At 66.0% G+C, this 115,343-nt stretch carries 96 protein-coding genes and 7 tRNA genes (1 of these 103 running past the window's edge); 90 read left to right on the forward strand and 13 right to left on the reverse strand.

Translation table 11 applies throughout. The features are described from left to right. Positions 1–87: 87 nt before the first annotated feature. The 3 genes from rpsT to FHG09_RS03245 all read right to left on the reverse strand — a co-directional run bounded on the left by rpsT (position 88) and on the right by FHG09_RS03245 (position 2,083). Positions 88–348 carry a 30S ribosomal protein S20 gene (gene rpsT, locus FHG09_RS03235; RefSeq protein WP_152346286.1) on the reverse strand — a complete coding sequence of 87 codons (261 nt, stop codon included), beginning with the start codon at positions 346–348 and terminating at the stop codon, positions 88–90. Between the two features lie 246 nt (positions 349–594). Next, positions 595–1,203, reverse strand: coding sequence for a type II toxin-antitoxin system PemK/MazF family toxin (locus tag FHG09_RS03240; RefSeq protein WP_152346287.1), 609 nt, complete (start codon positions 1,201–1,203; stop codon positions 595–597). Positions 1,204–1,318: 115 nt separating this feature from the next. After that, entirely contained in the window at positions 1,319–2,083 is a 765-nt protein-coding gene (locus FHG09_RS03245; RefSeq protein ID WP_152346288.1) for an endonuclease/exonuclease/phosphatase family protein, read from the reverse strand. Positions 2,084–2,246: 163 nt separating this feature from the next. Between FHG09_RS03245 and lepA the strand changes: the two genes are divergently transcribed. Both lepA and hemW read left to right on the forward strand, forming a co-directional pair. Further along, positions 2,247–4,115 carry a translation elongation factor 4 gene (gene lepA / locus FHG09_RS03250; RefSeq protein WP_152346289.1) on the forward strand — a complete coding sequence of 623 codons (1,869 nt, stop codon included), beginning with the start codon at positions 2,247–2,249 and terminating at the stop codon, positions 4,113–4,115. Beyond that, on the forward strand, positions 4,116–5,345 hold the full coding sequence (hemW, locus tag FHG09_RS03255; protein ID WP_152346290.1) for a radical SAM family heme chaperone HemW: 1,230 nt from the start codon (positions 4,116–4,118) through the stop codon (positions 5,343–5,345). An 86-nt stretch (positions 5,346–5,431) separates the two neighbouring features. Here the strand turns inward: hemW and FHG09_RS03260 are convergent, their stop codons facing one another. The 3 genes from FHG09_RS03260 to FHG09_RS03270 all read right to left on the reverse strand — a co-directional run bounded on the left by FHG09_RS03260 (position 5,432) and on the right by FHG09_RS03270 (position 7,905). Next, positions 5,432–6,175: a DUF4870 domain-containing protein gene (locus FHG09_RS03260; protein WP_152346291.1), complete on the reverse strand. Its 744-nt coding sequence runs from the start codon at positions 6,173–6,175 to the stop codon at positions 5,432–5,434. A gap of 66 nt (positions 6,176–6,241) precedes the next feature. Continuing rightward, complete coding sequence (locus tag FHG09_RS03265) at positions 6,242–6,916, reverse strand: DUF4870 domain-containing protein (protein WP_152346292.1); 675 nt, start codon at positions 6,914–6,916, stop codon at positions 6,242–6,244. A 125-nt stretch (positions 6,917–7,041) separates the two neighbouring features. Beyond that, positions 7,042–7,905 carry a DUF3097 family protein gene (locus FHG09_RS03270; protein ID WP_152346293.1) on the reverse strand — a complete coding sequence of 288 codons (864 nt, stop codon included), beginning with the start codon at positions 7,903–7,905 and terminating at the stop codon, positions 7,042–7,044. Between the two features lie 161 nt (positions 7,906–8,066). Here FHG09_RS03270 and hrcA point away from each other — a divergent pair, with 161 nt between their 5' ends. From hrcA to zapE, 8 genes are all read left to right on the forward strand, one after another. Next, the gene (gene hrcA, locus FHG09_RS03275) at positions 8,067–9,107 is read left to right on the forward strand and encodes a heat-inducible transcriptional repressor HrcA (protein WP_152346294.1); all 1,041 of its coding nucleotides are present in this window, start codon (positions 8,067–8,069) and stop codon (positions 9,105–9,107) included. Between the two features lie 128 nt (positions 9,108–9,235). Continuing rightward, positions 9,236–10,354 carry a molecular chaperone DnaJ gene (gene dnaJ, locus FHG09_RS03280; RefSeq protein WP_152346295.1) on the forward strand — a complete coding sequence of 373 codons (1,119 nt, stop codon included), beginning with the start codon at positions 9,236–9,238 and terminating at the stop codon, positions 10,352–10,354. Continuing rightward, complete coding sequence (locus FHG09_RS03285) at positions 10,351–11,112, forward strand: 16S rRNA (uracil(1498)-N(3))-methyltransferase (RefSeq protein WP_152346296.1); 762 nt, start codon at positions 10,351–10,353, stop codon at positions 11,110–11,112. The genes dnaJ and FHG09_RS03285 overlap by 4 nt, the downstream gene beginning before the upstream one ends. Positions 11,113–11,212: 100 nt before the next feature. Further along, the gene (locus FHG09_RS03290) at positions 11,213–12,244 is read left to right on the forward strand and encodes a PhoH family protein (RefSeq protein ID WP_152346297.1); all 1,032 of its coding nucleotides are present in this window, start codon (positions 11,213–11,215) and stop codon (positions 12,242–12,244) included. Then, on the forward strand, positions 12,241–12,729 hold the full coding sequence (gene ybeY / locus FHG09_RS03295; protein ID WP_152346298.1) for an rRNA maturation RNase YbeY: 489 nt from the start codon (positions 12,241–12,243) through the stop codon (positions 12,727–12,729). Before FHG09_RS03290 ends, ybeY begins: the two co-directional genes overlap by 4 nt. Before the next feature lie 2 nt (positions 12,730–12,731). After that, positions 12,732–14,045, forward strand: coding sequence for a hemolysin family protein (locus FHG09_RS03300; protein WP_152346299.1), 1,314 nt, complete (start codon positions 12,732–12,734; stop codon positions 14,043–14,045). A gap of 1 nt (position 14,046) precedes the next feature. Beyond that, positions 14,047–14,985, forward strand: a complete 939-nt coding sequence (gene era, locus FHG09_RS03305) for a GTPase Era (RefSeq protein WP_152346300.1) — start codon at positions 14,047–14,049, stop codon at positions 14,983–14,985. 97 nt (positions 14,986–15,082) lie between these two features. Continuing rightward, complete coding sequence (gene zapE, locus FHG09_RS03310; RefSeq protein WP_152346301.1) at positions 15,083–16,090, forward strand: cell division protein ZapE; 1,008 nt, start codon at positions 15,083–15,085, stop codon at positions 16,088–16,090. Positions 16,091–16,227: 137 nt separating this feature from the next. On the opposite strand, the gene FHG09_RS03315 is transcribed toward zapE, so the two are convergent. Then, a complete protein-coding gene (locus tag FHG09_RS03315; RefSeq protein WP_227492523.1) occupies positions 16,228–16,704 on the reverse strand; it encodes a TIGR02611 family protein in 477 nt (158 codons plus the stop codon). Between the two features lie 136 nt (positions 16,705–16,840). Between FHG09_RS03315 and FHG09_RS03320 the strand changes: the two genes are divergently transcribed. The 19 genes from FHG09_RS03320 to FHG09_RS03410 all read left to right on the forward strand — a co-directional run bounded on the left by FHG09_RS03320 (position 16,841) and on the right by FHG09_RS03410 (position 34,611). Next, positions 16,841–16,913: transfer RNA gene (locus tag FHG09_RS03320), tRNA-Gly, on the forward strand. Positions 16,914–16,939: 26 nt separating this feature from the next. Further along, positions 16,940–17,010 (forward strand) — tRNA-Cys (locus FHG09_RS03325). 30 nt (positions 17,011–17,040) lie between these two features. Continuing rightward, positions 17,041–17,112 (forward strand) — tRNA-Val (locus FHG09_RS03330). A gap of 37 nt (positions 17,113–17,149) precedes the next feature. After that, positions 17,150–17,221: transfer RNA gene (locus FHG09_RS03335), tRNA-Val, on the forward strand. 37 nt (positions 17,222–17,258) lie between these two features. Further along, positions 17,259–17,330, forward strand: a tRNA-Val gene (locus FHG09_RS03340). Positions 17,331–17,367: 37 nt separating this feature from the next. After that, a tRNA-Val gene (locus FHG09_RS03345) sits at positions 17,368–17,439 on the forward strand. A gap of 1,505 nt (positions 17,440–18,944) precedes the next feature. Further along, positions 18,945–19,754, forward strand: a complete 810-nt coding sequence (locus FHG09_RS03350) for a DUF4190 domain-containing protein (protein WP_227492524.1) — start codon at positions 18,945–18,947, stop codon at positions 19,752–19,754. A gap of 196 nt (positions 19,755–19,950) precedes the next feature. After that, on the forward strand, positions 19,951–21,957 hold the full coding sequence (gene thrS / locus FHG09_RS03355) for a threonine--tRNA ligase (protein ID WP_152346303.1): 2,007 nt from the start codon (positions 19,951–19,953) through the stop codon (positions 21,955–21,957). Next, entirely contained in the window at positions 21,954–22,559 is a 606-nt protein-coding gene (locus FHG09_RS03360) for an HIT family protein (protein WP_152346304.1), read from the forward strand. The genes thrS and FHG09_RS03360 overlap by 4 nt, the downstream gene beginning before the upstream one ends. Then, positions 22,556–24,598, forward strand: a complete 2,043-nt coding sequence (locus tag FHG09_RS03365; protein ID WP_152346305.1) for an alpha/beta hydrolase family protein — start codon at positions 22,556–22,558, stop codon at positions 24,596–24,598. The genes FHG09_RS03360 and FHG09_RS03365 overlap by 4 nt, the downstream gene beginning before the upstream one ends. Before the next feature lie 130 nt (positions 24,599–24,728). Then, positions 24,729–25,208, forward strand: a complete 480-nt coding sequence (locus tag FHG09_RS03370; RefSeq protein ID WP_152346306.1) for an NUDIX hydrolase — start codon at positions 24,729–24,731, stop codon at positions 25,206–25,208. A 113-nt stretch (positions 25,209–25,321) separates the two neighbouring features. Beyond that, entirely contained in the window at positions 25,322–26,074 is a 753-nt protein-coding gene (locus FHG09_RS03375) for a YebC/PmpR family DNA-binding transcriptional regulator (protein WP_152346307.1), read from the forward strand. Further along, positions 26,074–26,670, forward strand: coding sequence for a crossover junction endodeoxyribonuclease RuvC (gene ruvC, locus FHG09_RS03380; RefSeq protein WP_152346308.1), 597 nt, complete (start codon positions 26,074–26,076; stop codon positions 26,668–26,670). Before FHG09_RS03375 ends, ruvC begins: the two co-directional genes overlap by 1 nt. A gap of 64 nt (positions 26,671–26,734) precedes the next feature. Further along, the gene (gene ruvA / locus FHG09_RS03385) at positions 26,735–27,331 is read left to right on the forward strand and encodes a Holliday junction branch migration protein RuvA (RefSeq protein WP_152346309.1); all 597 of its coding nucleotides are present in this window, start codon (positions 26,735–26,737) and stop codon (positions 27,329–27,331) included. Next, entirely contained in the window at positions 27,328–28,404 is a 1,077-nt protein-coding gene (ruvB, locus tag FHG09_RS03390) for a Holliday junction branch migration DNA helicase RuvB (RefSeq protein WP_413773139.1), read from the forward strand. Before ruvA ends, ruvB begins: the two co-directional genes overlap by 4 nt. A gap of 81 nt (positions 28,405–28,485) precedes the next feature. Continuing rightward, positions 28,486–29,040: a preprotein translocase subunit YajC gene (gene yajC / locus FHG09_RS03395; protein WP_227492525.1), complete on the forward strand. Its 555-nt coding sequence runs from the start codon at positions 28,486–28,488 to the stop codon at positions 29,038–29,040. 101 nt (positions 29,041–29,141) lie between these two features. Then, entirely contained in the window at positions 29,142–31,280 is a 2,139-nt protein-coding gene (gene secD, locus FHG09_RS03400) for a protein translocase subunit SecD (RefSeq protein ID WP_227492526.1), read from the forward strand. Continuing rightward, positions 31,277–32,293, forward strand: a complete 1,017-nt coding sequence (secF, locus tag FHG09_RS03405) for a protein translocase subunit SecF (RefSeq protein WP_152346310.1) — start codon at positions 31,277–31,279, stop codon at positions 32,291–32,293. The genes secD and secF overlap by 4 nt, the downstream gene beginning before the upstream one ends. 20 nt (positions 32,294–32,313) lie before the next feature. Then, positions 32,314–34,611 carry a RelA/SpoT family protein gene (locus FHG09_RS03410; RefSeq protein WP_152346311.1) on the forward strand — a complete coding sequence of 766 codons (2,298 nt, stop codon included), beginning with the start codon at positions 32,314–32,316 and terminating at the stop codon, positions 34,609–34,611. On the opposite strand, the gene FHG09_RS03415 is transcribed toward FHG09_RS03410, so the two are convergent. Further along, positions 34,590–35,189 (reverse strand): hypothetical protein, encoded by a 600-nt coding sequence (locus FHG09_RS03415; RefSeq protein ID WP_193627269.1) that lies wholly within the window; start codon positions 35,187–35,189, stop codon positions 34,590–34,592. The two genes, FHG09_RS03410 and FHG09_RS03415, sit on opposite strands and share 22 nt — an antisense overlap. Positions 35,190–35,292: 103 nt before the next feature. Further along, on the reverse strand, positions 35,293–36,645 hold the full coding sequence (locus tag FHG09_RS03420; RefSeq protein ID WP_152346312.1) for a DUF349 domain-containing protein: 1,353 nt from the start codon (positions 36,643–36,645) through the stop codon (positions 35,293–35,295). A gap of 119 nt (positions 36,646–36,764) precedes the next feature. Between FHG09_RS03420 and FHG09_RS03425 the strand changes: the two genes are divergently transcribed. The 52 genes from FHG09_RS03425 to FHG09_RS03680 all read left to right on the forward strand — a co-directional run bounded on the left by FHG09_RS03425 (position 36,765) and on the right by FHG09_RS03680 (position 96,442). After that, positions 36,765–37,409: an MBL fold metallo-hydrolase gene (locus tag FHG09_RS03425; protein ID WP_152346313.1), complete on the forward strand. Its 645-nt coding sequence runs from the start codon at positions 36,765–36,767 to the stop codon at positions 37,407–37,409. 113 nt (positions 37,410–37,522) lie between these two features. Then, complete coding sequence (hisS, locus tag FHG09_RS03430) at positions 37,523–38,857, forward strand: histidine--tRNA ligase (RefSeq protein WP_152346314.1); 1,335 nt, start codon at positions 37,523–37,525, stop codon at positions 38,855–38,857. Between the two features lie 58 nt (positions 38,858–38,915). Continuing rightward, a complete protein-coding gene (aspS, locus tag FHG09_RS03435) occupies positions 38,916–40,700 on the forward strand; it encodes an aspartate--tRNA ligase (RefSeq protein WP_152346315.1) in 1,785 nt (594 codons plus the stop codon). Next, positions 40,700–42,178: a replication-associated recombination protein A gene (locus FHG09_RS03440; RefSeq protein WP_152346316.1), complete on the forward strand. Its 1,479-nt coding sequence runs from the start codon at positions 40,700–40,702 to the stop codon at positions 42,176–42,178. The genes aspS and FHG09_RS03440 overlap by 1 nt, the downstream gene beginning before the upstream one ends. Before the next feature lie 66 nt (positions 42,179–42,244). Further along, positions 42,245–43,834 carry a cation:proton antiporter family protein gene (locus tag FHG09_RS03445; protein WP_152346317.1) on the forward strand — a complete coding sequence of 530 codons (1,590 nt, stop codon included), beginning with the start codon at positions 42,245–42,247 and terminating at the stop codon, positions 43,832–43,834. Between the two features lie 433 nt (positions 43,835–44,267). Beyond that, positions 44,268–44,909, forward strand: a complete 642-nt coding sequence (gene rpsD, locus FHG09_RS03450; protein WP_413773140.1) for a 30S ribosomal protein S4 — start codon at positions 44,268–44,270, stop codon at positions 44,907–44,909. Between the two features lie 446 nt (positions 44,910–45,355). Beyond that, entirely contained in the window at positions 45,356–48,010 is a 2,655-nt protein-coding gene (gene alaS, locus FHG09_RS03455; protein ID WP_152346319.1) for an alanine--tRNA ligase, read from the forward strand. Next, a complete protein-coding gene (gene ruvX, locus FHG09_RS03460; protein ID WP_152346320.1) occupies positions 48,007–48,483 on the forward strand; it encodes a Holliday junction resolvase RuvX in 477 nt (158 codons plus the stop codon). Before alaS ends, ruvX begins: the two co-directional genes overlap by 4 nt. Further along, complete coding sequence (gene mltG / locus FHG09_RS03465) at positions 48,480–49,616, forward strand: endolytic transglycosylase MltG (RefSeq protein ID WP_152346321.1); 1,137 nt, start codon at positions 48,480–48,482, stop codon at positions 49,614–49,616. Before ruvX ends, mltG begins: the two co-directional genes overlap by 4 nt. A 3-nt stretch (positions 49,617–49,619) precedes the next feature. Beyond that, complete coding sequence (locus tag FHG09_RS03470; RefSeq protein WP_152346322.1) at positions 49,620–50,522, forward strand: shikimate dehydrogenase family protein; 903 nt, start codon at positions 49,620–49,622, stop codon at positions 50,520–50,522. Between the two features lie 25 nt (positions 50,523–50,547). Beyond that, entirely contained in the window at positions 50,548–51,246 is a 699-nt protein-coding gene (locus FHG09_RS03475; RefSeq protein WP_152346323.1) for a hypothetical protein, read from the forward strand. Positions 51,247–51,256: 10 nt separating this feature from the next. After that, on the forward strand, positions 51,257–52,456 hold the full coding sequence (gene aroC, locus FHG09_RS03480; RefSeq protein WP_152346324.1) for a chorismate synthase: 1,200 nt from the start codon (positions 51,257–51,259) through the stop codon (positions 52,454–52,456). Then, positions 52,453–53,091, forward strand: coding sequence for a shikimate kinase (locus FHG09_RS03485; protein ID WP_152346325.1), 639 nt, complete (start codon positions 52,453–52,455; stop codon positions 53,089–53,091). The genes aroC and FHG09_RS03485 overlap by 4 nt, the downstream gene beginning before the upstream one ends. A 171-nt stretch (positions 53,092–53,262) precedes the next feature. Beyond that, positions 53,263–54,384, forward strand: a complete 1,122-nt coding sequence (aroB, locus tag FHG09_RS03490) for a 3-dehydroquinate synthase (RefSeq protein WP_152346326.1) — start codon at positions 53,263–53,265, stop codon at positions 54,382–54,384. A 147-nt stretch (positions 54,385–54,531) separates the two neighbouring features. Then, entirely contained in the window at positions 54,532–55,092 is a 561-nt protein-coding gene (gene efp, locus FHG09_RS03495) for an elongation factor P (RefSeq protein WP_152346327.1), read from the forward strand. Beyond that, entirely contained in the window at positions 55,093–55,503 is a 411-nt protein-coding gene (gene nusB / locus FHG09_RS03500) for a transcription antitermination factor NusB (protein ID WP_152346328.1), read from the forward strand. A gap of 110 nt (positions 55,504–55,613) precedes the next feature. Next, entirely contained in the window at positions 55,614–56,165 is a 552-nt protein-coding gene (gene pyrR, locus FHG09_RS03505; RefSeq protein WP_152346329.1) for a bifunctional pyr operon transcriptional regulator/uracil phosphoribosyltransferase PyrR, read from the forward strand. Continuing rightward, entirely contained in the window at positions 56,162–57,142 is a 981-nt protein-coding gene (locus FHG09_RS03510) for an aspartate carbamoyltransferase catalytic subunit (RefSeq protein WP_152346330.1), read from the forward strand. The genes pyrR and FHG09_RS03510 overlap by 4 nt, the downstream gene beginning before the upstream one ends. Continuing rightward, positions 57,135–58,448, forward strand: a complete 1,314-nt coding sequence (locus FHG09_RS03515) for a dihydroorotase (protein WP_152346331.1) — start codon at positions 57,135–57,137, stop codon at positions 58,446–58,448. Before FHG09_RS03510 ends, FHG09_RS03515 begins: the two co-directional genes overlap by 8 nt. Continuing rightward, complete coding sequence (locus FHG09_RS03520) at positions 58,433–58,927, forward strand: hypothetical protein (RefSeq protein WP_152346332.1); 495 nt, start codon at positions 58,433–58,435, stop codon at positions 58,925–58,927. The genes FHG09_RS03515 and FHG09_RS03520 overlap by 16 nt, the downstream gene beginning before the upstream one ends. Beyond that, complete coding sequence (gene carA / locus FHG09_RS03525) at positions 58,924–60,084, forward strand: glutamine-hydrolyzing carbamoyl-phosphate synthase small subunit (RefSeq protein WP_152346333.1); 1,161 nt, start codon at positions 58,924–58,926, stop codon at positions 60,082–60,084. The genes FHG09_RS03520 and carA overlap by 4 nt, the downstream gene beginning before the upstream one ends. Positions 60,085–60,096: 12 nt before the next feature. Then, positions 60,097–63,372: a carbamoyl-phosphate synthase large subunit gene (gene carB, locus FHG09_RS03530; protein ID WP_152346334.1), complete on the forward strand. Its 3,276-nt coding sequence runs from the start codon at positions 60,097–60,099 to the stop codon at positions 63,370–63,372. Continuing rightward, on the forward strand, positions 63,372–64,217 hold the full coding sequence (gene pyrF / locus FHG09_RS03535) for an orotidine-5'-phosphate decarboxylase (RefSeq protein ID WP_152346335.1): 846 nt from the start codon (positions 63,372–63,374) through the stop codon (positions 64,215–64,217). The genes carB and pyrF overlap by 1 nt, the downstream gene beginning before the upstream one ends. Positions 64,218–64,390: 173 nt before the next feature. Next, complete coding sequence (gene mihF / locus FHG09_RS03540; RefSeq protein ID WP_152346336.1) at positions 64,391–64,702, forward strand: integration host factor, actinobacterial type; 312 nt, start codon at positions 64,391–64,393, stop codon at positions 64,700–64,702. A gap of 19 nt (positions 64,703–64,721) precedes the next feature. Beyond that, positions 64,722–65,285: a guanylate kinase gene (gene gmk, locus FHG09_RS03545; RefSeq protein ID WP_152346337.1), complete on the forward strand. Its 564-nt coding sequence runs from the start codon at positions 64,722–64,724 to the stop codon at positions 65,283–65,285. 12 nt (positions 65,286–65,297) lie between these two features. Beyond that, positions 65,298–65,633: a DNA-directed RNA polymerase subunit omega gene (gene rpoZ / locus FHG09_RS03550; protein WP_227492527.1), complete on the forward strand. Its 336-nt coding sequence runs from the start codon at positions 65,298–65,300 to the stop codon at positions 65,631–65,633. Next, positions 65,630–66,904, forward strand: coding sequence for a bifunctional phosphopantothenoylcysteine decarboxylase/phosphopantothenate--cysteine ligase CoaBC (coaBC, locus tag FHG09_RS03555; protein WP_152346338.1), 1,275 nt, complete (start codon positions 65,630–65,632; stop codon positions 66,902–66,904). Before rpoZ ends, coaBC begins: the two co-directional genes overlap by 4 nt. Next, on the forward strand, positions 66,901–68,106 hold the full coding sequence (gene metK, locus FHG09_RS03560; RefSeq protein WP_152346339.1) for a methionine adenosyltransferase: 1,206 nt from the start codon (positions 66,901–66,903) through the stop codon (positions 68,104–68,106). Before coaBC ends, metK begins: the two co-directional genes overlap by 4 nt. A 12-nt stretch (positions 68,107–68,118) precedes the next feature. Next, positions 68,119–70,224 carry a primosomal protein N' gene (locus FHG09_RS03565; protein ID WP_152346340.1) on the forward strand — a complete coding sequence of 702 codons (2,106 nt, stop codon included), beginning with the start codon at positions 68,119–68,121 and terminating at the stop codon, positions 70,222–70,224. A gap of 29 nt (positions 70,225–70,253) precedes the next feature. Continuing rightward, on the forward strand, positions 70,254–71,186 hold the full coding sequence (fmt, locus tag FHG09_RS03570; RefSeq protein WP_152346341.1) for a methionyl-tRNA formyltransferase: 933 nt from the start codon (positions 70,254–70,256) through the stop codon (positions 71,184–71,186). 5 nt (positions 71,187–71,191) lie between these two features. Further along, positions 71,192–72,730 carry an RsmB/NOP family class I SAM-dependent RNA methyltransferase gene (locus FHG09_RS03575; RefSeq protein ID WP_152346342.1) on the forward strand — a complete coding sequence of 513 codons (1,539 nt, stop codon included), beginning with the start codon at positions 71,192–71,194 and terminating at the stop codon, positions 72,728–72,730. A 3-nt stretch (positions 72,731–72,733) separates the two neighbouring features. Further along, complete coding sequence (rpe, locus tag FHG09_RS03580) at positions 72,734–73,396, forward strand: ribulose-phosphate 3-epimerase (RefSeq protein WP_152346343.1); 663 nt, start codon at positions 72,734–72,736, stop codon at positions 73,394–73,396. A 50-nt stretch (positions 73,397–73,446) separates the two neighbouring features. Further along, positions 73,447–74,112 (forward strand): nicotinamide mononucleotide transporter family protein, encoded by a 666-nt coding sequence (locus FHG09_RS03585; protein ID WP_152346344.1) that lies wholly within the window; start codon positions 73,447–73,449, stop codon positions 74,110–74,112. 98 nt (positions 74,113–74,210) lie between these two features. After that, positions 74,211–74,474, forward strand: a complete 264-nt coding sequence (locus tag FHG09_RS03590) for a phosphoribosyl-ATP diphosphatase (protein ID WP_152346345.1) — start codon at positions 74,211–74,213, stop codon at positions 74,472–74,474. Between the two features lie 53 nt (positions 74,475–74,527). Further along, on the forward strand, positions 74,528–75,367 hold the full coding sequence (gene hisG / locus FHG09_RS03595) for an ATP phosphoribosyltransferase (protein WP_152346346.1): 840 nt from the start codon (positions 74,528–74,530) through the stop codon (positions 75,365–75,367). Between the two features lie 7 nt (positions 75,368–75,374). Then, positions 75,375–75,809 (forward strand): PH domain-containing protein, encoded by a 435-nt coding sequence (locus FHG09_RS03600; RefSeq protein ID WP_227492528.1) that lies wholly within the window; start codon positions 75,375–75,377, stop codon positions 75,807–75,809. A gap of 2 nt (positions 75,810–75,811) precedes the next feature. Beyond that, positions 75,812–77,017, forward strand: coding sequence for a CaiB/BaiF CoA transferase family protein (locus FHG09_RS03605; protein ID WP_152346348.1), 1,206 nt, complete (start codon positions 75,812–75,814; stop codon positions 77,015–77,017). 11 nt (positions 77,018–77,028) lie between these two features. Next, positions 77,029–78,531, forward strand: coding sequence for a carboxyl transferase domain-containing protein (locus FHG09_RS03610; protein ID WP_152346349.1), 1,503 nt, complete (start codon positions 77,029–77,031; stop codon positions 78,529–78,531). A 9-nt stretch (positions 78,532–78,540) separates the two neighbouring features. Then, positions 78,541–79,305, forward strand: a complete 765-nt coding sequence (gene hisF / locus FHG09_RS03615; RefSeq protein ID WP_152346350.1) for an imidazole glycerol phosphate synthase subunit HisF — start codon at positions 78,541–78,543, stop codon at positions 79,303–79,305. Next, complete coding sequence (hisI, locus tag FHG09_RS03620; RefSeq protein WP_152346351.1) at positions 79,302–79,658, forward strand: phosphoribosyl-AMP cyclohydrolase; 357 nt, start codon at positions 79,302–79,304, stop codon at positions 79,656–79,658. Before hisF ends, hisI begins: the two co-directional genes overlap by 4 nt. Continuing rightward, entirely contained in the window at positions 79,561–81,201 is a 1,641-nt protein-coding gene (trpE, locus tag FHG09_RS03625; RefSeq protein ID WP_152346352.1) for an anthranilate synthase component I, read from the forward strand. The genes hisI and trpE overlap by 98 nt, the downstream gene beginning before the upstream one ends. A 4-nt stretch (positions 81,202–81,205) precedes the next feature. Continuing rightward, positions 81,206–81,754 (forward strand): Trp biosynthesis-associated membrane protein, encoded by a 549-nt coding sequence (locus FHG09_RS03630; RefSeq protein ID WP_152346353.1) that lies wholly within the window; start codon positions 81,206–81,208, stop codon positions 81,752–81,754. Between the two features lie 96 nt (positions 81,755–81,850). After that, entirely contained in the window at positions 81,851–82,120 is a 270-nt protein-coding gene (locus FHG09_RS03635; protein ID WP_152346354.1) for an HGxxPAAW family protein, read from the forward strand. Then, complete coding sequence (gene trpC / locus FHG09_RS03640; protein ID WP_152346355.1) at positions 82,117–82,914, forward strand: indole-3-glycerol phosphate synthase TrpC; 798 nt, start codon at positions 82,117–82,119, stop codon at positions 82,912–82,914. The genes FHG09_RS03635 and trpC overlap by 4 nt, the downstream gene beginning before the upstream one ends. Positions 82,915–83,041: 127 nt before the next feature. Beyond that, positions 83,042–84,256 (forward strand): tryptophan synthase subunit beta, encoded by a 1,215-nt coding sequence (gene trpB, locus FHG09_RS03645; RefSeq protein WP_152346356.1) that lies wholly within the window; start codon positions 83,042–83,044, stop codon positions 84,254–84,256. After that, on the forward strand, positions 84,253–85,044 hold the full coding sequence (trpA, locus tag FHG09_RS03650; RefSeq protein ID WP_152346357.1) for a tryptophan synthase subunit alpha: 792 nt from the start codon (positions 84,253–84,255) through the stop codon (positions 85,042–85,044). The genes trpB and trpA overlap by 4 nt, the downstream gene beginning before the upstream one ends. Further along, the gene (locus FHG09_RS03655) at positions 85,041–86,186 is read left to right on the forward strand and encodes a prolipoprotein diacylglyceryl transferase (RefSeq protein WP_152346358.1); all 1,146 of its coding nucleotides are present in this window, start codon (positions 85,041–85,043) and stop codon (positions 86,184–86,186) included. Before trpA ends, FHG09_RS03655 begins: the two co-directional genes overlap by 4 nt. 184 nt (positions 86,187–86,370) lie before the next feature. Then, positions 86,371–91,065, forward strand: coding sequence for a glutamate synthase large subunit (gene gltB, locus FHG09_RS03660; protein ID WP_152346359.1), 4,695 nt, complete (start codon positions 86,371–86,373; stop codon positions 91,063–91,065). Continuing rightward, positions 91,058–92,515, forward strand: coding sequence for a glutamate synthase subunit beta (locus tag FHG09_RS03665; protein WP_152346360.1), 1,458 nt, complete (start codon positions 91,058–91,060; stop codon positions 92,513–92,515). Before gltB ends, FHG09_RS03665 begins: the two co-directional genes overlap by 8 nt. Positions 92,516–92,641: 126 nt before the next feature. After that, complete coding sequence (gene pyk, locus FHG09_RS03670) at positions 92,642–94,189, forward strand: pyruvate kinase (protein WP_152346361.1); 1,548 nt, start codon at positions 92,642–92,644, stop codon at positions 94,187–94,189. A gap of 257 nt (positions 94,190–94,446) precedes the next feature. After that, positions 94,447–95,898, forward strand: a complete 1,452-nt coding sequence (locus FHG09_RS03675; RefSeq protein WP_152346362.1) for a dicarboxylate/amino acid:cation symporter — start codon at positions 94,447–94,449, stop codon at positions 95,896–95,898. Next, the gene (locus FHG09_RS03680) at positions 95,861–96,442 is read left to right on the forward strand and encodes a GNAT family N-acetyltransferase (protein WP_152346363.1); all 582 of its coding nucleotides are present in this window, start codon (positions 95,861–95,863) and stop codon (positions 96,440–96,442) included. The genes FHG09_RS03675 and FHG09_RS03680 overlap by 38 nt, the downstream gene beginning before the upstream one ends. A gap of 205 nt (positions 96,443–96,647) precedes the next feature. Here FHG09_RS03680 and FHG09_RS03685 read toward each other — a convergent pair. After that, positions 96,648–96,729 (reverse strand) — tRNA-Leu (locus tag FHG09_RS03685). A gap of 236 nt (positions 96,730–96,965) precedes the next feature. Here FHG09_RS03685 and FHG09_RS03690 point away from each other — a divergent pair. Beyond that, positions 96,966–97,586 (forward strand): ANTAR domain-containing response regulator, encoded by a 621-nt coding sequence (locus tag FHG09_RS03690; protein WP_373284070.1) that lies wholly within the window; start codon positions 96,966–96,968, stop codon positions 97,584–97,586. 139 nt (positions 97,587–97,725) lie between these two features. Here the strand turns inward: FHG09_RS03690 and FHG09_RS03695 are convergent, their stop codons facing one another. Beyond that, positions 97,726–98,187, reverse strand: a complete 462-nt coding sequence (locus FHG09_RS03695; protein ID WP_152346364.1) for a PaaI family thioesterase — start codon at positions 98,185–98,187, stop codon at positions 97,726–97,728. 42 nt (positions 98,188–98,229) lie between these two features. Here FHG09_RS03695 and polA point away from each other — a divergent pair, with 42 nt between their 5' ends. Then, on the forward strand, positions 98,230–100,893 hold the full coding sequence (gene polA, locus FHG09_RS03700) for a DNA polymerase I (RefSeq protein ID WP_152346365.1): 2,664 nt from the start codon (positions 98,230–98,232) through the stop codon (positions 100,891–100,893). Between the two features lie 133 nt (positions 100,894–101,026). On the opposite strand, the gene FHG09_RS03705 is transcribed toward polA, so the two are convergent. Then, entirely contained in the window at positions 101,027–101,866 is an 840-nt protein-coding gene (locus tag FHG09_RS03705; protein ID WP_152346366.1) for a class I SAM-dependent methyltransferase, read from the reverse strand. 206 nt (positions 101,867–102,072) lie between these two features. Between FHG09_RS03705 and rpsA the strand changes: the two genes are divergently transcribed. From rpsA to FHG09_RS03730, 5 genes are all read left to right on the forward strand, one after another. Beyond that, positions 102,073–103,557, forward strand: coding sequence for a 30S ribosomal protein S1 (rpsA, locus tag FHG09_RS03710; protein WP_152346367.1), 1,485 nt, complete (start codon positions 102,073–102,075; stop codon positions 103,555–103,557). A 46-nt stretch (positions 103,558–103,603) separates the two neighbouring features. After that, positions 103,604–105,427 carry a hypothetical protein gene (locus tag FHG09_RS03715; RefSeq protein WP_227492530.1) on the forward strand — a complete coding sequence of 608 codons (1,824 nt, stop codon included), beginning with the start codon at positions 103,604–103,606 and terminating at the stop codon, positions 105,425–105,427. Between the two features lie 9 nt (positions 105,428–105,436). Beyond that, complete coding sequence (gene coaE, locus FHG09_RS03720; RefSeq protein WP_152346368.1) at positions 105,437–106,612, forward strand: dephospho-CoA kinase; 1,176 nt, start codon at positions 105,437–105,439, stop codon at positions 106,610–106,612. 58 nt (positions 106,613–106,670) lie between these two features. Then, positions 106,671–108,803 (forward strand): excinuclease ABC subunit UvrB, encoded by a 2,133-nt coding sequence (gene uvrB, locus FHG09_RS03725; protein ID WP_152346369.1) that lies wholly within the window; start codon positions 106,671–106,673, stop codon positions 108,801–108,803. A 186-nt stretch (positions 108,804–108,989) separates the two neighbouring features. After that, positions 108,990–110,048, forward strand: coding sequence for a TerC/Alx family metal homeostasis membrane protein (locus tag FHG09_RS03730; protein WP_152346370.1), 1,059 nt, complete (start codon positions 108,990–108,992; stop codon positions 110,046–110,048). Between the two features lie 115 nt (positions 110,049–110,163). Here the strand turns inward: FHG09_RS03730 and FHG09_RS03735 are convergent, their stop codons facing one another. Next, the gene (locus tag FHG09_RS03735; RefSeq protein WP_152346371.1) at positions 110,164–110,454 is read right to left on the reverse strand and encodes a YciI family protein; all 291 of its coding nucleotides are present in this window, start codon (positions 110,452–110,454) and stop codon (positions 110,164–110,166) included. 65 nt (positions 110,455–110,519) lie between these two features. Here FHG09_RS03735 and FHG09_RS03740 point away from each other — a divergent pair, with 65 nt between their 5' ends. Further along, the gene (locus FHG09_RS03740) at positions 110,520–113,015 is read left to right on the forward strand and encodes a DEAD/DEAH box helicase (protein ID WP_152346372.1); all 2,496 of its coding nucleotides are present in this window, start codon (positions 110,520–110,522) and stop codon (positions 113,013–113,015) included. 57 nt (positions 113,016–113,072) lie between these two features. Then, positions 113,073–115,343 carry the 5' portion of an excinuclease ABC subunit UvrA gene (gene uvrA, locus FHG09_RS03745; protein WP_152346776.1) on the forward strand. Its footprint extends 600 nt past the window's final position, so the window shows 2,271 of its 2,871 coding nt (coding positions 1–2,271); it begins with the start codon at positions 113,073–113,075; the stop codon falls past the right edge of the window.

Here is a 115,343-nt window from a genome sequence, read left to right on the forward strand (position 1 = left end):
GCCGCCGTCAGGTAGTAATTGGGGGAATGAATCAGGGCCCGACCCTTTCGGATCGAGCCCTGAGAAGCTACAGCCTCAGTCGTCTGCTCAGAGAGCGTTGATCTGCGTGGCCAGGCGCGACTTGCGGTTCGCAGCGTTGTTCTTGTGCAGAACACCCTTCGAAACAGCCTTGTCGAGCCTGCGGGCAGCCACAGCATAAGCCTGCTGTGCCTCTTCCTTGTTGCCGGCAGCGATGTTCTCGCGAACGACGCGGATGTAGGACCGAACCTCGGACCGGACAGCCTTGTTGCGCTGACGAGCCTTCTCGTTGGTCTTGTTCCGCTTGATCTGGGACTTGATATTAGCCAATTTCAACACTCTTCCGTGTTAGTGGTACATGGTCGTGAGGGCGCATCGAACCGACATGATCATCTCCGCGGGGAAACACATCGACGACATCGAATCCGACGGCATCTTCACCCGACCTCGGCGAGACACACGCCTTGATGAAGACACAATCACCCATGATACAGGCTCGGGCCCCGGGCCGGAAATCTCTGTCCTGCCCTGCCCTGCCGCGGATGCAGGGGCGCGATCCAGATGCTCTGCCGGGTCTCAGCCGGCGAGGTTCTCGGCCACATGATCGAACACTTCACGGGGCATGATCGCACCTTCCCGGCGGATCGAATCCGGGTCGAGTCGGATGACCCGATCAAGGCGGAGCTCAGAGGGCCGACCCTGCGAATCCCAGTCCCCGGTGCCGATGTTCATCCACGTGGCATGCCGGTCCTCACGGACCTCGCCGACCCCGCCGGGAATGTGATCTTGGCTGGTGAGCATGAGCGCGAGCACCCATCTGCCGTCGCGACCGACGACGAGGGACGGCCGATCCTTGCCCTGCGAATGGTCCTCCTCGAAGGGGATCCACCCCCAGACGACCTCGCCCGGATCGGCGTCGCCGTCGAGATCGGGAGAGTAGCTGACCGTGAGCGGACCCGTGTAATCACCGGGATACGAACCCGCCCCGCCCGAGACGGAACGCTCAGCAGGCCTCGCCGAGGCGGCACCGCCTCCGCCGTCCGACTGCGCGGGAGTCTGCCGGCGGGCATCCGTGGGCTGCGAGGCACCCCCGGAGTTCTTCTTCGACTGCGACTGACGCAGGTAGCGCAGCCCCTCACGGACTCCGATTCTCGCGGCCCGATTGACCAGTGATCTCCAATTCATACGTCCAGCCTAAACGAGTCGGCTGCCACGCACCTGAAGAACAGCGAACCCGTCGGACAGCGAGCCCGAAGAACAGCGAACCGGTCGGGCAGGGGGCTGCAGCGCGCCGACACGGTCACGTGAAGTCGAGAACCGCCTCGACGGGGAAATGGTCGGAGGGATACTTCCCGTCGGCGTCGAACGTGTCGATGCGGGTGGACACCGTCCGCAGGCCCGGGGTGGTGAGGATCCAGTCGATGCGCGGTTCACCGACTTTCGGACCCTTGTAGCGGTGGAAGGTGCCGATGTCCTCACCTGGCATCTCGGCGGCGGTGTCGGTGAGGCCGAGCTCGATGCAGAAGAAGTCGTAGACCGGGGACCCGGTGGCGACATTGAAGTCACCGGTGACCACGCAGGGGTGGGCCGCCTCGGCGATGGTGTCGGCCATGAGCCGACCGGATTCGAGTCGGGCGCGCTCGGACTTGTGATCGAGGTGGGTGTTGAGCACCCGCAGCCGCCGGTCGGAGCCGATATCGCGGACGTCGACCGTCGTCAGGGTGCGCGCATGGGAGACTCCCCACGATTCCGACGCCACGGTGTCGGGCTGTTCCGAGAGCCAGCTGATGTCCACGGCTTCGACGTCGAAGCGCTTCGAATCGAGGATCACGGCGGTGAACTCACCGGAATTGCCGCCGGAATGCCCCTCTCCGAGCCAGATGTACTCCTCGGGCAGGAGGCTGATGAGCGTCTCGAGCTGGTCGAGTTCGCCCTCCTGGGTGCCGATGATGTGGGGATGGGCGCGCCGGATGAGCTCGGCGGCGATCGGCAGCCGCTCGGCCACCGGATGACCGTCCATGGCGGGATAGCGGAGGTTGAAGCTCATGACCCGGAAATCGCTCATGACACCATCTTCCCCGATCTGTGCCGCCCGGCAGGGGTCCGAACCGCGAAAGTCAGGGACGATCATGATGCGCACGCCGCGGATTCCGAGTCCGTGCGCAAGTCATGAAACAATGGGAGATCGGGTCTGTCTGGGGACCTGGTCTGTCGAAGGAAGGGCGTTCATGTCACCTCAGGTGAATAAGGAAGCTGCACAGCGGATCTCACCGTCTGCCACCTCACCCGAGCTGATTCGCAATTTCTGCATCATCGCTCATATCGACCACGGCAAGTCGACCCTGGCCGACCGCATGCTCCAGATGACCGGTGTCGTCGAGAACCGCGATATGCGTGCCCAGTACCTCGACCGGATGGACATCGAACGCGAACGCGGAATCACCATCAAATCCCAGGCCGTGCGCATGCCGTGGGAACACGAGGACACCCCGTACGCGCTCAACATGATCGACACTCCCGGCCACGTCGACTTCAGCTATGAGGTCTCGCGTTCCCTGGCCGCCTGTGAAGGTGCGCTGCTGCTCGTCGATTCGGCTCAGGGCATCGAAGCCCAGACGCTGGCGAACCTGTACCTGGCCATGGAGAACGATCTGACGATCATCCCCGTGCTCAACAAGATCGACCTGCCCGCCGCGCAGCCGGAGAAGTACGCGGAAGAACTCGCCAACCTCATCGGCTGCGAACCCGAGGACTGCCTGCTCGTGTCGGGCAAGACCGGCGAAGGCGTCGAAGAGGTCCTCGACCGCATCATCACCGATATCCCCGGCCCCGTCGGCGACGCCGACGCACCGGCACGCGCGATGATCTTCGACTCCGTCTACGACACCTACCGCGGTGTGGTCACCTATGTCCGCGTCATCGACGGTTCGCTGGCCCCGCGCGAGAAGATCGAGATGATGTCGACCGGCACCACCCATGAGCTGCAGGAGATCGGTGCCTCCATGCCCGAGCCCAAGGCGACGAAGGGCCTGGGCGTCGGCGAGGTCGGCTACCTCATCACGGGGGTCAAAGACGTGCGACTGTCGAAGGTCGGTGACACCGTCACCGCCGCGGCCACCCCGGCCGATCAGCCTCTCGACGGCTACCGCGAACCCAAGCCGATGGTGTTCTCCGGACTCTTCCCGATCGACGGCTCCGACTATCCGGTGCTGCGAGACGCCCTCGACAAACTCAAACTCAATGATGCCTCCCTGGCCTACGAACCCGAGACCTCGACGGCTCTGGGCTTCGGATTCCGCTGCGGATTCCTCGGTCTGCTCCACCTCGAAGTCCTGCGTGACCGCCTGGAACGCGAGTTCGACCTCGATCTCATCTCCACCGCACCGTCGGTGATCTACGACGTGACCATGGAAGACGGCTCGGAGGCCGTGGTGACGAACCCGAGCGAATACCCCACCGGCAAGATCAGGGAAGTCCGCGAACCGATGGTTCAGGCCACCATCCTCACCCCCAGCGATTACATCGGTGCGGTGATGGAACTGTGCCAGGACCGTCGCGGCAAACTTCAGGGCATGGACTACCTGTCCTCGGACCGGGTGGAGATCCGCTACCGGCTGCCTTTGGCAGAGATCGTCTTCGACTTCTTCGACCAGCTGAAGTCCCGGACCAAGGGCTACGCCTCTCTCGACTACTCCGACGACGGTCAGGATGCCTCCGACCTCGTCAAGGTCGACATCCTGCTGCACGGCGACCAGGTCGACGCGTTCTCCGCGATCGTCCACCGTGACAAGGCGTACTCCTACGGGGTGGCGATGGCCGGGAAGCTGCGCAAGCTCATCCCGCGCCAGCAGTTCGAGGTGCCCATCCAGGCGGCCATCGGATCCCGGATCATCGCCCGTGAGACCATCCGCGCCATCCGCAAGGACGTGCTGTCGAAGTGCTACGGCGGCGACATCAGCCGTAAGCGCAAGCTGCTCGAGAAGCAGAAGGAAGGCAAGAAGCGGATGAAGATGGTCGGCACCGTCGAGGTGCCGCAGGAGGCATTCATCGCGGCCCTGTCCTCGGACGAGCCGGAGACGAAGGACAGCAAGAAGTAAGTGCCCGCACAACCGACCGGCGAGGTCCCTCCGCGCGACGGTTCCCTGCCGCCATCGGCAGGAATCGGCGCCGCCGAGCGGGGGCTGAGCCTCTACGTCCACGTCCCGTACTGCCGGGTCCGCTGCGGCTACTGCGACTTCAACACCTATACCGCCGAGGACCTCGGGCCGGGGGCGTCCCGGGAGGACTACCGCAGCAATCTCGCCCGCGAGCTCGACCTGTCCGTGTCCACCCTCGCCGAGGTGGGGGCGGGCGATCGTGAGGTCTCGACGATCTTCTTCGGCGGAGGCACCCCGACGCTGCTCGCAGCCGACGTGCTCGCCGGGGTGATGGACGATATCCGTGCTCGCTTCCGCCTGGCCGAGAACGTCGAAGTCACCACCGAAGCCAACCCCGACACCTTGGATCCCGCGTACATCGCGACGTTGGCCGGAGCCGGTTTCAACCGCATCTCCATGGGCATGCAGTCGGCTGTGCCGCATGTGCTCGCGACCTTGGACCGCACCCACGATCCGGAGAAGATCCCCGAGGTGGCTCGCTGGGTCAAGGAAGCCGGCCTCGAGCTCAGCCTCGACCTCATCTTCGGCACCCCGGGGGAGTCGATCGACGATTGGCGCAGATCCCTCGACGTCGCACTCGGAAACGACGTCGACCACATTTCGGCCTATTCCCTCATCGTCGAACCGGGCACGAAGATGGGCTCGCTGGTACGCCGCGGGCAGCTGCCCATGCCCGATGAGGACGATCTGGCCGACAAATACGAGATCGCCGACGCCGCGATCTCCGCTGCCGGTCTGCACTGGTACGAAGTGAGCAACTGGTCGACCGGTCCCGAGACGCGCTGTGAGCACAATATGGCCTATTGGCGCAATGCCGATTGGTGGGGCTTCGGCCCCGGCGCTCACTCACACGTCGGGGGAGTCCGGTTCTGGAATGCCAAACACCCGCGTGCCTGGGCCGACAGGCTGGGGGCAGGGGAATCCCCGTCGATCGGCCGTGAGGTCCTCGACGACCAGACCCGGGAGATCGAACGGATCATGCTGGCCGCCCGAATCGACCGGGAGCTGCGTCTGGATTCTCTGGCACCAGGCAGCGAGCAGGCGATCAGAACATTCGTCAGACAGGGACTGCTCGACGCCGATGGCGTGGAGGCCGGCTGGTTCCAGCCGACTCTGCAGGGACGTCTGCTGGCCGACCACATGGTCCGCGTCCTCACCGAATACGTGTGAATGAGTTTCGCCCCGCCACCCGGTTCGGGCGGTGGGGCGAACTGCTCAGCGACTCTGCTGGGGTGAGACCCTCGGGGAGCGTCAGATCACTTGATCCAGTTCGGAGTCATCGGGATTCGGTAGCCCTCACCTCGGTTGGCTGCCAGTCCGGCGATGATCTCGATGATGATCATGTAGATCGAGAGCACCGGCAGGAGCAGCAGGATGAGCAGTCCGATGCCGACGATGGAGAGAACCCCTCCGATCAGCCCGATGCCGAATCCGGCGATGACACCGATGATCAGCAGGTTGAGTGATTGCGCACCATGATGGCGGAGGAACGGCGACTTGTCCTTGTTGATGATGAAGAGGATGAGAGTGACGATCCAGCCGAGTCCGATGACGTAGGTGGCCGCGTGGGCGAGGTGCGACCACAGGGCCGTCGTCCGTTCGGTCTGGTCGGCGTTCCAGAACCCGACAGAGCCCGGACCATAGGCCGCATCAGGAAGTTCGGAGCCCATGGGCACACCGGCCGCCGGTGAGTGCGCCGACGACGCTCCCTGGAATCCGTACCCGGCCTGAGGCTGACCCTGCGGAGCGCCGTAGGGCTGCTGAGGCCCGTAACCGGGCTGACTGCCATAAGCCTGCTGCGAGCCGTACCCCGGATGGCCCTGCTGAGGGTTCTGCGGCTGAGAACCGTACGCCGGGTCCTGCGGCTGGGAGCCGTACTGAGGTTGGCTTCCCTGTTGAGGCTGCTGAGTGTGCGGCTGCTGCGAGCCCGACTGCGGCGAATAGTTCGGCGGCATCGGCTGCGACTGTCCGTTGTTCGGCTGCTGCGGGTTGTCCGACATGAGAGTCCCTTCAGAGTTTGCGATGACCCCACACTAACCCAGAGAGTGCGGGGTGACGGGGAATGGTCACTTCACGAAGTTGATGGTGAGCGGGAACTTGTAACCTTCGCCCTTGTTCGCCGCGACGGCCGCGATGATGTAGAGGACGACGTAGACGAGCGGGACGATGAGCGCTGCATACACGAGGAGGATGCCGATACCGAATGTCACAAGTGCCAGCATGAAACCGAGGATGCCGAAGACGAAGAGGGCCCCGAAAGTCACGATCGTGTTCGTGATCAGCGCGTTGAGGCCCTGACGGGAGTGCTCCCGGACGAAGGGCGATTCGTCCTTCTTCACGAGGAACATGATGAGCGGCATGAAGCCGAAGATGATCGCGCCGAGGTGGGTCCACAGTGCCGTGGTCCGGTCGGGTTCGTGAGCCATCCAGAACTGTTCGGAACCAAGGCCGTAGGCCTGCTCGGGCAGAGAGCGGGAGTCGAACATCGCCGGATTGTGCATCTGCGGCATTCCGTACCCGGGCTGAGCGCCGTAACCCGGTTGAGCGCCGTACCCGGGCTGACCGCCGTACCCGGGTTGTGAGCCGTAGGCGGGTTGCGAGCCGTAGGCGGACTGGCCGCCGTAGCTCTGCGGCTGAGAGTACTGCTGGTTCTGCGGAGCGTAGGGCTGCTGCGGTCCGGAGGCCTGAGAGTAGTTCGGGGGCATCGGACGGCTGCCGGGCTGTTCGGGGGTGAACGACATGGGGATCCTTTCGACGAACGCTTGCCATTCACCCTAGCGGAGCGACCCACACCGAGGATGTCGGGAAAGCCTCACTCCTGTGACAGTTTCGGCACACGCCGACCGCGTCGGGCCACCGGAGACGCTCAGCCGACGGTGACGAAATCGATGAGCTCCTCGACCCGCCCCGACAGCGTCGGTTCGACATCGGCGATGGTGCTGACCTTCCCGAGGATGCGCACCCACCCGCGAGCGACATCCCGATGGTCGGCATGCGGCCACCCGATGCGACGCAGGATTCCCGTCTTCCAGTCCTCGCCCCGGGGGACGACCGGCCATTCGCGGATTCCGACGACATGGGGCTTCACCGCCTGCCAGATATCGACGTAGGGGTGACCGATGATGTGGACGACGTCGCGATAGCGCGGATCGGCGCGGACAGCCTCGGCGATCTTCGATTCCTTAGTCCCGCTCACCAGGTGGTCGGCGAGGACACCCACCCGGTGGTCCTGGTCCGGACCGAAGGCCTCCAGCTTGTCGGCGACATCGTCGAGACCGCCCAGAGGTTCGACGACGACGCCCTCGATGCGCAGATCATCGCCCCAGATCTTCTCGACGAGTTCGGCATCGTGCTTGCCTTCGACCCAGATCCGCGAGCCGCGTGCCACCCGAGCCTTCGCACCGGCCACGGCGCGAGAGCCCGAAGCGGTCCGTCCGGGCTCTCGCGCCCGCTTCTTCGGCAGCTGCACATCGACCGGCTGCCCTTCGAGGAGGAACCCCGGCCCCAGGGGGAAGGCGCGCACCTTTCCGACGCGGTCCTCAAGCTTGACGATGACCCCGGCCGTGGTCTTCTCCGCACCGACGACAGCGCCGACATAGCCGCTCACGGCATCCTCGAGGACCATGCCCAGGCCGAGCTCGACCTGGCGGGACTTCTTCGGCCGGTGTGACGAGGGTGAGGAACCGGAGAGCACATCGGGGCCATAGCGATCAAAAGCATTCACGGGCAACCACCCTAGTCAAGGACTCTCCCGCATGGGCGCAGACCCGCAGGCCACCCCAGAAATGAATTCCTGGAACGAGAGGCGTAGAATTGGCACTCAGGCCCAAGGAGTGCCAAGCGCAGGCGCGGAACCGCGATCGGCCCGGCGAGACGGAGAGGAGACCCGCGATGAACGACAGCAGACGAGCACAGGTGCTGCGCGCCATCGTCGAGGACTTCGTCGCCACCAACGAACCCGTGGGATCGAAGGCGATCGTGCAGCGCCACACCCTCGGCGTCTCTCCGGCCACGATCCGCAACGATATGGCCCAGCTCGAACTGGAGGGCTATATCGCCCAGCCCCACACCTCGGCCGGCCGGATCCCCACCGACCTGGGGTACCGGATGTTCGTCGATCGCATCGACGAGTTCAAACCGCTGACCACCGCAGAACGCCGCGCGATCCTCCAGCTCATCGACGGTGACGTCGAACTCGACGAGATGCTCGACCGCACCGTCCGCGTCCTCTCCGGCCTCACCCGCCAGGTGGCCCTCATCCAGTACCCGACGGTGTCACGGGCCCGCATCAAACACATCGAGATCGTCGGTCTCGGTCCCGGCCGCATCCTCGTCGTCCTCATCACCGATGCCGGACAGGTCGAACAGAAGACCGTGATCACCCCGACCCCGGTCGACGAAGACGCCGTGCGCGGACTGCGCGATCAGATCAACGCCGAGTTCGCGGGGCGCACACTCGCCCAGATCTTCGGATCGACTTCCGCCGCCGAGGCGGCCGCCCCCGAACCGAGTGAGGCGGCTGCTCGTGACGACTCCGGCCTCAAGCAGGTCCGCGCCGCCGTCGTCGACCTCGTCGCCGCGACCCGTGAAGAGCGCATCATCATGGCCGGCACTGCGAATCTCGCCCGCTCCGGAAGCGAATTCGGAGAGAAGATGGCCCCGATCCTCGAAGCCTTCGAGGAGCAGGTGGTCCTGCTCAGGCTGCTCACCTCGATGGCCGAAGACCACGAGGAGATCAGCGTGCGCATCGGGCGTGAGAATACTCACGAATCGTTCAGCTCGACTTCCGTCGTCGCCGCCGAATATGGTCATGACGCGGGTTCCTCGGCCAGACTGGCAGTGCTCGGCCCGACCCGAATGGACTATCCGACGACGATCTCGGCAGTCCGTGCCGTCGCGAAATACGTGTCCTCGATCCTGGATCGAGGGTAGGGCCCGAAGTGACGACGACCAGACGCGCCCGGAGCCGGGCAGCACAACATCGGTGAGGACCGCGCAGCAGCGCAGCCGCCACCACCACGAACAGAGAACACCACTACGTCAGGGAGAGAGAAGTTTCTGTGGCCGATCACTATGAAACACTCGGAGTGTCCAAAGATGCTTCCGCGGCTGAGATCAAGGCGTCGTACCGGAAGCTGGCACGCAAGTACCACCCGGACGTCAATCCAGGTCACGAAGACGAATTCAAAGCCATCTCACTGGCCTACGATGTGCTCTCCGATCCGGACAAGCGCCGCAACTACGATATGGGCGGCGGCGAGAACGGTCAGGGCTTCCCCGCCGGCGGCGGCGGATTCGGCGGATTCGGCGACATCTTCGAAACCTTCTTCGGCGGTGGCGGCGGCCAGGCCGGCGGCCCGATCCCGCGCACACAGCGTGGCAAGGACGCCCTCGTCGGCGTCAACATCGACCTGAAGACCGCAGCCTTCGGCGGCACCGTCGACCTCGATGTGACCACCGCGGTCGTCTGCGACACCTGCTCCGGTGCCGGCACTCAGGAGGGCACCAAGATCGAGACCTGCTCACTGTGCCACGGTGCCGGCAGCGTCCAGCGCATGACCCGGACCCTGCTGGGACAGATGGTCACGAACCAGACCTGCAACTCCTGCCACGGCTTCGGCACCGTCATCCCGAACCCCTGCCTCAACTGCCAGGGCGACGGACGTGTGCGCAAGCAGCGGACCATGAAGATCCGCATCCCCGCGGGCGTCTCCGACGGCACCCGCATCCAGCTGTCCAGCCAGGGCGAGGTCGGCCCCGGCGGCGGACCCGCCGGTGACCTCTTCGTCGAGGTCATGGTCACCCGCCACGAGGTCTTCCAGCGCGACGGCGACAACCTCCGCGCCGCCGTCTCGGTGCCGATGACCGCCGCGACCCTGGGCGCGACCATTCCGTTCGAGACCTTCGACGGCACCCAGGACCTCAACATCGCCTCCGGCACCCAGTCCGGCACTGTCGTCAAACTCTCCGGACTCGGTGCCGCCCGTCTACGTTCGGAGACCCGGGGCGACCTGCTCATCACCATCGATGTCCTCACCCCGGACAAACTCGACGACGACCAACGGGAACTGCTCGAGAAGCTCGCCCAGCTGCGCGGAGAAGAGACACCACGCGCCCAGATATCGACCGAGAACCGGGGAATGTTCTCCCGCATGCGTGAGAGGTTCGCCGGTCGGTGAGTCGTCCCGTCTTCCGCTCCGCCACGGCCGCCGAGGCTGCCGTCGGTTCCGCACTCACCCTCGGTGAGGACGTGGCCGGGCACGCGGTGCGGGTGCGTCGGATCGGTCCCGGCGAGGAGATCGACATCGTCGACGGCGCAGGCACACGGGCCCGCGGAACCGTCACGGCCGCCTCGGCGAATGAGATGACGATCGACGTCACCGCGGTGACGAACGAGGACAGCACGGGTCCGCGCCTCGTCCTCGTCCAGGCACTGGCGAAGGGCGACCGGGACCTGCAGGCCATCGAGACGGCCACGGAGATCGGCGTCGACGAGGTCATTCCCTGGGCCGCCGAACGCTCGATCGCGGACTGGCCGGCCAAGAAGCGGGAGAGGATGGCCGCAAAATGGGAGAACCTCTTGGCTGCGGCCTCCCTCCAGGCCAGACGTTCACGGTTCCCGGTCCTCCACGACCTCGTCCGCGGATCCTCCCTGGCCCAGACCGTCGGCGACACCGATGCCGTCTTCGTCCTCCACGAGACCGCGCAGCGGAGACTCTCCGACGCCCTGGCCGACCTGGCCGCAGGTGACCCCGCCCAGCTGCCGGCACGCATCGTCTTCGTCGTCGGACCCGAAGGCGGCATCAGCGACGGAGAACTCGACGCCCTGACCGGTCGCGGAGCGCTGCCGGTGTGCCTCGGTCCCACGATCCTGCGCTCATCATCGGCGGGATCGGCCGGTCTGGTCCTGGCCCAGAATTCATTGGGCCGTTGGTGAGGCGTCGGACTAGGATGGAAGCACATTCAGGCGCCGCCGGTGACGGTGCGCTCACTCGCAAAGGAACATTCTGGACATCACCCCACCCAATTCGAACCCCATGAACCCCACCGACCCGGACACCGCCCACAACGACGGTGCCGCTGAGGATGACACCGCGACGGACACACGCGGCTCCGCACGCGACACCGTGCGCCTGGTCATCCCCGACTCCATCGACCTCGTCGCCTTCTTCGGCCCCGGAGAGTCGAACCTGCGTGCTCTGGAGAAGACCTTCGACGACCTCGACATCCACGTCCGGGCCAACCAGGTCCAGGTCACCGGCGACCCGAAACGCGTCGAAGCGTTCGTCAGCGTCATCGGGGAACTCAAGAAGCTCTACACCGCCGGCCATCGCATCAACGAAGAGACGATCGACCGGGTCGCGACATTCTCTTCCGAAGGTGCGGCCGCCTCGACGGTGCTGGGCACGAACATCCTCTCCACCAGGGGCAAGTCGATCCGTCCGAAGACGATGGGCCAGCACGACTACGTCAAGGCCATCCGCAATCACACGATCACCTTCGGCATCGGCCCGGCCGGAACCGGCAAGACGTACCTGGCGATGGCCATGGCTGTCAACGCCCTCCAGCACAAAGAGGTCTCGCGGATCATCCTCACCCGGCCCGCCGTCGAAGCCGGGGAATCGCTGGGCTACCTGCCGGGAACTCTCAACGACAAGATCGACCCGTACGTGCGTCCGCTCTACGATGCCCTGCACGACATGGTCGATCCCGAGTCGATCCCGCTGCTCATCGAGACCGGCACGATCGAGGTCGCTCCCTTGGCGTACATGCGCGGTCGGACCCTCAACGACGCCTTCATCATCCTCGACGAAGCCCAGAACACGACGGCCGAGCAGATGAAGATGTTCCTCACCCGCCTCGGATTCGGATCACGCATGGTCGTGACCGGCGACATCTCCCAGATCGATCTGCCGGGCAAGACCCGCAGCGGGCTCAAGGTCGTCCGCGACATCCTCGACGGGATCGAGGACCTGCAGTTCTGCGAACTGGGCAGCAAGGACGTCGTCCGGCATTCGCTGGTGACGAAGATCGTCGATGCCTACGACCTGTGGGGGAATGCCGAATGAACACCGAGATCCTCAACGAGACCGAAGCCGAGGTGGACCTCGACGAGGTCGTGGCCCTGACCGAATACCTCGGCGAAGCTCTGCACATGCACCCCGGTGCGGAACTGGCCGTGACCATGGTCGACTCGGCCGCCATGTCCGAACTCCACGTCACCTGGATGGACCTCGAGGGCCCGACCGATGTCATGTCCTTTCCCATGGATCAGCTCCACCGTGGAGAACCGGACGATCCGTCCGAGGGCCAGATGGGCGATGTCATCATCTGCCCCGAGGTGGCCGAATCCCAGGCTCGAGCGGCCGGCCATTCGACGATGGATGAAATCCTGCTGCTCACCGTCCACGGATTCCTCCACCTGCTCGGCTACGACCACGGTGAGCCCGAAGAGCGGGAAGAGATGTTCGCCCTGCAGCGGCATCTGCTGCTGACCTTCTTCGCGGCCCGCTATGACGGTCGCACCGACATCCCCACCCCCACCGAGGTCTGACCGTGTTCGCGTACTTCCTCGGTGCGGCCCTGTGCCTGATCATCGCCGCCACTCTCTCGGCCGTGGATGCCGCCCTGCTCAACGTCTCCCACCACGCGGTCGAAGAGGCCAAGGAGGAAGGCAGACGGGCGGCAGTGCGCGTGGAGAAGATCCTCGCGGACCTGCCGACGAACATCAACGTCATCATCTTCGTCCGCAACTTCCTCGAAGCACTCGCCACGGTGTTCATCGCCCTGGCCTATGACTCCTACTACTCCGTTGGCCCGCTCATGGTGTTCCTCACGGTGCTCACCGCCTCGGTGGCGGTCTTCATCATCGCCGGAGTCTCCCCGCGCACGATCGGCAAACGCCGGTCCCTGGCCGTGAGCCTCAACCTCAGCTGGGTCGTGCGCATCGTCCTCGTCGCGCTCAAACCGCTGACCCGCATCCTCGTCGTGCTCGGCAATCTGCTCACCCCGGATCAGGTGTACAAGGACGGTCCCTTCGTGACCTCTGAACAGCTGCGCGACCTCGTGGAGCGTGCCAGCGAATCCGACATCATCGAAGACGGCGAACGCGAGATGATCCAGTCGGTGTTCAACCTTTCGGACACCTCGGCGAACGAGGTCATGGTTCCGCGCACCGACCTCATCACCGTCGACGCCGAGGTGAGCCTGCAGAAGACGATGAACCTGTTCTTCCGCTCCGGCTTCTCCCGCATCCCCGTCTGCGGCGAGGACCTCGATGACGTCCGCGGAGTCGCCTACCTCAAGGACGTCGCCCGCCGCCTCCACCTCCACCCCGAGGAGGCCGACCGACCCGTGGGCAACCTGGCCCGCACCGTTCTGTTCGTCCCGGAGACGAAACCGGCCGATGACCTGCTGCGGCAGATGCAGGTCGACTCCACCCATCTGGCGATCCTCATCGACGAATACGGCGGCACCGCCGGACTTGTGACCATCGAGGACATCGTCGAAGAGATCGTCGGTGAGATCGAAGACGAATACGACAACGGCGATGACGAACTCGTCGCCGCCGCAGACGGATCGTTCGTCATCAGCACCCGCATGTCGATCTCCGATTTCGCCGAGTACTTCGACGTGCGCATCGACGAAGACGATGTCAACAGCGTCGGCGGTCTGCTCTCGAAGCTCATCGACCGGGTGCCCATCGACGGATCGCGCGCTCATATCGCAGGGCTCGACATCGAAGCCATGGAGGGCCAGGGCCGCCGCCACCGGATCACCCACGTGCGGGTCACCCGCACCCACGAGGACAGCAGAGACGACGCGCAGACCGCCGCAGCCGATGGTTCGGGGACGAAGGAAGAGGACTGAGATGGAATTTCGCACGGACTATCCCGAGGACTACCGGGCCGGCTTCGCCTGCTTCGTAGGACGGCCCAACACAGGCAAATCGACGCTGACGAATGCGCTGGTGGGGGAGAAGGTCGCGATCACCTCGGCCAAGCCTCAGACGACCCGGCATACGATCCGTGGAATCGTCCACAAGGACGACCACCAGCTCATCCTCATCGACACCCCCGGACTGCACAAACCGCGCACCCTGCTCGGCTCCCGGCTCAACGACCTCGTGGCCTCCACGCTGGGCGAGGTCGATGTCATCGGCTTCTGCCTGCCCGCCGACGAGCCGATCGGTCCGGGAGACCGCTATATCGCCTCCCAGCTGGCGCTGTTGGACGGGCGGACCCCGATCGTGGCGCTCGTGACGAAGGTCGACCGGGTGCCCAAGGACAAGATCGCCGAGGCGCTGCTGGCTGTCGGCGAACTCGCCGACTTCGCCGATGTCGTCCCCGTCTCCGCGGTCGAGGACTTCCAGGTCGACACCGTCGATTCGGTGCTGGCGGCCCATCTGCCGAAGTCTCCTCCGCTCTATCCCGACGGGGATCTCACGGATGAGCCGGAGGAGAAGATGATCGCCGAGCTCGTCCGCGAAGCGGCACTCGAAGGGGTGCGTGACGAACTGCCGCACTCCCTGGCCGTGCAGGTCGAGGAGATGTACCCGCGTGAGGGTCGCAGCGAGGACAACCCGCTGTGGAACGTCCACGTCAACCTCTACGTCGAACGTCCCAGCCAGAAGGCCATCATCATCGGCAAGCGCGGCAGCCGACTCAAGGCCATCGGTTCGGAATCCCGTCAGGGCATCGAACGGCTCCTCGGCACGAAAGTCTACCTCGACCTGCACGTCAAGGTGGCCAAGGACTGGCAGCGCGATCCCAAGCAGCTCGGCCGCCTGGGCTTCGACTTCAACAACTGACCGTCTGCGCCGTGCGTCACTGTCCGCTCTGTGACGGGCGCCACCTCGCCCGGGCCGAGTTGAACCGGGCCCTTCAGCCTGCCTTAGACTAGGCCGAGTGAATGCCGAGCAGACTCTGGTCGCACTGAGCGACCGTTCCCCACAGGTTGCCCCCGAAGAGCTCATCGCAGGTCTCGTCCCGCCGCCTCAGTTCGAGGACGTGTCCTTCGACAGCTATCGCACCGATCCGGCCGAACCCTCGCAGGAAGAGGCACGGAACAAGCTGCGGGAATTCACCGAACGCTCGACGAGCAAGGGATTCTTCGGCAGACTCTTCTCGAAGGGCCGAACCGGTGCCAAGGGCGTCTACCTCGACGGCGGCTACGGCGTCGGCAAGACCCACCTGCTGGCCTCGGCCTGGCACGCGAATGAGAAGCCGGCCACCTTCGGCACCTTCGTCGAATACACGAATCTCGTCGGAGCCTTGGGCTTCGCCCGGGCCCGCGACGACCTGTCGAAGATGAAGCTCGTCTGCGTCGACGAGTTCGAACTCGACGATCCCGGCGACACCGTGCTCATGTCGCGTCTGATGCGGGAACTCACCGACGCGGGAGTGAAGATCATCGCCACATCGAACACTCTGCCCGGATCTCTGGGGGAGGGGCGCTTCGCCGCTCAGGATTTCCTGCGCGAGATTCAGGCGCTGGCCGAACAGTTCGAGGTCTACCGCATCGACGGCAAGGACTACCGTGCCCGTGAGCTCACCGCTCCGGCCGATCCGCTGTCTGAGTCCGAACTCGACGCGGCCGCGAGCCAGTTGGAGGGAGTCGTCGCCCGGGATGACTTCTCCGAGCTGCTGAGCCACCTGTCCACCGTCCACCCCTCACGCTACGGGCGGATGGTCGACGGCATCGATGCCGCCGTGTGGGAGAACGTGCGCACAATCGACAACGAGAGCGTGGCTCTGCGCTTCGTCGCTCTCGTCGACCGGCTCTACGACCGCAATGTCCACATCATCAATTCCGGAGCCGCCCTCGATGCTGTCTTCACCGAGGAGTCGCTGGCCGGCGGGTACAAGAAGAAGTACATGCGCTGCCTCTCGCGCCTCACCGCCCTGTCGTCCTGAGCCGGGCCGGGGTTCTGCAGAACCCCGGTGGCGAAGACAGGTGATCGTCGGCGCTCACCTGCCTCTGCCGGAGGAGGCGGCCCGAACGACCGACGCCCGTCACACCTGCGATCGAGGTGTGACGGGCGTCGGTCGTGTCAGCGCAGGCCGATCACGTCGAAGATGCGCAGGTCCGGGACCCAATCGGGCAGACCGGTGAATCTGAGAGCGAACCACACGATGATGGCGACGAACGCCGCCGTCACCGCACCGACGGTCCACCGCACCCACAGCCGCTGCGCCATGATCCAATGCGTCCAGCGTTCGACATTCACCCGGACGAAATGCAGAAGGCGCTGAGCCCAGCGGAACTCGCTGGAGATGATGAACAGACCGATGATGACGATGAGCCAGCCGGGGCCGGGCAGCGGAACGAGCACGAGGCCGATGAGCACGATGAGCGTGCCGAGACCACCGACGATGCTGCGATAGATGCGCGCAGTGTGCGGATTGGCCAGCACTGTGCGACGCCAGCGGAGGAAACCCAGACGCAGCTTGCGCCACGGACGGGGGCCTTGTCGATGGTGGCGTGACAACCAGCCCTTGGGGCGGGTCTGCGGACTCTCTGGGTTCACCCAACCACTATAAGATGGTGACCCTGAAAGCTTGATCGACGGTTGTGACGACGATCACCCGATTCTGATTTTGCGTATGCCTCCACCTGCGTATAGAGTTATATCTCGTTGCCAGGGAAACCGGGCAGCGAGAAATGCGGATGTGGCTCAGTTGGTAGAGCATCACCTTGCCAAGGTGAGGGTCGCGGGTTCGAGTCCCGTCATCCGCTCGGAGGCGTCATGGCACTGCCTTGGCGGTGGCGTGGCCGAGAGGCGAGGCAGCGGCCTGCAAAGCCGTATACACGGGTTCGAATCCCGTCGCCACCTCGGAAGGTCAGCAGAAATGCTGATCGACCAGCGCGATTGGCGCAGCGGTAGCGCGCTTCCTTCACACGGAAGAGGTCACTGGTTCGATCCCAGTATCGCGCACAGGGACCCTCGGGTTCCGGTGCAACAAATGAATAGAGCGCGATTGGCGCAGCGGTAGCGCGCTTCCTTCACACGGAAGAGGTCACTGGTTCGATCCCAGTATCGCGCACAGGGACCCTCGGGTTCCGGTGCAACAAATGAATAGAGCGCGATTGGCGCAGCGGTAGCGCGCTTCCTTCACACGGAAGAGGTCACTGGTTCGATCCCAGTATCGCGCACAGGGACCCTCGGGTTCCGGTGCAACAAATGAATAGAGCGCGATTGGCGCAGCGGTAGCGCGCTTCCCTGACACGGAAGAGGTCACTGGTTCGATCCCAGTATCGCGCACACAAGAAGCCCCGAGTGATCCACTCGGGGCTTCGTGCATTCACACTTGGGTACTCTCTCAGTACCTGCTTCTTCGGGTTATAGGCCAAAATGTGGCTGCAGCCCAGTTTCGGATGAATAGCCTGCGTGAGGGTGAGTAGGGGTCCCTGTTGTGGTCGTGTCTTCTCTGAACTCATCACGTTCTTCGGTGGGCAGTTCGGAAGAAGGTGTACCGATTCGCCGGATCGTACCGTTGCCACGACGCCGCTGGGACCATGCCAGGGTCGAAATGCGGCGGTTCGGCCCGCCGACGCGAACGGATGTGACTCAAGTGGGCTCCAGGGCCGGCGAAAGTATGTCGTGGTGCGTGGGTCATGGCCCCAGGCAATCGCACTGGTGTCCCATGCACACAGACGTGCCGAAGAAGTGTGTCAGGACTGTGTCCGGTAGGTGTGCAGGGTCACTGTCCGAGAAGAGTGTCAGGACCGTGGCCGGTCGGTGTGCTGGGGCACTGTCAGTGCCTGCTCTTTCGCCGCAGCCCAGTTTTGGACGAATAGCACAAGTTTGAACATGGGCTGCTCACCTCAGAGCGTGCTGAACGCACGAAGCTGGGCTGTGTGCCTCCGCCGTCTGCGAACGATGAGTGGATGACTCTCGAAGCTCAGGTCGCTGATGCGGGCTCAGGTCGCTGATGCGGATTGTGTACGAATTGTTCACCGTGTTCCAGGGCTGGAACGCAGTAGGCATGCGGCATCGCACAGGTTTGCTAGTACGCTAGGCGTTGTACAGAACGACGATGACTTCGGAGCACCTATGTCTACTCCTCAGAACCCGTACGGATCGGGTGACGGTTCGCCCGACAACCCCAACGGGCAGAACCCGAACAACCAGCCGCCGAACGCCCCCGACTACGGCAACGATCAGAACGCCGGACAACAGCCCGGTCAGTACGGTGCGGATCAGTCCGGTCAGCAGTACGGATCGTCAGGCAGCCAGCCCTACGGCTCGCAGCCGAACTACGGTCAGGGCGGCAACGACGGCGCGGATCAGTCCGGTCAGCAGTACGGGCAGCAGCCTCCCCAGTACGGCTCGCAGCCGAACTACGGTCAGGGCGGCAACGACGGCGCGGAGCAGTCCGGTCAGCAGTACGGGCAGCAGCCTCCCCAGTACGGCTCGCAGCCGAACTACGGTGCGTCGTACGGCCAGGACCCGAACAGCCAGAACCCGTACGGCCAGGATCCGAACAGCCAGAACCCGTACGGCCAGGGACAGCCTGACCAGAACCTGTACGGCCAGAATCCCTACGACGCCAACGCGCAGGGATACGNGCGTCGTACGGCCAGGACCCGAACAGCCAGAACCCGTACGGCCAGGATCCGAACAGCCAGAACCCGTACGGCCAGGGACAGCCTGACCAGAACCTGTACGGCCAGAATCCCTACGACGCCAACGCGCAGGGATACGACGCCAATCAGTACGGCCAGCAGCCGGCCTACGCTGGCGCCGAGGGGTCCTCCGATCAGTTCATGCCGGCCAACCCGAACGCCGCCTACGGTCAGTACCCGTCGGGCAGCGGCGGCAACACGTCGAAGAACATCTGGGGCATCCTCGCTCTCATCGGCGGCATCGTCGGCATTCTCGGGGCCTTCGTCTTCGGCGGCGGCGCACTCTTCGGCATCGCCGCGGTGATCTTCGGCTTCGTCGGCCTCTCTGCGGTCAAGAAGGGCCTCGCCAGCAACAAGGGCCTCAACATCACCGGCATCATCCTCGGCATCGTGTCGGTCGTCATCTCGATCATCGTGATCGTTGCGACCATCATGTTCGGCGCGTTCATCTTCAAGGCCGCCGACGAAGCCGCCAGCTCCTCTGCTTCGCCCGGCACGAGCCAGGGCGCCGGTCAGGACCCGAGCCCGGGATCGGACGGCGGAGAGGCCGCACCCGCGCAGGCAAGCGAGGTCGAGATCGGTGACGACGTCACCGCCGCGATCAATGTCCGCCCGGGCACCGCATCGTCGTCCGCTTCCGGTGCCGAGTCGACGAATGGTGAGATCGCCGTCGTGACGATGACCGTGAAGAACAATTCGAGCTCCGACGTGGAGATGACTCTCACGAATCTCGCTGCCACCGACGGAGGCAGCAAGGAATACGACGAGGTCTTCGACGGCTCGAACTACAAGGGCTCGCTGGCCTTCACCGATCCCGTGCCTGCCGGCGGCGAAACGACCTATGAACTCGCCTACGCCGTTCCCAGCGCAGAGATCGATGGGATGCACCTCAAGCTCGAGCTCATCGACGACCTCGGCAAGGGCAAGGACTTCGAGTTCTACAAGCAGTGACGGTCTGAACGCCGAGGTGACAGGGCCCACAAGGTCCTGACACTGCGGACGCACGGATCAGCGGAATCGGTATGGGTGGCAGTCGAACGACTGCCACCCAACTGATCTGTCCCAGCGAAATCGGTACTAGAATCTCAGGGTGAGCAGCCCACCGGACGGGCTGCTCGAATGAACACTCAACGAACGGAGAAGATCAGTGGCAGACAGCATTGACTGCGCGGGCGAAAGCATTCCCTGGAAAGAGGGGCTGACCGGAACGGAGATCTTCTCCGCCGACCGCACGGTCGTTGCAATGTGGTTGAACGGCGAACCCGCCGACCTCAGCCGCGAACTGCAGCCAGGTGAGCGGATCGCACCGATCACCATCGACTCCGGCGCCGGACTCGACATCCTGCGCCACTCCACCGGTCACGTCACCGCTCAAGCCGTCCAGGAGCTCTTCCCCGGCACCAAGCTCGGCATCGGGCCCTACATCACCGACGGGTACTACTTCGACTTCGACGTCGCCGAGCCCTTCACTCCCGAAGACCTCAAGGCGATTCAGAAGAAGGCCGCCCAGATCGTCAAGTCCGGTCAGACCTTCAACCGCGTCGTCGTCACCGAGGATGAGGCACGGGAGCGCATGGCGAACGAGCCCTACAAGCTCGAACTCATCGACGACAAGGGCAAGGGCGCCGACGAGGAGACCTCCGTGGAGGTCGGCGGCGGTGAGCTCACCGTCTACGAAAACGTCGACCGCAAGGGCGAAGTCGTGTGGCAGGACCTGTGCCGCGGCCCTCACCTGCCAAACACCAAGCTCATCGGCAACGGCTTCGCCATCACCCGATCCTCGGCCGCCTACTGGCGCGGCGACCAGGCGAATGCGAGCCTGCAGCGCGTGTACGGAACCGCCTGGGCCTCGAAGGACGACCTCAAGGCCTACCAGGACCGCATCGCCGAGGCCGAACGCCGCGACCACCGCAAGCTCGGTGCCGAAATGGATCTGTTCTCCTTCCCCGAGGAGCTCGGCTCCGGTCTGCCCGTCTTCCACCCCAAGGGCGGTGTGATCAAACGGGAGATGGAGGACTACGTCCGCGCCCGCCACATCGACGAGGGCTTCGAATACGTCGGCACCCCGCACATCTCGAAAGAGACTCTCTACTTTACCTCGGGCCACCTGCCCTACTACGGCGAGAACATGTTCCCCTCGATCGCCGTCGATGAGGTCCGCGACGAATCCGGCGAGGTCGTCAAGGAGGGCACTCCGTACCGGCTCAAGGCCATGAACTGCCCGATGCACAACCTCATCTACCGGTCCCGCGGCCGCTCCTATCGCGACCTGCCGCTGCGCCTGTTCGAGTTCGGCACCGTCTACCGCGACGAGGCCTCCGGAGTCATCCACGGCCTCACCCGCGTCCGTGCCCTGACTCAGGACGACTCGCACTCCTACGTGGCCCAGGAAGACGCCGCTGCGGAGATCCGCCACCTGCTGGGCTTCGTGCTCAGCCTGCTGCGCGACTTCGGCCTCGACGACTTCTACCTCGAGCTCTCCACCCGAGACGAGGACGGGAAGAAGGCCGACAAGTTCATCGGCTCCGACGAACAGTGGGTCGAAGCCACCAGTGTGCTCGAGGAGGTCGCCCAGGAGACCGGACTCGAACTCGTCCCCGACCCGGGCGGCGCGGCCTTCTATGGACCGAAGATCTCCGTCCAGGCCCGCGACGCCATCGGCCGCACCTGGCAGATGTCGACCGTCCAGCTCGACTTCAACCAGCCCGAGCGCTTCGGACTCGAATACGTCGCCGCCGACGGCTCCCGCAAGCAGCCGGTGATGATCCACTCCGCGAAGTTCGGCTCCATCGAACGCTTCCTCGGCGTGCTCACCGAGCACTACGCCGGCGCCTTCCCCGTGTGGCTGGCGCCCGTGCAGGTGACCTGCATCCCCGTGGCCGATGAGTTCGACGACTACCTCGCCGAGGTGGCCGACCAGCTGCGCAGGGCCGGAGTCCGCGTGGAGATCGACGACAGCGACGACCGGTTCCCGAAGAAGATTCGCAACGCATCGAAGTCGAAGGTGCCCTTCACCCTCATCGCCGGAGGAGAAGACCGCGACGCGGGTGCCGTGTCCTTCCGCTTCCGCAGCGGCGAACAGGAGAACGGCGTCCCCGTCGCCGAGGCGGTGCGACGAATCCTCGACGCGATTGAGACCAAGGCCCAAGTATGAGCGGAGGCGACGAGGACCGGTCCGCGTCGGAGCACCGAGGCGGTCGCCTCGGCGAGGGGACTCCCTATCCCGAGGCCGCCGCGGGGTTCCCCGGGGAACCCGATGGATTCCAACGCCTGTGGACCCCGCACCGGATGGTCTACATCGACGGTCAGGACAAACCGAAGGACGACGGTGCCGGCGAATGCCCGTTCTGCACGGCACCGGGGAAGTCCGATGTCGAAGGACTCATCGTCGCCCGTGGTGAGACCGTGTACGCGGTGCTCAACCTCTATCCGTACAACCCGGGGCACCTGCTCATCTGCCCCTACCGCCACGTGGCGGACTACACGGACCTGACCGCCGACGAGACCGTCGAACTCGCCGAATTCACCCAACAGGCGATGCGCGTCATCCGGGCCGTGTCCGGACCCCACGGATTCAACCTGGGCATGAACCAGGGACCGGTCGCCGGAGCCGGAATCGCCGCGCACCTGCACCAGCACGTCGTCCCGCGCTGGGGCGGAGACGCGAACTTCCTGCCCGTGATCGCCCAGACGAAGGCCCTGCCGCAAGTGCACGGCGATGTGCAGGCACGCCTGTCAAAGGAATGGAACCGATGAATCCTGAAGACCTCGGCACTCTTGCCGAGTACTCCTCGCCCGTGCTGCGCGGCGCTGACACCGTCATCACGATCCGGCGACCCGACTTGGAGACCAACAGCTACCTCGCGCAGCTGTTCTCCCTGACCGAGGACAGCTCCCGGCGGCTGACCCACTCATGGTCGGACTCGGCCCCGCAGTGCGGCCGAAGCTGGTCGGGCTACCTGAGTGCGGAGAGGAACGCCGCCCCGCAGCTCTTCGTCGGCGACAGCCTGGAGACGGCGCACCAGATCACGGACAGCCACCTCGGCGTCTCCGAGTTCGCCCTCGACGACTCCCGGGCCAGGGCTCTCTACGTCGCCCGGGTCGCCGAACCCGGCCGCTACGGACTCGACGAGTCCATCCCGGAGACCGAAGAATCCCCACGGCGGATCACCTCGGCGTCCTACCTGGCCAACGGCCTCGGCTATACGAACGACCGACCGGCACGTGCCTTCCTCGTCGACCTCTCCGAACCCGGTCTCGGCACGGTCGGTCTTCGCGGAGCCTCCGAAGTGCCGCTGTCGACTCTGCTGACCACCCCGGACACCGATGTCCGCGATCCGCAGTTCTCCCCGAACGGCACACGCGTGTCCGTGGTCTCCGCTCTCCGCCCCGACCAGGGACAGCCCGATCTGCGCTCCACGGTATGGTTGCTCGAGGGTGAGGACCCGACCCCGCTCGAGCTGCCCTCCATGGACGTCGGTCTGCACCGGTGGCTCGACGAGGACACCGTGCTGCTGCTCGGCAACGCTCTGACCCGAGACGAACTCGACTTCGTCGGGCAGATGCCCGGACTCTTCGTCCACGACCTGACAACGGCTTCCACGAGGCGGCTGACGGACCCGGAGACTGTGGCCATGGCATCGATCCCGCCCCGAATCGACGGGGGAGCGATCATCGCCGCCGTCGACACCGACGGAGCCACCCGTGTCGTTCGCATCGGCCTCGACGCCGCAGAGATCGGCTTCGACGAACTCGAGTTCCTCACCGACGACACCACAGTCGTCAACGGCTTCGACCTCAACGACGCGGCTCTCGTCTTCACCGGGGCGACCCCGCAGTCCCCGGCGGTGCTCGGCCGCATCCCCCTCGATGGCCGCCCGGATTCCGGGACCGCCTCGGCGCCGGGCGACGCTGTCGTCGTCAAGGAACATCCGGCGCCGGCGAACTCCGTCCTTCCCCAGGTGCTGCGTGTGCCCGGCGAATCCGGGACGATCACCGGCTGGCTGGCCAAACCGCACGGTGAGGGGCCATTCCCGGTCATCCTCAACATCCACGGCGGACCCTTCGCCCAGTACACCCACTCGTGGTTCGACGAGACCCAGGTGCTCAGCTTCGCGGGATATGCAGTCGTGTTCTCGAACCCGCGCGGCTCCGGCGGGCGCACCCGCAGCTGGGGGACCGCAGTCCAAGGCGACATGGCGGCACCGGCGATGGCCGACGTGCTCGCCGTCCTCGACCACGCCCTCGAATCCGATCCCACCCTCGACAGCAGCCGTCTGGGCATCCAGGGCGGATCGTATGGGGGATATCTCACAGCCATGACGATCGCCGCGGACCAGCGCTTCCGAGGAGCCATCGTCGAACGCGGCTACCTCGACCCCGACAGCTTCGTCGGAACCTCCGACATCGGCCGCTTCTTCACCGAGGAGTACACGAGCCGCAGCCGTGAGGCGATCGTGCGCCAATCGCCCCTGGCCCATGCCCCGCAGGTCGGCACACCGACGCTGGTGATGCATTCGGAACGCGACTTCCGCTGCCCGCTGGAACAGGCCCAGCAGTACTATGCGGCCCTGCAGCGAGCCGGAGTCGACACCGAGATGCTCATCTTCCCAGGCGAGAACCACGAGCTCTCCCGGGCCGGCCAGCCTCGCCACCGCAGGCAGCGCTTCGAAGCCATCCTCGACTGGTGGGATCGGCATCTGAGCGGCCGGAATCGGACGCAGCCAGAGGGCGAGCGACATCGCCCGGAAGCGGCTGACCCGAGCGCCGCCGCAGCGCCCGACTCCGCGTCATGAGCGTCGAGTTGGTCGGGAAAGCACAGAGCCGATATCGTTCTCTGGACCGCTGTCGCGCTCTTGCCGAAATCCCCCAGCATCATTATTCTGCAAACACTTGCCTCCTCTCGCCGCCGACCACTGGAGAAACATGAAACCTCGTAAAGCCTCAAGGGTCGTTTTACTCAATGAGCGCGACGAGGTTCTCCTGATCCGGGCCCAAGATCTGCTGACACCCAGTCACCAATGGTGGATGACCTGCGGCGGCGGCTCCGAACTCGGCGAATCGGCTGCGCAGACGGCGGCCCGGGAACTGGCGGAGGAGACCGGGATCGAATGCGAACCGCACGAACTCATCGGCCCCCTGGCCACTCGTGACGAGGTCTTCGAGTTCACGGAGAAGTCGCTGCGCCAAGTCGAGACGTACTTCGCGTTCCGCACCGCTGAGGACATCGAACTCGAAGACGCGGTCTGGACGGACATCGAGAAGCGCAGCCTGCTCGAATTCCGCTGGTGGACCCGCGAGGAGCTTCTGGACACGACGGAGACGATCTATCCGAAGAATCTGCTGGGCCTCATCGATCTGGCCACCGCCGGGTCCGTTCCCGAAGTGCCGCTGGTCATCGACTGAACCCGCGTCTGCGGCCGAATACCGGCCGGCGCAGACCTCCGAACGGGCGTCTGCACAAGTCTCCTCGGTCAGCGTATAGACTTGAGAGGCTGTAACTACAGGAAGGAACACCAGTGTCAGGTCATTCCAAATGGGCAACGACTAAACACAAGAAAGCTGCCATCGATGCCAAGCGCGGCAAACTCTTCGCCAAGCTGATCAAGAACATCGAGGTTGCCGCTCGCAACGGTGGACCTGACCCCGACGGCAACCCGACTCTGTTCGATGCGATCCAGAAGGCGAAGAAGAACTCGGTCCCCGCCGACAACATCACCCGCGCGGTCAAGCGCGGCGGCGGCCTCGACGGTTCCGGAGTCAACTACGAGACGATTATGTACGAAGGCTACGCCGCCGGCGGTGTGGCGCTGCTCATCGAGTGCCTCACCGACAACCGCAACCGTGCGGCCTCCGAGGTGCGCGTGGCCGTGACCCGCAACGGCGGGAGCATGGCCGATCCGGGCTCCGTGACGTACAACTTCAACCGCAGGGGCGTCATCACCGTGGGTGCGGACGAGACCGATGAAGAGGCCATCCTGCTGGCGACCATGGACGCCGGAGCCGAAGAGGTCAAGGAGGTCGGGGAGAAGTTCGAGATCATCTGCGAGGCCACCGACCTCGTGGCCGTGCGCACCGCCCTCGTCGACGCCGGAATCGACTACGACTCGGCCGAAGCCTCATTCGTTCCCGAGCTCGAGGTCAGCCTCGACGCGGAGACCGCGCAGAAGGTCTTCACCCTCATCGACGCGCTCGAAGACAGCGACGAGGTGCAGAACGTCTACTCGAACGCCGATGTCAGCGATGAGGTCCTCGCCGAACTCGATGCCTGATGCGCATCCTCGGCGTTGATCCCGGTCTGACCCGGTGCGGGCTGGGCGTCATCGACACCCTGCCCGCCCGGAAGGCGACAATGGTCGCCGTCGACGTTCTGCGCACCCCCTCGGCCGACTCCGTCGACCTGCGTCTCGGATCCATCGCAGAGGCGTTCGACACCTGGTTGGACAGGTACCGTCCCGACGTCGTGGCCATCGAACGGGTCTTCGCACGCAACGATGTGTCCACGATCATGGGCACGGCCCAGGCATCGGGACTGACCATGGGGCTGGCGGCCCGCCGCGGACTGCCCGTGGCCATGCACACCCCGTCCGAGGTCAAGGCAGCCATCACCGGCTCCGGTCGTGCCGACAAGAAGCAGATCACCTCGATGGTGACGCGGATCCTCGGACTCGACGCACCGCCGAAGCCCGCCGATGCCGCCGATGCTCTGGCGATCGCCATCTGCCATTCCTGGCGCGGGGCCCTGTCGGCCCAATCGACACCGGGCATGAACAAGGACCTCACCGAACGCAAGGCCGGCGGCCGCCAGGGCAGCGGACTGACGAAGGCCCAGCAGCAGTGGGCCGAGGCGATGCGGCGCGCCAAATGAGTGTGGGGGAGCGGGTGCCTGCTAACCTGGATTCGTACACGTGTTCCCTTAAGAAAGGCTGTTCGTGATCAGTTTCCTCAGCGGTACGGTGCATCGGATCGCAGCTGACCACCTCGTCGTTCTCACCTACGGTGTCGGCCGCAAGGTCCACGTCACCCCCGATACACTGGCCGGAACCCGGCACGGCGCCGAGATCGAACTGGTCACCAGCCTCGTGGTGCGCGAAGACTCGATGACTCTCTACGGCTTCACCACCGAAGACGAGAACCACACTTTCGACGTGCTCCTGTCGATCTCCGGGATCGGCCCCCGTCTGGCGATGGCGATCCTGTCGGTCATGGGACCCGACGAACTCGCCGCCGCGATCACGAATCAGAACGCCGATGCGCTCACCCGGGTGCCGGGAATCGGGAAGAAGGGCGCCTCGCGCATCATCCTCGAACTCGAGAACAAGCTGCCCAAAATCACAGCGTCCGTTCCCGGACCGACTCTGTCCTTCGGCGGCGGCAATCAGCAGGTCGTTGACGCTCTCGTGGGCCTCGGATGGAAGGAACCGCAGGCCGAAGAGGTCGTCGCCGAGGTCGTCAGGGAGACCGGTGCCGAAGCCGACACTTCTGTGGTCCTCAAGGCCGCACTGAAGGTCCTGGGTGCGAAGAGATGACGAGCTCCTTCGATCCTGGCTCCTACGAGATGGACTTCGGTGATCAGGACCTGACCGGGGCCGAACAGGACAGACTCGTCTCCGGCCGCGCCGAGACCGCCGAGCGCGATGCCGAAGCGGCGCTGCGCCCGAAGGGCCTGGTCGACTTCATCGGCCAGCCGCAGGTGCGTGAACAGCTCTCACTCGTCCTCGATGCGGCAAAGGCCCGGCAGAAGGCGCCCGACCATGTGCTGCTCTCCGGTCCTCCCGGACTCGGCAAGACCACTCTGGCGATGATCATCGCCCATGAGATGAACTCGAGTCTGCGGGTGACGTCCGGTCCGGCCGTCCAGCATGCCGGTGACCTTGCGGCCATCCTGTCCTCCCTCGAAGAGGGCGAAGTCCTCTTCATCGACGAGATCCACCGGATGGCCCGCGCCGCCGAAGAGATGCTGTATGTGGCGATGGAGGACTTCCGGGTCGACGTCATCGTCGGCAAGGGCCCAGGTGCCACCGCGATCCCGCTCGACCTCCCGCAGTTCACCCTCGTCGGCGCCACCACCCGGTCCGGTCTGCTGCCGGCACCGCTGCGCGACCGCTTCGGCTTCACCGCCCTGCTCGATTTCTATTCGAGTGCCGACCTGCTCACCGTTCTGCAGCGCTCGGCCCGGATGCTCGGCATCGATTCCGAGCTCGCCGGGCTCGAAGAGATCTCCACCCGTTCCCGCGGCACCCCGCGCATCGCGAACCGACTGCTGCGACGCGTCCGCGACTGGGCGCAGGTGCGCGGGAGCGGAATCATCGACGAGGAAGCCGCCACCAAGGCCCTGCGCGTCTACGAGGTCGACGAACTCGGTCTCGACCGCCTCGACAGATCGGTTCTGCAGGTGCTGTGCCGGCGTTTCGGCGGCGGACCGGTGGGCCTGGGGACCCTCGCAGTCTCCGTCGGCGAAGAAGCCGACACGGTCGAAACCGTGTCCGAACCCTACCTCGTGCGGGAGGGCCTGATCAGTCGGACTCCACGCGGACGCGTGGCCACCTCTGCGGCCTGGAAGCACCTGAAAATGCAGATCCCAGCAAACTATGAGTTCTGAACCCCGCATTTGAGTTCGCTATGAGAGGTGAGGACGAACTAAGCTGGTTCACTGATTCATTCATATGAAAGGCTGATATCTGTGGATTTGCTGATCCCTCTTGCGCTTGCCGCGCTGCTGATCTTTTTCCTGTTCAATTCTCGGCGTAAGCAGAAAGCGCGTGCGGAGCAGATCAAATCGGGGCTGGTGCCCGGCGCAACCGTGATGACGACATTCGGTGTCTTCGGCACCGTGCTCTCCATCGACGAAGAGAAAAACCAGGTGACGATCGAATCGGGCCCCGGAACGGTTCTGCGCGTCCACCGCCAGGCCATCGGCCAGATCGAGAACAACCAGGCCGCACCCGTCGACGCTCCCGGTGCCGCTGCTCCCGCCGCCGATTCCGATATCGACGCCGACGCCGCCGACGAGAAGCCGGCCATCACCGATGCCGAGCTCGACGCCATGAATGAACGCAAGCGCGCCGAGACGGACGCTCCGGACGAGGACGCCGCTGAAGAAGCAGTCGCGGACGACTCCGCTGCGGGTGCCGAGGACGTCGACGCCGAGACCGCCGCTGAGATCGATGCCGATTCCGCCGATGCGGACGACGATTCCACGGACTCCACGGACTCGGATTCCGACAAGAAGAACTGATCCGTTCTCGCACTCTGCTCCCGACTGAAAGCTGAAACGTGTCCGATATCGAAGAAAAGCCACGACCTGGTTTGCGCTTCCTGTGGCTGACTATCGTCACCGTGGCTCTCGCCGCAATCATCGCCGGCGGTGTCATCTGGTCGAATGCCACGACGACTCCCAAACTCGCACTTGACCTCGAGGGCGGAACGTCGATCATTCTGGAACCGCAGGTGTCCGAGGGCACGGATATCAGCAAGGAGCAGCTCGATCAGGCGGTGGCGATCATCCGCCAGCGTGTCGACTCGACCGGTGTCTCCGAAGCAGAGATCACGACGCAGGGCGACCGCAATATCGTCGTGAATCTTCCGGGAAACCCCGACGAGGAGACCCGTAACCTCGTCCGGTCGTCGGCTCAGCTCGTGTTCCGCCGTGTGGCGCTGGTCGGTGACCCGCGTTCGCAGGAGCAGATTCAGAAGGAGCAGGAGAAGAGCGGCGAAAGCGGAAACAGCGGGGATTCCTCGGGATCCGATGACGGACTGAGCGACGAAGAGCGCAAACGCCTCGAGGATCTCACCGGTGCCGATTCGAAGGGCGATGGCCAGGGCGAGGAACAGGCACCGTCCGGCGGCGGCGATGCCGTCAACGCCGGCGGCTCGACCGAGAAGCAGGCCGATGAGGCCTCCGAGCAGACGAAGACCTCGGGATCGGACTCGGAATCGGAGAGCAAGGACGCGGAGAAGTCCGGCGAAGGCAGCGGGTCGAGCGAAGGTACGAAGGTCACCGACTCGACACCGCGGCCTCTCTTCGATCCGGAGAAGGACTCCTCCGAGTGGCAGACCGAAGGGATCATCAAGGAATACACGGAGCTCGACTGCACGAACAAGAAGAACCGGACGGGAGGCGAACAGCAGCCTTCGGACAAACCGGTCGTCTCGTGCTCCCAAGACGGACAGGCGAAGTACATCCTCGGACCCGTCGAACTCTCCGGTGATCACCTCGCCGATGCCAACGCGGGCTATGCCTCAGGAGCAAATGGCGTGCAGACCAACAACCCTGCCGTCAACCTGTCCTTCGATGCCACCGGGCGTGAGATCTTCAAGCAGATCACCTCGGACATCACCGGCAAGCAGCAGCCGTACAACCAGTTCGCGATCGAGCTCGACGGCCTCGTGCTCTCGGCTCCGTCCTCGAACGCGGTGATCACCGACGGCAACGCCCAGATCACGGGCGACTTCAGCCTCGACGAGGCGCAGACTCTGGCCAACCAGCTCAAGAACGGTTCGCTGCCGCTGAGCTTCCAGGTCCAGAGCGAGGACCAGATCTCGCCGACCCTGGGTTCGAACTACCTCAAGATCGGTCTGCTCACCGGACTCGTCGGACTCATCCTCGTCGTCGTCTACTCACTGCTGCAGTACCGAGTGCTCGGCCTCGTCACGGTCTCGAGCCTCGTCGTCGCCGGCGTGCTCACCTATCTTCTGCTGCTGCTGGCATCGTGGAGATACGGCTACCGCCTGTCCCTGGCCGGTGTCGCCGGTATCATCATCGGCATCGGCATGGCGGCGGACTCGTTCATCGTCTACTTCGAACGTGTGAGAGACGAGCTGCGCAGCGGGCGAAATCTGCTCTCCGCAGTCGAGGTCGGCTGGGACCGGGCCAAGCGCACGATCTACGCTTCGAAGGCCGTGAACATGCTCGCCGCGGTCATCCTCTATATCCTGGCCGTCGGTTCGGTGCGCGGCTTCGCCTTCACCCTGGGTCTGACCGTGATCATCGACGTACTCATCGTCTTCCTGTTCACCCACCCGATGCTGCAGGTCCTGGCCCGCACGAAGTTCTTCGGCGAAGGCCACCCGCTGTCGGGTATGGACCCGCGTCTGCTCGGCGTCAAACCAGCCGCATATCGCGGTGCCCTCAACGTGTCCATCGATGACCAGGACAAGACGCCTGAGGCCAAGCGTCGGGAGAAGGCGCGGATGCGCAAGGCGGGAATGACCGCCGAAGACACATCCGGCACGACCACAGCGGCGACGGCTGCGGCCGATTCAGAGGAGACCACGACGACGCCCACGACCGACAAGGCCGAGTCCGCGAAGCCGAAGGCCGCGAAGTCGAAGCCCGTGAAGTCGAAATCCGCGAAGACCGCAGCGTCGACGGGCGGTATGACCATCGCCGAGCGGAAGGCCGCGGCCAGACGCGCCGAAGAAGAGGATGCCGCCGAAGACTCGGCGGCTCAAGACGGCAAGGAGGCTGACAAGTGAAACGGTTCTTTGCCTGGGGCAACCGGCTGCACAGCGGCGAATCATCTATCCCGTTCGTCGGCAAGGCGAAGCTGTGGCTGAGCATCGCCGGAGTCCTCGTCCTCCTGTCCCTGCTCGTTCCCCTCATCTTCGGATTCAACTTCGGCATCGCCTTCAAGGGCGGTTCGCAGTTCCAGGTCGACCATGTCACCGACACCTCCGCTGCCAAGGGCGAAGGCATCGTCAACGACGTCGTCTCCGGGTCCGAGCCGCGCCTGACGCCGACCAGTGACACGGCCGTCCAGATCGAGACGAACCAGCTCACCGACCCGCAGATGCAGGAAGTCCGCGACGGTCTCGTCGCCGGCTACGACGTGAAGGTCGAAGACGTCACCTCGACGTTCGTCGGCCCCGAATGGGGCCAGGACGTGACGTCGAAGATGATCCGCGCGCTCGTCATCTTCGTGGCCATCGCGCTCATCGTCATGGCTCTGTACTTCCGCACGTGGAAGATGTCGGTCGCGGCGATCGTGGGCCTCTTCGCCGTGATGATCGTGACCATGGGCATCTACTCGGCCACCGGCTTCGAAGTCACTCCGGAGGCCATCATCGGCTTCCTCACCGTGCTCAGCTTCTCGCTCTATGACACGGTGGTCGTCTTCGACAAGATCCGAGAGAACACGACCCGATTCGGGGAGAAACGGAACCTGAAGTTCTCCGAGCTGGTCAATCTCGGTGTGAACCAGACGACCGTGCGCTCGATCAACACCTCGGTGGTGTCCGTGCTGCCGATCGCCTCGATCCTCTTCATCGGTGTGTTCCTGCTCGGCGCGGGAACACTGGTCGATATCTCGCTGTCCCTGTTCATCGGTACGATAGTGGCAGCCGCTTCGACGCTGTTCGTCGCGAGCCCCCTCTACGCCGTCCTCCGGGCAAACGAGCCGGCGGTCAAGGAACAGGAGGAGGCCGTGCGTGAATTACGCTTGAAGAACGGGGGAGCAGACGTCCCACCGGTGATGCACGCCGAAGTCTGATTCCCAAGAGAGGAGATGTTATGGCTTCGTCCGCCGATTCGCGCCGTCCGCGAGGCATCTCCCGCTTAGCGTGGTGGGCGGCCAGGGCGCAGAACAACCCCGGCTACCCGAGAGTGCTCGGTCCGATGATCCGGGCCCTGCAGTCGAACCATCCGAAAGCGGACATCGACCTCGTCGTCCGAGCCTATAAGGTCGCCGAGGAGGCTCACCGCGGGCAGACCCGGAAATCCGGTGACGCCTATATCACCCACCCCATCGCGGTCGCGACGATCCTGGCTGAGATCGGCATGCTGCCGGTCACGCTCGCCGCCGCACTGCTGCACGACACCGTCGAAGACACCTCGTATTCGCTCGCAGAGCTCACCGAGGAATTCGGGGCCGAAGTCGCGGCCATGGTCGACGGGGTGACGAAGCTCGACAAACTCACCTACGGCCAGGCCGCGCAGTCCGAGACCGTGCGCAAGATGATCGTGGCGATGGCCAAGGACATCCGCGTGCTCGTCATCAAGCTCGCCGACCGTCTCCACAATGCGCGCACCTGGCGTTTCGTCCCGGCCTCGTCGAGCACGAAGAAGGCCCGCGAGACCCTCGACATCTTCGCCCCGCTGGCACACCGGCTGGGCATGAACACGATCAAATGGGAACTCGAAGACCTGTCCTTCCAGGTCCTCCATCCCAAGGTCTATGACGAAGTGGTCCGGCTCGTCGCGGACCGGGCTCCCGAACGCGAGAAGTATCTGGCCACGGTCTCCGAGGAGCTCCAGGGCGAGCTCAAGGAATCCGGGATCGAAGCCTCCATCACGGGACGACCCAAGCACTACTACTCGATCTATCAGAAGATGGTCGTGCGCGGACACGAGTTCGCCGACATCTACGATCTCGTCGGAGTCCGCGTCCTCGTCGAATCCGTGCGCGAGTGCTATGCCGCCCTCGGCATCGTCCACGCCCGCTGGAACCCGGTTCCCGGGCGGTTCAAGGACTATATCGCAATGCCGAAGTACAACATGTACCAGAGCCTGCACACCACGGTGATCGGGCCGGCCGGCAAACCCGTCGAGATCCAGATCCGCACCCACGAGATGGATCGACGCGCAGAATTCGGCGTCGCCGCTCATTGGAAGTACAAGGACCTGAACAAGTCGTCGAAGGCCGTGACCTCGAACACCGCACGCTCGGTGAAGGTCTCCGACGCCGGCGAGGTCGACGACGCGGCCTGGCTGCGGCAGCTGCTGGACTGGCAGCGTGAGGTCTCCGACCCCGATGAGTTCCTCGACAGCCTCCGCTATGAGGTGAATTCGAAGGAGGTCTACGTCTTCACTCCGAAGGGCGAGGTGATGAGCCTGCCATCGGGAGCCACCCCCATCGACTTCGCCTATGCCGTGCACACCGAGGTCGGGCACAAGACCATGGGTGCCCGCGTCAACGGCCGCCTGGTCGCTTTGGACACGGAGCTGAAGAACGGGGACTCCGTCGAGGTCTTCACCTCGAAGGACGAGAACGCCGGGCCCAGCCGCGACTGGCTCGGCTTCGTCAAGAGCCCGCGGGCCCGGAGCAAGATCCGTCAGTGGTTCTCGAAGGAGCGCCGCGAAGAGGCGATCGAGAACGGCCGCGAACAGCTCGCCAGAGCGATGCGCCGCCATACCTTCTCCGCGGCCACGCTGATGAGCCAGGAGGCCCTCCAGGTCGTCGCCACAGAGATGCGTCTGCCCGATGTCAGCGCCCTCTACGCCGCGATCGGCAACGGTGTGTCCTCGGCCCAGCACGTCGTCGACCTGCTGGCCAAGGAAGTCGGGGAGGACGACGACTCGGTCGCGCTGCCTCCGGAGCCGCGCAACCGCACCGGTCAGTCCTCGGGGCACCATTCGTCGTCCGAAGGCGTGATCGTCAAGGGCGTCGACGACGTGCTCGTCAAACTCGCCCGCTGCTGCACCCCGGTGCCGGGAGACGAGATCCTCGGCTTCGTCACGCGCGGCTCGGGCGTGTCCGTGCATCGTGTCGACTGCCCGAACGTAGCCTCACTCAGACGTGAACCCGAACGCATGGTCGAGGTGTCCTGGGGTGAGAAGACGAGCGGAATCTACCTCGTCCAGATCCAGGTCGAAGCCCTCGACCGTGCCGGTCTGCTCTCCGACATCACGAAGGTCCTCACCGAGACCCACGTGAACATCCTGTCGGCGACGGTCGGCACGTCCCGGGCACGCGTGGCCCAGTCGAAGTTCGTCTTCGAGATGAGCGATGCCAGCCATCTGGACACGGTGCTCTCTGCCGTGCGCAAGGTCGAAGGCGTCTTCGACGTCTACCGCATCTCCGGCGGCTGATCCTCCCGGTCGATCCCGATCCCGCCGAGGGCACGGCCGTCTGCGGCGGCACTGTCCAAGGCCGCGCGCATCTGGGCGACGAATGGTCGACGGGCCACCTGAGAGAGGTAGTCCCGGAGACGGTGGCGCAGGCCGGTGGGGATCTCCGCAATGATTCCCCGCAGCGCCTGCGGCGACTCTGCGGTGCGGAACCGGAAATGCGGGAAGAGCAGATCGTAGAGCGTCCGTTCCTCCGTTGTGATGGGCAGTCCGTCGATGAGGCACCATTCGTCGTCCGCCAGCGTCGTCTCGTGGACGTCGAAACCGTCATCGGCGATCCACCGTCTTCTGGGCAGAGTGATGCAGTTCAGCGGAGCGGGAGCCCGGCCGAGACCGCGATGCACCCACCAGGCGCTGTCATGGGAGACTGCGAGCCCCGGTGGGATGAGCGAATGCAGAGCGGCCATCCGTTCCGCGGGGGAGAGGATCGCGCCCTTGCGCACCCACGTCGATTCGGTCAGTCGGATGAGCAGACCGTCGAGGGTGAGCTCGGTGAGCTGCTCGTACCCGAAGTCCCGCAGATGAAACAACGCCTCCATACCCGCACTATCGTCGGGTGTGGAGGCGTTGACAAGACGTCGGCTGCCGCCTGTGGACAGTTGGGGACTCGAACGCCCGAACCTGTGGACGAGCGGAGAGTCCTCAGTCGAGCTCCGCGGCGGTCTGTGCGAGCTGATCCCTCCAGGCGCGGCGGGCGTCTAGAGCTTCCTGCGCCTCCGCGACGGCTTTCCCATCGCCACCGGACTTTGCGGTCTCGAGCTTCTTCTCGAGTTCGACGATCGACTCGTCGAGCTGATTGAGCGCACCCGAGGTGCGGGCCTTCGTCTCCGGGTTGCTGCGCTGCCAAGCGGCTTCCTCGGCATCGGCGAGCGCACGCTCGACATCGCGCAGACCGTTCTCCATCCGGGAGACATCGGCACGGGGGACCTTCCCGGCTTCCTCCCACTGGTCCTGGATGGTGCGCAGATCACGCTTGGCCGCCACCGGATCGGTGATCGGCAGCAGCGCCTGCGCCTTCTTCAACAGCTCTTCCTTGACGCCGAGGTTGCCCTTGAACTCCTCGTCCAGTGCAGCGTTCTCCGCATCGCGAGCGGAGAAGAACACGTCCTGTGCGGCTCGGAACCGTGCCCACAGAGCGTCATCGTCCTTGCGGGACGCACGCGGGGCACGCTTCCACTGGCTCATCAGGTCCTTGTACTTCTGGGACACGGTCCGGAAATCGGTCGAGGCCGACAGCGACTCCGCCTCGGCGACGATCTTCTCCTTGATCCGCTTGCCCTCGGCATTGACCTTGTCGAGTTCGGCGAAGAACTCCTTGCGCTTGTGTTCGAAGCTGTTCCGGGCCTGCGAGAACCGGCCCCAGAGCTCCTGATCGACGGCACGCGGCAGACGCGGTCCGCTGCGCTGCATGTCCTTCCACTGTGCGAAGAGCTCGCGCAGACGGGCACCCGACTGCTTCCACTGGATCTTCGACGGATCCTGTTTGGCCAGGGACTCGGCCTCGACGACGAGAGCCTCACGGTCCTCGGCGGCGGCGAGCTTCGCAGCCTGGGCGCGGGCGGCCTGTCGGGACTCCGTGGCCTCGGCATCGGAGATGAGAGTGTCGAGGGTGGCGCTCAGCCCTTTGAGATCACCGACGACATTGGCCTCCGGCAGCGACTCCTGCAGCGTCTTCGCCGCCGCCACGATCTCACGGCCGGGAGCACCGGCGGAGAGGCGATTGCGCAGTAGGATCGCACTCTCGGCGAGTTCGACGTACTTCTTCGCGAAGTACTCGAGCGCCTCATCGGGAGTGGCATCCGGGTACTGACCGACGGCCCGCTCGCCCTCAGCGGTGGTGACGAACACATTGCCTTGTGCATCGGCCCGACCATGAGTCACCGCGCGAGCCACCTCGGCGTCGTGGTCGATATGGCTGGCGTTGACCACCTGCGCCGCCTGCGGACGCGGCAGCGACGACGGACGGGGGGTCGGCTTCGGTGTCGGGGTCGACATGGTTCTCACCTTGTTTCCATCGGTCGAACCGGCAGGTCTTCACACCCGCCGATCACTCGATTGTGGGATAGACGTTATCCCAGCATAACCATCGGCGCGCGTGTAGATAGACTTTGCACATGGATGTGTTCTCGACCAACGCCGAATTCCTCGACGTCAACTGCTATGCCGTGCGCGCTGCCGGGCGCAGCGACTGCATTCTCATCGACTCCGGATACGACTGCGCCCCCGGACTCGACAAGCTGCTGAGCGAGGAGGGTCTGGAGCCGCAGGCGATCTTCCTCACCCACGGTCACCCCGACCATATCCTGGGCCTGACCAACGTGCTCGCCCGCTGGAACGTGCCCGTCCACCTCGGCGCCCCGGACAGGTACCGACTGGACTCACCGGCGACGACGCTCAACCCGCAGTTCGCGGCGATGCTCGCCCCGCTGGTCGAAGACTGGAACGCACCCGCGGCCGAGGACATCACCGACGGGCAGAGCTTCGAGATCGCCGGGCTGACCATCACCGCGGTCGCCGCACCCGGCCATACCGAAGGCTCCATGCTGCTGCGCGTCGTGGACGGCGAGGAAGAGGTCATCTTCACCGGGGACGTCGTCTTCGCCGGAGCCATCGGCCGTGTCGACCTGCCCGGGGGAGACCCGCAGGCGATGCAGGAGTCGCTGCGGGCATTTACGACTCTGCCCGATGCGCCGATCTATCCTGGACACGGCCCGGCGACACGGGTCAGCACGGAACTCGCGACGAACCCGTTCTTCTGAGCGGATCCGACCGAGCGGTCCGACCCGCCCGACCAGCCACCGGAACTCACCCGAGACCACCCGATTCAGCGGTGCCCCACGGCACCGCATCAGCACCGAAAGCAAGGAGCACCATGGCGAAGTCAGCCCGTCTGTCCGGATTCCCGGAACGACTCCCGGCCGAACGCGTGATCGAGAAGGCCATCATCGACACCCTCGAACACACCTTCGCCCTGCACGGGTTCTCCGCCCTCAACCACCGCGCCGTCGAACCCATCAGCCAGCTGGCCAAGGAGGGAGAGATCGACAAGGAGATCTTCGCCGTCTCCCGCCTGCACTCCGACGGCACCGAACGCAACCCGCTCGGCCTCCACTTCGATCTCACGGTGCCCCTGGCCCGCTATATCGCCGACAATGCCAACGAACTGAGCTTCCCGTTCAAGGCCGCCCGCGTCCAGCCGGTCTGGCGAGGCGAACGGCCGCAGGCCGGCCGCTACCGTGAGTTCATCCAGGCCGATATCGACGTCATCGCCGATGGTGAGCTGCCCGGACACTTCGAAGTCGAGATCCCGCTGGCTGTGGCCGACGCATTCTCCCGGCTCGCCCCTCTCGGCGTGCCCGGAATCAAGATCCTCGTCAACGATCGCAGGCTGCTCGAAGGCTTCGCCCGCGGAATCGGACTGACGGACATCCAGGCCGTGCTGCGCTGCCTCGACAAGTACGACAAGATCGGCCCCGCCGAGGTCGGTGAGCTGCTCGCCGCCGAAGCCGGCGCCGACGAGGAACAGCAGCGTCTGTGCCTGGCGCTGGCCGCCATCGAATCCGACTCCCCGGACTTCGCCGATCAGGTGCGCGCCCTCGGCGTCGACCACCCGCTGCTCGACGCCGGACTCGAATCGCTGACGACCCTGCTGCGTGCCGCAGCCGAACGGGCGCCGGGAGTCGTCGTCGCCCAGCTCAAGATCGCCCGCGGCCTCGACTACTACACGGGAGCGGTCTACGAGACCCAGCTGATCGGCCACGAAGAGCTCGGTTCCGTGTCCTCCGGCGGCCGCTACGATTCGCTGGTGACCGTGGGCAAGAGGAACTATCCCGGGGTGGGCATGTCCATCGGCGTCTCGCGTCTCATGGCGTTCATCCTCGGCGAAGCATCGGAGATCCGCGCCACCCGCGGCACCCCCTCGGCCGTCGTCATCGCCGTCACCGAGGAGGCCCGGCGCGGGGAGGCCGACGCCGTGGCCGCGACTCTCCGGTCCAGGGACATCCCCTGTGAGGTGTCGCCGAACGCCGCGAAGTTCGGCAAGCAGATCCGCTACGCCGAACGCCGCGACATCCCGTTCGTCTGGTTCACCGACGGTGAGTCCGGCCACGAGGTCAAGGACATCCGCTCGGGAGAGCAGGCCACGGCCGATCCGGCCGCGTGGACGCCTGCAGAGGACGACCTCTGGCCACGCGTGTACCGGAGCTGACGGAAGGGCGACTATCATTGTTCAGGCGCTAGACCACAACATCACAAAGGAGCCCTAGGTGCTGCGAAGCCACGAAGCCGGAAGCCTGCGAGCCGCGAACGCAGGAGAAACCGTCACCCTCACCGGGTGGGTCGATCGTCGTCGCGATCACGGAGGTGTGGCCTTCATCGATCTGCGTGACGCTTCGGGAATCGTGCAGGTCGTCGTCCGCGAGGACGACGCCCACCAGCTGCGCAACGAGACCGTCGTCAAGGCCACCGGCACCGTGTCGGTCCGCCCGGAGGGCAACACGAACCCGAACCTGCCGACCGGTGAGATCGAGATCATCGACACCAGCGTCGAAGTGCTCTCGCAGGCGGCTGCGCTGCCGTTCCAGGTCTCCGATCACGCCGAGGACTCCGGTGCCGTGGGAGAAGAAACCCGACTGCGCTACCGGTACCTCGATCTGCGCCGCTCCGGCCCGGCGAAGACCATCCGCCTGCGCTCCGACGTCAACAAGGCGGCGCGGTCGGTCCTCGACGCCCACAGCTTCGTCGAGGTCGAGACCCCGACCCTGACGAAGTCCACTCCGGAAGGCGCCCGCGACTTCCTCGTGCCCGCCCGCCTCAAGCCCGGCTCCTGGTACGCCCTGCCGCAGTCGCCGCAGCTGTTCAAACAGCTGCTGCAGGTCGCCGGCATGGAACGGTACTACCAGATCGCCCGCTGCTACCGCGACGAGGACTTCCGCGCCGACCGTCAGCCCGAGTTCACCCAGCTCGACATCGAAGCCTCCTTCGTCGAGCAGGAGGACATCATCGCCCTGGCCGAAGAGATCCTCACCGCACTGTGGAAGCTCATCGGACACGAGATCACCACCCCGATCCCGCACATCACCTACCACGAGGCGATGGAGAAGTACGGTTCGGACAAGCCGGATCTGCGCTTCGGACTCGAACTGCACAACCTCACCGAGTTCTTCCGGAACACCCCGTTCCGCGTCTTCCAGTCGCCGTACGTCGGTTCCGTCGTCTACCCCGGCGGCGGATCGCTGCCGCGCCGTCAGCTCGACGGCTGGCAGGACTGGGCCAAGCAGCGCGGCGCCAAGGGACTGGCCTACGTGCTCGTGGCAGAAGACGGCACGCTGTCCGGCCCCGTGGCCAAGAACATCTCCGAGGAGGAGAAGGCCGGACTCGTCGCCGCTGCCGGAGCGAGCCCGGGCGATGCCATCTTCTTCGCCGCCGGCGAGGCGAACTCCTCCCGCGCCCTGCTCGGCGCCGCACGCAACGAGATCGCTGCCCGCACCGGTCTGATCAAGGACGGCGACTGGGCCTTCGTGTGGGTCGTCGACGCGCCCCTGTTCGAATCGGCTGCCGACGCTCAGGCCGCCGGAGACGTCGCCGTCGGCGGTGGTCAGTGGACGGCCGTCCACCACGCCTTCACCGCACCGAAGCCCGAATTCCTCGACACCCTCGAAGAAGATCCCGGTGCGGCTCTGTCCTACGCCTACGACATCGTGTGCAACGGCAACGAGATCGGCGGCGGCTCCATCCGCATCCACCGCAAGGACGTGCAGGAACGCGTCTTCGAGATCATGGGCATCTCCGAGGATGAAGCCCAGGAGAAGTTCGGCTTCCTCCTCGAAGCCTTCAAATTCGGTGCACCCCCGCACGGCGGCATCGCCTTCGGCTGGGACCGCATCGTGTCCCTGCTGGCCGGGGTCGACTCGATCCGTGAGGTCATCGCCTTCCCGAAGTCCGGCGGCGGCTTCGATCCGCTGACGCAGGCACCGGCCCCGATCACCGACGCCCAGCGCGCCGAGGCCGGAGTCGACTTCGCACCGGAAGACGACGACGCCGAGGCCTGATGAGCCAGGAACCGAATCTGTTCTCCGCCGGCCCGGACCAGGAACCTCCTGGTCCGGGCTTCGCCGGTTCCTCCGGGGCCTCCTCGGGGCGGGCCCTGGACCCGCTCGCGGTGCGGATGCGTCCGCGGACATTGGACGAGGTCGTCGGCCAGGAGCACCTGACCTTCCCCGGATCCCCGCTCAACCAGCTCGTCGAAGCCAGCGGGGGAGACCGGGCGGGGGCCTCCTCGGTGATCCTGTGGGGCCCACCTGGAGTCGGGAAGACGACTCTGGCCCATGTCATCTCCCACGCCCCGGGCCGCACCTTCGTCGAGCTCTCCGCGATCACCGCGGGAGTCAAGGACGTGCGCCAGGTGATCGAGAACGCCCGCCGTGAACGGGAGATGTACTCACGCACGACGGTGCTCTTCCTCGACGAGATCCACCGCTTCTCCAAGGCCCAGCAGGACGCCCTGCTGCCGGCAGTGGAGAACCGGCTCGTCGTGCTCGTGGCCGCCACCACGGAGAACCCGTCGTTCTCCGTCATCTCACCGCTGCTGTCGCGGTCGCTCATGCTCACCCTGCGACCGCTCGACGACGAAGCGGTCGGCAAGCTGCTCGACCGCGCCGTCGACTCCGACCGCGGTTTGGCCGGGCAGTTCACCCTCACCGAGGAGGCCCGGAACTTCATCGTCCGCATCGCCGGAGCCGACGCCCGCCGGTCACTGACGGTCCTCGAAGCCGCCGCCGGAATCGCCGCCGCCCAGGCCGATGCCGCTCAGCTCGCCGAGGATGCCAGCGAGGACACTCAGCCCGACGACAGCCACGGTGATGGGGATGACGACGGAGACGGCAAGACCGGTCCGATCCTCATCACCGAATCCGCCTGCGCCGAGGCGAGCAGTGAGACCGTTCTGCGCTATGACAAGAACGGCGACCAGCACTACGACGTGGTCTCCGCGTTCATCAAGTCCATCCGCGGCTCAGACGTCGACGCGGCACTGCACTATCTGGCGCGGATGATCGTCGCCGGTGAAGACCCTCGCTTCATCGCTCGACGAGTCGTCATCTCCGCCGCCGAAGACATCGGCATGGCCGACCCGCAGGCGCTGCCCATTGCGGTGGCCGCCTCGACGGCAGTGCAGAACATCGGCATGCCCGAAGGACGGATCCCGTTGGCTGAGGCGGTCACATACCTCGCCCTGGCACCGAAGTCGAACGCCAGCTACCGGGCCCTGGACGCCGCGATCGCCGATGTGAAGAACGGACTCGCCGGACAGGTGCCGATGCATCTGCGCGACGCCCACTACCCGGGTGCGAAGGAACTCGGCCACGGTGAGGGCTACAAGTACTCGCACGACTTTCCGCACGGAGTCGCCGATCAGGAATACCTGCCCGAGACTCTGCGGGGAAAGCGCTACTACACTCCGACGACGAACGGGATGGAACGGTCCATGGCCGAGAGGTTGGAGAACCTCAGGCGTCTGCTCCGCCCCTGATAGCTTTGTAGTGAGACGCGGTGACGGGCTGAGCCGTCGCTGACGGCGCGGAGCGAGGAGGACGGCATGGCAGACATCGTCATCACCATCGCCGCCGCGCTGGCGCTGGGACTCATCGCCCATGAGCTGCGCATCCCGCCCCTCGTGGGATTTCTCGCGGCAGGTTTCCTGCTGCACGTCGTCGGCTTCACCGCGTTCGCAGGACTGCAGCAGATCTCCGACATCGGCGTCGTCCTGCTCCTCTTCACCATCGGCCTGAAGTTCGACCTGCGCTCCCTCCTCCAACCCGAAGCACACGGCACGGCGGCCCTGCACATGATCACGGTGGTCCTCCTCGGCGCCGGGACGATCGGCGCAGCCGCCGCCATCGGCATCGTCAGCGTCAGCGGGGGAGCGGGCACCTTGGCACTTCTCGGCTTCGCCCTCTCGTTCTCCTCCACGGTGCTCGTGGTCAAGGTGCTCGAAGACCGCTCCGACGACGGGTCCTACTACGGCCAGATCGCCATCGCGATCCTCGTTCTCCAGGACCTCGCAGCGGTCGCCTTCATCACGATCGCCGGGGAAGAGCCGCCGAGCCTGTGGGCGTTCGCTCTCGTCCTGCTCATTCCCGCCGTGTGGGTGCTGCGACGGATCCTCGACCGCGTCGGACGTGGTGAGCTGCTCGTCCTCTTCGGCGTCGTCATGGCGTTGGGCCCGGGCTATGTCGCCTTCGAATCCGTCGGCATCCACGGCGACCTCGGTGCCTTGGTGCTCGGACTGCTCTTCTCCACCCACCCGCGGGCTGTGGAGATGTCGAAGTCCCTCTTCAGCGTCAAGGAGCTCTTCCTCGTCGGATTCTTCGTCGTCATCGGACTCCAGGCGGTTCCCACCTGGTCGGATCTGTTCATGGCGCTGCTGCTGTGCGTCATCCTGCTGCCATTCAACTTCGCGAGCTTCTACCTCATGGGCCGGCTCTTCGGGCTGCGCAACCGCACCAGCGTGCGCACCAGCCTGGCCCTGAGCAACTTCTCCGAATTCGCCCTCATCGTCGTCGCGGTCGGCGTCGACAACGGGCTCTTCGAGGACAATTGGCTGACCGTCATCGCCCTCGCCGTGGCCCTGGGCATGATCGGCTCCTCCCTGGCCAATGCCTACAGTCTCCAGATCGTGGCGAGGCTCGACGCGATCCTGCCGGACGAGAACGAGGACCGGCTGCGGGCCAACGACCGACCGCTGGACACCGCAGATGCGGAAGTCGTCGTCCTCGGCATGGGGCGCATCGGCCGAGGCGCCTACGAGCGTTTCGTCGAGCGCGGAGACCGCAGCGTCATCGGCATCGACAACGACCTCAATGTCATCGAAGCCCTGCGCGCCGACGACTTCACGGTGCTCGAAGGCGATGCCACCGACCACGAGTTCTGGCACCGCCTCGTCGTCGGCGGCAGCGCCCACACCGTCGTGCTGGCCATGGCGCTGCATGATTCGAACACTTTCGCCCTCGAACAGCTTCGCATCGCCGGCTTCCCGGGAACCATCGCCGCCGTCGTCCAGCGTCCCGACCAGGCCGAGCATTTCGCCCACGCCGGAGTCCACGCGGTGATCAACATCTACAGCGGTTCCGGAGCGGCCGTGGCCGACGCCGCCATCGACAGCCATGAAGACGACTGTCGGCAGTGAGAAGAGAGGGCGATCGAGTCGAATCGGCTGGTCGTGCCGACGGTACGGTCGGGCAGGTCGGGCCGACGGTACGATCGGGCTGGTCGAGCCGACGGTACGGTCGGGCAGGTCGGGCCGACGGTACGATCGGGCTGGTCGAGCCGACGGTACGGTCGGGCAGGTCGGGCCGACGGTACGATCGGGCTGGTCGAGCCGACGGTACGGTCGGGCAGGTCGGGCCGACGCCCCAGTCGCGAAGATCACAGCCGCGAGCCCGCCGATCCGCTTTGCGGCGGTCCGCCTGCACCCGCTAAGATAGACAGCTGTTGTGCCTGCACCCTAAAGGCGGTCGGTGCGAGCGGATCTCGACGCTCAACCCCTCTTTCCCATCCGGGGAAACAACAGTCGCGTTCGGGGCGAGAACCTCATGGGCCCTTCGTGACAGAACTCATTGATGAAAGGTAATACAGTGCCAGCACCAGCACGTAATCGCCGGATGACGCGCCTCTCGCGCGCCCTCGGCATTGCTCTGACACCCAAGGCCGAGAAGTACTTCGAGCGTCGCCCGTACCCTCCAGGTGAGCACGGTCGCGCCCGCCGTCGCAACGACAGCGACTACTCGGTCCGCCTCAAGGAGAAGCAGCGCCTGCGCGCGCAGTACGGCATCCGCGAGGCACAGATGCTCAAGAACTACAAGGAAGCCAGCCGTCTGCCCGGCCTGACCGGTGAGACCATGGTCGAGCTCCTCGAATCGCGTCTCGACGCGCTCGTCCTGCGTGCCGGCTTCGCCCGCACCATGGCCCAGGCTCGTCAGTTCGTCGTCCACCGTCACATCACGGTCGACGGACAGCGCGTGGACCGTCCCTCCTTCCGCGTGAAGGAAGGCCAGACCATCCAGGTGCACGAGCGTTCGGCTTCGATGGATCCGTTCCAGGTCGCCGCCGCCGGTGGTCACAAGGACGTCCTGCCCGCCACGCCGGGTTACCTCAACGTGAACCTCGAGGGCCTGCAGGCGACCCTGCTGCGCACCCCGAAGCGCGAAGAGGTGCCGATCACCTGTGATGTTCAGCTCGTCGTCGAGTTCTACTCGCGCTGATCGGCTGAATACAGCGCATCGCGCCACCACGACTGCCCGGGACCACAGGTTCCGGGCAGTCGTGCATTCACCCTGGCGAGTGTGCATTCGCACTGGGCAGTCGTGCAGCCACCTCAAGCACGCCGACGGCGCATCGCATCAGCCTCGGCGAAGGCTGTGTTGTCACATCCTCCTCTGAAATCACCACTTTCCTCCCTGAGCATTTCAGAGAAAGGTGTACCGAACCGCCGGACAGGACCGGGAATGACTTGCCGACACGGGAGCGGTCTGCCGGGAAGCGCAAGGGCGGCGGAGTCCGGCACCGGCGTCCCCGGCTCGCCGCGCCGCCTCGCATATTGCGACGGAGCCATTAAACTGGTCCCTGTTGAGTGCAGGTGCACACGAGTGAGTGTCGTGCCGGGCGCAACAGTCACGCGACTCACAGGCAATATCTGAAAGGCCCAGGATTGAAGACGGCAGAGATCAAGCAACGCTGGTTGGACTACTTCGAAGCGAACGGGCACACCGTGGTCCCCTCGGCGTCGGTGATCAGCTCCGACCCGTCCATCCTGTTCAACATCGCGGGAATGGTGCAGTTCATTCCCTACCTCACCGGCCGTGAACCGGCACCGTTCAACCGTGCCACCAGCGTGCAGAAGTGCGTGCGCACCGGAGACATCGAAGAGGTCGGCAAGACGACCCGCCACGGCACGTTCTTCCAGATGAACGGCAATTTCTCCTTCGGCGACTACTTCAAGCGCGACGCCATCAAATTCGCTTGGGGACTGCTGACGAACCCCGTCGCCGAGGGCGGACTGGGCTTCGACCCGGAACTGCTGTGGGCGACGGTGCACGAGGACGATGCCGAGACCATCGACATGTGGCTCGAGGAGACGTCCGTGCCCCGTGAGCGCATCCAGCTGCGCGACAACGAAGACAACTTCTGGCACACCGGCCAGCCCGGCCCCGGAGGCTACTGCTCCGAGATCTACTACGACCGCGGCCCCGCCTACGGCGTTGAGGGCGGACCGGTGGCCGACGAAGACCGGTATATCGAGATCTGGAACCTCGTGTTCATGGAGTTCGAACTCTCCGAGGTCCGCTCGAAGGTCGATTTCGACATCGCCGGCGACCTGCCCGCGAAGAACATCGATACCGGTATGGGGCTCGAACGTGTCGCCTTCCTGCTCCAGGGCGTGGAGAACATGTACGAGATCGACGAGGTGTACCCCGTCATCGAAGCCGCCAGCCGCTTGGCCGGTCGGACCTACGGCGAGGACGAGCACACCGACGTGCAGCTGCGCGTCGTCGCCGACCACGTCCGCTCGGCCCTGATCATCATCGGCGACGGAGTCCGCCCCGGCAACGAAGGCCGCGGATACATCCTCCGCCGACTGCTCCGCCGTGCTGTGCGTGCCATGCGTCTGCTCGGAGTCAAGGACGAAGTCCTGCCCGAGCTGCTGCCCGTATCCATGCACGCCATGAAGCTGTCCTACCCCGAACTCGAAACCGACTTCGACCGGATCTCCCGGGTGGCCTTCGCCGAGGAGAAGGCGTTCCTGCGCACCCTCGAATCCGGCACCCAGCTGTTCGCCAACGCCGCACAGTCACTGAGCGGTGGAGACACGACCATCAGCGGAGACATCGCCTTCGCCCTCCACGACACCCACGGATTCCCCATCGACCTCACCCTCGAAATGGCCTCCGAGGCCGGGCTGAACGTCGACGAGGCCGGATTCCGTGACCTCATGAGTGAGCAGCGCACGCGCGCCAAAGCCGACGCCAAGGCGAAGAAGGGCGGCGGTCACACCGACCTCTCCGCCTATTCGGCGCTGCTCGACGACGGCGCCAGCGAATTCGTCGGCTACGACCGGCTCGAAGCCGATTCCAGGGTCCGGGGAATCGTCACGGACGGTGTCGCAACCGAGGTGCTCACCACCGGTCAGAGCGGGGACGTCGTCCTCGACCTGACGCCGTTCTACGCCGAGTCCGGCGGCCAGCGCGCCGATATCGGACTCATCTCCGGTCATGGCTTCACCGCCCGCGTCACCGACGTGCAGAACCCGGTCAAGGGTCTGCCCGCCCACCGCGTCGAAGTCCTCGACGGAGAGCTCCACGTCGGTGACGAAGTCCTCGCCGCCGTCGATCACGACCACCGGTTCCAGGGCGCACAGGCCCATACCGCCACCCACCTCGTCCACGCGGCGCTGCGGGAGATCCTCGGCAGCCACGCCGTGCAGGCCGGTTCGCTCAACCAGCCCGGATACATGCGCTTCGACTACTCGTTCCCCGAAGCCCCGAGCACCCAGATGCGGGCCGAGATCGAAGAGGTCGCGAACCTCGCGGTGCGCTCGAACTACGAAGTCGGCACCGAATACATGTCCTTCGACGACGCGAAGAGGTCCGGTGCCATGGCCCTCTTCGGGGAGAAGTACCCGAACGTCGTGCGCGTCGTCGACATCGGCGGCCCCTTCTCCCGCGAACTCTGCGGCGGCACCCACGTCGGAGCCTCCGCCGAAGTCGGACCGATCTCAGTGCTCTCCGAAGCCTCCGTCGGCTCCGGAGTCCGCCGCATCGAGGCCGCCGTCGGCATGGACGCCTTCCGTTCCCTGGCCGCCGAGCGGACCATCGTGTCCTCGCTCTCGGAGATGCTCAAAGTCCCCGGAACCGATGTCACCTCACGCGTCTCCGACCTGATGAGCAGGCTCAAGGACGCGGAGAAGGAGATCGCCCGACTGAACGCCCAGCAGCTGCTGGCCTCGGCCGGGAGGTTCCTCGACGAGGCGCAGACCGTGGGCCAGACCCTGTTCGTGCAGGCCGAACTCGGCGACATCGCCAACGCCGGAGACATCCGCACACTGGTGACCGACCTGCGCAACCGGGTCTCGGACCGTCAGGCCGTGATCTTCGGCATCGGTGTCAGCAACGGCAAACCCGTCGTCGTCATCGCCACCACCGAGGCGGCCCGGGCCGCCGGTCTGCAGGCCGGCAGGCTCGTGTCGCTGGCCTGCGGCGAACTCGGCGGCGGAGGCGGCGGCAAGCCCGACCTCGCGCAGGGCGGAGGCAGCAACCCCGGCGCCATCCCGTCCGCCATCGCGGCGGTCAAGGCAGCCATCCAGTGAGTTTCCGCCGAGGTCGCCGGCTGGGTCTCGACATCGGTTCCGTGCGGATCGGTGTCGCCTCCAGCGATCCCGACGGGATTCTGGCCACCCCGCTCACCGTCGTCCGGCGCAGAGACGAACCGGCGGCGCTGGGACAGCTGCGCGACATCGTCGACGAGTACGAACCCATCGAGCTCCTGGTGGGGGACCCGAAGTCGCTCGACGGGGCCGCCCGGGCGGCAGCCGCCTCGGCGCTGGAGTTCGCCCACCGGATCGCCGCGGCCACCGGCACCTCGGTCCGGCTCGTCGACGAACGATTCACCACGGTCGAAGCCCACCAGGCTCTCGCCGCAGCCGGAAAGTCATCGCGCCAGCGACGCGAGATCGTCGATGCCCAAGCCGCCGTGATCATCCTCCAGAACGCCCTCGAGTACGAACACAACACCGGTGTTCCCGCCGGTCGTGAGATGCCCGACGAGGAGAGCGACGTATGAGCCCCATCACCGAAGAGTTCTCGTCCGACGAAGGACTGACCCGGGCGGAGATCCGCGCGAAGAAGCGGCGCAGGATGATGCGCCGGCGACGGACGACGACGATCGTGATCATCTGCGTCCTCGTCTTCGGCATCGGCGGATTCTTCGGCGTGCGGGCCGCCGGGGGCGTCTTCGACGACCTGTTCGGACCCAAAGGCGACTATGAGGGTCAGGGCACGAACGAGGTCTCGATCGAAATCGCTCCCGGCTCCTCGGCCCGCACTGTGGCCAACCAGCTCGTCGAAGCCGGAGTGATCATGAATTCCGAGCCCTTCCTCGACGAGATCGAAAGCCGTGACGCGACCATCCAAGCCGGAACGTGGACGATGCGGGAGAAGATGAGCTCGAAGGCCGCGGTCGAAGCGCTCATCAACCCCATCGCCCCGCCGAAGATCACAGTCGCCGAAGGCAAGCAGGTCGAAGAGATCAAGGCGATCATGATCGAGTCGGGGATGAACGCCGATGAGGTCGACAGAGCCATCGATGACAAGACCCCGAAGGACTACGGACTCGACATCGAGGCCCCGAGCCTCGAAGGCTACCTCTACCCGGCGACGTACGACCTGAACAAGCAGAAGACTGCCGAAGACATCGTCCAGGAGATGGTCGACAAGACCGAGACCGAGCTCGACGAGTTGGGAATCGAGAGCAAGGACGCCAACCGCATCCTCACCCTGGCGAGCCTCGTGGAGAAGGAGTCCCCGGGAGACCCCGAGGTGCGGTCGAAGGTGGCCCGGTCCTTTCTCAACCGCATCTCCGATGAGTCGCGGACCGGGGGACTGCTCCAATCGGATGCGACAGTGGCCTATATCCACGGAGCCCGCTCCGACCTGACGACGACGAAGAAGGAACGCCAGTCGGACTCGCCGTACAACACGTACAAGAAGAAGGGCCTGCCTCCCGGACCGATCAATTCGCCGAGCCGAGGCGCTGTCGAGGCAGCGCTCGAACCCGCCGACGGCGATTGGCAGTTCTTCGTCGCGACGAACCCAGACACGGGGGAGACGAAGTTCGCCGACACCTACGAGGACCACAAGAAGAACGTCGAGATCTACCGCAAGTGGCTGCGTGAGCACAGCAAGGACGACGGATAGCCAGTGAGGATTCTCGCCGCGGTGCTCGGCTCGCCCATCGCACATTCGAAGTCCCCGCTGCTCCACCGGGCCGCCTTCACGGCCCTGAACATGGAGTCCAGCGAGTACTCCCGGTTCGAGCTCGGTGCAGATGAGCTCGAGGGGTTCCTCGACTCCCATCCCGACCACACCGGGTTCTCGCTGACGATGCCGTTGAAGGACCGGCTCGTCTCTCTCGCCGCCGAACGCGGGTGGAGGGTCGACGAGACGGCCGCACTGACGGCAGCCGGCAATACCCTGGTCCGCCGCGGCGGTCGGGTGCAGGTGGCGAATACCGACGTCGAAGGCATCGTGCGTGCGATCTCTGCGCGCGCGGATGCGGAAGTCGAAGGTGCGGGAGACGGTCGGGCGACGGTCCTCGGGGCCGGAGCCACGGCCGCCTCGGCGCTCGTGGCCTGCCGCGATCTCGGGATCACCCATGTGGACCTGCGCGTCCGCAACCCCGACCGCGCCCGCCGGATCCTCGACCTGGCCGAGCGGATCGGACTGACCGCCTCGGTGGGGGATCTGACCCGGATCGGCCCGTCGGCGATCGTCATCTCGACCCTGCCCGCCGAGGCGGCCCCCGACCCGGTCTGGGACGATTCCCTCACCGCGGGCGGCATCGCCCTCGACGTCGCCTACGCCGGTGATTCGACCTTCCTCGCCGCGGCCGCCGCCCACGGTCTGCGACCTGTCGCCGGAACCGCCATGCTCGTCGAACAGGCCGTCGCCCAGTTCGAGATGTTCCTCGGTGCGGCACAGTCGGTCGCGGGAGACGCCGGGAACGGATCCGCGACCGACATGCGGGATCCGGGGCTGCGCGAACGCATCACCCGCGCCATGTACTCGGCCCTCGACGATCACGCTCCTTCGGCCCAGGGCTGAGACGGTCACAGTGGTGGAGACCGGGGTGATGCATGGGATGGTCATCGGCGTGTCCGTACTCATCGCTGTGGTCGTCGGCCTGGTGCTGGCGCGGACTCTGCGCACCTGGATCGCCGATGACGCTCACGCCGCCGTTCTCGAGGGCTCCCGCGGGAACGTCGGACTCGTCATCGTCGGAACCCTCATCGCGGCGATCGGCAGCCTCGCCCTGCCCGTCGGTGAGGCGCTGAAGACTCCGGCCGACCACATCGGCGCAGCACTCCTGCTGGGTGCCGTCGCCGGGGCCACTCCGTTCCTCGTCCGCGCCGACGTCCTGGTCCGGCGACTGCCCGATCGGATCGTCTGGCCCCTCATCGGCATCGGTCTCGTCACCACTGTCGTCGCCTCGGTTCTGGGCGGTTCGAGCGTCTGGTTCCTCGTCCTCTTCGCCGGGGTCACTGCCGCACTACTCTTCGCCGGTCTGCACCTGCTGGGACGGGCCATGAACGCACGGACGATGGGGCTCGGCGACGTCAAACTCGCCTTCGTCGTGTTCTCCACCGCCACCCTCTTCGATCCTTTCGCACCGGCCCTCGTCCTCGTGGCCATGATGCTCATCAGCGGGATCTGGGCGCTCATCGGCGCGATCCGGGCCGGTCGGGTGCGCGGGGTGACCATCGCCTTCGGACCCGCGATGCTATCCGGCATGTGGCTCGGGTGCCTGTTCGCACCGATCCTTTTGTAGAATCGGTGGAATGTTGAGATGGCTGACTGCAGGCGAATCCCACGGCGAAGCGCTGACCGGGATCATTGAAGGGCTTCCCGCCCATGTACCGATCACCAGGGACGATATTCGTGCGAGCCTGGCTCGCCGCCGACTCGGCTATGGCCGCGGCGCACGAATGAAGTTCGAAGCCGACGATGTGCGCCTCCTCGGCGGCGTCCGACACGGGGAGACCTTGGGCTCACCCGTGGCGATCGAGGTCGGCAACACCGAATGGCCGAAATGGGAATCCGTGATGAGCCCGGACCCCGTCGACGCGTCCGAACTCGAAGGACTCGCGCGCAACGCCCCACTGACCCGTCCGCGCCCGGGCCATGCCGATATCGTCGGCATGCAGAAGTACGGCTTCGACGAAGCCCGCCCCGTGCTCGAACGGGCCTCGGCCCGGGAGACCGCGATGCGCGTGGCACTGGGCACGGTGGCCGCGAAGTTCCTCGGCGAACTGGGCATCACCCTCGTCTCCCACACCGTCGCCATCGGCGGAGCCGATCATGCCGCCGATGCGCTGCCCGAACTGCCGACCGCAGCCGATGTCGACGCTCTGGACGCCGATCCGGTCCGCTGCTTCGACGCTGAACTCTCGGCGGCGATGGTGACCGAGATCGACGCGGCGAAGAAGTCCGGGGACACCCTCGGCGGAGTCGTCGAAGTCCTCGCGTACGATCTGCCTCCGGGACTCGGCTCCCATGTCCATTGGGACCGTCGTCTCGACTCCCGCCTGGCCGGTGCCCTCATGGGCATCCAGGCGATCAAAGGAGTCGAGGTCGGGGACGGGTTCCTCACCACGAAGCGTCCCGGTTCGAAGGCTCATGACGAACTCGCCGTCGGCGAGGACGGTCTCCGCCGCACGAGCAATCGTGCCGGCGGCACCGAGGGCGGAATGTCCACGGGCGGTCCGCTGCGTGTGCGGGCGGGAATGAAGCCGATCGCCACCGTCCCGCGCGCCCTGGCCACCGTCGACGTCGAAACCGGTGAAGCCGCGAAGGCGAACCACCAGCGCTCCGACGTCTGCGCGGTGCCCGCCTCCGGAGTCGTCGCCGAAGCCATGGTTGCTCTCGTGCTCGCCGAGGCAGTCGTCGAGAAGTTCGGCGGAGACTCCGTCGCCGAGACGAAGCGGAACCTGGACGCCTACGTCGCGGCCATTCCGGAGAACCTCCGCATCGGGCGATGAACCACACCCCGCTGCCCAAACCGGTTCCACCCCTGGAACCGGTCCCCGCCGCGCTGTCGCGCATCGTGCTCTCCGGCCCGCCGGCGGCAGGGAAGTCGACGATCGGTCGGCTGCTCGCCGATCGCCTCGGCCTGCCGCTGACGGACACGGACGCGAATATCGTCGACAAGTACGGGGTCATCTCGGAGATCTTCGTCGATCGCGGCGAAGACCACTTCCGGCGCATCGAACGTGAGGTCGTGCGCAGAGCACTGCGTCGTCTGCTCGATCGGCCGGGCATCGTGTCACTCGGCGGAGGGGCGATCCTCAACCCGGGCACGCGGGCACAGCTGAAGCATCCGGCGATCAAGGTCGTGCACATCGATATCGACCTCGACACCGTGGCACAGCGGCTCACCGCCCCGCATCGGCCGCTGCTGCGCGGCGCCGGAAGCCCGGTGGAGAACTGGCTGGCGCTGGTCACCGAACGCGAACCGCTGTACGAACAGGTCGCGACCTTCCGGGTGCAGGCCTCGAACTCACCGCCGTCGACTGTCGTCAACCGGGTCGTCGACGTCCTCACCGCTCTGCAGCGGGCCGAGGAGTACGCGAAGTACGCCAGCCCGGACGAGGACGGACTCCGACCCGAGAACTGAGCTCAGACCCGGCGGTGAGACGTTTCCGACCAAACTGGTCAGGCATTTCGCCGCCGGGTGCCTGTGAGGGCTAGGCTGGGTCCGGCCGGCGGATTCGGTTCCTCGACCCCGTGCACCCACCGGCCGACAAGCGCTTGAGAGAAGACGATGAACGATCAGGAAGACGGACGAATGAGCCTCACACGCATCAATGTGGACGCCGGCGGGAACTACCCCGTCCTCGTCGGCCAGGGACTGCTCGGCGAACTGCCGGAGCTGCTCGGAAACCGCGTCGAGAAGGTCCTCGTCATCCACCCCCGCGCCCTGCGCACCACCGGCGAGACCGTCCGCGATGACCTCGCCGCAGCCGGCCTCGAGGCCGTGGCCGCGGAGATTCCCGACGCCGAAGAGGCCAAGCACGTCCAGGTCGCGGCCTTCTGCTGGCAGGTCCTCGGCCAATCCGACTTCACCCGCAGCGATGCCATCGTCACCGTCGGCGGGGGAGCCGTGAGCGACCTCGGCGGGTTCGTCGCCGCCACCTGGCTGCGCGGACTCAAGGTCATCCACATCCCCACCACCGTCCTCGGAATGGTCGACGCCTCCATCGGCGGCAAGACCGGAATCAACACCGCCGAAGGCAAGAATCTCGTCGGCTCCTTCCACGCTCCCGCCGGAGTCCTCGTCGACCTCGACACGCTGGGAACCCTGCCGGAGAACGAACTGTTCACCGGACTCGCCGAGGTGGTCAAGACCGGATTCATCGCCGACCCCGCGATCCTCGATCTCGTATCGAACCATTCGAAGGACGAGATCGCCGATGTGCACGGTCCCGTTCTGCGCGAACTCATCGAACGCTCCATCCGGGTCAAGGCCGATGTCGTCTCCAGCGACTTCAAGGAGTCCGGACGCCGGGAGATCCTCAACTACGGACACACCCTCGGCCATGCGATCGAACACAAGGAGCGCTACCAATGGCGCCACGGCGCAGCCGTATCCGTGGGCATGGTCTTCGCCGCCGAGGTGGCCTCGATGATCAAGAGCCTGCCCTACGAAGTCGTCGACCTCCACCGTGAGCTGCTCGGCAAGCTCGGACTGCCCGTCGGCTACCGCTCCGATGTGTGGCCCCAGCTGCTGGACACGATGAAGAGGGACAAGAAGGCCCGCGGAGCGATGCTGCGGATGGTCCTGCTGAGCGGCATCGGGGAACCCAGCACGGTCGAGATCCCCGATGCCTCGATCCTCTTCACTGCCTACCAGGAGATCGGCGAGGATTCGCCGACAGTTCCCCTCGGCATCGGCATCGGCCTCGGCTGAGCCCACTCGGATGGAAGCCTCCCGCTGAGCTTGCTAGACTTGCCCAGTGGCGCGTTCGTCGACCCCGCACCCCGGGGCGATCAGGCGCGTCTTGCCGACTGCGATCACCGTTCGGTGATCAGGACTGAATCGAAGAAGGACGAATTAGTGGCGACAACGAACGACCTGAAGAACGGCCTTGTGCTCAACCTCGACAACCAGCTGTGGCAGGTGCTGGAGTTCCAGCACGTCAAGCCCGGCAAGGGGCCGGCGTTCGTTCGCACCAAGCTCAAGAGCGTGACGAGCGGCAAGATCATCGACAGGACCTTCAACGCCGGCACCAAGGTCGAGACCGCGAACGTCGACCGCCGCGATATGCAGTACCTCTACCATGACGGCACCGACTACGTGTTCATGGATTCCGAGGACTACGATCAGGTCAACATCTCCGCAGAGCTCGTCGGCGATGCCGCGAACTATATGCTCGAGAACCAGCAGCTGCAGATCTCCTTCCACGAAGGCACCCCGCTGTCGGTGGAGCTGCCGCCCTCGGTGGAGCTGACCATCACCCACACGGAACCCGGACTCCAAGGCGACCGTTCGACCGGCGGTTCGAAGCCGGCGACTCTCGAGACCGGCTACGAGATCCAGGTGCCCCTGTTCCTCGAAGAAGGCGTGAAGGTCAAGGTCGACACCCGCAGCGGCGACTACCTCGGACGCGTCAAGTAAGTGGCATCGGCACGTACTCGAGCCCGCCGCCGGGCTCTTGAGCTGCTCTTCGAAGCCGGGCAGCGTCGGATGGCCATGGACGAACTCGTCACCATGCGATCGAACGATCCCGACTACCCGATGAAGGAATACGCGGTCGAGATCGTCAGGGGCATCACCGAGAAGCAGGCGGAGATCGACGAGATCATCTCCACCTACGCGCAAGGCTGGACCCTGGACCGCATGCCGGCCGTCGACCGGTCGCTGCTGGAGATCGGAACCTGGGAGATGCTGTTCAACGACGAGGTCCCCGACAAGGTGGCCATCGACGAAGCAGTGTCCCTGGCCAGGCAGTTCTCCACAGATGACTCACCCGGCTTCGTCTCGGGGCTGCTCTCGCGCATCCTCGACGTCAAACCGACACTCATCTGAGTCGGCGGGTCCGCACTCCGGACCCGCCCGCCGGTGGGCATCCCACCGGGTCTACAATCGAATCGAACCACTCCTTTAACCACCGTCCAGAGAGGCGGAGAAGGGGAAATATGACACAGCGAACAGTGCTGGACGCCCCCGATATCTCGCGGGCGATCACCCGCATCGCTCACGAGATCATCGAATCCAACAAGGGCAGCGACGATCTCGTCCTCCTCGGCATCCCGCGCCGCGGAGTACCGCTGGCCCACCGACTCGCCGAGGCGATCGCCTCGATCTCCGGGAGACCTGAGACCGCAGCGGAACTGGCCGGCAGCCTCGACATCACGATGTACCGCGACGATCTGCGCGGCGGCTCGTACCGGGCACCGGAACCCACATCCATCCCGACCGCGGGCATCGATGCGAAGACCGTCGTCCTCGTCGACGATGTGCTCTTCTCCGGACGCACCATCCGCGCCGGTCTCGATGCTCTCGCCGATGTCGGCCGTCCCGCCAAGGTCCGCCTCGCCGTCCTCGTCGACCGCGGGCACCGGGACCTGCCCATCCGCGCCGACCATGTGGGCAAGAACCTGCCGACGTCGAGCAGCGAACGCGTCAACGTCTCCCTGATCGAAATCGACGGAGACGATGCCGTGACCATCTCGGGAGGCCGCGGATGAAGCATCTGCTCGACACCGCCTCACTCAGCCGCGAGGACGCCATCGCCGTCCTCGACATCGCCGAGGAGATGACTCTCGTCTCCGAACGCGAAGTCAAGAAGCTGCCCGTGCTGCGCGGACGCACCGTGGTCAACCTGTTCTTCGAGGACTCCACCCGCACACGACTGTCCTTCGAGGCCGCGGCCAAACGGCTGTCGGCGGATGTGCTCAACTTCTCCGCCAAAGGCTCGTCCGTGTCGAAGGGCGAGAGCCTCCAGGACACCATCCAGACGATCTCGGCCATGGGCGCCGATGCCATCGTCGTCCGCCACTCCGGAGCCGGCACCGCCCATCGCCTCGCCCACACCGGGTGGATCGACGTCCCCGTCGTCAACGCCGGCGACGGCACCCACGAGCACCCCACCCAGGCCCTGCTCGACGCGTTCACCCTGCGCCGGGCACTGGCCGGAGTCCCCGCCTCGGGACCGGTGACCGGAGGACCGCGCGGTCAGGGACTCGACGGCGCGAAGGTCGCGATCGTCGGAGACGTCCTGCACTCCCGGGTGGCACGATCGAACGTACACCTGCTCGCCCGCCTCGGCGCAGACGTCCACCTCATCGCCCCACCCACGCTGCTGCCCTGGGGAGTGGAGGACTGGCCGGTGAGCGTTCACTTCGACTTCGATTCGGCACTGAGCTCCGAGGACTTCGCGGCAGTGATGATGCTGCGGGTCCAGCACGAGCGGATGCACGAATCCTTCTTCCCCAACGAACGCGAGTACGCCCGTCTGTGGGGACTGAGCGCGGCCCGACTGGCCACCCTGCCCGAGTCGACCTTCATCATGCACCCGGGCCCCATGAACCGCGGTTTCGAAATCTCCGCTGCCGCAGCGGACTCACCCCGCGCCCTCGTCCTCGACCAAGTCGAGAACGGAGTGAGCGTGCGCATGGCGGTCCTCTACCGTCTGCTGACCGGTCAGGAGGAGACCAATGACTGATTACCTCATCCGCGGTGCCGATGTGCTCGGACGCGGCGTCGCCGATGTCGCGATTCGCGACGGACGCATCGTCGACCCCGAACTCCTGGGCTCAGGCGACTGCGAGACCGTCGATGCCGCAGGCCTCGTGGCCCTGCCGGGACTCGTCGACATGCACACCCACCTGCGCGAACCGGGCAAGGAAGATGCCGAGACCGTCCTCACCGGATCCCGGTCGGCGGCGTCGGGCGGATTCACCTGCGTCCACGCCATGGCCAACACCGCGCCCGTGGCCGACACCGCCGGAGTCGTCGAACAGGTGCACCGCCTCGGTCGCGCCGCCGGATTCACCGAAGTCGTGCCCGTCGGTGCCGTGACCACCGGGCTCGAAGGCCGGCAGCTGGCCGAACTGGGTGCCATGGCACGTTCGGGTGCCCGCGTGCGGATGTTCTCCGACGACGGCATCTGCGTCTCCGATCCGCTGCTCATGCGCCGCGCCCTCGAATACGTCAAGACCTTCGACGGGATCATCGCCCAGCACGCACAGGAACCGCGTCTGACCGAAGGCGCGCAGATGAACGAGGGAACGGTCTCGGCCGAACTCGGACTGCCCGGCTGGCCCGCCGTCGCCGAGGAGTCGATCATCGCCCGCGATGTGCTCCTGGCCGAACACGTCGGGTCCCGACTGCACATCTGCCATGTCTCCACGGCCGGCAGCGTCGACCTGATCCGCTGGGCCAAGGCCCGGGGGATCGCCGTGACCGCCGAGGTGACTCCGCATCACCTCATGCTCACCGACGAACTCGTGCGCACCTTCGACCCTGTGTTCAAGGTCAATCCTCCGCTGCGCACAGATCGGGACGTGCAGGCGCTCCGGGCTGCCCTGGCCGACGGCACGATCGACGTCGTCGGCACCGACCACGCCCCACAAACCTCCGAACACAAATGCAGCGAGTGGACCGCCGCAGCCATGGGCATGGTCGGTATGGAATCCGCCCTGTCCATCGTCGTCGCCGCCATGGCCGACCACGACTTCGACTTCGGCGATCTGGCCCGTGTGATGTCCTCGGCCCCGGCCCGCATCACCGGAGCCTCCGGGCACGGCAGCCTCGAGATCGGGGCGAGCGCGAACATCGTCCTCGTCGACCCGGCCGCACCGCACCGCATCGAACCCGCCGACCACGCCACGAAGGGACGCAACAATCCCTTCGCCGGCATTGCCGTGACCGCACAGGTCACCGACACCTTCTTCTACGGCCACCGGGTACTGGCCGCAGGGGCTCTCACCACACCCCACCCGGCAGGAGCAACATGGACCGAACAGTAGGCACATTCATCGTCGCCGCAGTCATCCTCCTCGTGATCGTCGCGATCGCATGGGGATGGAGCCGACGCAAACGGGCCCAGGCGCAAGTCGTGATTCCGCCGAAGCCCCATCTGGGGATCAAGCCCGTGGCCGATCCCGTCGAAGGCTCCTATGTGTCGACGACGAAGGCCGGTCATCCGCTCGAACGCGTCGCCGTCCACGGTCTGGGCATCCGCACCACCGGGGAACTCGTCGTCACCGACGGGGGAGTGATCATGGACCTGGCCGGCCGCGAAGACTTCCTCATCCCGCGCCGCGACATCGTCTCCGTGGACACCACGAACGGGATGATCGGCAAATTCGTCGAACGCGGAGGCATCATCCGCATCACCTGGCACCTCGGCGACACCCTCGTCGACACGGGCTTCCGCGCCCGCTACGCCGCGTCCACCACTCCCACCGTCGACCGCATCCGCGACATGATCGAAGAGGCACAATGAGCTTTTCCACCACCCCCGCCGTCCTCGTCCTCGAAGACGGCCGGACCTTCCACGGATCCGCCTACGGACACCTCGGCGAGACCACCGGTGAGGCCGTGTTCGTCACCGCCATGTCCGGCTACCAGGAGACGCTGACCGACCCGTCCTACCACCGGCAGATCGTCATCCAGGCCGCTCCGCACATCGGCAATACCGGCGTCAACCGCACCGACGACGAATCCGCCCGGATCTGGGCTGCCGGCTACGTCGTCCGTGACGCCTCCCGGATCTCCTCGAACTGGCGTTCCGAAGGCGACCTCGTCGACTGGCTGACTGAGTCCGGGATCGTCGGCATCTCCGATGTCGACACCCGGGCCCTGACCCGACACCTGCGCGACAAGGGCGCCATGCGAGTGGGCATCTTCTCCGGCCCCGCCGCAGCGGCGTCCGAGTCCGAACTCCTCGCCCGGGTGCGGGCCTCCCCGCAGATGGCCGGAGCCAACCTCGTCGATGAAGTCTCGGTCACCGAACCCACGTTCTTCCCCGCCCGCGGGGATAAGAGATTCAGTGTCGCCGCCGTCGACCTCGGCATCAAATCGATGACCCCGGAAAGACTGACCGAACGCGGAATCGACGTCCACCTGCTGCCGTCGACGATCAGCATCGAAGAGATCCGTGCCCTGGGAGTCGACGGAGTCTTCTTCTCCAACGGCCCCGGCGATCCCGCCGTCGCAGACGACCAGGTCGAACTGCTGCGTGCCGTGCTCGACTCGGGACTCCCGTTCTTCGGCATCTGCTTCGGCAATCAGCTGCTCGGTCGCGCCTTGGGCTTCGGCACCTATAAGCTGCCGTTCGGCCACCGCGGCATCAACGTGCCCGTGATGGATCGGACCACCGGCAAGGTCGAGATCACCTCGCAGAACCACGGCTTCGCCGTCGACGCACCTCTCGAGGGAGAGACCATCGCCCCGCACAAGGCCGACTACGGCCGGGTCACCGTCTCCCATGTGTGCCTCAACGACGATGTCGTCGAGGGACTCGCCTGCCTCGACATCCCCGCCTTCTCCGTCCAATTCCACCCCGAGGCTGCGGCGGGCCCGCACGATTCGAGCTACCTGTTCGATCGCTTCGTCGACCTCATGTCCGCTTCCCAGGCCGATTCGGCTGCCCAGGCCTAAGGAGAACCCCCAATGCCACTGAGACAAGACCTCACCTCCGTCCTCGTCATCGGCTCCGGCCCGATCGTCATCGGCCAAGCCTGCGAATTCGACTACTCGGGCACCCAGGCCTGCCGCGTGCTGCGCTCCGAAGGGCTGCGTGTCATCCTCATCAACTCGAACCCGGCGACGATCATGACCGACCCGGACATCGCCGACGCCACCTACGTCGAACCCATCGACCCGGAAGTGATCGAGACGATCATCGAGAAGGAGCGCCCCGATGCTCTCCTGCCCACCCTCGGCGGACAGACCGCACTCAATGCGGCCATCGCCCTCCACGACGCCGGAGTGCTCGAGAAGTACGGCGTCGAACTCATCGGCGCCGACGTCGATGCCATCCAGCGCGGTGAGGACCGTCAGAAGTTCAAGGACATCGCCGAGGCCTGCGGTGCCGAGGTGGCCAAGTCCGCCATCTGCCACAGCCTCGACGAGGCGCTGGCCGCCGCCGAGGAGCTCAGCTACCCGGTCGTCGTCCGCCCCTCTTTCACCATGGGCGGCCTGGGCTCGGGCATGGCCTATGACGAACCCGATCTGCGTCGCATCGCCGGTGCCGGACTCTCCGACTCCATCACCCACGAGGTGCTGCTCGAGGAATCGATCCTCGGGTGGAAGGAATACGAACTCGAACTCATGCGCGACAACAAGGACAACGTCGTCGTCGTGTGCTCGATCGAGAACGTCGACCCCGTCGGTGTGCACACCGGCGACTCGATCACCGTGGCCCCGGCACTGACCCTGACCGACCGGGAATACCAGTCGATGCGCGATATCGGCATCGCCATCATCCGCGCCGTCGGCGTGGACACCGGCGGCTGCAACATCCAGTTCGCCGTGGACCCGAAGACCGGACGCATCATCACCATCGAGATGAACCCGCGCGTGTCCCGGTCCTCGGCGCTGGCCTCCAAGGCCACCGGCTTCCCGATCGCGAAGATGGCCGCGAAGCTCGCCGTCGGCTACTCGCTCGACGAGATCCCCAACGACATCACGAAGGTCACGCCGGCCAGCTTCGAACCGACCCTGGACTACGTGGTGGTGAAGATCCCGCGCTTCACCTTCGAGAAGTTCCCGGCAGCGGACCCGACCCTGACGACGACGATGAAATCCGTCGGCGAAGTCATGGCCCTGGGGCGCAACTTCACCACCGCACTGCAGAAGGCGATGCGCTCACTCGAGCAGAAGGACGCCTCCTTCAGTTGGGCCGACCTGCCCGACGTCTCCGACGAGGATGTCCGCGAATCCGTCCTCGAAGCCATCTCGCATGCCACCGCCGACCGCATCCATTCGGTCCAGCGCGGACTCGCCGCCGGACTGAGTGCGGCAGAGGTCTTCGACGCCTGCGAGATCGACCCCTGGTATCTCGACCAGATCCAGCTCATCAACGAGGTGGCCGCCTATATCCGCGACGCCGACGAACTCGACGAGCAGGTGCTGCAGGTCGCGAAGAACCACGGCTTCTCCGACGAGCAGATCGCGGCCCTGCGCGTCCTCGACACCGGTGTCGTCACCGGCATCCGCCACGCCCTGCGCGTGCGCCCGGTGTTCAAGACCGTCGACACCTGCGCCGGCGAATTCGAGGCACACACCCCGTACCACTACTCGAGCTACGACGCCGAGACCGAGGTCGCTCCCCGCGACCGGCCCGCAGTGATCATCCTCGGCTCCGGACCGAACCGGATCGGCCAGGGCATCGAATTCGACTACTCATGCGTCCACGCCACGATGGCGATCGGCTCGGCCGGATACGAGACGATCATGGTCAACTGCAACCCCGAGACCGTGTCGACCGACTACGACACCGCCGATCGCCTGTACTTCGAACCCCTGACGTTCGAAGACGTCATGGAGGTCTACCACGCCGAGCTCGCCGCCGGTGAGGTCCTCGGCGTCGTGTGCACACTCGGCGGACAGACTCCGCTGGGACTGGCCGACAAGCTCAAAGCCGCAGGCGTGCCGGTGCTCGGCACCCAGCCCGAAGCCATCGACCTGGCCGAGGACCGCGGAGAGTTCGGCACCGTCCTCGACCGGGCCGGACTCACCGCACCCAAGCACGGCACCGCGGTGACCGCTGCGGAGGCCGCCGCGATCGCCGAGAACATCGGCTACCCGGTGCTCGTGCGTCCCTCCTACGTCCTCGGCGGACGGGGAATGCAGATCGTCTACGACCGCACTCAGCTGTTCGACTACATGGCCAGCGCCACGGAGATCTCGACCGACCGTCCGGTCCTCGTCGACCGGTTCCTCGAAGACGCCATCGAGATCGACGTCGATGCCCTCTTCGACGGCCACGAGGTCTACATCGGCGGGATCATGGAACACATCGAGGAGGCCGGAATCCACTCCGGCGACTCCGCCTGCGTGCTGCCCTCGCTGACCCTGGGCGACGACGTGCTCGAACGGGTCCGCCAGGCCACGTCGGCCATCGCCGAAGGTGTGGGTGTGCGTGGACTGCTCAACATCCAGTTCGCGATCGCCGCCGATGTCCTCCACGTCATCGAAGCCAACCCGCGGGCCTCCAGGACCGTGCCCTTCGTCTCGAAGGCGACCTCCACCCAGCTGGCCAAGGCCGCGGCGCTCATCGCCGTGGGCCGCACGATCGACGATCTGCGCGGTGACCTGCTGGCCGCAGAGGGCGATGGCTCGACCCTGCCGCTGACCCATCCGATCGCCGTCAAGGAGGCGGTCCTGCCGTTCCGCCGGTTCACCACCGTCGAAGGCAAGATCGTCGATTCGATCCTCGGCCCCGAGATGCGGTCGACCGGCGAGGTCATGGGCATCGACCACAACTTCCCGACCGCCTTCGCGAAGGGCCTCCTCGGCGCATCCGTGAAGCTGCCGACCTCCGGCACAGTGTTCGTGTCCGTGGCCGATCGGGACAAGCGGGCCATGGTTCTGCCGGTCAAGGAACTCGTCGACATGGGCTTCGACGTCGTCGCGACCACCGGCACCGCGGCCGTGCTCTCTCGCTACGGGATCAAGACCACTCAGGTGCACAAGCACTTCGAGGCCGACGCCGAAGACCGTACGGTCATCGACTACCTCGCCGCGGGCACCATCGGCATGGTCATCAACGTTCCCTCGGGCCGACAGGAACGTGCCGACGGCTATGAGATCCGGGCCGCCGCGACCGCGAACTCCGTGCCGCTGATCACGACTCTCGCCGAATTCGCCGCCGCCGTGACTTCGCTCGAGGTCATCCGGGACTCGAAGTTCGACGTGCGCAGCCTGCAGGACTGGAGCGCCTGATGTTCGGCACGCGGCTGGCAGCCGCCATGGCCGAGCACGGACCGCTGTGTGTGGGCATCGACCCGCATGAGCATCTCCTGGCCTCCTGGGGACTGCCGGCCAGCGCCGCAGGAGTGCGGGAGTTCGCTCTCCGCGCGGTCTCCGAGCTCAAGGGTTCGGTGGCCGCGGTGAAACCGCAGTCGGCGTTCTTCGAACAGTACGGCTCCGCCGGGGTCGCTGCTCTCGAAGAGACCCTGGCCGCGGCCGGGGAAGCCGGGCTGCTCACCGTCCTCGACATCAAACGCGGTGACATCGGGTCGACCATGGGCGCCTACGCGAAGGCCTATCTCGATCCCGCGTCGGCGCTGGCGGCGGATTCGATCACCGTCTCGCCCTACCTCGGATTCGGGGCTCTGGAACCGGCATTCGAACTCGCCGCCGCCCACGGCAAGGGCGTGTTCGTCCTCGCGCTGACCTCGAACCCGGAAGGCGCAGAGGTCCAGCACGTCGGAGGCGGAGGCGGTTCGGTGGCGGGATCGATCGTGACCCGGGTGCGGCAGCGCAATGCTCACGCGCTCGGCTCCGTCGATGGTCTCGGTCCCTTCGGACTCGTCGTCGGTGCGACCATCGGCAGTGCGGCGAAGGACCTGGGGTTCGACCCCAGCGACTGCGGGGGACCGATCCTCGCTCCGGGCGTCGGCGCGCAGGGAGCCGGTCTGGCCGAGCTGCGCGAGGTCTTCGGTGACCGGGCCCTGGCGTCGGGACAGGTGCTCGCCACGGCGTCCCGGGCAGTGCTCGGTGCCGGGCCCGACGGCCTGGCCGACTCCGCGGCCGCACTCAATCGTGCGCTGACGGCACTCGACTGACCCCCGGTGTCCGGATCGCTGGTCGGTCCGGACACCGGATTCGCCGGTCTGCCCATAGGTGAATTCCGGCTCGCCGGGCCATTAATTCTGCCCATATCGCCTCTCGGCAGGGATTTTGTCTTAGACTGAGACAACTTCCCTACCTGCCCGTTCATGGTGACAGAGGAGATAATGTGGCACTCGAACCGTTGACCCCGCAACAGCGTTCCGCTGCGCTGGACAAAGCGTTCAAGGCACGTCAGGCACGAGCCGAAGTGAAGTCGGCGCTGAAGAACGGTGATACCGATCTCGCGGCCGTGCTCAAGAAGGCGGCAGACGACGAAGCACTGGCGAAGATGCGTGTGCTCGATCTGCTGAGGGCTCTGCCCGGAGTCGGTGACCGGCGAGCCGAAGCCGCCATGGACGAGGTCGGCATCGCCACCTCTCGGCGGATCAAGGGGCTGGGCGTCCACCAGAAGTCCGCCCTGTTGGAGAAATATTCCTGAGTGTGACAACCTCAGATCTGTGAATAATCGACTCACCGTCCTCGCGGGTCCGACCGCCGTCGGAAAAGGCACAATCAGCACCTATATCCGGCAGAACCACCCCGAGGTATGGTTCTCCGTGTCGGCCACGACCAGGCCCAGGCGCCCCGGTGAGATCGATGGTGTCCATTATCACTTCCTGACCGACGACGCCTTCGACGCCCTCATCTCCGATGGTCGGCTGCTCGAATACGCCGTCGTCCACGGGCGCCACCGCTACGGCACCCCCGCGGCCCCGGTGGAGGAGAAGCTCGAACAGGGGATTCCGGCTCTGCTCGAGATCGACCTGCAGGGCGCCCGCCAGGTCAAAGAGAAGATGCCCGACGCCCGCTTCGTCTTCCTCGCCCCGCCCAGCTGGGACGAACTCGTCTCCCGACTGACCGGTCGCGGGACCGAAACGGATGAGGAGCAGGAGCGACGACTGGCCACCGCGAAACGCGAATTGGCCGCAGAATCGGAGTTCGACGTGACCATCGTGAACGACCACGTTCGCACTGCGGCCGAAGAACTCCTATCATTGATGGGTATATCCACCTCCGATTAGATGGGAATCTCCTTGCCCGCACAGCCTGAAGGCATCACTAATCCTCCGATCGACGATCTGCTGAGTGTGACCGGTTCGAAGTACGAACTGGTCTCGATCGCGGCAAAGCGCGCCCGTCAGATCAACTCGTACTACGCCCAGCTGCAGGAGGGACTGCTCGAGAACGTCGGTCCGCTTGTCACGCCCGGCACCAACGAGAAGCCTCTGTCGATCGCTCTGCGTGAGGTCAACGAGTCGAAGATCGTCGCCCGCGAGGTCTCCGAAGCCGACTTCATCCAGGCCGCACCCGAGGCCGAAGCCACCGCTCCTGTGAGCAACGACGGCGCGATCGACTTCAGCGACCAGTGAGAATCGTACTCGGCGTCGCCGGTGGGATCGCCGCCTATAAGGCGGCACACGTCATCCGGCGACTCCGGGAGCTCGACCACAGCGTCAAGGTCGTTCCGACGGCCAACGCGCTGAAATTCATCGGCGCCCCCACGCTCGAGGCCCTGTCCGGTCAGACCGTGACCACCGACGTCTTCGACGAAGTCGACACCGTCAACCATGTCCGGATCGGACAGGAAGCCGACCTCGTCATCATCGCCCCGGCGACCGCCGACCTGATCGCGAAGATCACCGCCGGAATGGCCGATGATCTGCTCACCGCCACCGTGCTCACCACCACCGCCGAGGTGGTCGTGGCTCCGGCCATGCACACGGAGATGTGGCTCAATCCCGCCACCGTGGCGAACATCGCGACTCTGCGCTCCCGCGGCATCCATGTCCTCGACCCCGCCGTCGGTCGCCTCACCGGTCCCGACTCCGGTCCCGGACGCCTGCCCGAACCCGATGACATCGTCGACTTCGCCCTCTCCGTGGAGACCGGCCGGACGACGGCCGAACAGCCGGGCGAAGAGACTCGGGCGCTCTCGGGCCGCCGCATCGTCATCAGCGCCGGAGGCACCCGGGAAGCACTCGACCCCGTCCGATTCCTCGGCAACCGGTCTTCGGGCAAGCAGGGCATCGCCCTGGCCAAGGCCGCCCATGCCGCGGGCTCGCACGTCGAGCTCGTCGCCGCGAACATCGACTCCGGTCTGCTGACCGGACTGCCCGCGGGCATCACTATCACCCCGGTCGAATCCACGCTGGAGCTGCAGGCTGCGATGCACACAGCCCAGACAGGTGCCGACGCGATCATCATGGCTGCGGCCGTCGCCGACTACCGGCCCGCCGAGACCACCGACTCGAAGATGAAGAAGTCCGGAGACGACGGACTGACTCTGCGGCTCGTGCAGAACCCGGACATCCTGCGCGGACTCGTCGACGAACGCAGCCGACAGACCCGCCTCGGCCGCCAGATCATCGTCGGATTCGCCGCCGAGACCGGTGACGCCGACACCGCCGCGCTCGACTACGCTCGGGCCAAGTTCCGACGCAAGGGCGTCGACCTGCTCGTGTTCAACGACGTCTCCGACGACCGTGCCTTCGGTCACGACGACACCATGGTCCAGATCATCTCCGCCGAGAACGGCGAGGTCGTCGTCGGTGATGAATCCCACGGGTCGAAGGACGATGTTTCACAAAAGGTCATCGCGGCCCTGTCCGACCAGTTCACCCACGTAGAATCGACGACGTGACACAAACAAATCTGCGTTTCTTCTCATCCGAGTCCGTCACCGAGGGACATCCCGACAAGATCTGCGACCAGATCAGCGATGCGGTGCTCGACGATCTGCTCCGGCAGGACCCCAATGCCAAAGTGGCCGTGGAGACCATGGTCACCACCGGACTCGTCCACGTCGCCGGTGAGGTGAATACGGCCGCCTACGCCGACGTCGCCGGAATCGTGCGCAGCCTCATCACGGGAATCGGCTACGACTCCTCTGACACCGGCTTCGACGGACACTCCTGCGGAGTCTCCGTCTCCATCGGCAGCCAGTCCACTGACATCCACTCCGGTGTGACGAACCCGCTGGACTTCCGCGAAGCCGTCGAATCCTCCGACCACGGCACCAGCCTCGGCGCGGGAGACCAGGGGCTGATGTTCGGCTATGCCGACAACTCCACCGATGTGCTCATGCCGCTGCCCATCCACCTTGCCTCCCGGATGGCAGAGCAGCTCTCAGCCGTGCGCAGATCCGGCCGACTCGACTACCTGCGCCCGGACGGGAAGACGCAGCTGACCCTCGGCTACGACGGCGACGAAGCCGTATCGATCGAGAACGTCGTCGTCTCCACCCAGCATTCGGCGGAGACCAGCCAATCCCAGCTGCACACGGAGATCAGGGAACTCGTCATCGACCCGGTGATCGCGACCTCCGGCCTCGACCTGTCGGGCACGAACATCCACATCAACCCCGCCGGCCCCTTCGTCACGGGCGGACCGATGGGTGATGCCGGTCTGACCGGACGGAAGATCATCGTCGACACCTACGGCGGATTCTCCCGCCACGGCGGCGGAGCGTTCTCCGGCAAGGATCCCTCGAAGGTCGACCGTTCGGCAGCCTACGCAATGCGCTGGGTGGCGAAGAACGTCGTCGCCGCCGGACTCGCCGACCGTGCCGAAGTGCAGGTGTCCTATGCGATCGGACGTGTCGACCCGATGGGTCTGTACGTCGAGACCTTCGGAACGGAGAAGGTCGACCCGGCGGCGATTTCGGCAGCCATCCGCGAGGTCTTCGACCTCCGCCCGGCGATGATCATCGCCGAACTCGACCTGCTCCGCCCGATCTATTCGCAGACCTCGACCTACGGCCACTTCGGTCGCGAACTGCCCGACTTCACCTGGGAGGTCACGGACCGCGCCGAGGACCTGCTGCGCGCCGTGTCCTCCAGCTAGTCTGCCGTCGGCGTGGACGAACCCCTCCCGATCGACACCGGCACCTCGGCCGAAGGCCAGGTGCCCCTGGCTGCGACCGATCCGGTCGCCCGAGTGCTCATCGACCATCCCGTCCCGCACCTGGCGCGGACCTTCGACTATGCGGTCCCGGAAAAGCTCGCCGAGGCGGCCCTGCCCGGTGTGCGCGTCAGGGTGAAGTTCGCAGGGAAGCTGCGCGACGGCTATCTGCTCGACCGCGTCGGGTCCTCGGACCACATCGGGCCGCTGGCCGCGATCCAACGCATCAGCGGGCCCGTCCGGGTGCTCCGTGACGATCTGCTCGCCTTGAGCGAAGCCGTCGCCCGCCGCTACGGGGGCACACTGGCCGATGTGCTGCGCCTGGCCATCCCACCGCGACACGCCCGCGGGGAGAAGGCCGTGCTCAAGGCGGAGAAGGCAGCCGAAGCAACCGGGAAACAGGCCGATGCTCAGGCGACAGGTCCGGTGAACGATCCGGAGCAGGCGACAACGGACGACTCCCCGGAGGAACCGCGGCTGCTGGGCCGCCTCGGCGAATGGGTTCTCGCAGCGGCGGGGGAGATTCCGGGACCGACGGGAGAGGCTGCGACACAGGCTCCGGAAGCCGACGGAACGTCGGGGCCGCCTCGGCGCAGGGCCTTGGCCTGCACACCCGGGCCGACACCGGGACTCAGCTGGATCCGTGCCGGGCTCGAGGCCGCACGGGCGACCCTCGAGGCCGACAGATCCGTGCTCTGGCTCGTGCCCGACCATCGCGAACTCACCGTGCTCCGATCGAGTCTCGCCGCCGCCGGGATCGCGGAGGTCTCGGTGCTCAGCGCCGATCAGTCACCGGAGCTGCGGTGGCAGGCCTGGCTGCGCGGGCTGCTCGGTCACACGCGCATCACGATCGGCACCCGCGCCGCCGCCTTCGCTCCCGTCGCGGACCTCGGGCTCATCATCTGCACCGATGATGCGAACCTCAATTACCTCGACCAGCATGCCCCGTACCCGCACGCTCGGGAAGTCTGCCTGCTGCGGTCGACGATCGAGGACGCCGAACTGCTCTTCGTCTCCACCGATCGCAGCGCCGAAGTCCAGCGCCTCGTCGAAATCGGGTGGCTCGCCGATGTCACGCCGATCGGCCCCGCACGACGGCACGCCGCCCCCGTCGTCTTCGTCCCCGACGAGGACCGAGACCCCTTCGCCTGGCAGCGCATCCCGAGCCGGGCCTGGCAGATCATGCGCACGGCCCTGCGCCCGCGTGCCCGTGACGGGGGAGTGCCGGGCCCGGTTCTCGTGCAGGTGCCGCGGTCGGGCTACTATCCGGTCTTCGCCTGTGCCCGCTGCCAGGAAGTCGCCCGCTGTCCCCAATGCCAGGCGACGCTGACCACGCAGTCGGAAGTCGGACCGTTCGCCTGCCGATCCTGCGGATACCACTCGGAGACGTTCAGCTGTCTGCGCTGCCGCTCGAACCGCGTGAGGTCGATCGTGCGCGGCCGGGCCCGCACCGTCGAAGAGCTCGCCAGAGCGCTGCCGGACATCGAGATCGTCGAATCCGGAGGTGACCACATCTCCACGGTGCTCGACGAGACACCGCGCCTCGTGGTGGCCACGACGGGCGCCGAACCCTATGTGCTCGGCGGCTATGCCGCAGCGATCCTCTTGGATTCGCTGTGGCCGGGTCCGTGGATGCGTTCGATCGACGAAAGCGTGGCACGCCGACTGCGAGCCGCCTCCCTGGTGCGCTCACGCGATGAGGGCGGAGCCGTCTACCTCGGCGATGAGGACGAACTCATCCGGCAGACCCTGACCTCCTTCGACCCCACCACCTTCATGTCCCGGCAGCTGAGCGACAGGAAGGTCCTCGGCTTCCCGCCGTACCGACGGATCCTCGAGCTCACAGGAGCCGGTGTCGACATCGACACGGTGCTCGGCGAGATCGGCGAGGTCGAGGAGCTGCTGCGCGAGGACGCCGAGGGCGGCCAGCGCAGCGTCAGCGCCTACCCGTTCTCCGCCGGAGACCGCGTCGGGACGAGAGCGGCAGAGATCATCGCCTCCCGGTCGGCGAAGAAGCAGCCGCAGGTGCGAGTGCGCATCGATGATCCCCGGTCGCTGTGACGGACCGACGAACCAGTAGAATCCAAGTCGTGGATATCGTCTTCGCCGGCACCCCTGATGTCGCAGTTCCCGCCCTCGAGGCACTCGCCGAATCGGACCACCGCATCCGTGCGGTGCTCACCCGACCCGATGCGCCCGTAGGACGCAGACGAGTCCTCACCCCGTCACCGGTGAAGACCCGCGCCGTCGAACTCGGACTGCCCGTGATCGAAGCCGACCGACTGCGTGGCGACGTCATCTCTCAGCTGCGGGACCTCGACGTCGATGCCGTCGCGGTCGTCGCCTTCGGCGCCATCGCCGGACCCGCTGCGCTGGGCATCGCCAGGCTCGGCTGGTTCAACCTCCACTTCTCCCTGCTTCCCGCCTACCGCGGGGCCGCACCCGTCCAACGCGCACTCATAAGCGGTGAGACCACGAGCGGAGTCAGCGTGTTCCGCATCGACGAGGGCATGGACAGCGGTCCCGTGCTGCGCAGACTCGAACTGCCGCTCGACCACCCGGACGTCGCCGCCGCACTCGAGGACTATGCGCACCGAGGCGCTCCCGAGCTCGTCGCCGCCTTCGACGAACTGGCCGCCGGCACCGCGACCGAGACCCCGCAGACCGGTGAGTCCAGCCATGCTGAGAAGATCACCGTCACCGACGCCCACCTCGACCTCTCCGCACCCGCAGCCCGCGTCATCGACCGGGCTCGCGGGACCAGCCCCGCACCGGGCCCATGGGTGGAACTCGACGGCAGGAGAACGAAGCTCTTCAGACTCACCCCCGCCCCCGAGGTGACAGCCGCCGGCGAGGTCGGCGAACTGACCACATGGAAACAGCAGCCGGTGCTGCGCTGCGGTGACGGCTGGGTCCACGTCGAAGCGATCCAACCCTTCGGCAAGGCCCGCATGAACACCGCCGACTTCCTGCGCGGCCGCGGCGACGTGACCTTCGACCCCTATACCGAAGAGAAAGCATAAGAGCCATGGCTGAGTCAGCAGGCAGAGATCGCCGAGGCGGCAGCCGCGGACACGACGGCAATCGCGGACAGCGCCGAGGCGGTCCCCGAGACACCGCCCGACGCGGCGGGCCCGGCCGCGGACGAGGCGATCGCGACCGCCCACGGCAGGATAGCGGAGCACCGCATGCCGAACGGGCGGGCAAGAACCTGCCGCGGCGCATCGCCTGGGAGGTCCTCCTCGATGTGGCGACGAAAGACGCCTACGCGAACCTGCTGCTGCCTGCCAAACTCGCCCGCACCCATATGGGCGCTCAGGACGCCGCCTTCACGACCGAACTCACCTACGGTGCCCTGCGCCGGCAGAAGTTCTACGATGCGGTCATCGAGGTCGCCTCGTCCCGCGCCATCGACAAGATCGATCCCGAACCCCTGGCCGCGATGCGCCTCGGCGCCCACCAGCTGCTGTCGATGCGCGTGCCGAACCATGCGGCACTGTCCGAGACCGTGGCCGTGGTCAAACGCTCCGCGGCGAAGACCGCCGGATTCGTCAACGCCGTGCTCCGGCGCATCTCGGAAGCCGAACCCGCCGTTTGGCTCGACCGCGTCACCGCCGAGGCATCGGAGACCACGCGGCTGGCCATCGAACACTCCCATCCCGAATGGGTCGTGCGCTCCCTCACCCAGGCACTCAAGGGACACGGCCGCGACGCCGCCGAACTAGAAGCGCTCCTCGCAGCCGACAACGCACCCGCGAAGGTCGGTGTGTCCGCCCTGCCCGGGCTCATCGACCGCAGCGAACTGCCGGGAGAGCCCACCCCGCTGTCACCGATCGGCGTCACCCTGGACACCGCGGTGCCGCGGGACGTCGCAGCCGTGGCCGACGGACGCGCCCGCGTCCAGGACGAAGGATCGGCCCTCGTCGCCCTCGCCCTGGCCGAGGTCGAAGCGCCCACCGGAACCTGGGCCGACCTGTGCGCCGGACCCGGCGGCAAGGCGGCCGTCCTCGGTGCCGCTGCCGCCGGCGAAGCGACGACGCTGGATGCCTTCGACTCCAGCGAGCACCGCGTCGACCTCGTCCGCGACTCCACCCAGGCACTGACCAACGTCACCGCCGCCATCCGCGACGGACGCGAGGCCCGCGGGCCCTACTCGAAGATCCTCGTCGACGTGCCCTGCTCCGGGCTCGGCGCGCTGCGCCGTCGCCCCGAAGCCCGCTACCGCAGACGGCCCGAAGACATCACGGCCCTGACCGGACTGCAGCGCGAACTGCTCGCCGCAGCCCTCGACGCGTGCGCGCCCGGGGGAGTGGTCGCCTACTCGACCTGCTCCCCGCACTATGCCGAGACCGTGCTCATCGTCGACGAAGTGCTGCGGCTGCGCACCAAGTCCGGGACCGCGGACATCGAGATCCTCGACACCCCGGCCGTGCTGTCGGCGATCACCGGCACCGAGGCGGAATCGTTCGCCTCGGTGACCCGGGACGGAGGACGATACGCTCAGCTCTGGCCCCACGTGCACAACAGCGACGGAATGTTCCTGGCCCTCCTGCGAAAGGCGAAATGACCCATGCCCATCGACATCAACCCCTCCATCCTGTCCTCGGACTTCTCCGATCTGCGTGGTGAGCTCGAGAAGATCAGCACCGCCGATATGGCCCATATCGACGTCATGGACAACCATTTCGTCCCGAATCTCACCTTCGGCCCGCCCGTCGTCGAACGCATCCGGGCGATCTCTCCGATCCCGCTCGACGCCCATCTCATGATCGCCGACGCCGATCGCAACGCACCCGTGTACGCCGAGATCGGCTGCGCCTCGGTGACCTTCCACGCCGAGGCAGTCGCCGCCCCCGTCCGCCTGGCCCGGGAGCTGCGCCGCCTCGGAGCGAAGGCGAGCCTCGCACTCAAACCGGCCACCCCGATCGAACCCTTCATCGACCTCCTCGGCGAGTTCGACCAGATCCTCATCATGACCGTCGAGCCCGGGTTCGGCGGTCAGAAGTTCCTCGATGTGTGCCTGCCGAAGATCGCTCGGACCCGCGAGGCCATCTCGGCCTCCGGACTCGAGATCAGGCTGCAGGTCGACGGGGGAGTCTCCGCAGCGACGATCGACCGAGTCGTCGACGCCGGAGCCGACGTCCTCGTGGCCGGCTCCGCCGTCTACGGCGCCGAGGATGCCGCAGCGGCCATCAGTCAGCTGCGCACCCTCGCAGCCGCTCACACCCACTGACCGATCCGGGCCGGATGAACTCAGCGGCCCACACCTGAAGAGAGCCTGCGATGGACCTGTTCGACTGGTTGAACACCCCGGCGTTCGAACTGCTGGGCAAACCCGTGCCGTACTCCGACCTGTTCGGAAACATCTGTGCCCTGGCCACGGTCGTCCTCGCGCTGCGCCGGAACATCCTGTCCTGGCCGGTGCAGATTCTGGGCTCCATCCTCCTCTTCTCCGCCAGCCTGTCCGCCGGCCTCGGCGGCAACGCCTCCCGGCAGGTCGTCATCATCGTCGCCGCGATCTGGGGGTGGACGCAGTGGAAGAAGTCCAAGGCCGCCGCCGGTGAGGTCCTCGTCCGTTGGGCCACCTGGAAGGAACGGGCGATCCTGCTCGCGGCTCTCGTCATCGGCACGGGAGTCTTCGGCTGGGTCCTCGCCCTGGGCGGGTGGTCCTGGAACCCGTACCCCGACGCGTACATCTTCATCGGCTCGATCGTGGCCATGTACGCCCAGGGCCGGGCCATCGTCGAATTCTGGTTCGTCTGGCTCGCCGTCGACCTCGTCGGCATCCCCCTGGCGATCTCCGGCGGACTCGTCTTCTCCGGAGCCGTGTACCTGTTCTTCCTCGTCATGGTCGTCCTCGGACTCATCGACTGGTCGAAGCGCTCACGCCAGACGATCTCGGCGCCCCACCGTCCGGCCACCGATATCGGCCGCGACCCCGAGGACTGACACTCACCGACCGCAGCGCCGGTGCGAGCCGGCCCGCGGCGTTTTGGAACATGAGACCCCGAATGCTGCGGTCGATGAGGATGCATTAGGCTGGAGAAGTGAAGACCTTTGAGACTCTCTACGCCGAACTCCAGCAGAAATCCCTCGATCGACCGGCCGGTTCGAAGACCGTGGCCGAACTCGACGCCGGAGTCCATGCGATCGGCAAGAAGGTCGTGGAAGAGGCCGCTGAAGTGTGGATGGCCGCCGAATACGAAACCGAGGAAGAGCTCGCCGAGGAGATCTCGCAGCTGCTCTACCACGTACAGGTGATGATGATCGCCAAGGGACTGACCCTCGACGACGTCAACACCCACCTCTGAGACCCTCCCACGAACCCGACCGACCCGACGCCATCGAACTCCAAAGGGACCCCATGCTGCGTGTAGCCGTGCCCAACAAGGGCGCACTGTCCGAAGCCGCCTCCGACATGCTCAGCGAGGCCGGATACTCCACTCGACGCGGAACCAAGACACTGGTCCATCAGGACGAAGTGAACGGAGTCGAGTTCTTCTACCTGCGCCCCCGCGACATCGCCATCTACGTCGGCTCCGGCATCCTCGACGCCGGAATCACCGGCCGTGACCTGCTGCTCGAATCGCAGGCCGAAGCCGACGAGGTGCTCGGGCTCGGATTCGGTGCCTCCCGCTTCTTCTACGCCGGCACCACCGGCTCCTTCACCTCACCCGACCAGTTGGCCGGCGCCCGCATCGCCACGAGCTTCCCGAACCTCGTGGACGCCGACCTGCAGCGACGCGGAATCCCCGCGACGACCGTGCAGCTCGACGGAGCGATCGAGGTCTCCATCCAGCTCGGAGTCGCCGACGCCATCGCCGATGTCGTCGAAACCGGTTCCACCCTGCGCGCCGCGGGTCTCGAGACCTTCGGCGAGCCGCTGCTCGAATCCGAAGGCGTGCTCATCCAGCGCGCCGGAGCCGAATCCCGCATCGGCGTGCTCAAACGTCGCCTCGAATCGGTCATGGTCGCCCGCCAGTACGTGCTCGTCGACTACAACATCGAACACCGACTGGTGCCCGAAGCGATCTCGCTGACCCCGGGACTCGAATCCCCGACCGTGTCGCCGCTGCAGGAGACCGGTTGGGTCGCCGTGCGCGTCATGGTCGAAGCGAAGGAAGTCAACAACGTCATGGACCGACTCTACGGAGTCGGCGCCCGTGCGATCCTGGTGACGAACATTGGCGCCTGCCGAATCTGATCTCGCAGTGTTCCGGCCCCGACAGGTGCGCATCATCAGCATCGTCGGTGCCATCGCCGTGACCGCCGGGTTCGCGGTCCTGTCCGTGGCGCTGTTCGTCGTGGACTGGGAACCGTGGACCGTGCTCGACATGGTATGGATGAACCTGCTGGGCATTCTCTTCGGAGCCGCCCTGCTGCGCATCTCGGATATCCAGGCTCGGCCCACCGAGGAGGGACTGGTGGTCAAGAACATGGTGCGCACCCGCCGGTTCGACTGGGGGCAGATCCTCGGAGTGACGTTCTCACCCGTCGGTGACGACCCCTGGCCCTCGCTGGACCTCACCGACGGCACCACCTACGCGGTGATGGCGATCCAGCATGCCGACGGTCCCCGCGCCCATGCGGAGGTCGCACGATTGCGTATGCTCGTCAGCAGACGCACCCACTTCAAGGAGGATTAGGAATGGCGAACGAGACACCCGAGACCGAGTCGGGGCCCCTGACCGGATACACCGTGGTCGATCTCTCCCGAGCCCTGGCCGGCCCCCATGCGGGAATGATGTTCGGCGACCTCGGGGCGCGAGTGATCAAGGTCGAGAACCCCGGCAAGGGCGATGATTCGCGGTCCTGGGGCCCTCCCTTCGTCGGCCCCGAGGACAACCCCCAGGCCACCTACTTCTTCTCCTGCAACCGCAACAAGGAATCCATCGCCCTCGACCTCAAATCCGAGACGGGCACGAACACGCTGACCGGACTCATCGCACGTGCCGATGTGCTCATCGAGAACTTCCGCTCCGGCGTCCTCGATCGGCTCGGCTTCTCCACCGCCCGATGCATGGAGATCAACCCGCGCCTGGTCATCCTCTCCATCACCGGCTTCGGCCACGACGGGCCGGAGGCCTCCCGCGCCGGCTACGACCAGATCGCCCAGGGCGAGGCCGGGCTGATGTCGCTGACCGGGTCCGGACCCGATGACATGCAGCGTGTGGGTGTGCCGATCGCCGATCTGCTCGCCGGGATCTACGGCTCCTTCGGCGTGCTGGCCGCTCTGCTCGAGCGCGAACGCACCGGCCAGGGCAAGGTCGTGCGCACCTCGCTCATCGCGGGAATGGTCGGCGTCCACGCCTTCCAGGGAACACGGGCGACCGTGGCCGGGCAGGAACCCCAGCCGGGCGGCAACCACCACCCGTCGCTGTCGCCGTACGGCCTCTTCAACTGCCGCGACGGCGCCGTGCAGATCTCCGTGGGCAACGAGAACCTGTGGCAGAAGTTCTGCGCCGCCTTCGACATCGACCCCGCCACCGAAGGTCTGGCCGACAACGCCTCACGCGTGGCCAACCGGCCGGCACTCATCGAACTCATCGAAGACCGCTTCTCCGCCTTCGACGCAGCCGATCTGCTCGCCAAGCTCACCAAGGCGGGAATCCCGTCCGGCACGGTCCGCAGCCTGCCCGAGGTCTATCAGTGGGAGCAGGCGCTCAGCCAGGGACTCAAGGTCTCCGTCGACCACCCGGTGCTCGGCGACATCGACCTGCCCGGACCGCCGCTGCGCTTCTTCGACGCCGGCGCCTCCGGTGAGGTCGAAACCACTCGCACCGCCCACGACGCACCGCCGCTGCTGGACGAAGACGCGGACTCCATCGTGGCGTGGCTCGCCGACGGAAACTGAACGGGACCGTCATGACGCGTCTGAACGCATACGAACTCGTCGACATCGTCCTCGACCAAGGATCCTTCCTGTCCTGGGACTCCACGCCCATCCGACCGGCCGGCGGGATCTCCGCAGACTATGCCGCGGAACTCGATGCCGCGGCGCAGAAGTCCGGAGTCGACGAAGCCATCATCACCGGTGAAGGCACCATCGACGGCCGCCGGGTGGCCGTGGTCGCCGGCGAATTCCGGTTCCTCGCCGGCTCCATCGGCGTGGCCGCGGCCGAACGCCTCGTCGACGCCATCGAACGCGCCACCCTCGAGGGACTGCCCCTGCTGGCCGGACCCGCCTCGGGAGGCACCCGCATGCAGGAGGGCACCATCGCCTTCCTGTCGATGGTGAAGATCACCAACGCCGTCATCGCCCACCGCAAGGCCGGACTGCCCTACCTCGTCTACCTGCGCCACCCCACCACCGGAGGGGTCTTCGCTTCCTGGGGATCGCTGGGACATGTCACCGTGGCCGAACCCGGGTCCCTCATCGGTTTCCTCGGCCCCCGAGTGTTCGAGGCCATCTACGGGGAGAAGTTCCCGGAGAACGTGCAGACCGGGGAGAACCTGCACAAGATGGGCATCGTCGACGCCGTCATCGGTCCCGAACGCATCGCCGGCACCGTCTCCCGCGTCCTCGACGTGCTCATGGGCGGCAAGGAGGTTCCGGGCCAGGTGCCGGATCCGGACACCGCACCGGCCACCGTCGATCCGAACTCCGATGCCTGGGCCGCGATCACCAGCTCGCGTCGCCCCGAACGCCCCGGAGTCCGTGACCTGCTGCGGACCGCAGCGAACACCGTCCTGCCGCTCAACGGCACCGGGGAAGGGGAGAAGGATCCCGGACTGCTGCTGGCCCTGGCGAAATTCGGTTCCGCGCCGTGCATCGTCCTCGGCCAGGACCGCTTCCGGCAGGACTCCCGTGCCCCGATGGGGCCGGCGGCCCTGCGTGAGGCCCGGCGCGGAATGCGGTTGGCCGCGGAACTGCACCTGCCGCTCGTGACCGTCATCGACACCCCCGGTGCGGCCCTGTCGAAAGAAGCCGAAGAAGGCGGAATCGCCGGCGAGATCGCCCGCAGCCTCGCCGACCTCGCGAACCTCGACGCCCCGTCCGTCTCGCTCATCCTCGGTGAGGGCTCCGGAGGCGGAGCACTGGCACTCATCCCCACCGACCGGGTGCTCAGCGCCGAACACGGCTGGCTCTCGCCTCTGCCGCCCGAGGGCGCATCGGCGATCGTGCATCGCACCACCGAGAGGGCCGCCGAGATGGCGCAGAGTCAGGGCGTGCACGCGCCCATGCTGCAGGCCAGCGGAGTCGTCGACCGGATCATCGCCGAACACCCCGACGCCAGCGACGAACCTCTTGACTTCGTCGCCCGGGTCGGACAGACACTCGAATACGAACTCATCTCGCTCATGCGCGAACCATCGGCCAGGCGCCTGGCCCGCCGAATGGATCGCTACCGGGGCCTGGGAATCTAGGAGGACTGCGTGGTAGCTGTCAGAGTCATCCCCTGTCTGGACGTCGACGGCGGACGCGTCGTCAAGGGAGTGAAGTTCGCCGACCTCAAGGACGCCGGCGACCCAGTCGAGCTCGCCCGCCGCTACGGCGAATCCGGTGCCGACGAACTCACCTTCCTCGATGTCACGGCCAGCAGCGGTGACCGGGAGACCGTCCATGACGTCGTCCGCGCGTGCGCCGAAGAGGTCTTCATCCCGCTGACCGTCGGCGGCGGCATCCGCAGCGTCGCCGACGTCGACCGTCTGCTGCGCGACGGAGCCGACAAGGTCTCGGTCAACACCTCGGCGGTGGCGAACCCGGAGCTCATCAGCGAGATCTCCCGACACTTCGGCAATCAGGTCCTCGTCCTGTCCCTCGACGCCCGTCGCACGCAGGGAACGAGCACGGAATCCGGATTCGAAGTCACCACCCGCGGCGGCAGAGAAGGAACGGGCCGATGCGCGATCGACTGGGTCCGGGAAGCCGCGGAGCGCGGGGTCGGCGAGATCCTGCTCAACTCCATCGACGCCGACGGCACACGTGAGGGCTTCGACCTCGAACTCATCAGTGCCGCCCGCGCCGCCGTCGACGTGCCGCTCATCGCGTCGGGCGGAGCCGGCAAGGTCGAACACTTCGCTCCGGCGGTGGAAGCAGGAGCCGATGCGCTGCTGGCCGCCAGCGTCTTCCACTTCGGCACGCTGAGCATCGCCGAGGTCAAGGACGCACTGCGTTCGCAGGGAATCGACGTCCGATGAGCAGCGATATCGACGCCACTGCGCACAACTGGCGGGAGATCATCGGACTGGGCGACGACGGTCTCATCCCCGTCATCGTCCAAGAGGCCACGAGCCGCGAGGTGCTCATGCTCGCGTGGATGGACGTCGAAGCCGTCTCCCGCACACTGGAGACGAGGCGGGCCACCTACTGGTCGCGGTCCCGGCGGGAATACTGGGTGAAGGGGGAGACCTCGGGCCATGTCCAACATGTCCGCTCGCTCAGCCTCGACTGCGATGCCGACGCCCTGCTCATGCTCGTCGACCAGACCGGACCCGCCTGCCATACGAACACCCCGACCTGCTTCACCGGAAGGACCATCAGTGTCGACTGACCCAGCGGCGAACCCGACCGACCTGCCGATCCGACCCAGCCTCGACCAGTTCCGCGCCCTCGGCGCCGACCATCGGCTGGTGCCGGTCCACACCCAGGTGCTCGCGGACTCGGAGACCCCGCTGAGCCTCTACCGCAAACTCACCGACGGCGGACCGGGAAGCTTCCTCTTCGAATCCGCGGTCGCCGGATCCTGGGCCAGGTACTCTTTCATCGGATCGGCACCCGTGGCCACACTCATCTCCTCCGAGGACGGATTCCACTGGACCGGCACTCCGCCGGTGGGCGTGCCCACCGACGGCGACGTCCTCGACGCGGTCACCGCCGCCCTCGACCTCCTCGCCGTGGCCGAAGCGGAATCGGGGCTGCCGCCCATGGTCTCGAGCTTCGTCGGCTACTTCGGGTGGGACATCGTCCGCCGCTTCGAACGGCTCGGCCCGCCGCGGCCCAACGAACATTACCTGCCGACCGTGCAGCTGATGATCCCCGGCGACATCGCCGTCTTCGACCACTATTCGGGAACGGTCACCCTCGTGGCCAATGTGTTCAACGTCAACGGCGCCGACACCGGCATCGAGGAGGCCCACGCCTCAGGCGTCGCGCGCATCACGGCGATGCTCGACCGTCTGCACCAGCCCAGCCCGGCCGATGTCCTTCGTCCCCGCAAGGCCGACCCCGAGGTGGCCACCCGCACCCAGCCGCAGGTGTACCTCGACGGTGTGGAGACGGCGAAGCAGAAGATCGTCGATGGGGAGATCTTCCAGGTCGTCGTCGGCCAGCGCTTCGACACCCCGTGCGATGCCGATCCGCTCAGCGTGTACCGGATGCTGCGGCATGCGAACCCCAGCCCATTCATGTACCTGCTCAACCTCCACGATGACGGCGGCGACCCGGTGAGCATCATCGGCTCCTCGCCGGAGGCACTCGTCACCGTCCGCTCCGGAGAGGTCCTCACCCACCCGATCGCCGGTTCCCGACCCCGCGGCACCACCCCGGAGGCCGATGACTCCCTGGCCCGAGAGCTCCTGGCCGATGAGAAGGAACGCGCCGAGCACCTCATGCTCGTCGACCTCGCCCGCAACGACCTCGCGAAGGTGTGCGCGGCCGGAACCATCGACGTCAGCGAGTTCATGGACATCGTCCGCTACAGCCACATCATGCACATCAGCTCCACGGTGCGCGGCGAACTCGAACCCGGAACCACCGCCGTCGACGTGCTGCGGGCGACCTTCCCCGCCGGCACCCTGTCCGGGGCACCCAAACCGCGGGCACTGCAGATCATCGACGAACTCGAACCCGTCGGGCGCGGAATCTACGGGGGAGTGGTCGGCTATATGTCCTTCACCGGCGACCTCGACCTGGCCATCGCCATCCGCACCGGAGTGCTCAGCCACGGCACGATGAGCGTCTACGCCGGAGGCGGGCTCGTCGCCGACTCCGTGCCCGAGACCGAATACCAGGAATCCGAGAACAAGGCCGCGGCCGTGCTGCGCGCCGCCGCCGCAGCGAACGCCCTGCACACAGCCGAAGGAACCCAGAGGTGAGGCCATGACGAAATCACGCGGAGTCCTCATCGTCCTCGTCATCGCCGCAGCACTGTGGGCACTGACGATCTCCGCCTGGCAGGTGGGCGCCGCCGGCGACACGCTCGGACCCAGCGGTGTGGCAGAGGTCACCGAGGATGCGAGTTCGCAGGCCTCACCCGTGGCCACCTCCTGCGTGGCGATCATCGCGGTCTCGGGACTGCTCGCCGCGATGCTCGGGCGGATCGGACGCTTCGTCGTCCTGGGACTGGCCGGGATCGCCGGAATCGGCTACGGGATCACCGCCCTGACCGCCGCCTCGGCGCCGGGAGCCACCTCATGGGCGATCATCGCGGCAGTGGCTGCGGGAATCGGCGTCATCGGCATCGTCTGGGTCGCCGTCGCCTCGAACGGGTGGACGAACTCCAACCGCTACGCCCGCAGCGCCGAAGCCGCCGGCGGAGAATTCGACTCGGCCGCGACCTGGGATGCCCTCTCCCGCGGGGAAGACGTCGAAGACGCACCCGACGGCGAGGAACCGAGCGAACCGGACTCCGAACCGGATTCGAAATGACCTTGTGACCGGGTCGGTGTCCGGTCGACCGAAGAAGCGTGACACAATGGAGGAAAGTTTTCACACGCGTGTCACGCAGTCACTCTAAGGAGCGCCATGTCGCAGTCCATCGCCCGCAATGGGGCCGCAGATCTCGACAAATCCACGATCGACTACGCAGCGATCGCCGATCCCGGTCACGGCAACTCGGTGGCGGGATGGACCGGTGTGATCATCATGCTCCTCGGCGTGTCCGTCGGCTGTGTGGGCTTCACGATCCACAACCCCACGATCACCTACATCTCCATCGGCATCGTCGCCCTCGGCGTCGTCGTCGGCCTGATCCTGCGTGCCGTCGGACTGGGCAACAAGCCGAAGAAGAAATGACGGTTCTCAATGACATCGTCTCCGGTGTGCGGGAAGACCTGCAGGCACGCCGGAACGAGGTTCCGCTGAGTGAGATCACGGCTCGTGCCGCGGCGGCCGAACCTGTCCGCCGCTTCGACCTGCGTGCCGACTTCGGTGTCATCGCCGAGGTCAAACGGAAGTCGCCCTCCCGCGGAGACCTCGCCCGGATTCCCGACCCCGGAACGCTGGCCGGCCTGTATGCCGCCGGCGGTGCCCGCGCCATCAGCGTGCTCACCGAAGCCCGCCGCTTCAACGGCAGCCTCGACGACCTCGACTCGGTGCGCGCCGCCGTCGACATCCCTGTCCTGCGCAAGGACTTCATGGTCGACGAATACCAGTTCCATGAGGCTCGCGCCCACGGCGCCGATATCGTCCTGCTCATCGTCGCAGCCCTCGACCCCGTGCAGCTGGGCGAATTCCATGCCCTCGCCACGGAGCTGGGGATGACGGCGCTCGTCGAGACCCACAACCGCGAAGAGCTGGACATCGCGGCCGAACTCGGTGCCGAGCTCATCGGGGTCAACACCCGCAACCTCAAAGACCTCAGCGTCGACACCGACCGGTTCGCGCCCTTGGCCGACCTGGCCCCCGACGGGTGCACCCTCGTCGCCGAATCCGGGGTGGCCGGCGCCGCCGAAGTGGCGAAGTACGCGGATGCCGGAGCCGATCTCGTGCTCGTGGGCGAAGCCCTGGTCACCGGCGGCCCCCCGCAGGCCGCAGTCGAGGAGTACACCGCGCTCGGCCGGGAACGCCGCTCTCTGTCCGCATCCTGAACCCCGCCCGCGACGGCCGCCGCAACTGGCCGACGATGGGCCAATACTGCACCCATTCGGTCGTCCGGCAGGGCCGAGGCTCCTCGCCTCACCCGCCGACGCCACGAGGAGATCGAGAAGGACCGCAATGACCGATTTGAGCCAGGAGACCGGACCGTACTTCGGCGAGTTCGGAGGCAGGTTCATCCCCGAAGCGCTGATCCCGGCACTCGACGAGATCGATGAGACCTGGCGCAAATCCCAGGTGGACCCGGCCTTCACCGACGAACTCCTCACCCTGCAGCGCAGCTACATCGGCCGTCCCTCGCTGCTCACCGAGGCCACTCGCTTCGCCGAGCACTGCGGCGGAGCCCGCGTCTTCCTCAAACGCGAAGACCTCAACCACACGGGCAGCCACAAGATCAACAATGCACTGGCCCAGGCGCTGCTGGCCAAACGAATGGGCAAGACCCGTCTCATCGCCGAGACAGGAGCCGGACAGCACGGGGTCGCCACGGCGACCGCCGCCGCCCTGCTCGACATGTCCTGCGTGGTCTACATGGGTGAGGAGGACACTCAGCGTCAAGCTCTCAACGTCGCCCGCATGCGGCTGCTCGGAGCCGAGGTCAATGCCGTGACCAACGGCACCCGCACGCTCAAGGACGCGATGAACGAAGCCATGCGCGACTGGGTGGCCAATGTCGACGACACCCACTACGTCATCGGCACGGTCGCCGGCCCCCACCCGTTCCCGGCGATGGTCCGCTCCTTCCAGAACGTCATCGGCGTCGAAGCCCGCGAACAGATCCAGGACATGGTCGGCCGTCTGCCCGACGCCGTCTGCGCCTGCGTCGGCGGCGGTTCGAACGCCATGGGCCTCTTCGCCGCGTTCCTCGGCGATGCCGACGTGAAGATCTTCGGCTTCGAAGCCGGCGGTGAAGGAGTCGACTCCGGCCACCATGCCGCCCGGTTCTCCGGCGGACGCCCCGGCGTCCTCCACGGCTCGGCCACCTACATCCTCCAGGACTCCGACGGACAGACGCAGGCCTCCCATTCGGTCTCCGCCGGCCTCGACTACCCCTCGGTCGGCCCCGAACACTCCCACCTCCACGACATCGGGCGCGTGACCTACGAACCCGTCGTCGACGACGAGGCGATGGAGGCCATGCGGCTGCTCTCCCGCACCGAAGGCATCATCCCCGCCATCGAATCCGCTCACGCCCTGGCCGGAGCCATGCGCATCGGCCGTGAGCTCGGGCCCGATGCGGTCCTACTGGTCAATCTCTCCGGCCGCGGCGACAAGGACATGACGACCGCCGCGAAATGGTTCGACTACATCGACGAAGGAGCGGTGCAGGTATGACGCACTCAGGACCACGCACAGGAACCACCCTCAACGCCGTCGCCGAGGCGGGCCGCAAGGCCGCGCTCATCGCCTACCTGCCCGTCGGATTCCCGACGGTGCCCGGATCGACCGAAGCGATGGTCGAACTCGTGCGCAACGGCGTCGACATCATCGAGGTCGGCATGCCGTACTCCGATCCCGGAATGGACGGACCCGTCATCCAACGCGCCGGCGAAGCGGCGTTGGAGAACGGGGTGCGCACCACAGACATCTTCACCGCCGTCGAAGCGATCGCCGAGGCCGGGGGGACCGCTGTCGTCATGAGCTACTGGAACCTCGTGCTCCAGTACGGCATCGACAGCTTCGCCCGCGACCTCGCCTCGGCCGGAGGCGCCGGAATCGTCACCCCCGACCTCATCCCCGACGAAGCCGGACCCTGGCTGGCGGCGTCGGCCAAGCACGACCTCGACCGGATCTTCCTCGCCGCACCATCGTCGACGCCCGAACGTCTGGCCCGGATCGTCGAGCACAGCTCCGGATTCGTCTACGCCGCCTCGACCATGGGGGTCACCGGTGTCCGCTCCGAGGTCGACAACCACGCCCGTGACCTCGTCGCCCGGCTGAAGGAAGCCGGAGCCGAACGCGCCTGCGTGGGCCTCGGCGTGTCGAACCGCGAGCAGGCGGCCGAGGTCGCCGAATACGCCGACGGCGTCATCGTCGGCTCCGCCCTCGTCCGGGCGCTGGACTCCGACGGAGTGGCCGGAGTCGGTCGTCTCGCCGCCGAGCTCGCAGAAGGGTGTGCATGAGCTTCAGCCCGGCATGGGTCGTCTTCACCGTCCTCGGCATCGGCCTCGCCCTGTGGATGACGAGCATCCAATGGCGCGCCCGCGGCGGCCACAAGGGAGACCTGTGGGCCATCACGGTCGTCGGTCTCCCGGCAGCCGTCGTCGGCGGACGCCTCGGACATCTGCTCTCGGCACCGGACACCTACTTCGGCCCCGACGGCAGTCCCCTGCGGACGCTGGCCGTCTGGGACGGCGGATTCAGCTTCTGGGGAGCCACCATCCTCGGCTTGCTCTCCGTCTGGGTGCTCACCCGCTTCCAAGGCATCAGGTTCCGACCGCTGCTCGACTCGGTCGCCCCGGGGCTCATCCTCGGCCACGTCGCCGGTGCCTTCAGCGACTGGTTCGACGGTCGCCTCGAACTGGTCACGGTGCTCACCGAATCGGTGTGGAACTTCATCGCCTGCGTCGTCCTCATCACCGTGTCCAAACGCCTCCGGCTCGGCTACGGTCAGGTCTTCGCCCTCTACCTGTGCCTGTTCGGCCTCGGCCGCATCCTGCTCGAGGCCCTGCGGATCGGCACTCCCGCCGCCGAGGATGCGCGCCTCCTCCTCGGACTGCCGGTCAACGTGTGGACGGCCATCCTCGCCCTGCTCATCGGCCTCGGCTGGCTCATCGTCTCCCGTCTGCGCCATCGCACCTATGAGACCGGTGTCTACACCCACGGATCCCGCACCCTGCTGCGCCGCCACCGTCGCGGAAAGCACACCTTCGATGTCAATGCGCCCAATATCGCCGAGACGTCCGGGGCCCCGCTGCCGTCGGTAGCGCGCGTGGCCGTCCCCGACGGCCCGCACGGTCGCGACGACACAGGGACACCGATCCGTCGCCGTTCGACGTCCACCGCATCCTCTGCCGATGCTTCCGGGGCATCTGCGGGCCCGGCAGACTCCGACGATTCGGCGTCTGCGACGGTGAGCGGCGCCGCGAACGACGCCGGCACGAACGACGCGGAGACCGCGGACGAACCGGGCATCGATCTCAACGGCCGCCACAGCTTCGGATTCTTCGGTGCGGTCACCTCCGCGATCTCGATCGTGCCCGATGTACGCGGAACATCGGCCCCCGAACCACGCGAAGACAGCCCCCGCTCGTCCGAAACCTAAGACGAATAGGTTCGCACTTCGTTCCTTTCTCTGCTTCTTCTGAAATTGCACATGGTGTAAGTTGAGACTCCGGCTGTGAGAGTGATCTCACAGCCGGGTTCGGAAAAACCCTTTCCGGACTCGTCCATACCGCAGAGGACAGCGCCGTCTTTTCGGGAAACACTCAACACCGAGAAGGCAGAACATGAACCACAGCGCTCAGCCGACCCTCAACACCACGGCCCCGCCAGGTCGAATCGGGCTCTACGATCCGGCGCTCGAACACGATGCCTGCGGTCTGGCGCTCATCGCCCGCTACCGGGGCGGAGCCGACCACGCGGTCATCACTCAGGCTCTCGATGCCCTGCGCAGGCTCGAACACCGCGGCGGAATCGGCTCCGACGACGGCACCGGCGACGGCGCCGGACTGACCATCCAGATCCCGCACGACTACTTCGCCGCCCGTCTCGCCGATTCCGGAATCTCTCTGCCGGCCCCCGGCACCTACGCCATGGGCATCGGCTTCTTCGCCCAGGACTACGCCACCGACCTCAACGCGGTCACCGCCCCGCTGACGTCGGAGACGCAGCCCGACTTCAGTCGCGAAAACGTCGGGAAGGACCAGGACGCGCTGGTGTCCCGAATGGCCGCGGAAGAAGGACTGCAGGTCCTCCATGTGGAGCCCGTGGCCGTCGACCCCGGAGTGCTCGGCCGCATCGCCGCCGAGACCATGCCGTCCATGCGCTATGTGTTCTTCGGCCTCAGCGCCGAGCATCCGGCCCGTGACGAGAACGATCTGGCCCGCCGGGCCTTCATCGTGCGGAAACGGCTCGACCACGCCGGCCTGTACTTCCCCTCGCTGTCGCCGACGACGCTGACGTTCAAGGGCATGCTCTCGACCGCGCAGCTCGACCGCTTCTTCACCGAACTCGGCGACGAACGCCTCACCTCGGCGATCGCGCTCGTCCACTCCCGATTCTCCACGAACACCTTCCCCTCCTGGCAGCTCGCACAGCCGTTCGGCACCATCGCCCACAACGGCGAGATCAACACCGTGCGCGGCAACCGCAACTGGATGCAGGCACGCGAATCGGCCCTGGCCAGCGACCTGCTCGAATCGCCGGTCGCGGACACGGACAAGCGACTCGAACGCATCGCCCCGATCATTCCCGCCGGGTCCTCGGACTCCGCATCGTTCAACTCGGTCCTCGAACTCATGGTCGCCTCCGGGCGATCCCTGACGCAGGCGATGCTGATGATGATTCCCGAAGCTTGGGAGAACAACCCGGCCATGTCCGAGGAACGGCGGGCCTTCTACGAATACCACTCGCTGCTCATGGAACCCTGGGACGGGCCCGCCTGTGTCGCCTTCACCGACGGTCGCCTCGCCGGAGCCGTGCTCGATCGCAACGGACTGCGCCCGGCCCGGTACGTCATGACCGAGGACACGGTCGTGCTCGCCAGCGAAGCCGGAGTCGTCGACCTGCCCGAAGCCGAGGTCACCGCCCGCGGCCGACTCACTCCGGGCCGGATGTTCCTCGTCGATGTGGAAGCCGGACGCATCATCTCCGATACGGAGATCAAGAACAGCCTCGCGACCGAGCATCCCTACCGCGAATGGGTCGAGGCCTCGGCCACCCGACTGGCCGAACTGCCCACCCGCGTCCACGTCAGCCACCCGAGCTCCTCCGTCCGGCGCCGACAGCGGACATTCGGCTACACGGAGGAGGAGCTGCGCATGCTCATCGCCCCGATGGCCGAAACCGGAGCCGAACCCCTCGGCGCGATGGGCAGCGATACCGCGATCGCGGCCCTGAGCACCCGTCCGCGACTGCTCTTCGACCACTTCCACCAGAACTTCGCCCAAGTGACGAACCCGCCGCTGGACTCCATCCGCGAGGACATCGTCACGAGCATGTCGGCAGGAATCGGCCGCGAAGGCAACCTCCTGTGCTCCACTCAGCCCGACTCCGCCCATATCCTGCTCGAGCGGCCCGTGATCGACAACGACGAACTCACGGCGATCGCGCACCTGGCCGGGCACCACCTCGGCGAGGGAATCACCCGCCCCTCGGTGACGCTGTCGGGTCTGTACCCGGTGGGCGCCGGAGAGGACGCGATGGCCCGTCGTCTCGCGGACCTGTGCGCGGAGGCGAGCGCCGCGGTCTCAGACGGTGCGGTGTTCCTCATCCTCACGGACCGGGAATCGAATTCGGAGTACGCGCCGATCCCGTCCCTGCTGCTGACCTCCGCTCTGCACCACCACCTCGTGCGGGAGCGGACCCGGACCCGAGTGAGCATCATCGTCGAGGCCGGAGACGTCCGCGAGGTCCACCATGCGGCCACGCTCGTGTCCTTCGGAGCCTCCGCGGTCAATCCGTACCTGCTGATGGAATCGGCCGAGGACCTCGTGAAGTCCGAACGGATCCGAGGCATCAGCGCCGAGGCGGCCGTGGCCAATGTGCTCACCGCGCTGAACAAGGGCCTGCTGAAGATCATGTCGAAGATGGGCATCTCGACCGTCCAGTCCTATCACGGGGCGCAGACCTTCGAAGCCCTCGGCCTGGCCGAGTCGGTCATCGACGAACACTTCACTTCGACCCCGCATCAGCTCGGCGGCAAGACGCTTGACGACATCGCGGCCGAGACCACGGCCCGACACGCCGATGCCTACCGGGAGGACCATCCGCGACCGGCCCACCGGAACCTGCTCGTCGGCGGTGAGTACCAGTGGCGGCGGGAAGGTCCGGGGCACCTGTTCAACCCGGAGACGATCTTCAGACTGCAGCACTCGACGGCGACCGGTCGCTTCGACATCTTCCGGCAGTACACGCGTGCCGTGGACGAACAGTCCGCGGAGCTGATGACTCTGCGCGGGCTCTTCGACCTCGTCCCGACCGAATCGGGTCCGATCGACGTCTCCGAGGTCGAACCCGCCGAGGCGATCATGCGCCGCTTCTCCACCGGGGCGATGAGCTACGGCTCCCTGTCCGCCGAAGCCCACGAGACGCTGGCGATCGCGATGAACCGGATCGGTGGGAAGTCGAATACCGGAGAGGGCGGCGAGGACGCCGAACGTCTGCTCGACCCGCAGCGCCGGTCGGCGATCAAGCAGATCGCCTCCGGTCGGTTCGGCGTCACCAGCCACTACCTCACCGCTGCCGATGACCTGCAGATCAAGATGGCCCAGGGCGCCAAGCCCGGTGAGGGCGGTCAGCTGCCGGGGGAGAAGGTGTACCCGTGGATCGCGAAGACCCGCCACGCCACCCCCGGAGTCGGACTCATCTCACCGCCTCCGCACCATGACATCTACTCCATCGAAGACCTCGCCCAGCTCATCCACGACCTCGGCCGGGCCAATGCGGCCGCGCGTGTCCACGTCAAACTCGTCTCCGGGATCGGGGTCGGGACGGTGGCTGCGGGAGTGGCGAAGGCCGGAGCCGACGTCGTGCTCATCTCCGGCCACGACGGAGGAACGGGCGCCAGTCCGCTGAACTCGCTCAAACACGCGGGCACCCCGTGGGAGCTGGGACTGGCCGAAGCCCAGCAGACGCTCGTGCTCAACGGTCTGCGCGAACGCATCAGCGTCCAGGTCGACGGGCAGCTGAAGACCGGGCGCGACGTCATCATCGCCGCCCTGCTCGGGGCCGAAGAGTTCGGATTCGCCACCACCGCCCTCGTCGTCTCGGGATGCATCATGATGCGCGTGTGCCATCAGGACACCTGCCCGGTCGGTGTGGCCACACAGAACCCGAAGCTGCGCGAACGGTTCCACGGCCAAGCCGACCATGTCGTGAACTTCTTCACCTTCATCGCCGAGGAGGTCCGCAGCTACCTCGCCCAGCTGGGGCTGCGCAGCCTCGACGAAGCGATCGGAGCGGTCGAACGTCTGCGCATCGACGCAGACCGGGCGGCCGCCTCGGGACTGGATCTGGACCTGACCCCGATCCTCACCGTCCCGACCGACCTCCACGGCAGGCCCGCCTCGGCGAGGGTGAGCGATCCGCGCACCCCACGCGACTTCGCAGACGAACTCGACGAGCGCCTGCTCGAGCAGGCCGGAGCCGACCTCGCCGCGGGAGCCCCGGTGCACCTGAGCGCGAAGGTGGCGAACACGGACCGGTCGGTCGGCACTCTGCTCGGCCACCGGGTGACCCAGGCCCACGGCGGGGACGGTCTGCCGGCAGGAACCGTGCGCGTGTCCCTCGTCGGAACTTCCGGCCAATCCCTCGGCGCGTTCCTGCCGCGGGGGGTGAGCATCGATCTGCGCGGAGACGCCAACGACTACGTCGGGAAGGGGCTGTCGGGAGGCACGATCAGCATCGCACCCCGCCCGGAGAACCCCACCCGGCCAGAACACAACGTCATCGCCGGAAACGTCATCGGCTACGGGGCGACATCCGGGTCGATGTTCCTGTCGGGGATGGTCGGGGAGAGATTCCTCGTGCGCAATTCCGGCGTCGAGGCCGTCGTCGAAGGCATCGGCGACCACGGACTGGAGTACATGACCGGGGGAGTGGCGGTCATCCTCGGAACCACCGGACGCAACTTCGCAGCCGGAATGTCCGGGGGAACCGCATTCGTGCTCGACTTCAATCCCAGTCGCCTCAACCCGAAGGAACGGGCCGCAGGCGTCTTCCGATTCGGCGGCATCGGAGACTCCGACGCCCCAGTGCTGCAGAGACTGCTGGCCGACCACGTCGCGGCCACCGGATCACCGCTGGCCGGCGAACTGCTGGCGGGCCTCGACCGGGGCCAGGACATCCTGTCCCGCTTCACCAAGATCATCCCCGTCGCCTACGCGCGGGTCAAAGACATCCAGGACGAGATCGCGAACAGCGGCGAAGCCACTGACTCCGAACAGACCTGGCAGACCATTCTGGAGGCCGCTCATGGCTGATCCGCGAGGATTCCTCACCACCACCGAACGCGAACTCCCTGCCCGCAGGCCCGTGCCGATCCGGCTGATGGACTTCTCGGAGGTCTACGAGAAGGGCGACTCCGCACAGCTGCGCCGACAGGCCTCTCGCTGCATGGACTGCGGTGTGCCCTTCTGCCACCAAGGATGCCCCCTGGGCAACCTGATCCCGGAGTTCAACGACGCCATGTACCGCGGGGAGCTGGCGCGCGCCGTAGAGCTGCTGCATGCGACGAACAACTTCCCCGAATTCACCGGTCGGGCGTGCCCGGCCCCCTGTGAGAGCGCCTGCGTGCTCGGCATCAACCAACCCGCCGTGACGATCAAACAGGTCGAAGTCTCCATCGTCGACGACGGATTCGCCGCCGGACTCATCACCCCCGTCGTCCCCGACCGGATCACCGGTCACACCGTCGCCGTCATCGGCTCCGGACCGGCCGGGCTCGCCGCCGCCCAACAGCTGACCCGAGCCGGACACACCGTCGTCGTCTTCGAACGCGAGGACCGCCTCGGCGGACTGCTGCGCTACGGGATCCCGGACTTCAAACTCGAGAAGCACCATATCGACCGCCGACTGACCCAGATGCGTGCCGAAGGGACCCGGTTCGAGACCGGCGTCGAGATCGGCCGCGATATCGACTTCGCCGCACTGCAGACTCGCTTCGATGCGGTGCTCGTGGCCACCGGAGCCACTGTGCCCCGGGAGATGGACCTGCCGGGACGCGGACTCGGCGGCATCGAATTCGCGATGGACTACCTCGTGCCGTCCAACCGGGCACAGGCGGCAGACGGAACCCCGGGCGCAGACGCGGCACGGCTCATCGATGCGGCCGGGAAGCACGTCGTCATCATCGGCGGCGGAGACACCGGCGCGGACTGCCTGGGCACCGCTCTGCGCCAGGGGGCCGCCTCGGTGACGACCCTGGCCATCGGCAGCCAGCCGCCGCTCGAGCGCGGTGCGGACTCACCGTGGCCGACGGTGCCGCGGATCTTCGAGGTCCAATCCTCACACGAAGAAGGCGGCACCAGACGCTATCTGGCATCGACGACGCGCTTCGTCGGAGACGATTCGGGTCGGGTGTGCGGAATCGAGGTCGCGCAGACGCAGTTCGTCGACGGCCGCCGCATCCCGACACCGGGCACCGAACACGTCATCCCCGCCGATCTCGTGCTGCTCGCCCTCGGATTCAGCGGCCCGGAGACAGCGGCGATCGACCTCGAAGCCGCGGCCAAGGGCGGGTTCTCACGAGACGAGGGCTATTCCGCGCGTCCGGGCGTCTTCGTCGCCGGCGATGCCGGGCGCGGACAGTCGCTCATCGTCTGGGCCATCGCCGAAGGACGTGCCGCAGCCGCCGAGGTCGACCGGTTCCTCACCGGGTCGACCCGGCTGCCGGCGCCCGTGCGACCCACCGACGACGGGTTCAAATGTTAAGATAGTGCATGTCAGAAAATGAGAAGCGGCGGTGGTGCGGCACAGCGAAGTGCCGCATCCACACCGCCCGTGACCAGCGCAGAGCGGTGGCAGCCGTCCGCTGAGACTTTAGGTAGGGTGGAGCGTATGAGGCGTGCAAAGATAGTCGCAACTTTAGGTCCGAACCAGAACTCCTATGAAGAGATCCGCGAACTCGTCGATGAAGGCGTCGATGTCGCCCGATTCAATCTGAGCCACGGCAGACGAGAAGAGCACGAAGAGAAGTTCGCCTGGGTCCGCCAGGCCGCCCTCGACACCGGACGGCCCGTCGCCGCCCTCCTCGACCTCCAGGGGCCGAAGATCCGCGTGGGCACTTTCGCGGACGGCAAGGAAGAGCTCGTCGAAGGTGCCGCCTTCACCATCACCAGCCGTGACGTCCCCGGCACCGCAGAACTCGTGAGCACGACACTGCCGACCCTGGCGGAAGACGTCTCCGTGGGTGATCCGCTGCTCATCGACGACGGTCGCCTGCGCCTGCGCGCCACCGAGGTGACCGCCACCGACGTGGTCACCGAGGTCGAGATCGGCGGAACCATCTCCAACCACAAGGGCATCAACCTCCCCGGAGTGCCGGTGTCCGTCCCTGCTCTGTCCGAGAAGGACATCGACGACCTCAGATGGGGTCTGCAGCTCGGCTTCGACTGGGTCGCCCTGTCCTTCGTCCGCAGCCCGGAGGACATGAATGACGTGCGGGCGGTCATGGACGAGGTCGGAATCACCGCCCCCGTCATCGCCAAGCTCGAGAAGCCGCAGGCAGTCGACCAGCTCGACGAGGTCATCGACGCCTTCGACGGCATCATGGTCGCCCGCGGCGACCTCGGCGTCGAACTGCCGCTCGAGCAGGTGCCGATCGTGCAGAAGCGGGCGATCGAGATCGCCCGCCAGCAGGCCAAGCCCGTCATCGTGGCCACGCAGATGCTCGAGACGATGATCGATGCACCGCGGCCAACCCGCGCCGAAGCCAGCGACTGCGCAAACGCCGTCCTCGACGGTGCCGATGCACTCATGCTCTCCGGGGAGACCTCGGTGGGCGCTCACTGGGTCGAGGCGATCAGGACGATGAGCCGGATCATCAGTTCGACCGAGGAGCACGGCCTCGAGCGGATCCCGGCACTGGGCACCGTCCCACATACCAAGGGCGGGGCGGTGACCGCGGCAGCCGTGCAGATTGCTCAGCAACTCGATATCGACCTCCTGTGCACCTTCTCGCAGACCGGCGACTCGGTGCGTCGCATGTCGCGTCTGCGCCCGGCCTGGCCGATCCTCGGATTCACTCCGGACCCGCAGGTGCGTCACCAGCTGGCACTGACCTGGGGAGTGCACCCGTACCTGGTGAAGACGGTGCGACACACCGACCAGATGGCCCGCCAGGTCGATGCCGTTCTGCTCGCCGACGGCACTGCCGCCGAAGGCGATCAGAGCATCCTCGTGGCCGGTTCGCCTCCCGGAATCCCCGGATCGACGAACGCCCTGCGCATCCACACCATCGGTGATGCCGCGAAGGGTGTGACGGCCGCCTACCAGGACTCCTCGGACTCCGAGGAGGATCCGCTGGCCGGATACGGAGTCGTCGCGGAGGCGCCGATCACCCGTGAGGTGCCGATCGTGCGCGAAGGCCACGCGCCCCGCCACTGACCTCCTGCCGAAACGCCGGCGGCGTCCGCCCCTGTCACGGGAGCAGACGCCGCCGGCGTCGTCGTGTCGCGAGATCGAGCGCCTCGAGACCGTGTGCCGGGAGGCCGTGTGTCGCGAGACCGTGTGACGCTGGAATCCCGTCTGCGATGCAAGTCACATCGAATCACGGAATATCGCAGATTGCTCAACAGTTGTGCTCTCTGTTGCTCAATCCTCCCTGCGGATCTCAGGGGAGGTCCCGCTAGGAGAGGAAAACAATGAGACTGCCCGCCTGGAGCAAGTCCTTCGGAGTGCAGGTGACCATCGCACTCATCGCCGGTGTCATCCTCGGGCTCATCGCCCGATCATGGGGACCGGTCAGCGACACCACGGACAACTGGCTCGGCCAGACCCTGGACACCATCGGCTCGTCGTACGTCACCCTGCTCAAGGCCGCAGTCGTACCGCTGGTCATCACCGCGATCATCGCGAGCATCGGCAACCTGCGCAAGGTCACCAATGCCGCCAGGCTCGCCATGTCGACCCTGCTGTGGTTCGCCCTCACCGCCCTCATCGCTGTCGTCCTCGGACTCATCATCGGCGTCGTCATGCAGCCCGGCGCCCATGCCGACGCCGCTTCGCTCAGCGCCGGTGCGCCCGATTCTCAGGGCAGCTGGCTCGGCTTCCTCACCGGACTGGTCCCGGTGAACTTCCTCGGACTCGAGGTCGCCACCTCACCGGATGAGGCCGGAGGCCTGACCTCCGAGGTCAACTTCAACATCCTCCAGCTCATCATCGTCTCCGGAGCCATCGGCATCGCAGCGGTCAAGGTCGGCAAGGCCGCAGAACCGTTCCTCCAGTTCACCGAAGCGGCTCTGGCCGTAGTCCAGAAGGTCGTCTGGTGGATCGTGCGCATTGCCCCGATCGGCACGCTCGGCCTCATCGGCAACGCCGTGAATTCCTACGGCTGGTCCACGATGGGATCGCTGCTGTGGTTCGTCGTCGCCGTCTACATCGGGCTCGCGATCGTGTTCTTCATCGTCTACCCGGCCCTGGCCCGAGCCAACGGACTGTCCGTGCGCCAGTACTTCTCCGGCGTCTGGCCGGCCACCCAGATGGGCTTCGTCTCCCGGTCCTCGATCGGCACCATGCCCGTGACGCAGAAGGTCGCCACTGACAACTTCGGAGTGCCCCACTCCTACGCCGCCTTCGCCGTGCCCTTCGGTGCGACGACGAAGATGGACGGCTGCGCTGCGATCTACCCGGCGATCGCAGCGGTGTTCGTCGCACAGTTCTTCGGCATCGATCTCTCCCTCATCCAGTACCTGCTCATCATCTTCGTCGCCGTCATCGGTTCGGCCGCCACGGCCGGCACGACCGGTGCGACCGTGATGCTCACCCTGACCCTGTCGACCCTGGGCCTGCCGCTCGAGGGTGTGGGTCTGCTGCTGGCCATCGAGCCGATCGTCGACATGGGCCGCACCGCGCTCAACGTCTCCGGTCAGGCGCTCGTCCCGGCCATCGTGGCCAAACGGCATGAGATCCTGGACGTCGAACGCTTTGATGCGCCGCGCGTCAACGGCTACGTTCCGCTCGCGGAGGAGGCAGATGTCGACGAGACCCGCACCGAGGATGCCGGATCCCGAGAACCCGCACCCGCAGACGCGATCTCTTCGGAACCCGCACAAGCGAATGCCGGAGAGGCCGTCAGCGGAGCCCAGCGCGACTGACCTCCCTGACGCACCGTCGAGGGCCGGTGTCGAACTCGTCCCCGCCGAGGGGCTGGCCGAGCACGATGTCCAGCAGGTGGCATCGCTGCTCGGCCGCCTCGTCGACGCAGGCGCGGCCCTCGGCTGGGTCACGGCCCCCGTGACCGCCGAGATCGAAGAACTCGTCGAGCGCCTGGCCGCTGGCGCAGGTACCGGGGAATCGGCTGCAGCTATTGCTCGCCGCGGCGACGAGATCACCGGCTTCGCGTACTGGACCCGGTACTCCCGGCCCACCTTCCGACCCCATGTCGACATCGAAAAGGTCGCGGTCGCCCCGGAGGCTCAGGGCCGAGGCGTGGGGAAAGGACTGATGGAGGCGCTCATCCGGGCGGCGCGTCGTCACGGCACCGAGGTCATCACCCTCGATCTGCGCGGTGACAATGCGGCGGCCATCGGCCTCTACGAGTCCCTGGGCTTCACCCGATACGGTCGGCTGCCGGACTTCGTGGCGGTCGGTCGGAAGCGCTTCGATACGCTCCTGTACTCTCTGGACCTCCGCCGCTGAATCGGCCGAATGGTGTGTTTGAGCGGCTTCAGAATTCATATGTGGTGATCTTGATCAGTGCGTATGAACTTTGAACCCGCGGGTGCTGGCACACCGGGTCGATGCACACCGGGTCGATGCGCATAACCCTGGAGTCATTCGCCCATTGGTCCCAGGGGATGCAAGAAGGCACTGTCGACATCACAGTCGACAGTGCCTTCGTCCGTACCGGATGCGGGACTCGAACCCGCACGTCTTTCGACAATGCATTTTGAGTGCACCGCGTCTACCGATTCCGCCAATCCGGCGCGTCACGAGCAGGCGCGAGGGGCCGTCTGCGCGACGGGGTCGATTCTACTGTGCGCGCGAACGGATTGCACAATCGACGCCGGCCCGCGACCAGTCCTTGTGCCCGACCGGGGCCCGCTCCCGGATCATCGACAGCGCCCGTCGGTGGCCGTCGTCACCGGTGGTGGCCACCCTCACAGAAGAAACTTGCGGGTCCGCTGGCCACGACGCTGAGCGCCTGGTCTAGACTGGTGACGTGCTTTCAAACAGCGAAGAATCAACTTCAGATGAGTCCGTGCCGGTCCGCCGCGTAGTCGTGGCCGAAGACGAGGCCGTGATTCGTCTCGATATCGTAGAAATGCTCCGCGAGGTCGGCTACGACGTCGTCGGTGAGGCCGCGGACGGCGAATCCGCCATCCGCCTGGCCGAGGAGCTGCGCCCGGACCTTGTCGTCATGGACATCAAGATGCCCATCCTCGACGGAATCTCCGCGGCCGAGCGCATCGCCCGCGCCCGCATCGCCCCGGTCGTGCTGCTCACCGCCTTCTCGCAGAAGGAGCTCGTCGAGCGTGCCCGCGACGCCGGTGCCATGGCCTATGTCGTCAAGCCGTTCACCTCGGCCGACCTCATCCCGGCCCTGGAGATCGCCCTCTCGCGGCATGCCGAGATCAGCTCGCTCGAGTCCGAGATCTCCGATCTCACCGAACGCTTCGAGACCCGCAAGCTCGTCGAGCGCGCGAAGAGCCTGCTGCAGACCTCCATGGGTCTGAGCGAGCCCGAAGCCTTCCGCTGGATCCAGAAGACCTCGATGGACCGTCGCCTGACGATGCGTGAGGTCGCTGAGACCGTGCTCAAGCAGATCGGCACGAAGAAGTAACGACCTCCCGGACCGAGCAGGTCCGGACCCGGAACCTGAGAGAGGGCCGGCGAATCCGAGATGGATTCGCCGGCCCTCTGCTCGCTGCGGTTCGCCGCTGTCGCTGATCCGACGCGGTCAGGTGCCTGAACCTCGGCCCTCAGCCCTTCGGCTTGGTTCCCAAAATCATGTTCGTGATCCGCACGATCGAGAGCAGCCGCCCCGCCTCGTCGGTCATCTTCACCTCGTGGGAGACGATCGTGCGTCCCTGATGGAGCACCTCGGCGCGACCGGTGACCACACCGTCACGGGCGGCACGCAGATGAGTGGCGTTGAGGTCGACGCCGACGACGTTCTTGCCTCCGGAGAGCAGATAGGAATGCATCGAAGCCAGCGACTCGGCGAGAACGACGTGGCCGCCTCCGTGGAAGAGACCCATCGGCTGCCGATTGCCGATGACCGGAGCCGTGGCGACGACATGATCGGGGGCGAGTCCGACGAACTCGATTCCCATCCTCTCGGCCAACTCACCCCCGGAGCCCGGCGAGCGCAGCTGCTCGAGCAGCGTGTCGATCTCCTCAGGTGTGGTGTGAGCGGTCAGGGACACGTCGGGACGCAGCATCGGTTCTCCTTCAAGTCAGCTTCGAACGATAGGCTATGCCATGTGAGTCACTCAAACGAATCCCTCCTGCTCATCGACGGACACTCCCTGGCGTACCGGGCCTTCCACGCCCTGCCGGTGGAGAACTTCTCCACCAGCACCGGCCAGACGACGAACGCCATCTACGGCTTCATCTCCATGCTCATCAACGTCCTCCGCGACGAAGAGCCCAGCCATGTGGCCGTGGCCTTCGACCTCGGACGGCAGACCTTCCGCCTCGAGGACTACCCCGAGTACAAGGCGGGCCGGGCGAAGACTCCGCCCGAGTTCCACCCGCAGATCGACCTCATCAAGGACATCGTCACGGCGATGGGCATCAGGGTCGTGACGAAGGAGGGCTTCGAAGCCGACGACGCCCTGGCCACCATGGCGAAGATGGGCACCGAGGCCGGCTCCGCAGTCGAGGTGATGAGCGGTGACAAGGACTCGTTCCAGCTCGCCTCCGACCTGGTGACGATCCTCTACCCCAAACGCGGAGTCAGCGATCTCAATCGGATGACTCCGGCCGCGGTCGAAGAGAAGTACGGGGTGAGCCCTGCGAACTACCGCGGACTGGCCGCGCTCGTCGGTGAGAAGGCCGACAACCTGCCCGGCGTGCCCGGAGTCGGCGACAAGACCGCCGCGAAATGGCTGACCGCCCACGGTGACCTGCCCGGTGTAATCGAGAACGCCGACAAGATCGGCGGCAAGGTCGGGGAGAAGCTGCGCGACCATATCGCCGAGGTGGAGCGGAACTATCGACTCAACCGCCTCCTCGACGACGTCGATCTGGGGTTGAAGTTCGACGACCTGACCTGGGGCGACGGCGACCCGGCGGAACTGTCGAGCCTGTTCGACCAGCTCGAGTTCCAGGCTCTCGGCAGACGCCTGGCCGCGATCTTCCCCGAAGCCGGTGCCGATTCCGAACCGGTGCCGGCGCGGGAGACGGCCATCGAGACCGTCGACATCGACACTCTGCTGACCAGGATCACCGACCACGATGTGCTGGCACTCGATTCCGATGCGTCCTTCGAGCTCGGCCACGGTCAGGCCCGGATCCTCGCCGTCTCCGCCGAACCAGGTCAGGCCTGGGTCGTCGACCTCGCCGAGGCGGGGCAGACGTCCGTCAGCAATCTCGGTTCCGCACTGGGCGGACATCCGCTCATCCTCCACAGCTCGAAGCTGCAGCTCAAAGCCTGGGCGTCGATGGGACTGTCGGTGACCGATATCGCCGGGGACACGGCTCTCGCCGCCTACCTCCTCGTCCCCGATGCCCGCTCCTACGAACTCGGGCAGATCGCCGCCGACCGCGCCGGAATCGACCTCAGCGAACCCGAATCCGATTCCGGGCAGCTCGCCCTCGACCTCGATTCGGACAGCGCGGTGACCACACACGGTCAGCGGGCCGCCGCTCTGCTCGAAGTCCATGATGTGCTGGCCAAGGCGGTCGACGACGCGAACATGACTCAGGTCTACCGCGACATCGAACTGCCGCTCGTGCCCGTGCTCGCGCGGATGGAAGCCACCGGGATCGCCGTCGACGAGGACGGCCTGTCGAACCTCATCGGCGAATTCACGAAACAGGCCGAAGCCAGCGCTCAGGAGGCCTACGACGCGATCGGCCACGAGGTGAACCTCGGTTCGCCCAAGCAGCTGCAGGCCGTGCTCTTCGACGAGCTCGATATGCCCAAGACCAAGCGGACGAAGACCGGTTACACGACCGACGCGGACGCCTTGGCAGAGCTGTTCGTCAAGACCGAACATCCCTTCCTCCAGCATCTGCTGGCCTACCGGGATTCGACGAAGCTCAAACAGACCGTCGTCGGTCTGCGGGGTTCTGTCGCCGACGATGGGCGCATCCACACCACCTACCAGCAGACAGTGGCCGCCACCGGCCGGCTCTCGTCGCTCGACCCGAACCTGCAGAACATCCCGGTGCGGACCGAGTCGGGACGCCGCATCCGCAATATCTTCATCGCCGATCCCGAGGTGGCTGACGGGACCCTGCTCACCGCGGACTATTCGCAGATCGAAATGCGGATCATGGCCCACCTGTCCGGTGACGCCGCACTCATCCAGGCGTTCAAGGAGGGCGAGGACCTCCACTCCTATGTCGGTTCGAAGGTCTTCGGAGTCGGCATCGACGAAGTGGACTCCGAGATGCGTTCGAAGGTCAAGGCGATGTCCTACGGGCTGGTCTACGGCCTCTCCGCCTATGGGCTCTCTCGGCAGCTGGCGATCGGCGTCGACGAGGCCAAGGCGCTGATGGAGCAGTACTTCGAACGCTTCGGAGCCGTCAAGGACTACCTCGACGACATCGTCGAGCAGGCTCGCGCCAAGGGGTTCACGGAGACCATCATGGGTCGTCGTCGTTATCTGCCGGCGCTGCACAGCGACCGCCGTCAGCTGCGGGACATGGCCGAGCGCGCCGCACTCAACGCGCCGATCCAGGGTTCGGCCGCCGACATCATGAAGATCGCCATGCTCAAGGTCGCCTCGCGGCTGGAGGATCTGCGGTCACCGATGCTGCTGCAGGTCCATGACGAGATCGTCGTCGACGTTCGCCCCGATGAGATCGACGAGGTGAAGACGGTCGTCACGGAGGAGATGGGCTCGGCGTTCGAACTCGATGTGCCGCTGGACGTCAACGTCGGCACCGGCCGTTCCTGGCACGCCGCCGCCCACTGAGCTGAGCAGCTCGCCACTTGATGCCTCAAGTCACGCGAAACTCGAAAAAGTCGCCGCCGGAGACGACTTTTTCGAGTTTCGCGTGACCTGAGCTCGTTTCGCGCTGCGTGAGCTCGCCTCGCGCTCGGGCGAGTCAGTCCTTGTTCAGGGTGGTGGAGAAGATCACGGTGCCGGGCATGAGCGCTCCGCGCAGCGGCGACCAGCCGCCCCAGGCGGTCCGATTCTCCTCGGGCCATTCGGGTTCGGTCACCGAATCGATCGTGAAGCCTGCCTCGACCAGCAGTCGCACCCAGTCGCTCATCGTCCGGTGATGTTCGGCGTAGACGGGCTGCCCGTCCGAGGACAGCTCGACGTACGGGGTGCGATCGAAATACGAATACTCGACGGTCAGCCCGGCTTCACCCGGAACATCGGGGAACATCCACCGCATCGGGTGAGTCGTCGAGAAGATCCACTGTCCGCCGCTGCGCAGCACCCGGGCCACCTCGGCGAAGACGACCTCCGCGTCCTTGACGAAGGGCAGGGCGCCATAGGAGGAGAACGCGCCGTCGAAGCTGTTCGACGCGAACGGCAGCTGCCGGGCATCGGCGAGGAGGAACGTCGGGGGAGTCGCCTCGGCGCTCAGGGGATGTTCGCGCTGCAGACGCGAAGCCTGCTCGAGCATTCCGGCCGAGACATCGACGCCCGTGGTGATCGCTCCCTGCTCGGCCAGCCACCGGGAGCACTGACCGGCACCGCAGCCGACCTCGAGCACCTGCTTCCTGGCGACATCGCCGAGGAGGCGCACGTCGGATTCGTGAATTCCTTCCGGACACCAGATGAAATCCGACGCGCCGAGGAACGTGCCGTGCTCGGCCAGATACTCCTCGGCCGAGTTGTCCCAGTAGCTACGATTGGCCCGGACAGAAGCCTCTTCGTCGATCGGGAGATAGCCACCGCTGATGACCTCGGCTCCGTCAGTTCCTTCGCTCATGGTTCCTCCGTGGCCCCAGGTGGTGATGATTCGACTCTTCGGCGTGCATTCACGCCCAAGAAGGTGCTAGCATTGACAACCGTATGCGCCTGTGCATACAAGTCCAAATTCGCAATCGAGACCGGATTCGGTTCTTGCGGCAACATTCACGACCTGCCGCCAGGGTACCGGATCTGGACCAATATTCCATCGGAGTCCCTACCTATATGACCACCACCACGCCGGAATCGGTGCAGCCGAAGCAGGTCGCTGTCAACGACATCGGAACCGCTGAGGATTTCCTCGCCGCCGTCGATGAGACCATCAAGTACTTCAACGATGGCGACATCGTTGAGGGCGAAGTCGTCAAGGTCGACCGTGACGAAGTCCTCGTCGACATCGGATACAAGACGGAAGGCGTCATCCTCGCACGTGAGCTTTCCATCAAGCACGATGTCGATCCCGGCGAAGTCGTCGAGGTCGGGGACGAGATCGAAGCCCTCGTTCTTCAGAAGGAAGACAAAGAGGGCCGTCTCATGCTGTCCAAGAAGCGGGCTCAGTACGAGCGTGCCTGGGGCGACATCGAGAAGATCAAGGAAGACGACGGCGTCGTCACCGGCACCGTCATCGAGGTCGTCAAGGGCGGCCTGATCGTCGACATCGGACTGCGCGGCTTCCTGCCCGCGTCCCTGGTCGAGATGCGCCGCGTCCGCGACCTCGCCCCTTACATCGGCCAGCAGGTCGAAGCCAAGATCATCGAGCTCGACAAGAACCGCAACAACGTGGTCCTGTCGCGCCGTGCCTGGCTTGAGCAGACCCAGTCGGCCGTCCGTCACGACTTCCTGCAGACCCTGCAGAAGGGCCAGGTCCGTCCTGGTGTCGTGTCCTCCATCGTCAACTTCGGTGCGTTCGTCGACCTCGGTGGTGTCGACGGACTCGTCCACGTCTCCGAACTGTCCTGGAAGCACATCGATCACCCGGGTGAGGTCGTCACCGTGGGCGACGAGGTCACCGTCGAGGTCCTCGACGTCGACATGGACCGTGAGCGCGTCTCGCTGTCGCTCAAGGCCACTCAGGAAGATCCGTGGCAGCACTTCGCTCGCACGCACGTCATCGGACAGATCGTGCCGGGCAAGGTCACCAAGCTCGTTCCGTTCGGTGCATTCGTGCGCGTCGAAGACGGCATCGAAGGCCTCGTCCACATCTCCGAGCTGGCCGTGCGCCACGTGGATCTGCCCGAGCAGGTCGTCTCGGTCGAGGAGACCATCTACGTCAAGGTCATCGACATCGACCTCGAACGCCGCCGCATCTCGCTGTCGCTGAAGCAGGCGAACGAGGGCGTCGACCCCGAGGCCGAAGAGTTCCTCGACCCCGCTCTCTACGGCATGCCGCAGGAGTACGACGAGGACGGCAACTACAAGTACCCTGAGGGCTTCGACCCCGAGACCAACGAATGGGTCGAGGGCTACGAGGCTCAGCGCGAGACCTGGGAGCAGCAGTACGCCGCCGCTCAGGAACGCTGGGAAGAGCACAAGAAGCAGGTCGCCAAGGCCATCGCAGCGGACGCAGAGGCTTCCGCAGCCGATGCCGTCGGTTCTGCCGATGCCGCTCCGGCCACCGGATCGTTCTCCTCCGAAGAGGCGAACGACGAGGGCACCCTGGCCAGCGACGAAGCTCTCGCAGCTCTGCGTGAGAAGCTTGCAGGCAGCTGACAGCAGCTACCCTTTGGGCTCCCGGTCGGAAGATCGGGAGCCCTTTGTGTATGCCCCCACATATCGCTCGCGCCTGCGTCCCTGGCTGTGGTACTCGCTGCTGCTGTGCGTCGGCAGTCTGACCATCTTCGGCTCCGTCGCCGCAGACCCCGGCGGCAGCGTCGTCGCCTCGAACGACGACACCTCCCTGTTCATCTGGTGGCTCGGACACGGCGCACAGGTGCTCGCCGGCGCTCTCGGGTTCGGACCGGGGGAGACCGGCGGTCTGCTGTACACGGAGTCGATGAACGCCCTCGGCGGGGGAGTCAACGGCGCTTGGAACACCTCGCTGGCCGGCTTCGCGATCCTGCTCGCACCCGTGACCTGGGTGGCCGGTCCCATCGTGAGCTACAACCTGCTCGTGCTCGCCTTCCCGGTGCTGGGCAGCCTGGCCACAGCGGTGCTCTTCCGCCGTTTCCTCGACCGTCTGCCCGCGTTCATCGCCGCGGCCGGAGTCGGCTTCTCCAGCTATGTCATCGCCCAGCTCGGCGGCCACCCGAACCTGGCATACATTGTCACCCCGCCGCTGACTGCTTGGGCGATCCTCGCCCTCCTCGACCTCGGGCGGAGACAGGCGGAGCACGGCCGCTCCTGTGTTCGCGGCCGCCGCCTCTGGCTGCTCGGAGGGGGTTTCGGGCTCCTCCTCGGCTTCCAGTTCTACGTGTCCACCGAAGTCCTGGCCGGCACATTCCTCGCCGCCCTGTGCTTCCTGGCGAGCCTCGCCGTCTTCGGCCGCCGCCTCTACCGCGCCCGTTCCTGGCTGACTCTCGGCCTCGGCTCTGCCATTGCCGGGCTCATCGCTCTGCTGTGCGCCGTCCCGCTGCTGGTGACCATGGCCGGTCCGAACGCCCCACAGGGCGCCATCCGCCCGCACGGGGTGTGGAACACCGACCTGCTCGACCCGATCCTGCCCGCGGCTCCGGCCTGGCTGAGCTCCGGAGTCTCCCCGCTGCCCCGAATCATGGACATCGACCCCGCCGAACTCGGGGCGTACATCGGTGCGCCCGCACTGCTGGCGGCAGTCCTCATCGTCGTCGGACTCGCACACCGGTCCGCACACGCGGTGCCGCTGCGCATCGCCGCCGGAACCGGCCTCCTCGTGTTCCTGCTGGCACTGGGCTCCCCGATCCTTTTCGGCGGTCGTGTCGTCCTTGAAACCGGTCCGTTCGCCCTCATCGAAGCCGTCCCCGTCCTCAACAACATCCTGCCCATGCGCCTCGTCCTCCACTCGACGATCGCGCTGTTCGCCGTGCTCGGCATCGGCCTCCAATGGGCATCGACCCGCTTGAAGTCGCGTGGCGCCCGGTCCCTGATCATCCTGCTCGTCCTCGCCGCCGTCACCGTCGTCCCTGCCCCGCAGACCGCCCACGAGGTGACCGTTCCCGGCTTCTTCTCCGAATCCATCGCCGAGGTGGTTCCCGCCGGATCCGTCGTCAAGACCTTCCCCCGCCCCCTGGCCTGGGCAGAACCCCACGCCGACGAAGCCATGGTGTGGCAATCGGTCAGCGGATTCCGCTACCGAGAGACCGGCGGCTACTTCATCGGCTCCAGCCCGCAGTCGCCGGTGATCTATTCCGCCCCCGAGGACGTCCTCGACGAACTGCTGCACGGGTCCGTGTTCGACGGGGAGCCCATGCCGGACGCGGAGAGCCAGGAAGTCGGCGCGGCGGTCGCCGAGCTGCGGGACTCCGGGGTCGACTTCATCGTCCTCGCCCCCGAGGCCCCGCTCCTGCCCGGAGGCGACGGCGTATACGAGGAATTCCTCGACACTGCCGTCGGCGATCCGATCTTCGCCGACGAGGGAGTGCGAGTCTACCGCCTCGATCAGTAGGATGAACCCATGCTGAGAATCGGTCTCACCGGCGGAATCGGTGCCGGAAAGTCAACGGTGTCCGCGATGCTCGTCGACCACGGGGCAGTGCTCGTCGACGCCGACCAGATCGCCCGCGAGGTCGTCGCACCAGGACAGCCGCTGCTGGAGAGGCTGTCCGAAGCCTTCGGACCGCAGGTGCTGCACGCCGACGGTTCGCTCGACCGACCGGCCCTGGCCTCGGCCGCCTTCGTCGACGCAGAACACACCGCGCAGCTCAACGGACTCATGCATCCGGCGATCCGCGACCGCACGGCCGAACACTTCGCCCGGCACGCCGATGCCGAGATCGTCGTCCACGATGTGCCGCTGCTCGTCGAGAACTCCATGACTCCCGCCTACCACCTCAACCTGCTCGTCGACGTTCCCGCCGAGGTGCGGCTGCGACGACTCATGGACTCCCGCGGAATGGACCGCGATGACGCCGCCGCACGGATCTCCCGCCAGGCCGATGACGAGACCCGCCGGGCAGCCTGCGACGTCGTCGTCGACAACTCCGGCCCGGTCGAGGAGACGACAGCCGCGGTCAGTTCGCTCATCGAATCGCGGATCCGGCCCTTCGCCGCCAACCTTGCGGCCGAACAGCGGGCCCCGAAGGCGAGCCTCGACCTCGTCGACCCCGCGGACGCGGACTGGGCCGGTGACGCACAGAGAGTGATCGCGAAGCTGCGATACGGCACGGGCGAGGAGTTCGCCGTCGAACACATCGGATCCACCTCGGTGCCGGGTCTGCCCGCCAAGGACGTCATCGATCTCCAGCTCCTCGTCCCCGATCTCGACACCGCCCGAGTGCTGGCCCCTCGCCTGGCCGAACTCGGCTATCCGGGCACAGAGATGAGCGACCACCTCGGCGAGGGTGCGGCCGAAGGAAAATGGTTCCACGCGAACACGGACCCCGGCCGGGCCGTCAACCTGCATGTGCGGACGGCGGATTCCGTCGGTGCGCGCTTCGCCCGCGCATTCCGGGAACTGCTCACGGCCGAGGTCGCCGAGCGCGATGAGTATCTCCGCGTCAAGCGCGAACTCATGACACGGGCACAGGAGCTGGGCGGAACCGACTCGGAGATCATCCGGACCTACAAGGAGTCGAAGGAACACTGCTTCCTGGAGATGCGTCGCCGACTGGTGCCCGACAGCTTCCGCTGAATCCGAGATCATCCGGAGCACAGTGCCCAATGTCAGGGGCGGGGGCTAGGGTTGGACTATGAGCTCAGAACGCCCCCTGCCAGCGATCGGCCACCGCCCCGACGTCACCCGGGAAGTGGCGCCCTTCGAGGTCGTCTCCGAGTACTCGCCCTCCGGTGACCAGCCGACGGCGATCAGAGAGATCTCCGACCGGCTCGACGCGGGGGAGCGGGACATCGTCCTCCTCGGTGCCACCGGTACGGGCAAATCGGCGACGACGGCGTGGCTGATCGAGCAGGTGCAGAGGCCCACCCTGATCATGGCGCCGAACAAGACACTCGCAGCGCAGCTGGCCAACGAGTTCCGACAGCTGCTGCCCAACAACGCAGTCGAGTACTTCGTCTCCTACTACGACTACTACCAGCCCGAAGCCTATGTGCCGCAGACGGACACGTTCATCGAGAAGGACTCGTCGATCAACGATGAGGTCGAGCGGCTCCGGCATTCGGCCACGAACTCGCTGCTGACCAGGCGCGATGTCGTGGTGGTTTCGACGGTGTCGTGCATCTACGGTCTCGGCACGCCGGAAGAGTACGTCGACCGGATGGTCACCCTCCACAAGGGAGACGAATGCGACCGGGACGAACTGCTCAAACGCTTCGTGTCGATGCAGTACGCCCGCAACGATATGGCCTTCACCCGCGGCACCTTCCGCGTCCGCGGGGACACCGTCGAGATCATCCCGCAGTACGAGGAGCTGGCGCTGCGGATCGAATTCTTCGGAGACGAGATCGAATCGCTGCAGACCCTTCACCCGCTGACGGGCGAGATCGTCCGCGACGAGGACACCATCCACGTGTTCCCGGCCAGCCACTACGTCGCCGGTGAGAACCGGATGGCCACCGCGATCAGCGGCATCGAGGAGGAGCTGCAGAAGCGGCTGAGCGAGTTCGAGTCGCAGAACAAACTGCTCGAAGCCCAGCGGCTGAAGATGCGCACGACCTATGACCTCGAGATGATGGAGTCGATGGGCTTCACCTCCGGCATCGAGAACTACTCCCGGCATATCGACGGTCGCGAACCCGGTTCGGCACCGAACTGTCTGCTCGACTACTTCCCCGAGGACTTCCTCCTCGTCGTCGACGAATCCCATGTCACCGTCCCGCAGATCGGCGGCATGTACGAAGGCGATATGTCGCGCAAGCGCACCCTCGTCGAACACGGTTTCCGCCTGCCCAGTGCCATGGACAACCGGCCGCTGAAGTTCGATGAGTTCCGGGAGCGGGTGGGACAGAGCGTGTACCTGTCCGCCACGCCCGGCAGCTTCGAACTCGGCAACGCCGAGGGCTACGTCCAGCAGATCATCCGTCCGACCGGTCTCGTCGATCCCGAGATCAAGGTCAAACCGACGAAGGGTCAGATCGACGACCTGCTCGACGAGATCAAGACCCGCGTCGACGCGAACGAACGTGTCCTCGTGACGACGCTGACGAAGAAGATGGCCGAAGATCTCACCGACTATCTGCTCGAACACGATATCCGCGTCCAGTACCTCCACTCCGACGTCGACACCCTGCGACGTGTGGAGCTGCTCACAGAGCTGCGCGCCGGCGAATTCGATGTGCTCGTCGGCATCAACCTCCTGCGTGAGGGCCTCGACCTTCCCGAAGTCTCCCTCGTCGCGATCCTCGACGCCGACAAGGAAGGATTCCTCCGGTCGTCGACCTCGCTCATCCAGACGATCGGTCGTGCCGCTCGAAACCTCAACGGCCAAGTGCACATGTACGCCGATACGATCACGGATTCGATGCGCACCGCCATCGACGAGACCGACCGCAGACGTGCCATCCAGATCGCCTACAACGAAGAGCACGGAATCGACCCGGCCCCGCTGGTCAAGAGGATCGCGGACATCACCGAACGTCTGCAGCGTGAGGACGAGGACACACGCGAGCTGCTCACCGAATTCGACTACGGCAAGGGCAGACGCGGTTACAATTCGACGCTGACCGACGAGCAGAGGGAAGCCGCCGGCAAGCCCGGGTCGCTGCGTCCGCCGGCAGCCGACCTCACCGAGCTCATCGAATCGCTGACCTCGCAGATGCACACGGCTGCCGCGGAGCTGCAGTTCGAACTCGCCGCGCGTCTGCGCGATGAGCTCTCCGACCTCAAGCAGGAGCTGCGCCAGATGAAGGAGGCCGGGCACGCCTGAACCTCACCTGTGACGCGCGAGTGATGTTCGCGTGTTTATACTGGTGTGCTGGCGAAAGGGAGTATCCCGTCCATCCGCGGTCGTCACCACGACCCTTCGAGGGGTCCGGACGCGGAGCGCACGCAGAATCACCGCGTGGGAGAGACTTTCGACCCGGATACATCCTGTTCACCACGAAAGGCTTTCATGGATATCCTGTCCTCCACGCTCGCGGCCGGCGGCAACGCTGCGGCAGCGAGCGAATCTCCGATCCCCGTCTGGTTCATGATCACCTCGGGAATCATCGTCGTTGCGATCCTCGTCTTCGACCTTCTTCTGGTCGTCAAGCGACCACACACCCCGTCGATGCGGGAAGCGAGCATCTGGGTCGCCTTCTACGTCGCCCTGGCTCTCGTCTTCGCCGGTGCGCTCTTCGCCATCGGCGATGCCCAGCACGGCAGCGAATTCCTCACCGGCTGGCTGCTCGAGTACTCGTTGAGCATCGACAACCTGTTCGTCTTCATCATCATCATGGGCAGCTTCTCGGTACCGCGGAAGTACCAGCAGGAAGTGCTCATGGTCGGCATCATCATCGCCATCATCTTCCGCGGCATCTTCATCCTCGCGGGTGCGGCGATCATCAGCGCCTTCGTCGAAGTCTTCTTCATCTTCGGCATCTTCCTCCTCATCGTCGCCTACCGGCAGGCCTTCGGGAACGAAGACGACGGAGACGGAGAGAACGGACTCATCCGGCTCCTGCGGAAGCGGATCAACGTCGTCGACGAATACCACGGCAACAAGCTGCGTGTCACTCTCGATGACAACAAGAAGTACTGGACCCCGATGTTCATCGTGTTCATCGCCATCGGCTCGACCGATGTGATGTTCGCGCTCGACTCGATCCCCGCGATCTTCGGCGTCACGCAGAACGCATTCCTCGTGTTCACCGCGAACGTGTTCGCACTCATGGGACTGCGTCAGCTGTACTTCCTGCTCGGAGGACTCGTCGACAAGCTCGTGTACCTCCACTACGGAATCGCCGCGATCCTCGCATTCATCGGTGTGAAGCTCGTCATCCACGCTCTGCACTCGAGCGATTGGGAGTTCCTCTCCTGGGGTCATTCGATCCCCGAAGTGCCGACGTGGCTGTCCCTGACCTTCATCGTCTTCGCCATGGTGGTGGCCACGGTCGCCTCACTGATGAAGATGAAGAAGGACGGCGTCTCATTCAAGGACATCGGCTCCGAAGAGTCCGAAGAGGCCTGAGCCGATCGGTCGTGCAGTCACCGCCTCGGCGACTGCACAAGCGGGGTCCGTCTCGATCTCTCGAGACGGACCCCGCTCTTCTCTGCTCTGTCCGGCCAGGGCCGGCCGGCGACCCTCAGCCCTGGGCGAAGGATCCGAACACGGGAGTCCACTCGCGGATCACCGTCGACTCGATGACACCGAGGGACGCATAGGGATCCTGAGCGAGGTGCCCTTCGACCTCCGCACGATCGGCTGCGCTGAGGATCAGCAGCCCTCCCGGCTGCGGATCATCGTCCAGGGGACCGGAGGCGAGGATCGTCCCGGCCTCATTCATCTCCGCCTGCCATTGACGATGCGCGGGGCGGTGTTCCATCCGCGTATCCGTATCGGGACCATAGTGATAGGTGACGGCGAAGACCGGCATATGTGACTCCTCGGTGTCGAGCAATAGGATGGAACCAGTCTAATCGGAAAGGTCTGTGCATCAGCGTGGCCAGATTGCAGGAGATCCCAGCGGAATTCGCGGACGACGACACGATCTATGAGTCCTTCGCCGAATACTGCGCAGAGATCGGCGTAGAGCCGTACCCGGCTCAGGACGAGGCGTTCCTCACGATCCTCGCCGGAGACAATACGATCATGGCGACCCCGACCGGTTCGGGGAAGTCGCTCGTGGCGCTCTTCGCCCTCTACCAGTCCTTCACCCGTGGGATCCGGTCCTACTACACGGCCCCGCTCAAGGCGCTCGTGAGCGAGAAGTTCTTCTCCCTCATCGACGCGTTCGGCGCCGAGAACGTCGGGATGATCACCGGCGACTCCACCGTCAACGCCGATGCTCCCGTCATCTGCGCCACGGCAGAGATCCTGGCCAACCAGGCGCTGCGCGAAGGCGGAATGCTCGACGCCGGAATGGTCGTCATGGACGAATTCCACTATGTCGCCGACCCCTCCCGTGGCTGGGCCTGGCAAGTGCCCCTCCTCGAGATGCCGCAGACCCAGTTCGTCCTCATGTCGGCGACCTTGGGCGACACCACCGATATCCGGCGGACCATGACCGAGACGACCGGACGCGACTCCTCCGTGGTCACCTCGGCGACCAGGCCCGTCCCGCTCGACTACGAATATTCGACCGAGACTCTCTCCGACACCCTGCGCGGACTCGTCCGCAACGACAAAGCCCCGGTCTACGTCGTCTCCTACTCCCAGAACGGAGCCATCGACCTTGCCACCAACCTGCTCTCGGTCGACCTCGCCTCCAAAGATCAGAAAGCCGCGATCGCCGCAGCCCTCAAGGGCTTCACCTTCAGCAAGGGATTCGGACAGAGCCTGCGCAAACTGCTCCTCCACGGCGTCGGCGTCCACCACGCAGGAATGCTGCCGAAGTACCGGCGACTCATCGAACAGCTCGCACTCAAGGGCCTGCTGCTCGTCATCTCCGGCACCGACACCCTCGGTGTGGGCATCAACGTGCCCATCCGCTCCGTGCTGCTGACCGGACTGACGAAGTTCGACGGCCGGAAGATGCGCAGGCTCAGCGTCCGCGAGTTCCAACAGCTCGCCGGACGTGCCGGCCGCGCCGGGTTCGACACCCGTGGCTACGTCATCGCCCAGGCCCCCGAACACGTCATCGACAATCTCAAGGCCGAGGCCAAGGCCGCGAACGACGACAAGAAGAAAAAGAAGAAGGTCAGGAAGAAGGCCGCCCCCGTCGGATTCGTCGGCTGGTCGGAAGAGACCTTCGCGAAGCTCATCGACGGCGAATCCGAGACCCTGCGGCCGCGGATGAAGATCGACCATTCGACGATCCTCAACCTCGTCGCCCGACCCGGCTCCGATGTGTCCACCATCAGCGACTTCATCGACAAGACCCACGAGACCCGGGACCGCCGACTCGACCTCAAACTCACCGCGATCAGCATCGGACGCTCCCTCAGCGACGCCGGCCTCATCGAGGTCCGCGGGAAGGAGCTCGTCGCCACCCAGGACCTCGGTCCCCAGTTCGCGCTCAACCAGCCGCTGGCGCCGTTCGTCCTCGCCGCCCTCGACCTCCTCGACGAAGACGACGACACCTACGCCCTCGACGTCGTCTCCATCGTCGAAGCGACCACCTCCGTGCCGTTCCAGATCCTCAAGGGCCAGCTCGACCGGATCAAGGGGGAGACGCTGGCCGAGCTCAAGGCCGAAGGCCTCGAATACGCCGAACGCATGACGATCCTCGACGAGATCGAAAGCCCCGCACCCCTGGCCGAGGTGCTCGACCCGGCCTTCGACCATTTCGTCGAAACCCATCCCTGGCTGGACCGAGGCGGCTTCGAACCCAAATCCGTCGTCCGCGACATGTGCGAGCAGGCCATGGGCTTCACCCAGTTCGTCGGCTACTACAGCCTCGCCCGGGCCGAGGGCAGCCTGCTGCGCTATCTCACCGACGTCTACCGCGCGCTGCTGCACAATGTGCCGGCGGAGAACCGGACCGAGGAACTCGGGACCATCATCGAATGGCTCGGCGAGACCATCGCCCGCACGGACTCCTCCCTGCTCGACGAATGGCGGACCCTGCAGGGCCTCGACCCCACCGAGCACTCCGATGATCTGCCGGCACCCGACCGCCGCTTCTCCGAGAACACGAAGGTCTTCACCGCAGAGATCCGCAACGCCATGTTCCACCGGGTGCTGCTGGCCGAACGCGCGAACTACACCGAGCTCGGCCGCCTCGACGCCGAATCCGGATTCGACTCCCGCGCCTGGGAGGACGCGATCGAGGACTTCTACGACGAATACGGGGAGCTGCTCGTCGACCAGAAGGCCCGCGGTCGGGAATATATCGACATCACACCCGGTTCAGACACATGGAGCGTCCGCCAGATCCTCGCCGACCCCGACGACAACAAGGACTGGGCCATCGACGCCGAGGTGGACGTGGCCGCCAGCGACGAATCCGGAGACATCGTGCTCCGCATCCTCTCCGTCGGAGAGATCGGCAGATGAGCCGGAAACCGCTGCGAATACAGCAATGTCAGTGCCGAGTAATACAGTGGTCAGGTGATGAAAACCAATAACGGTGAGCAAGTGACAGGCGTCTCCCATCTCGACACCCTGTGGGTCAAGGGCGCGCGAGCACACAATCTCAAGAACGTCGAGATCGCGCTGCCCCGCGACTCGATGGTCGTGTTCACCGGCTTGTCCGGTTCCGGCAAATCCTCGCTGGCCTTCGACACGATCTTCGCCGAGGGACAGCGACGCTACGTCGAATCCCTGTCCTCGTATGCCCGGATGTTCCTCGGGCAGATGGACAAACCCGATGTCGACTTCATCGAAGGGCTGTCTCCGGCGGTGTCGATCGATCAGAAGTCGACCTCGCGCAACCCGCGTTCGACCGTCGGCACGATCACCGAGGTCTACGACTTCCTCCGCCTGCTGTGGGCACGGATCGGCATCCCCCACTGCCCGGTCTGCGGTGAAGTGATCACGAAGCAGACCCCGCAGCAGATCGTCGATCAGCTGCTCGAACTCGAGGAGCGGACGAAGTTCCTCGTCCTCGCCCCTGTCGTCCGCTCTCGCAAGGGCGAATTCGTCGACCTCTTCACCGATCTGCAGACCAAGGGCTTCTCCCGCGCAGTCGTCGACGGTGAGCAGATCAGCCTGAGCGAACCGCCGACCTTGGAGAAGCAGTACAAGCACACGATCTCCGTGGTCGTCGACCGCCTCGTCGCCAAACCGGGAATGCGCCCACGACTGACCGATTCCGTCGAGACCGCCCTCGGGCTGGCCGACGGCCGCATCGACATCGAACTCGTCGACGCGGGCACGACCCGCACATTCTCCGAGCACATGTCGTGCCCGAACGAGCACCCGCTGGCGATCGACGAGATCGAACCCCGCTCGTTCTCCTTCAACTCGCCCTTCGGCGCCTGCCCCACCTGCGACGGCATCGGCACCCGCCTCCAGGTCGACGAAGACCTCGTCGTTCCCGACGAGGACCTCAGCCTCGGCTCCGGTGCGATCGCCCCCTGGTCGGGCGGCAAGCAGGTCGCGAAGTACTTCAACCGTCTGCTCAAGGGTCTCGGCGACGAACTCGGCTTCGATATGAAGACGCCCTGGAAGAAGCTGCCGAAGACCGCGAAGACCGCGATCCTCACCGGCAAGGACTACAAGGTCCACGTCAAATACAAGAATCGCTTCGGCCGTGAACGCACGTATTCGACCGGCTTCGAAGGCGTCTACCAATACATTCAGCGCAAGCACGAAGAGACCGAATCCGATTGGTCCCGGGAACGCTACGAGTCGTATATGCGTGAGATCCCCTGTGCCAGCTGCCAGGGGACTCGGCTCAAGCCCGAGATCCTCGCGGTCAAGGTCGGCGACAGGTCGATCGCCGAAGTCTCCGAACTGGCCCTCGACGAGGCCGCGCAGTTCCTCGGCGCGCTCGAACTCAGCGACCGTGACGCGGCTGTCGCGGCGCAGGTGATGAAGGAGATCAACGCGCGACTCGGCTTCCTCCTCGACGTCGGCCTCGACTACCTCAGCCTCAATCGGGCCGCCGGCACCCTGTCCGGAGGCGAGGCCCAGCGCATCCGCCTGGCCACGCAGATCGGCTCGGGACTCGTCGGCGTCCTCTACGTCCTCGACGAACCCTCGATCGGTCTGCACCAGCGCGACAACCGTCGACTCATCGAAACGCTCAACAAGCTCAAGGACCTGGGCAATACCCTCATCGTCGTCGAACACGACGAGGACACCATCGAAGCAGCCGATTGGATCGTCGACATCGGCCCCGGCGCCGGCGAGCACGGGGGAGAGGTCGTCTACTCGGGGCCGGTGCCGGGCCTCAGAGAGGCTCCGGGCTCGATCACCGGCGATTACCTGGCCGGTCGTCGCGAGATCCAGATCCCGCCGACTCGACGTCCCACCGACAAGGACCGGATGGTCACCGTCGAGAAGGCGGTGGAGAACAACCTGCGCGATGTCACGGTGTCCTTCCCACTCGGTGTGCTCACCGCGGTCACGGGTGTCTCCGGCTCAGGCAAATCGACACTCGTCAACGAGATCCTCTACACGCAGATGGCGAATGTCCTCAACGGCGCCTCCCGCGTGCCCGGACGCCACAAACGGGTGACCGGTCTGGACAACCTCGACAAGGTCGTCCACGTCGACCAGTCACCGATCGGCCGGACCCCACGGTCGAACCCCGCCACCTACACCGGCGTGTTCGACCATGTGCGCAGACTCTTCGCCGAAACCGAGTCGGCGAAGGTCCGCGGCTACCTGCCCGGCCGATTCTCCTTCAACGTCAAGGGCGGTCGCTGCGAGAACTGC

The organism is Brevibacterium sp. CFH 10365 (genome assembly GCF_009299785.1).
In the GTDB taxonomy this organism is placed as follows: domain Bacteria; phylum Actinomycetota; class Actinomycetes; order Actinomycetales; family Brevibacteriaceae; genus Brevibacterium; species Brevibacterium limosum.

What these genes read in the sequence shown, in the direction of transcription:
- FHG09_RS03240 (WP_152346287.1), bottom strand. Translation starts at nt 1,203, where the DNA reads ATGAATTGGAGATCACTGGTCAATCGGGCCGCGAGAATCGGAGTCCGT.
- FHG09_RS03245 (WP_152346288.1), bottom strand. Translation starts at nt 2,083, where the DNA reads ATGAGCGATTTCCGGGTCATGAGCTTCAACCTCCGCTATCCCGCCATG.
- lepA (WP_152346289.1), top strand. Translation starts at nt 2,247, where the DNA reads ATGTCACCTCAGGTGAATAAGGAAGCTGCACAGCGGATCTCACCGTCT.
- FHG09_RS03260 (WP_152346291.1), bottom strand. Translation starts at nt 6,175, where the DNA reads ATGTCGGACAACCCGCAGCAGCCGAACAACGGACAGTCGCAGCCGATG.
- FHG09_RS03265 (WP_152346292.1), bottom strand. Translation starts at nt 6,916, where the DNA reads ATGTCGTTCACCCCCGAACAGCCCGGCAGCCGTCCGATGCCCCCGAAC.
- hrcA (WP_152346294.1), top strand. Translation starts at nt 8,067, where the DNA reads ATGAACGACAGCAGACGAGCACAGGTGCTGCGCGCCATCGTCGAGGAC.
- FHG09_RS03290 (WP_152346297.1), top strand. Translation starts at nt 11,213, where the DNA reads ATGAACCCCACCGACCCGGACACCGCCCACAACGACGGTGCCGCTGAG.
- ybeY (WP_152346298.1), top strand. Translation starts at nt 12,241, where the DNA reads ATGAACACCGAGATCCTCAACGAGACCGAAGCCGAGGTGGACCTCGAC.
- era (WP_152346300.1), top strand. Translation starts at nt 14,047, where the DNA reads ATGGAATTTCGCACGGACTATCCCGAGGACTACCGGGCCGGCTTCGCC.
- FHG09_RS03350 (WP_227492524.1), top strand. Translation starts at nt 18,945, where the DNA reads ATGCCGGCCAACCCGAACGCCGCCTACGGTCAGTACCCGTCGGGCAGC.
- FHG09_RS03360 (WP_152346304.1), top strand. Translation starts at nt 21,954, where the DNA reads ATGAGCGGAGGCGACGAGGACCGGTCCGCGTCGGAGCACCGAGGCGGT.
- FHG09_RS03365 (WP_152346305.1), top strand. Translation starts at nt 22,556, where the DNA reads ATGAATCCTGAAGACCTCGGCACTCTTGCCGAGTACTCCTCGCCCGTG.
- FHG09_RS03370 (WP_152346306.1), top strand. Translation starts at nt 24,729, where the DNA reads ATGAAACCTCGTAAAGCCTCAAGGGTCGTTTTACTCAATGAGCGCGAC.
- ruvC (WP_152346308.1), top strand. Translation starts at nt 26,074, where the DNA reads ATGCGCATCCTCGGCGTTGATCCCGGTCTGACCCGGTGCGGGCTGGGC.
- ruvB (WP_413773139.1), top strand. Translation starts at nt 27,328, where the DNA reads ATGACGAGCTCCTTCGATCCTGGCTCCTACGAGATGGACTTCGGTGAT.
- FHG09_RS03410 (WP_152346311.1), top strand. Translation starts at nt 32,314, where the DNA reads ATGGCTTCGTCCGCCGATTCGCGCCGTCCGCGAGGCATCTCCCGCTTA.
- FHG09_RS03415 (WP_193627269.1), bottom strand. Translation starts at nt 35,189, where the DNA reads ATGGAGGCGTTGTTTCATCTGCGGGACTTCGGGTACGAGCAGCTCACC.
- FHG09_RS03420 (WP_152346312.1), bottom strand. Translation starts at nt 36,645, where the DNA reads ATGTCGACCCCGACACCGAAGCCGACCCCCCGTCCGTCGTCGCTGCCG.
- FHG09_RS03425 (WP_152346313.1), top strand. Translation starts at nt 36,765, where the DNA reads ATGGATGTGTTCTCGACCAACGCCGAATTCCTCGACGTCAACTGCTAT.
- hisS (WP_152346314.1), top strand. Translation starts at nt 37,523, where the DNA reads ATGGCGAAGTCAGCCCGTCTGTCCGGATTCCCGGAACGACTCCCGGCC.
- FHG09_RS03440 (WP_152346316.1), top strand. Translation starts at nt 40,700, where the DNA reads ATGAGCCAGGAACCGAATCTGTTCTCCGCCGGCCCGGACCAGGAACCT.
- FHG09_RS03445 (WP_152346317.1), top strand. Translation starts at nt 42,245, where the DNA reads ATGGCAGACATCGTCATCACCATCGCCGCCGCGCTGGCGCTGGGACTC.
- rpsD (WP_413773140.1), top strand. Translation starts at nt 44,268, where the DNA reads ATGAAAGGTAATACAGTGCCAGCACCAGCACGTAATCGCCGGATGACG.
- mltG (WP_152346321.1), top strand. Translation starts at nt 48,480, where the DNA reads ATGAGCCCCATCACCGAAGAGTTCTCGTCCGACGAAGGACTGACCCGG.
- aroC (WP_152346324.1), top strand. Translation starts at nt 51,257, where the DNA reads ATGTTGAGATGGCTGACTGCAGGCGAATCCCACGGCGAAGCGCTGACC.
- FHG09_RS03485 (WP_152346325.1), top strand. Translation starts at nt 52,453, where the DNA reads ATGAACCACACCCCGCTGCCCAAACCGGTTCCACCCCTGGAACCGGTC.
- aroB (WP_152346326.1), top strand. Translation starts at nt 53,263, where the DNA reads ATGAGCCTCACACGCATCAATGTGGACGCCGGCGGGAACTACCCCGTC.
- pyrR (WP_152346329.1), top strand. Translation starts at nt 55,614, where the DNA reads ATGACACAGCGAACAGTGCTGGACGCCCCCGATATCTCGCGGGCGATC.
- FHG09_RS03510 (WP_152346330.1), top strand. Translation starts at nt 56,162, where the DNA reads ATGAAGCATCTGCTCGACACCGCCTCACTCAGCCGCGAGGACGCCATC.
- FHG09_RS03515 (WP_152346331.1), top strand. Translation starts at nt 57,135, where the DNA reads ATGACTGATTACCTCATCCGCGGTGCCGATGTGCTCGGACGCGGCGTC.
- FHG09_RS03520 (WP_152346332.1), top strand. Translation starts at nt 58,433, where the DNA reads ATGGACCGAACAGTAGGCACATTCATCGTCGCCGCAGTCATCCTCCTC.
- carA (WP_152346333.1), top strand. Translation starts at nt 58,924, where the DNA reads ATGAGCTTTTCCACCACCCCCGCCGTCCTCGTCCTCGAAGACGGCCGG.
- carB (WP_152346334.1), top strand. Translation starts at nt 60,097, where the DNA reads ATGCCACTGAGACAAGACCTCACCTCCGTCCTCGTCATCGGCTCCGGC.
- pyrF (WP_152346335.1), top strand. Translation starts at nt 63,372, where the DNA reads ATGTTCGGCACGCGGCTGGCAGCCGCCATGGCCGAGCACGGACCGCTG.
- FHG09_RS03575 (WP_152346342.1), top strand. Translation starts at nt 71,192, where the DNA reads ATGGCTGAGTCAGCAGGCAGAGATCGCCGAGGCGGCAGCCGCGGACAC.
- rpe (WP_152346343.1), top strand. Translation starts at nt 72,734, where the DNA reads ATGCCCATCGACATCAACCCCTCCATCCTGTCCTCGGACTTCTCCGAT.
- FHG09_RS03585 (WP_152346344.1), top strand. Translation starts at nt 73,447, where the DNA reads ATGGACCTGTTCGACTGGTTGAACACCCCGGCGTTCGAACTGCTGGGC.
- hisG (WP_152346346.1), top strand. Translation starts at nt 74,528, where the DNA reads ATGCTGCGTGTAGCCGTGCCCAACAAGGGCGCACTGTCCGAAGCCGCC.
- FHG09_RS03605 (WP_152346348.1), top strand. Translation starts at nt 75,812, where the DNA reads ATGGCGAACGAGACACCCGAGACCGAGTCGGGGCCCCTGACCGGATAC.
- FHG09_RS03610 (WP_152346349.1), top strand. Translation starts at nt 77,029, where the DNA reads ATGACGCGTCTGAACGCATACGAACTCGTCGACATCGTCCTCGACCAA.
- hisI (WP_152346351.1), top strand. Translation starts at nt 79,302, where the DNA reads ATGAGCAGCGATATCGACGCCACTGCGCACAACTGGCGGGAGATCATC.
- trpE (WP_152346352.1), top strand. Translation starts at nt 79,561, where the DNA reads ATGCCGACGCCCTGCTCATGCTCGTCGACCAGACCGGACCCGCCTGCC.
- FHG09_RS03630 (WP_152346353.1), top strand. Translation starts at nt 81,206, where the DNA reads ATGACGAAATCACGCGGAGTCCTCATCGTCCTCGTCATCGCCGCAGCA.
- FHG09_RS03635 (WP_152346354.1), top strand. Translation starts at nt 81,851, where the DNA reads ATGTCGCAGTCCATCGCCCGCAATGGGGCCGCAGATCTCGACAAATCC.
- trpC (WP_152346355.1), top strand. Translation starts at nt 82,117, where the DNA reads ATGACGGTTCTCAATGACATCGTCTCCGGTGTGCGGGAAGACCTGCAG.
- trpB (WP_152346356.1), top strand. Translation starts at nt 83,042, where the DNA reads ATGACCGATTTGAGCCAGGAGACCGGACCGTACTTCGGCGAGTTCGGA.
- trpA (WP_152346357.1), top strand. Translation starts at nt 84,253, where the DNA reads ATGACGCACTCAGGACCACGCACAGGAACCACCCTCAACGCCGTCGCC.
- FHG09_RS03655 (WP_152346358.1), top strand. Translation starts at nt 85,041, where the DNA reads ATGAGCTTCAGCCCGGCATGGGTCGTCTTCACCGTCCTCGGCATCGGC.
- gltB (WP_152346359.1), top strand. Translation starts at nt 86,371, where the DNA reads ATGAACCACAGCGCTCAGCCGACCCTCAACACCACGGCCCCGCCAGGT.
- FHG09_RS03665 (WP_152346360.1), top strand. Translation starts at nt 91,058, where the DNA reads ATGGCTGATCCGCGAGGATTCCTCACCACCACCGAACGCGAACTCCCT.
- pyk (WP_152346361.1), top strand. Translation starts at nt 92,642, where the DNA reads ATGAGGCGTGCAAAGATAGTCGCAACTTTAGGTCCGAACCAGAACTCC.
- FHG09_RS03675 (WP_152346362.1), top strand. Translation starts at nt 94,447, where the DNA reads ATGAGACTGCCCGCCTGGAGCAAGTCCTTCGGAGTGCAGGTGACCATC.
- FHG09_RS03680 (WP_152346363.1), top strand. Translation starts at nt 95,861, where the DNA reads ATGCCGGAGAGGCCGTCAGCGGAGCCCAGCGCGACTGACCTCCCTGAC.
- FHG09_RS03695 (WP_152346364.1), bottom strand. Translation starts at nt 98,187, where the DNA reads ATGCTGCGTCCCGACGTGTCCCTGACCGCTCACACCACACCTGAGGAG.
- FHG09_RS03705 (WP_152346366.1), bottom strand. Translation starts at nt 101,866, where the DNA reads ATGAGCGAAGGAACTGACGGAGCCGAGGTCATCAGCGGTGGCTATCTC.
- rpsA (WP_152346367.1), top strand. Translation starts at nt 102,073, where the DNA reads ATGACCACCACCACGCCGGAATCGGTGCAGCCGAAGCAGGTCGCTGTC.
- coaE (WP_152346368.1), top strand. Translation starts at nt 105,437, where the DNA reads ATGCTGAGAATCGGTCTCACCGGCGGAATCGGTGCCGGAAAGTCAACG.
- uvrB (WP_152346369.1), top strand. Translation starts at nt 106,671, where the DNA reads ATGAGCTCAGAACGCCCCCTGCCAGCGATCGGCCACCGCCCCGACGTC.
- FHG09_RS03730 (WP_152346370.1), top strand. Translation starts at nt 108,990, where the DNA reads ATGGATATCCTGTCCTCCACGCTCGCGGCCGGCGGCAACGCTGCGGCA.
- FHG09_RS03735 (WP_152346371.1), bottom strand. Translation starts at nt 110,454, where the DNA reads ATGCCGGTCTTCGCCGTCACCTATCACTATGGTCCCGATACGGATACG.